At 69.2% G+C, this 112,312-nt stretch carries 101 protein-coding genes and 1 pseudogene (2 of these 102 cut by a window edge); 64 read left to right on the top strand and 38 right to left on the bottom strand.

Annotation, left to right across the window (positions count from 1 at the left end; genetic code table 11):
• Positions 1-282, top strand: the 3' portion of a protein-coding gene (locus AC1HFW_RS13410) for a zinc ribbon domain-containing protein (protein WP_006396115.1). It extends 51 nt beyond the left edge of the window; the window shows 282 of its 333 coding nt (coding positions 52-333); its start codon lies off the left edge, out of view; its stop codon occupies positions 280-282.
• Positions 283-388: 106 nt separating this feature from the next.
• Here AC1HFW_RS13410 and AC1HFW_RS13405 read toward each other — a convergent pair whose 3' ends face one another.
• Both AC1HFW_RS13405 and AC1HFW_RS13400 read right to left on the bottom strand, forming a co-directional pair.
• Complete coding sequence (locus AC1HFW_RS13405; protein ID WP_006396114.1) at positions 389-1,135, bottom strand: ABC transporter substrate-binding protein; 747 nt, start codon at positions 1,133-1,135, stop codon at positions 389-391.
• 138 nt (positions 1,136-1,273) lie between these two features.
• Positions 1,274-1,699, bottom strand: coding sequence for a copper resistance protein NlpE (locus AC1HFW_RS13400; RefSeq protein WP_061074104.1), 426 nt, complete (start codon positions 1,697-1,699; stop codon positions 1,274-1,276).
• Between the two features lie 249 nt (positions 1,700-1,948).
• On the opposite strand from AC1HFW_RS13400, the gene AC1HFW_RS13395 reads away from it, so the two are divergent.
• The 7 genes from AC1HFW_RS13395 to AC1HFW_RS13365 all read left to right on the top strand — a co-directional run bounded on the left by AC1HFW_RS13395 (position 1,949) and on the right by AC1HFW_RS13365 (position 5,567).
• Positions 1,949-2,344, top strand: coding sequence for a GFA family protein (locus AC1HFW_RS13395; RefSeq protein WP_479283797.1), 396 nt, complete (start codon positions 1,949-1,951; stop codon positions 2,342-2,344).
• 90 nt (positions 2,345-2,434) lie between these two features.
• Positions 2,435-2,908: an OsmC family protein gene (locus AC1HFW_RS13390; protein ID WP_006396111.1), complete on the top strand. Its 474-nt coding sequence runs from the start codon at positions 2,435-2,437 to the stop codon at positions 2,906-2,908.
• Positions 2,909-2,934: 26 nt separating this feature from the next.
• A complete protein-coding gene (locus AC1HFW_RS13385) occupies positions 2,935-3,582 on the top strand; it encodes a glutathione S-transferase family protein (RefSeq protein ID WP_479283795.1) in 648 nt (215 codons plus the stop codon).
• Between the two features lie 76 nt (positions 3,583-3,658).
• A complete protein-coding gene (locus AC1HFW_RS13380) occupies positions 3,659-4,234 on the top strand; it encodes a GNAT family N-acetyltransferase (RefSeq protein ID WP_479283793.1) in 576 nt (191 codons plus the stop codon).
• Positions 4,235-4,295: 61 nt separating this feature from the next.
• On the top strand, positions 4,296-4,847 hold the full coding sequence (locus tag AC1HFW_RS13375; protein ID WP_479283792.1) for a cysteine hydrolase family protein: 552 nt from the start codon (positions 4,296-4,298) through the stop codon (positions 4,845-4,847).
• Between the two features lie 5 nt (positions 4,848-4,852).
• Positions 4,853-5,089 (top strand): DUF3820 family protein, encoded by a 237-nt coding sequence (locus AC1HFW_RS13370; protein WP_198483197.1) that lies wholly within the window; start codon positions 4,853-4,855, stop codon positions 5,087-5,089.
• Positions 5,090-5,237: 148 nt separating this feature from the next.
• Entirely contained in the window at positions 5,238-5,567 is a 330-nt protein-coding gene (locus tag AC1HFW_RS13365) for a hypothetical protein (protein WP_479283790.1), read from the top strand.
• Between the two features lie 46 nt (positions 5,568-5,613).
• Here AC1HFW_RS13365 and AC1HFW_RS13360 read toward each other — a convergent pair whose 3' ends face one another.
• A complete protein-coding gene (locus tag AC1HFW_RS13360; protein WP_116520324.1) occupies positions 5,614-6,840 on the bottom strand; it encodes an MFS transporter in 1,227 nt (408 codons plus the stop codon).
• 131 nt (positions 6,841-6,971) lie between these two features.
• Here AC1HFW_RS13360 and AC1HFW_RS13355 point away from each other — a divergent pair, with 131 nt between their 5' ends.
• The 7 genes from AC1HFW_RS13355 (at position 6,972) to AC1HFW_RS13325 (ending at position 16,509) form a co-directional block, all read left to right on the top strand.
• Positions 6,972-7,973 carry a GlxA family transcriptional regulator gene (locus AC1HFW_RS13355; protein WP_241074725.1) on the top strand — a complete coding sequence of 334 codons (1,002 nt, stop codon included), beginning with the start codon at positions 6,972-6,974 and terminating at the stop codon, positions 7,971-7,973.
• A gap of 28 nt (positions 7,974-8,001) precedes the next feature.
• Positions 8,002-8,880: a helix-turn-helix transcriptional regulator gene (locus tag AC1HFW_RS13350; RefSeq protein ID WP_479283788.1), complete on the top strand. Its 879-nt coding sequence runs from the start codon at positions 8,002-8,004 to the stop codon at positions 8,878-8,880.
• 182 nt (positions 8,881-9,062) lie between these two features.
• Positions 9,063-11,201 carry a TonB-dependent siderophore receptor gene (locus tag AC1HFW_RS13345; RefSeq protein WP_479283786.1) on the top strand — a complete coding sequence of 713 codons (2,139 nt, stop codon included), beginning with the start codon at positions 9,063-9,065 and terminating at the stop codon, positions 11,199-11,201.
• 226 nt (positions 11,202-11,427) lie between these two features.
• Positions 11,428-13,512, top strand: coding sequence for a TonB-dependent siderophore receptor (locus AC1HFW_RS13340; protein WP_479283784.1), 2,085 nt, complete (start codon positions 11,428-11,430; stop codon positions 13,510-13,512).
• A gap of 71 nt (positions 13,513-13,583) precedes the next feature.
• Positions 13,584-13,982: a cupin domain-containing protein gene (locus AC1HFW_RS13335; RefSeq protein ID WP_061074111.1), complete on the top strand. Its 399-nt coding sequence runs from the start codon at positions 13,584-13,586 to the stop codon at positions 13,980-13,982.
• Between the two features lie 44 nt (positions 13,983-14,026).
• Positions 14,027-15,190 carry a RhtX/FptX family siderophore transporter gene (locus AC1HFW_RS13330; protein ID WP_116520387.1) on the top strand — a complete coding sequence of 388 codons (1,164 nt, stop codon included), beginning with the start codon at positions 14,027-14,029 and terminating at the stop codon, positions 15,188-15,190.
• A gap of 65 nt (positions 15,191-15,255) precedes the next feature.
• On the top strand, positions 15,256-16,509 hold the full coding sequence (locus tag AC1HFW_RS13325; protein ID WP_006396091.1) for an Hsp70 family protein: 1,254 nt from the start codon (positions 15,256-15,258) through the stop codon (positions 16,507-16,509).
• A gap of 87 nt (positions 16,510-16,596) precedes the next feature.
• Here AC1HFW_RS13325 and AC1HFW_RS13320 read toward each other — a convergent pair whose 3' ends face one another.
• On the bottom strand, positions 16,597-17,517 hold the full coding sequence (locus AC1HFW_RS13320) for a LysR family transcriptional regulator (protein ID WP_006396090.1): 921 nt from the start codon (positions 17,515-17,517) through the stop codon (positions 16,597-16,599).
• 147 nt (positions 17,518-17,664) lie between these two features.
• Here AC1HFW_RS13320 and AC1HFW_RS13315 point away from each other — a divergent pair, with 147 nt between their 5' ends.
• The 4 genes from AC1HFW_RS13315 to AC1HFW_RS13300 all read left to right on the top strand — a co-directional run bounded on the left by AC1HFW_RS13315 (position 17,665) and on the right by AC1HFW_RS13300 (position 20,382).
• Positions 17,665-18,684, top strand: coding sequence for a zinc-dependent alcohol dehydrogenase family protein (locus AC1HFW_RS13315; protein WP_479283781.1), 1,020 nt, complete (start codon positions 17,665-17,667; stop codon positions 18,682-18,684).
• Positions 18,685-18,871: 187 nt separating this feature from the next.
• Positions 18,872-19,459 (top strand): NUDIX domain-containing protein, encoded by a 588-nt coding sequence (locus AC1HFW_RS13310; protein WP_035361760.1) that lies wholly within the window; start codon positions 18,872-18,874, stop codon positions 19,457-19,459.
• Positions 19,460-19,538: 79 nt separating this feature from the next.
• Positions 19,539-19,874, top strand: coding sequence for a 2Fe-2S iron-sulfur cluster-binding protein (locus AC1HFW_RS13305; RefSeq protein WP_479283779.1), 336 nt, complete (start codon positions 19,539-19,541; stop codon positions 19,872-19,874).
• Positions 19,875-20,040: 166 nt separating this feature from the next.
• On the top strand, positions 20,041-20,382 hold the full coding sequence (locus AC1HFW_RS13300) for a carboxymuconolactone decarboxylase family protein (protein ID WP_061074114.1): 342 nt from the start codon (positions 20,041-20,043) through the stop codon (positions 20,380-20,382).
• 37 nt (positions 20,383-20,419) lie between these two features.
• Here AC1HFW_RS13300 and AC1HFW_RS13295 read toward each other — a convergent pair whose 3' ends face one another.
• From AC1HFW_RS13295 to AC1HFW_RS13280, 4 genes are all read right to left on the bottom strand, one after another.
• Positions 20,420-21,721, bottom strand: a complete 1,302-nt coding sequence (locus tag AC1HFW_RS13295; RefSeq protein WP_479283777.1) for an MFS transporter — start codon at positions 21,719-21,721, stop codon at positions 20,420-20,422.
• Between the two features lie 230 nt (positions 21,722-21,951).
• Positions 21,952-23,154, bottom strand: a complete 1,203-nt coding sequence (locus tag AC1HFW_RS13290) for a hypothetical protein (protein ID WP_479283775.1) — start codon at positions 23,152-23,154, stop codon at positions 21,952-21,954.
• Positions 23,155-23,168: 14 nt separating this feature from the next.
• Entirely contained in the window at positions 23,169-23,897 is a 729-nt protein-coding gene (fnr, locus tag AC1HFW_RS13285) for a fumarate/nitrate reduction transcriptional regulator Fnr (RefSeq protein WP_006396083.1), read from the bottom strand.
• A 123-nt stretch (positions 23,898-24,020) separates the two neighbouring features.
• A complete protein-coding gene (locus AC1HFW_RS13280; RefSeq protein ID WP_116520316.1) occupies positions 24,021-24,452 on the bottom strand; it encodes a gamma-glutamylcyclotransferase family protein in 432 nt (143 codons plus the stop codon).
• A 152-nt stretch (positions 24,453-24,604) separates the two neighbouring features.
• On the opposite strand from AC1HFW_RS13280, the gene clpB reads away from it, so the two are divergent.
• Positions 24,605-27,211: an ATP-dependent chaperone ClpB gene (gene clpB / locus AC1HFW_RS13275; RefSeq protein WP_061074116.1), complete on the top strand. Its 2,607-nt coding sequence runs from the start codon at positions 24,605-24,607 to the stop codon at positions 27,209-27,211.
• Between the two features lie 115 nt (positions 27,212-27,326).
• Here the strand turns inward: clpB and AC1HFW_RS13270 are convergent, their stop codons facing one another.
• Both AC1HFW_RS13270 and AC1HFW_RS13265 read right to left on the bottom strand, forming a co-directional pair.
• Positions 27,327-28,964 carry an S-layer protein gene (locus tag AC1HFW_RS13270; protein ID WP_479283772.1) on the bottom strand — a complete coding sequence of 546 codons (1,638 nt, stop codon included), beginning with the start codon at positions 28,962-28,964 and terminating at the stop codon, positions 27,327-27,329.
• Between the two features lie 151 nt (positions 28,965-29,115).
• Entirely contained in the window at positions 29,116-29,784 is a 669-nt protein-coding gene (locus AC1HFW_RS13265) for a TetR/AcrR family transcriptional regulator (protein WP_241074754.1), read from the bottom strand.
• Positions 29,785-29,944: 160 nt separating this feature from the next.
• On the opposite strand from AC1HFW_RS13265, the gene AC1HFW_RS13260 reads away from it, so the two are divergent.
• The 3 genes from AC1HFW_RS13260 to AC1HFW_RS13250 are packed head-to-tail and all read left to right on the top strand — an operon-like array spanning position 29,945 to position 32,456.
• Positions 29,945-31,156, top strand: coding sequence for a Tm-1-like ATP-binding domain-containing protein (locus tag AC1HFW_RS13260; RefSeq protein WP_479283771.1), 1,212 nt, complete (start codon positions 29,945-29,947; stop codon positions 31,154-31,156).
• Between the two features lie 11 nt (positions 31,157-31,167).
• Entirely contained in the window at positions 31,168-31,998 is an 831-nt protein-coding gene (locus tag AC1HFW_RS13255; protein ID WP_116520312.1) for a phosphoenolpyruvate hydrolase family protein, read from the top strand.
• Between the two features lie 14 nt (positions 31,999-32,012).
• Positions 32,013-32,456: an SRPBCC family protein gene (locus tag AC1HFW_RS13250; protein ID WP_479283769.1), complete on the top strand. Its 444-nt coding sequence runs from the start codon at positions 32,013-32,015 to the stop codon at positions 32,454-32,456.
• A 52-nt stretch (positions 32,457-32,508) separates the two neighbouring features.
• Here AC1HFW_RS13250 and AC1HFW_RS13245 read toward each other — a convergent pair whose 3' ends face one another.
• A complete protein-coding gene (locus AC1HFW_RS13245; protein ID WP_061074122.1) occupies positions 32,509-33,477 on the bottom strand; it encodes a LysR family transcriptional regulator in 969 nt (322 codons plus the stop codon).
• Positions 33,478-33,626: 149 nt separating this feature from the next.
• Between AC1HFW_RS13245 and AC1HFW_RS13240 the strand changes: the two genes are divergently transcribed.
• The 4 genes from AC1HFW_RS13240 (at position 33,627) to crcB (ending at position 37,162) form a co-directional block, all read left to right on the top strand.
• Positions 33,627-35,093 (top strand): N-acyl-D-glutamate deacylase, encoded by a 1,467-nt coding sequence (locus AC1HFW_RS13240; RefSeq protein ID WP_479283766.1) that lies wholly within the window; start codon positions 33,627-33,629, stop codon positions 35,091-35,093.
• A gap of 34 nt (positions 35,094-35,127) precedes the next feature.
• Complete coding sequence (locus AC1HFW_RS13235) at positions 35,128-36,087, top strand: tripartite tricarboxylate transporter substrate binding protein BugE (RefSeq protein WP_061074124.1); 960 nt, start codon at positions 35,128-35,130, stop codon at positions 36,085-36,087.
• A 124-nt stretch (positions 36,088-36,211) separates the two neighbouring features.
• Entirely contained in the window at positions 36,212-36,766 is a 555-nt protein-coding gene (locus tag AC1HFW_RS13230) for an HdeD family acid-resistance protein (protein WP_241069712.1), read from the top strand.
• Between the two features lie 3 nt (positions 36,767-36,769).
• Positions 36,770-37,162, top strand: a complete 393-nt coding sequence (gene crcB / locus AC1HFW_RS13225; RefSeq protein WP_479283763.1) for a fluoride efflux transporter CrcB — start codon at positions 36,770-36,772, stop codon at positions 37,160-37,162.
• Here crcB and hpnE read toward each other — a convergent pair.
• The 3 genes from hpnE to hpnC are packed head-to-tail and all read right to left on the bottom strand — an operon-like array spanning position 37,146 to position 40,187.
• Entirely contained in the window at positions 37,146-38,477 is a 1,332-nt protein-coding gene (gene hpnE / locus AC1HFW_RS13220) for a hydroxysqualene dehydroxylase HpnE (protein WP_006396069.1), read from the bottom strand. The genes crcB and hpnE overlap by 17 nt on opposite strands.
• The gene (hpnD, locus tag AC1HFW_RS13215) at positions 38,474-39,337 is read right to left on the bottom strand and encodes a presqualene diphosphate synthase HpnD (protein ID WP_006396068.1); all 864 of its coding nucleotides are present in this window, start codon (positions 39,335-39,337) and stop codon (positions 38,474-38,476) included. Before hpnD ends, hpnE begins: the two co-directional genes overlap by 4 nt.
• Positions 39,338-39,356: 19 nt before the next feature.
• Positions 39,357-40,187 carry a squalene synthase HpnC gene (gene hpnC, locus AC1HFW_RS13210; RefSeq protein ID WP_479283760.1) on the bottom strand — a complete coding sequence of 277 codons (831 nt, stop codon included), beginning with the start codon at positions 40,185-40,187 and terminating at the stop codon, positions 39,357-39,359.
• Positions 40,188-40,322: 135 nt separating this feature from the next.
• Here hpnC and alr point away from each other — a divergent pair, with 135 nt between their 5' ends.
• A complete protein-coding gene (alr, locus tag AC1HFW_RS13205) occupies positions 40,323-41,450 on the top strand; it encodes an alanine racemase (RefSeq protein ID WP_241069709.1) in 1,128 nt (375 codons plus the stop codon).
• A 224-nt stretch (positions 41,451-41,674) separates the two neighbouring features.
• Positions 41,675-42,394 carry an SDR family oxidoreductase gene (locus AC1HFW_RS13200; protein WP_006396065.1) on the top strand — a complete coding sequence of 240 codons (720 nt, stop codon included), beginning with the start codon at positions 41,675-41,677 and terminating at the stop codon, positions 42,392-42,394.
• A gap of 109 nt (positions 42,395-42,503) precedes the next feature.
• Here AC1HFW_RS13200 and hpaI read toward each other — a convergent pair whose 3' ends face one another.
• The 4 genes from hpaI to AC1HFW_RS13180 are packed head-to-tail and all read right to left on the bottom strand — an operon-like array spanning position 42,504 to position 45,948.
• Positions 42,504-43,304 carry a 4-hydroxy-2-oxoheptanedioate aldolase gene (gene hpaI / locus AC1HFW_RS13195; RefSeq protein WP_061074130.1) on the bottom strand — a complete coding sequence of 267 codons (801 nt, stop codon included), beginning with the start codon at positions 43,302-43,304 and terminating at the stop codon, positions 42,504-42,506.
• Positions 43,305-43,318: 14 nt separating this feature from the next.
• Positions 43,319-44,122 carry a 2-oxo-hept-4-ene-1,7-dioate hydratase gene (gene hpaH / locus AC1HFW_RS13190; RefSeq protein ID WP_479283756.1) on the bottom strand — a complete coding sequence of 268 codons (804 nt, stop codon included), beginning with the start codon at positions 44,120-44,122 and terminating at the stop codon, positions 43,319-43,321.
• A gap of 27 nt (positions 44,123-44,149) precedes the next feature.
• Positions 44,150-44,899, bottom strand: coding sequence for a fumarylacetoacetate hydrolase family protein (locus tag AC1HFW_RS13185; protein WP_479283754.1), 750 nt, complete (start codon positions 44,897-44,899; stop codon positions 44,150-44,152).
• Positions 44,900-44,919: 20 nt separating this feature from the next.
• Complete coding sequence (locus AC1HFW_RS13180) at positions 44,920-45,948, bottom strand: fumarylacetoacetate hydrolase family protein (RefSeq protein ID WP_006396060.1); 1,029 nt, start codon at positions 45,946-45,948, stop codon at positions 44,920-44,922.
• Positions 45,949-46,163: 215 nt separating this feature from the next.
• On the opposite strand from AC1HFW_RS13180, the gene hpaE reads away from it, so the two are divergent.
• Entirely contained in the window at positions 46,164-47,630 is a 1,467-nt protein-coding gene (gene hpaE / locus AC1HFW_RS13175) for a 5-carboxymethyl-2-hydroxymuconate semialdehyde dehydrogenase (RefSeq protein ID WP_479283752.1), read from the top strand.
• 35 nt (positions 47,631-47,665) lie between these two features.
• A complete protein-coding gene (hpaD, locus tag AC1HFW_RS13170; protein ID WP_116520714.1) occupies positions 47,666-48,517 on the top strand; it encodes a 3,4-dihydroxyphenylacetate 2,3-dioxygenase in 852 nt (283 codons plus the stop codon).
• Between the two features lies 1 nt (position 48,518).
• Here hpaD and hpaR read toward each other — a convergent pair whose 3' ends face one another.
• Positions 48,519-48,962, bottom strand: a complete 444-nt coding sequence (gene hpaR, locus AC1HFW_RS13165) for a homoprotocatechuate degradation operon regulator HpaR (RefSeq protein WP_035361752.1) — start codon at positions 48,960-48,962, stop codon at positions 48,519-48,521.
• A 114-nt stretch (positions 48,963-49,076) separates the two neighbouring features.
• On the bottom strand, positions 49,077-49,724 hold the full coding sequence (locus AC1HFW_RS13160) for a hypothetical protein (RefSeq protein ID WP_479283750.1): 648 nt from the start codon (positions 49,722-49,724) through the stop codon (positions 49,077-49,079).
• A gap of 432 nt (positions 49,725-50,156) precedes the next feature.
• On the opposite strand from AC1HFW_RS13160, the gene radA reads away from it, so the two are divergent.
• The 3 genes from radA (at position 50,157) to AC1HFW_RS13145 (ending at position 52,749) form a co-directional block, all read left to right on the top strand.
• The gene (gene radA / locus AC1HFW_RS13155) at positions 50,157-51,521 is read left to right on the top strand and encodes a DNA repair protein RadA (RefSeq protein ID WP_006396055.1); all 1,365 of its coding nucleotides are present in this window, start codon (positions 50,157-50,159) and stop codon (positions 51,519-51,521) included.
• A 12-nt stretch (positions 51,522-51,533) separates the two neighbouring features.
• Positions 51,534-52,307, top strand: a complete 774-nt coding sequence (locus AC1HFW_RS13150) for a sulfite exporter TauE/SafE family protein (RefSeq protein ID WP_035360593.1) — start codon at positions 51,534-51,536, stop codon at positions 52,305-52,307.
• Between the two features lie 202 nt (positions 52,308-52,509).
• The gene (locus AC1HFW_RS13145; RefSeq protein ID WP_006396053.1) at positions 52,510-52,749 is read left to right on the top strand and encodes a hypothetical protein; all 240 of its coding nucleotides are present in this window, start codon (positions 52,510-52,512) and stop codon (positions 52,747-52,749) included.
• 232 nt (positions 52,750-52,981) lie between these two features.
• On the opposite strand, the gene AC1HFW_RS13140 is transcribed toward AC1HFW_RS13145, so the two are convergent.
• The 3 genes from AC1HFW_RS13140 to AC1HFW_RS13130 form a co-directional block, all read right to left on the bottom strand.
• Positions 52,982-53,938 (bottom strand): 2-hydroxyacid dehydrogenase, encoded by a 957-nt coding sequence (locus AC1HFW_RS13140; protein ID WP_479283748.1) that lies wholly within the window; start codon positions 53,936-53,938, stop codon positions 52,982-52,984.
• 110 nt (positions 53,939-54,048) lie between these two features.
• A complete protein-coding gene (locus AC1HFW_RS13135) occupies positions 54,049-55,020 on the bottom strand; it encodes a Bug family tripartite tricarboxylate transporter substrate binding protein (RefSeq protein ID WP_479283746.1) in 972 nt (323 codons plus the stop codon).
• A 73-nt stretch (positions 55,021-55,093) separates the two neighbouring features.
• Complete coding sequence (locus tag AC1HFW_RS13130) at positions 55,094-56,095, bottom strand: Bug family tripartite tricarboxylate transporter substrate binding protein (protein WP_479283745.1); 1,002 nt, start codon at positions 56,093-56,095, stop codon at positions 55,094-55,096.
• A 232-nt stretch (positions 56,096-56,327) separates the two neighbouring features.
• On the opposite strand from AC1HFW_RS13130, the gene AC1HFW_RS13125 reads away from it, so the two are divergent.
• From AC1HFW_RS13125 to garL, 5 genes are all read left to right on the top strand, one after another.
• On the top strand, positions 56,328-57,257 hold the full coding sequence (locus tag AC1HFW_RS13125) for a dihydrodipicolinate synthase family protein (protein WP_479283743.1): 930 nt from the start codon (positions 56,328-56,330) through the stop codon (positions 57,255-57,257).
• A gap of 151 nt (positions 57,258-57,408) precedes the next feature.
• On the top strand, positions 57,409-58,122 hold the full coding sequence (locus AC1HFW_RS13120) for a FadR/GntR family transcriptional regulator (RefSeq protein WP_006396048.1): 714 nt from the start codon (positions 57,409-57,411) through the stop codon (positions 58,120-58,122).
• A 51-nt stretch (positions 58,123-58,173) separates the two neighbouring features.
• Complete coding sequence (locus tag AC1HFW_RS13115) at positions 58,174-59,280, top strand: Ldh family oxidoreductase (protein ID WP_479283741.1); 1,107 nt, start codon at positions 58,174-58,176, stop codon at positions 59,278-59,280.
• A gap of 114 nt (positions 59,281-59,394) precedes the next feature.
• On the top strand, positions 59,395-60,390 hold the full coding sequence (locus AC1HFW_RS13110) for a Bug family tripartite tricarboxylate transporter substrate binding protein (protein WP_061074141.1): 996 nt from the start codon (positions 59,395-59,397) through the stop codon (positions 60,388-60,390).
• A 68-nt stretch (positions 60,391-60,458) separates the two neighbouring features.
• The gene (gene garL / locus AC1HFW_RS13105; protein WP_479283738.1) at positions 60,459-61,226 is read left to right on the top strand and encodes a 2-dehydro-3-deoxyglucarate aldolase; all 768 of its coding nucleotides are present in this window, start codon (positions 60,459-60,461) and stop codon (positions 61,224-61,226) included.
• A 48-nt stretch (positions 61,227-61,274) separates the two neighbouring features.
• On the opposite strand, the gene lysA is transcribed toward garL, so the two are convergent.
• The gene (gene lysA / locus AC1HFW_RS13100) at positions 61,275-62,504 is read right to left on the bottom strand and encodes a diaminopimelate decarboxylase (RefSeq protein ID WP_479283737.1); all 1,230 of its coding nucleotides are present in this window, start codon (positions 62,502-62,504) and stop codon (positions 61,275-61,277) included.
• A 121-nt stretch (positions 62,505-62,625) separates the two neighbouring features.
• On the opposite strand from lysA, the gene AC1HFW_RS13095 reads away from it, so the two are divergent.
• The gene (locus AC1HFW_RS13095; RefSeq protein ID WP_479283736.1) at positions 62,626-63,540 is read left to right on the top strand and encodes a LysR family transcriptional regulator; all 915 of its coding nucleotides are present in this window, start codon (positions 62,626-62,628) and stop codon (positions 63,538-63,540) included.
• A gap of 150 nt (positions 63,541-63,690) precedes the next feature.
• Here the strand turns inward: AC1HFW_RS13095 and rpsT are convergent, their stop codons facing one another.
• The 7 genes from rpsT to AC1HFW_RS13060 all read right to left on the bottom strand — a co-directional run bounded on the left by rpsT (position 63,691) and on the right by AC1HFW_RS13060 (position 69,628).
• Positions 63,691-63,954 carry a 30S ribosomal protein S20 gene (gene rpsT, locus AC1HFW_RS13090; RefSeq protein ID WP_006396042.1) on the bottom strand — a complete coding sequence of 88 codons (264 nt, stop codon included), beginning with the start codon at positions 63,952-63,954 and terminating at the stop codon, positions 63,691-63,693.
• 288 nt (positions 63,955-64,242) lie between these two features.
• Positions 64,243-65,223, bottom strand: a complete 981-nt coding sequence (locus tag AC1HFW_RS13085; protein WP_006396041.1) for a FecR family protein — start codon at positions 65,221-65,223, stop codon at positions 64,243-64,245.
• Between the two features lie 196 nt (positions 65,224-65,419).
• Positions 65,420-66,979 carry a murein biosynthesis integral membrane protein MurJ gene (murJ, locus tag AC1HFW_RS13080; protein ID WP_479283734.1) on the bottom strand — a complete coding sequence of 520 codons (1,560 nt, stop codon included), beginning with the start codon at positions 66,977-66,979 and terminating at the stop codon, positions 65,420-65,422.
• Between the two features lie 48 nt (positions 66,980-67,027).
• Positions 67,028-67,786 (bottom strand): 3-hydroxyacyl-CoA dehydrogenase, encoded by a 759-nt coding sequence (locus tag AC1HFW_RS13075; RefSeq protein WP_006396039.1) that lies wholly within the window; start codon positions 67,784-67,786, stop codon positions 67,028-67,030.
• A gap of 133 nt (positions 67,787-67,919) precedes the next feature.
• Complete coding sequence (gene adk, locus AC1HFW_RS13070; protein ID WP_006396038.1) at positions 67,920-68,576, bottom strand: adenylate kinase; 657 nt, start codon at positions 68,574-68,576, stop codon at positions 67,920-67,922.
• A gap of 92 nt (positions 68,577-68,668) precedes the next feature.
• Positions 68,669-69,433 carry a 3-deoxy-manno-octulosonate cytidylyltransferase gene (kdsB, locus tag AC1HFW_RS13065; protein WP_006396037.1) on the bottom strand — a complete coding sequence of 255 codons (765 nt, stop codon included), beginning with the start codon at positions 69,431-69,433 and terminating at the stop codon, positions 68,669-68,671.
• A 12-nt stretch (positions 69,434-69,445) separates the two neighbouring features.
• Positions 69,446-69,628 (bottom strand): Trm112 family protein, encoded by a 183-nt coding sequence (locus AC1HFW_RS13060; protein WP_006396036.1) that lies wholly within the window; start codon positions 69,626-69,628, stop codon positions 69,446-69,448.
• A 195-nt stretch (positions 69,629-69,823) separates the two neighbouring features.
• On the opposite strand from AC1HFW_RS13060, the gene AC1HFW_RS13055 reads away from it, so the two are divergent.
• The gene (locus AC1HFW_RS13055) at positions 69,824-72,061 is read left to right on the top strand and encodes an IgaA/UmoB family intracellular growth attenuator (protein WP_479283731.1); all 2,238 of its coding nucleotides are present in this window, start codon (positions 69,824-69,826) and stop codon (positions 72,059-72,061) included.
• Here the strand turns inward: AC1HFW_RS13055 and lpxK are convergent.
• Genes lpxK through AC1HFW_RS13040 form a run of 3 tightly spaced genes read right to left on the bottom strand, consistent with a single transcriptional unit; the run spans position 72,058 to position 74,137 of the window.
• Entirely contained in the window at positions 72,058-73,107 is a 1,050-nt protein-coding gene (lpxK, locus tag AC1HFW_RS13050; RefSeq protein ID WP_479283729.1) for a tetraacyldisaccharide 4'-kinase, read from the bottom strand. The two genes, AC1HFW_RS13055 and lpxK, sit on opposite strands and share 4 nt — an antisense overlap.
• Complete coding sequence (locus tag AC1HFW_RS13045) at positions 73,104-73,517, bottom strand: ExbD/TolR family protein (protein WP_054430107.1); 414 nt, start codon at positions 73,515-73,517, stop codon at positions 73,104-73,106. The genes lpxK and AC1HFW_RS13045 overlap by 4 nt, the downstream gene beginning before the upstream one ends.
• Complete coding sequence (locus AC1HFW_RS13040) at positions 73,514-74,137, bottom strand: MotA/TolQ/ExbB proton channel family protein (RefSeq protein ID WP_479283726.1); 624 nt, start codon at positions 74,135-74,137, stop codon at positions 73,514-73,516. Before AC1HFW_RS13040 ends, AC1HFW_RS13045 begins: the two co-directional genes overlap by 4 nt.
• 352 nt (positions 74,138-74,489) lie before the next feature.
• Between AC1HFW_RS13040 and xseA the strand changes: the two genes are divergently transcribed.
• The 6 genes from xseA to pcaF all read left to right on the top strand — a co-directional run bounded on the left by xseA (position 74,490) and on the right by pcaF (position 84,849).
• Positions 74,490-75,854, top strand: a complete 1,365-nt coding sequence (gene xseA, locus AC1HFW_RS13035) for an exodeoxyribonuclease VII large subunit (RefSeq protein ID WP_479283723.1) — start codon at positions 74,490-74,492, stop codon at positions 75,852-75,854.
• 65 nt (positions 75,855-75,919) lie between these two features.
• Positions 75,920-79,261, top strand: a complete 3,342-nt coding sequence (locus tag AC1HFW_RS13030) for an ankyrin repeat domain-containing protein (RefSeq protein WP_479283722.1) — start codon at positions 75,920-75,922, stop codon at positions 79,259-79,261.
• 130 nt (positions 79,262-79,391) lie between these two features.
• Entirely contained in the window at positions 79,392-79,970 is a 579-nt protein-coding gene (gene sodB / locus AC1HFW_RS13025; protein WP_006383994.1) for a superoxide dismutase [Fe], read from the top strand.
• Between the two features lie 289 nt (positions 79,971-80,259).
• The gene (locus tag AC1HFW_RS13020; protein ID WP_479283721.1) at positions 80,260-81,984 is read left to right on the top strand and encodes a methyl-accepting chemotaxis protein; all 1,725 of its coding nucleotides are present in this window, start codon (positions 80,260-80,262) and stop codon (positions 81,982-81,984) included.
• A 107-nt stretch (positions 81,985-82,091) separates the two neighbouring features.
• On the top strand, positions 82,092-83,498 hold the full coding sequence (locus AC1HFW_RS13015) for a chloride channel protein (RefSeq protein WP_479283719.1): 1,407 nt from the start codon (positions 82,092-82,094) through the stop codon (positions 83,496-83,498).
• Positions 83,499-83,643: 145 nt separating this feature from the next.
• A complete protein-coding gene (gene pcaF / locus AC1HFW_RS13010) occupies positions 83,644-84,849 on the top strand; it encodes a 3-oxoadipyl-CoA thiolase (protein WP_006396026.1) in 1,206 nt (401 codons plus the stop codon).
• A 116-nt stretch (positions 84,850-84,965) separates the two neighbouring features.
• Here the strand turns inward: pcaF and AC1HFW_RS13005 are convergent, their stop codons facing one another.
• Both AC1HFW_RS13005 and AC1HFW_RS13000 read right to left on the bottom strand, forming a co-directional pair.
• A complete protein-coding gene (locus tag AC1HFW_RS13005) occupies positions 84,966-85,484 on the bottom strand; it encodes a DUF192 domain-containing protein (RefSeq protein ID WP_083827914.1) in 519 nt (172 codons plus the stop codon).
• A 101-nt stretch (positions 85,485-85,585) separates the two neighbouring features.
• Complete coding sequence (locus AC1HFW_RS13000) at positions 85,586-85,831, bottom strand: cold-shock protein (protein WP_006220277.1); 246 nt, start codon at positions 85,829-85,831, stop codon at positions 85,586-85,588.
• Positions 85,832-86,057: 226 nt separating this feature from the next.
• On the opposite strand from AC1HFW_RS13000, the pseudogene clpS reads away from it, so the two are divergent.
• The 13 genes and pseudogenes from clpS to AC1HFW_RS12935 form a co-directional block, all read left to right on the top strand.
• Positions 86,058-86,498 (top strand): annotated as a pseudogene (clpS, locus tag AC1HFW_RS12995) (ATP-dependent Clp protease adapter ClpS); the annotation flags it as partial.
• A 33-nt stretch (positions 86,499-86,531) separates the two neighbouring features.
• Positions 86,532-90,071, top strand: coding sequence for an alpha-2-macroglobulin family protein (locus tag AC1HFW_RS12990; RefSeq protein ID WP_479286500.1), 3,540 nt, complete (start codon positions 86,532-86,534; stop codon positions 90,069-90,071).
• On the top strand, positions 90,068-92,290 hold the full coding sequence (gene pbpC / locus AC1HFW_RS12985) for a penicillin-binding protein 1C (protein ID WP_479283717.1): 2,223 nt from the start codon (positions 90,068-90,070) through the stop codon (positions 92,288-92,290). The genes AC1HFW_RS12990 and pbpC overlap by 4 nt, the downstream gene beginning before the upstream one ends.
• A 55-nt stretch (positions 92,291-92,345) precedes the next feature.
• Positions 92,346-94,655: an ATP-dependent Clp protease ATP-binding subunit ClpA gene (gene clpA, locus AC1HFW_RS12980; RefSeq protein WP_061074563.1), complete on the top strand. Its 2,310-nt coding sequence runs from the start codon at positions 92,346-92,348 to the stop codon at positions 94,653-94,655.
• A 4-nt stretch (positions 94,656-94,659) separates the two neighbouring features.
• Positions 94,660-95,979: a paraquat-inducible protein A gene (locus AC1HFW_RS12975; protein WP_479283715.1), complete on the top strand. Its 1,320-nt coding sequence runs from the start codon at positions 94,660-94,662 to the stop codon at positions 95,977-95,979.
• Between the two features lie 66 nt (positions 95,980-96,045).
• Positions 96,046-97,710, top strand: a complete 1,665-nt coding sequence (locus tag AC1HFW_RS12970) for a PqiB family protein (RefSeq protein ID WP_241074102.1) — start codon at positions 96,046-96,048, stop codon at positions 97,708-97,710.
• Positions 97,711-97,714: 4 nt separating this feature from the next.
• Complete coding sequence (locus AC1HFW_RS12965) at positions 97,715-98,404, top strand: PqiC family protein (RefSeq protein WP_081105210.1); 690 nt, start codon at positions 97,715-97,717, stop codon at positions 98,402-98,404.
• Positions 98,405-98,572: 168 nt separating this feature from the next.
• On the top strand, positions 98,573-102,394 hold the full coding sequence (putA, locus tag AC1HFW_RS12960; protein ID WP_061074156.1) for a trifunctional transcriptional regulator/proline dehydrogenase/L-glutamate gamma-semialdehyde dehydrogenase: 3,822 nt from the start codon (positions 98,573-98,575) through the stop codon (positions 102,392-102,394).
• Between the two features lie 187 nt (positions 102,395-102,581).
• Positions 102,582-103,727 carry a branched-chain amino acid ABC transporter substrate-binding protein gene (locus tag AC1HFW_RS12955; RefSeq protein WP_006396017.1) on the top strand — a complete coding sequence of 382 codons (1,146 nt, stop codon included), beginning with the start codon at positions 102,582-102,584 and terminating at the stop codon, positions 103,725-103,727.
• Positions 103,728-103,884: 157 nt separating this feature from the next.
• On the top strand, positions 103,885-104,814 hold the full coding sequence (locus AC1HFW_RS12950) for a branched-chain amino acid ABC transporter permease (RefSeq protein WP_006396016.1): 930 nt from the start codon (positions 103,885-103,887) through the stop codon (positions 104,812-104,814).
• Complete coding sequence (locus AC1HFW_RS12945; RefSeq protein WP_054430087.1) at positions 104,811-105,899, top strand: ABC transporter permease subunit; 1,089 nt, start codon at positions 104,811-104,813, stop codon at positions 105,897-105,899. Before AC1HFW_RS12950 ends, AC1HFW_RS12945 begins: the two co-directional genes overlap by 4 nt.
• Positions 105,896-106,696: an ABC transporter ATP-binding protein gene (locus tag AC1HFW_RS12940; protein ID WP_006396014.1), complete on the top strand. Its 801-nt coding sequence runs from the start codon at positions 105,896-105,898 to the stop codon at positions 106,694-106,696. The genes AC1HFW_RS12945 and AC1HFW_RS12940 overlap by 4 nt, the downstream gene beginning before the upstream one ends.
• The gene (locus AC1HFW_RS12935; RefSeq protein ID WP_006396013.1) at positions 106,693-107,430 is read left to right on the top strand and encodes an ABC transporter ATP-binding protein; all 738 of its coding nucleotides are present in this window, start codon (positions 106,693-106,695) and stop codon (positions 107,428-107,430) included. The genes AC1HFW_RS12940 and AC1HFW_RS12935 overlap by 4 nt, the downstream gene beginning before the upstream one ends.
• A 62-nt stretch (positions 107,431-107,492) precedes the next feature.
• Here AC1HFW_RS12935 and AC1HFW_RS12930 read toward each other — a convergent pair whose 3' ends face one another.
• Positions 107,493-108,290: an alpha/beta fold hydrolase gene (locus tag AC1HFW_RS12930; RefSeq protein WP_479283712.1), complete on the bottom strand. Its 798-nt coding sequence runs from the start codon at positions 108,288-108,290 to the stop codon at positions 107,493-107,495.
• Between the two features lie 135 nt (positions 108,291-108,425).
• Positions 108,426-109,709: an MFS transporter gene (locus AC1HFW_RS12925; RefSeq protein WP_061074157.1), complete on the bottom strand. Its 1,284-nt coding sequence runs from the start codon at positions 109,707-109,709 to the stop codon at positions 108,426-108,428.
• 132 nt (positions 109,710-109,841) lie between these two features.
• On the opposite strand from AC1HFW_RS12925, the gene AC1HFW_RS12920 reads away from it, so the two are divergent.
• The 4 genes from AC1HFW_RS12920 to AC1HFW_RS12905 form a co-directional block, all read left to right on the top strand.
• Complete coding sequence (locus AC1HFW_RS12920) at positions 109,842-110,465, top strand: TetR/AcrR family transcriptional regulator (protein ID WP_006396010.1); 624 nt, start codon at positions 109,842-109,844, stop codon at positions 110,463-110,465.
• A 178-nt stretch (positions 110,466-110,643) separates the two neighbouring features.
• On the top strand, positions 110,644-110,865 hold the full coding sequence (locus AC1HFW_RS12915) for a hypothetical protein (protein ID WP_006396009.1): 222 nt from the start codon (positions 110,644-110,646) through the stop codon (positions 110,863-110,865).
• Positions 110,866-110,979: 114 nt separating this feature from the next.
• Complete coding sequence (locus AC1HFW_RS12910) at positions 110,980-111,897, top strand: LysR family transcriptional regulator (protein WP_479283711.1); 918 nt, start codon at positions 110,980-110,982, stop codon at positions 111,895-111,897.
• Positions 111,898-111,978: 81 nt separating this feature from the next.
• A protein-coding gene (locus tag AC1HFW_RS12905; protein WP_479283709.1) for an FUSC family protein crosses the window boundary here: on the top strand, positions 111,979-112,312 show its beginning. The gene runs 1,862 nt beyond the window's last position; the window shows 334 of its 2,196 coding nt (coding positions 1-334); the start codon lies at positions 111,979-111,981; its stop codon lies off the right edge, out of view.

Below are 112,312 nucleotides of genomic sequence, written 5' to 3'. Positions count from 1 at the left end.
CGGCCGCTGGCGCAATGGCGCGATCCGGCCGACTGCCCGCGATGCGGCGCGGCGTCCGACCGCATCGTCGGCGGCGCGCCCGCGATCTCGGCGTTGTCGTCGGCCGTCAACCGCGCCCATGCCGCCAACGAACGCAGCGCGAACGAACCGCGCAGCTCGCGTGCGGGCCACGGCATGAATTGCGGTTGTTGTGCGGGCGGACGCAAGTCCGGCAAGACCCGCACCGCGGCCGACGGCGCCAAATCCTTCGCGGGCTCGCGGCCCTGGATGATCAGCCACTGACGGCGGCGGCGCTTTCCGTCGATGGCGTCCCGCATGCCGGGGCGCCATCGACGGTTCGCCTCGCGTGGCGGCGCGCGCAATCGAGCGAGGCTGCGGCCTCGCTTTCTTATTGCGGCGCGGCTTCCAGCGGCGCCACGGCGGCGCCCTGGATCTTGTGGCGCGCCAGCGCCTCGGCGACGAAACCGCTCTTCTTCATGGCTTCGACGAAGGCGGCCAGATAGGCGCTGGCCTTGGCGCCGCGGCTCTTGGGCACGCCCATGGCCTGGCGGATCAGCATGAAATGGCCGTCCAGCAGGCGCAGGCCGCCCAGGCGCTGCGCGTCGGCCTGCAGCTGCTGCTTGACGCCGGCGGCCACTTCCATGTTTTCCTTCACGAAGGTGTCGACCACCGCGGGCGAGGTGGGCGCGCGGAACAGCTCGGCGTGCTTGATCTCGCGCGTCAGGTACAGGTCGTAGGCGCTGCCCTTGCCGACCACCACGCGCTGGCCGGCGCGGTCCACCTCTTCCATGCGGGTGATGGGGGAATCGTCGCGCACCAAGTAGGCGCCCTCGATCACCACGTACGGCGCGGTGAAGGCGATCTGCTCGCCGCGCAGCGGGTCGATCGCGAAAAAACCCACGTCGGCCTGCTCGGCGGCGACCGCGTTGACGGACTCGCCGGCGGACTTGAACACCACCAGCTCCAGCTTCACGTCGAGCCGGCGCGCCAGTTCGGTGGCCAGGTCGACCGACACGCCGCCGGGGGCGCCGGTGTCGGGATGGCTGTTGGCCAGGATCGGGTTGCCCAGGTTGATGGAGGCGCGCAGCGTGCCCGTCGGGGCAAACGCGTCGAGCAGTTCGTGGTCGGTCTTCATGGATCTTCCTTCCTCGGGGGCGCCGCCGGGGTCGGGGGGCGCGGCATGTGCAGCCCAGAGAATAGCCGGAAGCGGCGCGCTTGCGGGGCGTCGGCGGCGTCGGCCCCCCGCGACCGGCGCGCGGCCGATTACGCCGCGTTACTGCGCGCGCCGCAGCACGTAGTGCGGCGCCAGCGGGCCGGTCGGACGGGTGCCGTCGCGGTACAGCATGATCACCTGGTTCTCGGCGATGAAATAGCGCTGGCTGTCGCCCGAGGCGTCCAGCCGGATGGTGCTGCCATCGGATTCCCAGCTGAAGGTGCCGGCCACGGTCTCGGGTTGCGGCTCGCGGTCCAGGTACTGGGTGGCGCGCTCGTAGCGGCCGTCCTTCATCAGCGTCAGGCGGGTGCGGATGCCGGGGCAATCGGCGCAGGGCAGCGTGCCTTCGTAGCTGCCGGGCCAGTCGAGCGCGTTGCGGGCCGTGTGGTTGTCCACGGGTACCGAGCGCGCGCTGATGGGTTTGGAGGGGGTGCAGCCGGCAAGCAGGGCGACTGTCAGGGTGCAGGTCAAGGTGGTTTTCATCATGGCGAGCTCCTGTGTAGCGGTGCGCCCACGATACGGACGCCACGCCATCCTTGCTGAAACGGGATGTAAAGGCAAGGCGCCACGCCGGGCCGCGATGGCGTGCGTGCGTCATTCCCGGGCCGCCTGCTTGCCGCGCTTGTCCGCCGCTGCCCGCGATCCTGGCCGTATCGGCGCGGCGCGTCGGGGCGGCCCGCGCTACGCTGGCCGGCAGGCCCGCGGCATGGCGCGGCGGGCGCGAAGGAGTCCATCATGAAGGGAAGCTGCCTGTGCGGCGCCGTGGCCTACGAGGCGGACCGCCTGGCCGGGCCGATCGTCCATTGCCATTGCACGACCTGCCGCAAGGCGCACGCGGCGGCGTTCGCGTCGACCGCGCGGGTCGCGCGCGAGGATTTCCGCTGGACCCGGGGCGCCGCCTCGCTGGGCGCGTACGAATCATCCCCCGGCAAGATCCGCCACTTCTGCACCGCCTGCGGCGCCCACTTGATGGCGCACTGGGTGGCCCAGCCGCAGGTCATCCTGCGAGTGGCCACGCTCGACGACGATCCCGGCGCGCGGCCGGTGGCGCATATCCATACCGCATACGACGTGCCCTGGCTCGATCACGGGCCGCACGTCGCCGCCTATCCTGACACCGTGCCGCCCTAGCGCCGCCCGCCGTCCGGTTCCCGCCGCGCGGCGCTTGCGCTACGCTAACGCTCTTTGCGCGCCGCCGCGGCGCGCCCCGAGGATCCCGCAATGAAAGGCGAACACCATTACGACGTCGCCGTGACCTGGACCGGCAACACCGGCAAGGGCACAGCCAGCTATACCGCCTATGCCCGCGACCACCTGGTGCAGGCGCCCGGCAAGCCCGACATCGCCGGCTCGGCGGACCCCGCGTTCCGCGGCGACGCGGCGCGCTGGAATCCCGAAGACCTGCTGGTGGCGTCGCTGTCGGCCTGCCACAAGCTCTGGTACCTGCACCTGTGCGCGGTCGAGGGCATCGTCGTCACCGCGTATCGCGACGACGCGCACGGCGTGATGCGCGAAGACCCCGAACGCGGCGGCGCCTTCGCCTCGGTCACGCTGCGGCCCGAGGTCACTATCGCCGCGGGCGGCGACGCCGGCCTGGCCGAGGCGCTGCATGCCCGCGCCCATCATTTCTGCTATATCGCCAATTCGGTGAATTTCCCGGTGAACTGCGAGCCGCGCATCGTCGTGGCTGGCTGATGCCGTCGTTGAAAAGAGACCGTGCAATGCTGACGATCTGGGGCCGGCGCAGTTCATTCAATGTGCAGAAGGTCTTGTGGCTGGCGGGCGAGCTGGGCCTGTCCTATGACCATGTGCTGGCCGGCGGCCAGCACGGCCTGCTCGATACGCCCGAGTTCCTGCGGATGAACCCGCACGGCCGGGTGCCGCTGCTGCGCGAAGGTGACACGGTGGTGTGGGAGTCGCACGCGATCCTGCGCTATCTCGCCGCGCGCCATGGCGCCGCGGCCTTCTGGCCGGCCGATCCGGCGCGTCGCGCGCGCGCCGACGGCTGGATGGACTGGGCCCAGACGGCGCTGCAGCCGGCCTTCCTGGTGGGCGTGTTCTGGGGCTACTACCGCACCCCCGAGCCGCAGCGCGACCTGGCCGCCATCGACCGCGCCCTGGCCAATACCCATGCCTGCCTGCGCCAGCTGGATGCCGTGCTGGCCACGCAACCCTATCTCGGCGGCGAGGCGCTGACGCTGGCCGACATTCCCGCGGCTACCGCGCTGTACCGCTATTACGAGCTGGACATCGCCCACGCGCCGTTGCCGAACGTGCGCGCCTGGTACGAGCGGCTGCAACAGCGTCCCGCCTATCGCGAACACGTCATGGTGCCGTTCGGCGAATTGAAGGGACGCCTGGATTTCTGAGCGGCGCGAGCCTGTTAAGCTGTGGACGGCCGGGGCAAGCATGCGCCGGCGCTTCCCTTTCGACGCCTTTCGCATCATGTCCCTCCCTCTTGCCGACTGGCCCCAGCAGGCCCCCGACCTGGGCATCGCCGGCCTGCGCCTGCGCCCCCTGCGCGACGCCGACGCCGCCGCCTGGTACGCCTATCTCAGCGACGACAACGTGACCCGCCACACCAGCTGGCAGCTGGACGGCCCGGACGCATTGGTGCGGCTGATCCGCGGCTACGCCGATCCGGTCGCCACGCACGCGATGCGCCTGGCGATCGTCGAGGCCGACGACCGCCTGATCGGCACCATCGGGCTGAACGAGATCGCGCCGGGCGCGCGCCGCGCCGAGATCGCCTACGACCTGGCGCCATCGCATTGGCGCCGCGGCATCGCCTCGCAAGCCTGCGAGGCCGTCACCGGCTGGGCCTTGCAGACGCTGGGCCTGGCGCGTGTGCAGGCCACGGTGCTCGATACCAACACCGCGTCGGCCGGCGTGCTGGAGCGCTGCCGCTTCCAGCGCGAAGGGTTGTTGCACCACTATCGCCAGGTGCGCGGCGAACCGCGCCACTTCTGGATCTATGCACGCATCTGGCCCCCGGCCCTGCTGGGCGCCGAATGCGGCTAGCCCGCCGCCACGCTCCGGCATCCCGCCGCGCTTCCCCCCATTCGCCACCGCCAAGGAAACCATGACCTCCGCCCTGATCGTGATCGACGTGCAACGCGCCTTGTTCGAGACCAAGCCCGAACCCGCCGATGCCGGCGCCGTGCTGGCGCGCATCAACGACCTGGCCGCGCGCGCCCGCGCCGCGTCCGTGCCGGTGATCTACGTGCAGCACGAAGCGCCCGGCGGCAAGCTGGCGCACGGCGAGCCGGGCTGGCAGCTGGATACGCGGTTGCAGCCGGCGGACAGCGACGCGCGGGTCTACAAGACCACGCCCGATTCCTTCCTGCGCACCGGCCTGGCGGACACGCTGGCGCAAGCCGGGGCCACCCACCTGGTGGTGTGCGGCTACGCCAGCGAGTTCTGCGTCGACACCACCGTGCGCCGCGCCGCGGCGCTGGGCTATCCGGTGACGCTGGCGGCCGACGCCCACACCACCCAGGACAAGCCGCACGCGGCCGGCGCGCAGATCCGCGCGCACCATAACGCCACGCTCTCGTCCATTTCCAGCTTCGGCGTGAAGATCGCCGCCGTGCCCGCCGCCGACATCGCCTTCGGCGCCGCGCCGGCAAGGTAGGGCGCATGGATCCCGAACTGCTGCAGCTGCTGGTGACGCGCGTCATGCCTTTCGGCAAATACCAGGGGCGGCTGATCGCCGACCTGCCGGGCCCGTACCTGGCCTGGTTCGCGCGCAAGGGCTTCCCGCCGGGCGAGCTGGGGCGCCTGCTGGCGCTGATGCACGAGCTGGACCACAACGGTCTCGCTTCCTTACTGGCGCCTTTACGCAAACCATCCGGCAAGCCGCCCGCGCCGCGCTGAACCGGCCGCGGGAAACCGCAAGAAACAAATCTCCTCGCCCGCGTAGCGTCTTGGCACTTCCCGGGGCCACGCCCGCGGCTACGATAGACCGGCGCGCCACCGTGCCGAGCATCGGGCCTGGGTGCGCGCTCAACGAAGAGAGGTCGACATGAAGAAACTCCCGATCACCGCCGTCCTGCTGGCCCTGGTCTGCCTGGGCGGCGCGGCGCAGGCGCAGAGCGCGGCGCCGGTCACGCAGGAATACCAATATCCCAGCCAGCGCTCCAAGGACGGCAGCCTGTCGCCGCCTTCCACCTTGCGCATGACCGTCACGCCCGATCCCAATTCGGCGCCGGTCGTGATCCGCGATTCGCCCGAGAGCCAGGCCGAGTACGTGCGCTGCCGCGAAGTCTCGGACCGCGCCGCGGTGTCCAACGCCCAGATGCAGGCGGGCGTCGCCCAGTGCCTGCGCGAACTGGAACAGCGCCGCCAGCAGTAACGGTGGACGGCGCCGTCGGCGATCGCGCGGGCGAGCGCCCTGGCGCCTACGCGTGGCCGGTGGCCGCGGCGGCGCGCGACGAACCGCGCGCCCAGTGCCAGGTCATCAGGCCCGCGGCCAGCACCACCGGCAGCATGGCCGCGTTCAGGGCCTCCCAGCCGAACGCGTCCAGCGCCGGTCCGGCCGCCAGCGTGGCCAGGGCGGTGGCGGCGTAGCGCAGCATCTCCGCCGCGCCCTGCGCGCGGGCGCGTTCCGAAGGCCGGTAGGACTGCGCCAGCAGCGTGGTGCCGCCGACGAACATGAAATTCCATCCCACCCCCAGGCAGAACAGCGCCGCATAGAACGCCGGCAGCGAGGGCGAGGCCATCGCGATCAGCGAACAGGCGACGTTCAGCAGCATGCCCGCGCCCAGTATCCGCGGCAGGCCGAAGCGCTGGATCAGCGTGCCGGCGAAGAACGCCGGCGCGTACATGCCCACCAGGTGCCACTGCATGATGTTGGCGCCGTCGCCGATGCTGTGGCTGCAGGCCACCGCCGCCAGCGGCGCGGCGGTCATGATGAACATCATCGACACCGATCCCACCACATTGTTGGCCAGCGCGGCGACGAACACCGGCTGGCGCGCCACCTCGCGCAGCGGCCGGGCCGGCAGGCCGGCCTGCGCGTCGGCGGCCGCCGCGGGCGCGTCGATGTCGCGGTAGAAGCCGAACAGCAGGGCGGCCGACAGCAGCGCCAGCAACGCCACCATCAGGTAGGCGCCGGCGAAGGTCACCGGCGCGAACAGGTCGCGGCTCCAGGCCGCCAGCGCCGGGCCGGCGATCGCGGCGATGACGCCGCCCGTCATCACTACCGAGATCGCGCGGCTCTTGGCGGCGGGCTCGACCGCGTCCGCCGCCGCCAGCCGGTAGTACTGGGCGAACGCCTGGAACACGCCGACCAGCGCCGTGCCGGCGCAGAACATCCAGAAGTCCGACTGGAACACCGCCCACACCGAAATGCCGCCCCCCGCCGCGCCGGCCAGCGCGCCCAGCGCGAAGCCGTTGCGGCGGCCTATCCGCTGCATCAGCAGCGAGGCGAACCAGGTGACCAGCGCGCCGGCCACCGTGATCAGCGCGAAGGGCAGGGTGGACAGCGCCTTGTCGGGCGCCAGCATGTGGCCGGTCAGGGCCGTCAGCGTCAGGTCGATCGAGATGGCGGCGATGAACAGCCCCTGGCACACGGCCAGGATGCGGGCGTTGCGGCGGCCGGTGGCCAGGGAGGGCGAGGCAGGCATGGGGACTCGGGGCAAGGATCGCGGTTTGACAGCGATCACTCTAGCGGCGCACACTTTGGCGTGAATGACATAAATCCCTCGATAAACGCCAACCCCAACGCCAACCCCAACGCCAACCCCGCTCCACCGCCATGACGCACGCCGTGACCTTCCTGCTGGTGCCCGATTTCCAGCTGCTCGACATGTCCGGCCCCGCGGCCGTGTTCCAGACCGCCGGCTCGCTGGCGCGTCGCGCGGGCGCGCCGGCCTATGCCGTGCGGGTCGTGTCGGAAACGGGCGGCGAGGTGCGCAGCTCCTGCGGCATCGGCGTGCTGACCGCGCCGTGGCGCGACGCGCCGGTGGACACCCTGGTGGTGCCCGGCGGCGAAGGCGCGCGCGAAAGCGCCCTCAGCCCCGCCATGCGCGCCTACCTGCATGCCCAGCGCCAGGCGGGCCGGCGATTGGCCAGCGTCTGCACCGGCGCCCGCGTGCTGGCCGCCGCGGGCCTGCTCGACGGCTTGCGCGCCACCACCCACTGGCGCCACGCCGCCGCGCTGGCGCGCAACCATCCCGCCGTCCGCGTCGAGGCCGATCGCATCCACGTGCGCGACGGCGATACCTGGACCTCGGCGGGCATCACCGCCGGCATCGACCTGGCGCTGGCCATGGTCGAAGCCGACCTGGGCGTGGAGATCGCCGCCGAGACCGCGCGCGAGATGGTGGTCTATCACCGCCGCTCGGGCGGGCAGTCGCAGTTCTCGGCGCTGCAGGACCTGGCGCCCGACAGCGAGCGCATGCGCGCGGTGCTGGAGCATATCCGCGGCAACCTGGGCGCGGCGCTGACGGTGGAACACCTGGCGGAAGTGGCCTGCGTCAGCCCGCGCCAGTTCCTGCGCAGCTTCAAGGCCGAAACCGGCGAGACGCCCGCCAAGGCGGTCGAGCGCATTCGCGCCCAGACCGCGCGGGCGCAGATCGAAAGCGGCGACGGCAGCATCGACAGCGTGGCGCGGCGCGTCGGCTTCACCGACAGCGAACGCATGCGGCGCGCCTTCCTGCGGGTCTACGGCCAGCCGCCGCAGGCCATGCGCCGCGCCGCGCGCAGCCAGGGTTGGCGCGACAACCCGGAAAACGGTAATAATATTCACTCTCAATAAAAGGGCTCGCCGCGTCGGGTCCGTCGCCGTGACCCACCCGCACCCCGAACTCGACTGGACCGTTTCCGCCGCCACGCCCGCGATGTCGCTGGCCGGCGGCACGCTGCATTTCGAGCGCGGCGAACGGGTGCTGGAGGACCTGGCGCCCGGCCTGAAGCTGGTGCTGGTGCTGGAAGGCGAGCTGCGCTATCGCGTGCCGGGCGCGCCCGCCGCGCAGGTCAGCGGGCCGCTGCTGCACCTGAGCCTGTGCCGCGACGCGCTGCGCATGGAACACGAGTTTGGCGCGCGCCGCTCGCTGCGCTTCGTGTCGCTGCGCACCTCGCTCGACCACCTGCGCGAATCGCTGTCGCTGGAACCGGCGGATGTCGCGCGCCTGCTGCGCGCCCCGCGCGGCGACGCCGCCTATGCCGACGCCAACCTGCGGCTGGCGGCGCCGCTGCAGGCGCTGGGCCGGCAGATGCTGGCCTGCCCGATGCAGGGCGCGCTCAAGCGCATGTACCTGTCCGCCAAGGCGCTGGAGCTGACCGCGCTGGCGCTCGGCGCGCTGCAGCCGGTTCCGGTCGCGCTGGTCCCGCCGGGACTGTCGCGGGCCGACACCGAGCGCCTGCATCACGCGCGCGACCTGGTGCTGGCCAGCCTGCAACAGCCCCCGACCCTGCCCGAACTGGCGCGCCACGCCGGCATCAACGTCAACAAGCTCACCACGGGCTTTCGCCAGCTGTTCGGCTGCAGCGTCTACGCCTTCGTGCGCGAGCAGCGCATGGCGCAAGCGCACGCGCTGCTCGCCGCCGGCGAGATGAGCGTGTCGGAAGCCGCCTATGCCTGCGGCTACACCGATTCGCACTTCAGCAAGGCCTTCCAGCGCCGTTACGGCGTGCTGCCGAGCGCGCTGGCCAGCGGCCGCTGAACGTCGCCGCCGCGAGCTGCCGGCGGCGGCTGCGTTTGCCCCGAACCTTTTCTGTCATTCGCGCGGTGCGATCCCGGGTTTCGCGTTCGCCATAGCAAGGCCTATGCAAACGCCAGGGCGTTGCGGTTTCTCCTCGAAATTGTATGAGAATAATTCTCAGTAACAAAGAAGGAGAAGTACGCATGCGCTCACGTTTCAGCCCCCGGGCGTGCAAAAGGGCCGCCCATTGCTGGCGGCTCTGGCCGGCGATGGCGTTGGCGGCGGCGGGGCCGGCCCTGGCCGATAGCGCCAGGGAGGCGCCGACGCTGCCCGCGGTCACCGTCAGCGGCGCCCGCGAGCCCGCCGCGCCGCAGCCGTCGCTGGGCAAGCTGCCGCTCAGCGTGCGTGAAACGCCGCAATCGGTCTCCGTGATCGGCCCGGACCAGATCCGCCAGCAGAACCTGCAAAGCCTGGACGACGTCATGCGCCACGCCACCGGCATCACGGTGCAGCCGCACCATCACCTGACCACCGCGTACTTCGCGCGCGGCTTCCAGATCGAATCCTTCGAACAGGACGGCGTGCCGGCGATGATGGGCAACCGCGCCGCCGCGCCCGAAGACACGGCCATCTACGAGCGGGTCGAAATCCTGCGCGGCGCCAACGGCCTGTTGCATGGCGCCGGCAATCCGTCGGCCACCGTCAACCTGGTGCGCAAGCGCCCGCAACGGCAATTCACCTTCGGCGGCGAACTCAGCGCGGGAAGCTGGGACAACTATCGCACCGAAGTCGACCTGGGCGGGCCACTGAACGACAGCGGCAGCGTGCGTGGCCGCGTCGTCGGCGTCATGGCCGACCGCGGCTTCTTCTATGAAAACGCGAACCAGAAGACCGGCCTGTTCTATGGCATTGGCGAGGTCGACCTGGGGCCGGACACCGTGTTGTCGGCCGGCCTGCATTACAGCCGCGTGCGCTCGCATCCGCCGCCCAGCATGGGCGGGCTGCCGCGCTACAAGGACGGCGCGCCGCTCGGCCTGCGGCGCTCGGTCAACCTGGAGTCCGCCGGCAGCCGTTCCGACTGGAACACGACGCGCGTGTTCGCCGACCTGGATCACCGCTTCGGCCAGGGCTGGCACGCGCGGATCAGCGTCGACCATCTCCGTTCCGATTCCGAGATGACGTACCTCACCGTCAATGGCGGAATCGATCGCCAGACCGGCCTGGGCGCCAAGCTGTCGGGCGGCGGTATCCGGTACGACAACAGCCAGACCAGCGTCGACGCTTACGTCGGCGGTCCGGTCGAACTGTTCGGTCGGCGCCACGAATTGCTGTTCGGCGCCAACTCGCTGCGAACCTCGTACGAGAACCTGAACGCCGACGTCACCAGTCCCCAGCTGAACATGCCGATGGACGTGTTCAACTGGCATCCGCGCGACGTGCCCGGCTACGACATTGGCTCCTACAAGTCCGCGGGCGTCAACCGCGAACGGGAGCAGGGCGTGTACGGCATGGGCCGCTTCTCGCTGGCCGATCCGCTGACGCTGGTGCTGGGCGGGCGCATGGATTGGAGCCGGCTGGAATCGCGCAAATCGAGCCAGCGCAACAACGGCAGGTTCACGCCCTATGGCGGCCTGATCGTCGACCTGGACCGGCAATGGTCGCTCTATGGCAGTTACGCGCAGGTGTTCATGCCGCAGACCGACCTGGACCGCAACGGCCAGGCGCTCGATCCGATCACGGGCACCAACCAAGAGGCCGGCGTCAAGGGCGAGCTGATGGACGGCGCGCTCAACGTGTCGCTGGCGCTGTTCCAGATCCAGCAGAAAAACCGGGCCCAGGCCGATCCCTCGGTGGCGTGCGTGGGCAGGCGCTGCCCCTCCGTCGCCGGCGGCGAGGTCCGCAGCCGTGGCTTCGAGGCCGAGGCCGCCGGCGCCATCATGCCCTACTGGACAGTGGCGGCGGGCTACACCTTCAACACCACCGCGTACCAGGTGGACACGCGCCGCGAAGGCCAGCCCTACGCCAGCTTCACGCCCAGGCACATCCTGCGCGTGTGGACCGACTACGCCTTGCCCGCGTGGCAGCGGCGCCTGAGCATCGGCGGCGGCGTGCAGGTGCAGTCGGACTTCCACAACGTGGCCGGGCCGATCACGCTGCGCCAGGGCGGCTATGCCCTGGTCGACATGCGCGTGGCCTACCGCGTCGACAAGCACGTCACGGTGGCGCTGAACGCCAACAACCTGTTCGACCGCGTCTACTACCAGCGCCTGAACGACGCCAACTGGACCAACTACTACGGCGAGCCTCGCAACCTCATGCTGACCGTGCGCGCCGAGTATTGATCGCGGCAGGCGTGGCGGCGTCCGCCGCCGCGCCATGATCGACCGGCGCCTGATCCGCGCTGGCGGCCAGAAACTTCCGCAATCGATAGCGAGACTTCCGCAATCGCCAGTGGCGGCGCCGGCCGCTCTCTAGAATGGCCTGAGAATAATTCTCAGTAACCAGGAAAGAGGAACGGCGGTGCGATCAAGGTTCAGGAACAGGGCGGCACGGCCGCGCAAGACGGCGGTGCGACATTGGCCGCTTTGGCTGGCGATCACGGCGGCGGGGCCGGCGCTGGCGGACGGCGCCGGCGATGCGGCCACGCTGCCCGCGGTGACGGTCAGCGGAGAACACGCCGGCGCTACGCCGGCCCCGACGCTGGGCAAGCTGCCGCTCACGGTGCGTGAGACGCCGCAGTCGATCACGGTGATCGGCCAGGAACAGATGCGGCAGCAGAACCTGCAGAGCCTGGACGAGGTGATGCAGCACGCCACCGGCATCACGGTGCAGCCCTATCAACTGCTGACCACCGCCTACTACGCCCGTGGCTTCAAGGTCGATTCGTACGAGCAGGACGGCGTGCCGGTGCTGATGGGCAACATGGCCGCGTCGCCGCAGGACATGGCGGTATACGAGCGGGTCGAGATCCTGCGCGGCGCCAACGGCCTGCTGCATGGCGCCGGCAACCCCGCCGCCACCGTCAACCTGGTGCGCAAGCGTCCGCAGCGCGAGTTCGCCTTCAGCGGCGCGCTCAGCGCCGGCAGCTGGGACCGCTACCGCGCCGAGGCCGACCTGGGCGGCCCGCTCAACGACAGCGGCAGCGTGCGCGGCCGCATTGTCACGGCCTTCGAGGACCGCGGCTACTTCTACGACGTGGCGGACCAGAAGTCGGCGCTGTTCTACGGCATCGGCGAGGTCGACCTGGGCCCGGACACGGTGTTGTCGGCCGGCCTGCAGTACCAGCGCATCCGCTCCACCACCAACATGGCGGGCGTGCCGCGCTACAAGGACGGCGGCGATATCGGCCTGAAGCGCTCGACCTACCTGGACGCCGCGTGGGACCGTTTCAACTGGAACACGACGCGCGTGTTCGCCGACCTGGAGCACCGTTTCGGCCAGGGCTGGAGCGCCAAGGTCAGCGCCAACTACCTCACCGCCGACAGCAACCTGAAGTACGCCGGCGCCTATGGCGCGATCGACCGCCAGACCGGCCTGGGCTCGGGGTTGATGGGCGGCGCCTACAAATTCGACAACACCCAGGCCAGCGTCGATGCCTACGTCAGCGGCCCGGTGGAACTGTTCGGCCGCCGCCACGAGCTGCTGTTCGGCGGCAATGCCCAGCGCACCACCACCGAGCAGTACACCGGCCAACTGACGCCGGCGCTGCGCGTGCCGGTGAACGTGTTCGACTGGGATCCGCACAGCGTGCCGGAGCCTGGCGTCGGCCCCTACACCTCGCCCGGCGAGACGCGCGCGCGCCAGCAGGGCGTGTATGGCATGGGCCGCTTCTCGCTGGCCGACCCGCTGACCCTGGTGCTGGGCGGGCGCATGAGCTGGTGGAACCAGGACGCGCCTGGTTCGCGCCAGCGCATCGATCCTGAATTCACGCCCTACGGCGGCCTGATCGTCGACCTGGACCGCCAGTGGTCGCTGTACGGCAGCTATGCCGAGGTGTTCCAGCCGCAGAGCCAGCTGACGCGCGAGGGCCAGGGGCTGGACCCGGTCACCAGCACCAACTACGAGGCCGGCATCAAGGGCGAACTGATGGACGGCGCGCTGAACGTGTCGCTGGCCGCGTTCCAGATCCGCCAGAAGAACCGCGCGCAGCAGGATCCGGACTGGCCCTGCGTCGGCCAGAACTGCTACTACGTGGCGGGCGGCGAGGTGCGCAGCCGCGGGTTCGAGGCCGAGGCCAGCGGCAACATCACGCCGTACTGGACGGTGGCGGCCGGCTACACCTTCAACACCAGCAAGTACCTGACCGACACGCAGGTCGGCGGCCAGCCCTTCGCCAGCTTCACGCCCAAGCACATCTTCCGGTTGTGGACGAACTACGCGCTGCCCACGATGCAGCGGCGCCTGAGCGTGGGCGGCGGACTGCAGGTGCAATCCGGCTACTCGACCGTCTCGGGCCCGGTCACGCTGCGCCAGGGCGGCTACGCGCTGGTGGACCTGCGCCTGGCCTACCGCGTCGACAAGCACCTGACCGCGGCGCTCAACGTCAACAACGTGTTCGACCGCGGCTACTACCAGAGCCTGTCGGGCACGGCCTGGAACAACCGCTACGGCGAGCCGCGCAACGTCATGCTGACCCTGCGGGCCGAGTACTGAGCGGGCGGCGACCGATGGACGGCGCGGACGCGCCGTCCATCCTTTTCTGAAGGAGAGACGAGATGGCGGCAATGAGCCCCGCGCCAGTGTTCGACTGGCTCGATCATTTCATGGCGCTGGCCGGCGATGGCGGCATGCGCGACATCGGCAAGCTGCGGCGCCTGGCGCCGCACGAGGGCTGGCTGGTCGGCATCAAGGCGGCGGCCAGCGATGCCGACGTGCACGGCGACGTCTGGGAACGGCATCCGGCCGGCGAGGAAATGCTCTGTGTGCTGGAAGGCCGCGTCGTGCTGACGCTGATGGACGAGGCCGGCGCCGAGACCGACGTGCTGCTGGACGCGCGGCGCGGCGCCGTGGTGCCGCGCGGCGTCTGGCACCGCCTGCACGTGGCCTGTCCGGCCCGCATCCTGTTCGTCACGCCCGGGCAGGGCAGTGAACACCGCCGCGTGGCCGCGGCAACGCAAGCTTGAAGGAAATCGACGTGAAGCAAACCGCGAACGCGCGCCTGTTCATCATGATCGGCGCGCTCTATTTTTCCCAAGGCATTCCGCTGGGGGTGGCGATGGAGGCGCTGCCGACGCTGCTGCGGCGCGACGGCGCGCCGTTGCACGCGCTGGCCTGGCTGCCGCTGGTGGGGCTGCCGTGGGTCTTGAAATTCCTGTGGGCGCCGCTCGTCGACAACCGCTACCGGCCGGCGCGGGGCCGGCGCCGCAGCTGGATCCTGCCGATGCAGGGCATCGTGCTGGCGTGCCTGGCGGCGGTGGCCGTGACCGGCGTGTCCGCGGCCAGCGCGCCGTGGGTGGTGGCGCTGATGGCGCTGGCCTCGCTGGCCAGCGCCACGCAGGACATCGCCACCGACGGCCTGACCGCCGAGCGCTTCGAGGGCCAGGCGCTGGCGCGCGCCAACGCCGTGCAGGTGGGCGGCACCATGATCGGCTTCTTTGCCGGCGGCCCGGGCTGCCTGGTGCTGGCGGGCTGGCTGGGGCAGGGCGGCGCGCTGGCGCTGCTGGCCGCGGTGGTGGCCTTCAGCCTGCTGATGGCGCTGGGCTGGCGCGAAACCGCGCTGCCCGCCGCCGCCCGCCGCGCCACGCTGGCCGGCTTCGCGCGCCGGCCGGGCGCCTGGGCGCTGGTGCTGGCGGCGTTCCTGTCGGCGATGACGGCGGTAGCGGGCTACGGCCTGTCCAAGCTGTTCCTGGTGGACGCGGGCTGGGCGGTGGAGGCGGTGGGCCGCCTCGGCATGGCCGGGGGCGCGGTGACCGTGCTGCTGGGTTGCGGCGGCGGCGCCTGGCTGGTCGGGCGCATCGGCGCGCGCGGCGCGCTGGCGCTTGGCCTGGCGGCCTCGGGCGCGGCGGCGCTGGCCTGGCTGGCGCAGGCCCAGGGCTGGGCGCCGCAGCCGACCGCCGCCGCCTACGCGGCGCAGGCGCTGGGCGCCTTTGGCGCCGGCGCGGCCTCGGTGGCGATGATGACGCTGGCGATGCGCTTTGCCGCGCGCGGGGCGCAGGCCGGCACCGACATGACCGCGGTGCAGAGCGCGCGCGACCTGGGCGAGATCCTGACCTCGTCGCTCATCACCGGCCTGGCGGCCCGGATGGGGTATGTCACCGGTTTTTCCGGCGGCTTGCTGGCCGCCGCCGTGACGCTGGTTTTCGTGGCCGTGGCGCTGCGCCGCCCGGGCTGACATGGCGTTTCGGGCGGTTGCGGCTACACTTGTGCGCCGTTTTGCTTTCAGCCCCCCGAATTTCCATGATTTCCACCGCATGCGGCGTCGACTTCGGCACGTCGAACTCCACCGTCGGCTGGAGCCGCCCCGACCAGCGCGCGCTCCTCGCCCTTGAAGACGGCAAGACCACCTTGCCCTCGGCCATTTTCTTCCACGACGAGGATGCCGAGGTCAGCTACGGCCGGGCGGCCATCTCCGACTACCTGGCGGGCTATGACGGGCGCCTGATGCGCTCGATGAAAAGCCTGCTGGGCAGCTCGCTGATCGACGGCTCCACCGAAGTGCAGGGCCGCTCGATCCCGTTCCGCGTGCTGCTGACGCGCTTCATCGCCGAACTCAAGCGCCGCGCCGAGACCGCCGCCGGCCGCGACTTCACGCGCGCCGTGCTGGGCCGGCCGGTGTTCTTCGTCGACGACAACCCCGCCGCCGACCAGACCGCGCAGGACACGCTGGGCGAGATCGCGCATAGCGTCGGCTTCACCGACATCGAATTCCAGTTCGAGCCGCTGGCCGCGGCCTTCGACTACGAGTCGCAGATCGACCGCGAGGAACTGGTGCTGGTCATCGACATCGGCGGCGGTACCTCCGACTTCTCGCTGATCCGCCTGGGGCCGGGCCGCGCCGCCAAGCCGGACCGCCGCGAGGACATCCTGGCCTATGGCGGCGTGCACATCGGCGGCGTGGACTTCGACAAGCAGCTCAGCCTGGCGCACGTCATGCCGCTGCTGGGCCTGGGCAGCCAGCTGCGCAGCGGCAAGGACGTGCCGTCCACGCAGTACGGCAACCTGGCCTGCTGGCACACCATCAACCAGGCCTACACCCGCAAGGCCGCCGAGCATTTCGCCTATATCCGCGCCGAGGCCGGCGACCGCGACAAGATCGACCTGCTGCTGAACCTGGTCAAGCAGCGCGCCGGCCACTGGGTGGCGGTGCAGGTGGAAGAGGCCAAGATCGCGCTGTCGGAAGGCCCCGCCGCGCGCATCGACCTGTCGCGCATCGCGCCCGAGCTGGGCGTGGAGGTGACGCGGCCGTCGTTCGACACCAGCGTGGCGCGGCTGATCGAGAAGATCGAGCAGACCGTGGGCACCCTGCTGCGCGACGCGGGCGTCGCGCCCGTGGACGTCGATACGGTGTTCTTCACCGGCGGTTCGAGCCGCGTGCCGCGCCTGCGCGACTGCGTCTCGGCGCTGGTGCCGCAGGCACGCAGTGTCGAGGGCGACCTGTTCGGCAGCATCGGCGCCGGCCTGGCGCTGGACGCCCGCCGCAAGTTCGACTGACACGTCCCCTGCGATACTGGCCCGCCACGGAGCGTGCCGGCATCGCGCCGCGCTACGTTGATTCGCGTTGCGCGGCCCGCGCAGCCGCTATTTCGCCAGCATCGCCGGCACCCGCGCCGCCAGCGCGTCGATCGCGGCGCGCGTCTTGGACGGCAGGTAGCGCGCCTGCGGCCAGACCGCATGCACGTCCTGCGCCGCCATCCGGTCGCCGTGCATCAGCACATCCAGTTCGCCGGTGCGCACGTAGTGCGTCAGCATCCAGCAAGGCAGCCACGCCAGCCCGGCGCCCGCGATGGCGGCGTCGGCGATGGCCTGCAGGTCGTCCAGCCGCAGCCGCGGCGGCAGGTGCAGCTGGATCACCTGGCCGTCCTGCCCCATCACCGACCAGCCTTTCTCGACGCCGCCGTGGGCATAGACCACGCCGGCGTGCTGGCGCATCTCGTCCAGCGTGACGGGGCGTCCGTGCGCGGCGATGTAGGCCGGCGAGGCGCCGATGCCCATGGTCTGCAGGCCCAGCCGGCGCGCCGCCAGGCTGGAACTGTCGGGCAGCGGGCCGATGCGGATGCCCAGGTCGTAGCCTTCCTCGATCAGGTCCACCACGCGGTCGTTGAAGGAAATATCGATCTGCAGCTGCGGGTGCTGCGCGGCCAGGTCGCGCAGCACCGGCGCCACGCAATGGCGGCCGAACACCAGCGGCGCGCTGACCCGCAAGCGGCCCTGCGGCGAACGCCGGCCGCTGTCCAGTTCCGCTTCGGCGTCGTACAGCTCGGTCAGGGCCCGCACGCAGCGGTCGTAGTAGGCCTGGCCGGCGTCCGTCAGGCTTTGCTGGCGCGTGGTGCGGTGGAACAGGCGCGCGCCCAGCCGCGCCTCGAGCCGGGCGATCGATTTGCCGACCGCCGAGCGCGTCAGGTTCAGGCGGTCGGCCGCCAGCGCGAAACTGCCGGCCTCGGCGGCCTGCACGAAGACCTCGATGCCGCCCAGGCGGTCGTGGGAGTAGGGAGTGGCCATGGGGCTTTCCTGCGGATATTGGTTCCAATCAGGCGACATTCAAGTGAATAAATGCCGCCACTGGGTAGTCTTATTCCCCTATATCGTACCCATACCGCGCCGCCCTGTGTTGGGCGGCGCTCCGCAAATCACCCAGAGGACATCATCATGCAGGCATACCAGATCACTCCCGGCCAAGGCATCGGCTCGCTCCAGCGCGTGGCGCAGACGGCGCGCGAACCCGGCCCCTTCGAGGTGCGCGTGCGCATCAAGGCCGTCTCGCTCAACTTCCGCGACCTGATGGTCGCCCGTGGCGATTACCTGAAGGTGGCGGGCAGCCCCGTGGTGCCGGCCTCCGACGCCGCCGGCGAGGTGCTGGCGGTGGGCGCCGGCGTCACGCGCTTCAAGGCGGGCGACCGGGTCATGGGCGCCTTCCTGCCGGACTGGATCGACGGCGAGCCCACGCCCGCCAACACCGCGCGGGCGCCCGGCGCCGCCAGCGACGGCGTGCTGGCCAGCGAGGTCGTCTTCTCGGAGCATTCGCTGGTGGCGATTCCCGACTCGCTGTCGGACGAACAGGCCGCGACCTTGCCGTGCGCCGCCGTCACCGCCTGGAACGCGCTGTTCGTCGCCGGCCGCGCCCGCGCCGGCCAGACCGCGCTGCTGCTGGGCACCGGCGGGGTCTCGATCTGGGGCCTGCAACTGGCCAAGGCCGCGGGCCTGCGCGCCATCATCACCTCGTCCAGCCACGACAAGGTGGCGCGGGCCCGCGAGCTCGGCGCCGACGACCTGATCAATTACCGCGACCACTCCGAATGGCAGGACGAAGTGCTGCGCGCGACCGGCGGCGAAGGCGCCCACGTGGTTCTGGAAGTGGGCGGCGAAGGCACGCTGCAACGCTCGATCGCGGCGGTGCGCCATGGCGGCGCGGTCGGCATCATTGGCGGCGTCAGCGGCTTCGCCTCGGTGCCGGTGTCGCCGCTGGCGCTGATCGCCGGCAACAAGCGCCTGGAAGGCATCTTCGTGGGCAGCCGCAAGATGCTGGAGGACGTGACGCGGCTGGTCGATCGGGCGCGCATCGCGCCGGTGATCGACCGCGTCTACGGCTTCGACGAGGCGCCGGCCGCCTTCGAGCACCTGGCCTCGGGCCGCCACTTCGGCAAGATCGTGATCCGCGTCGACGGCTGAACACCGCGCGGCCGCCAGCGCGGAATTGGCGCGGAATTGGCGCGGGTCAGCCGCCGCGCGCGCGGCCCGCCGCCAGCGCTTGCGCGCCGCGGCCGTGACGCAGCCATGACGGGCGCGATGGTAAGCTGCAAGCTCTTCGCGTCGGCCGCCTTTGCGCGCCGGCGCCTGCCCCTTCCCACGCCGCGCCATGACCGACAAGCCCGATTCCCATCTGTTCGAAGAACGCGTCTCCAGCGAGCCCGCCTACGACGGCCGCTTCCTCAAGGTCCGCAACGACACCGTCCGCCTGCCCAACGGCCACACCTCGACGCGCGAGTACGTGGTGCACCCCGGCGCGGTGGTGGTGATCCCGTTGCTGGACGACGGCCGCGTGCTGCTCGAGCGCCAGTACCGCTATCCGATCGGCCGCGTCATGACCGAATTTCCCGCCGGCAAACTCGATCCGGGCGAAGACCCGCTGGCCTGCGGCAAGCGCGAGCTGCTCGAGGAAACCGGCTATACCGCCACCCAGTGGGCCCGCGCCGGCGCGCTGCACCTGGCCATCGCCTATTCCACCGAGATCATCCACATCTACTTCGCGCGCGGTTTGCGCGCCGGTCCGCAACAGCTGGACCAGGATGAATTCCTCGACGTCTTCAGTGCCCATCCAGAGGAACTGTTCGCGGCCTGCGCCAAGGGCGAAGTCACCGACGCCAAGACCCTGACCTGCACGCTGTGGCTGCAGAACGTGCTGTCCGGCGCCTGGCAGCTGGACTGGCAGGACCATCCCGCCTGAGCGGGCGCCGGCCTCCCAGGGCCCGCCCTGAAGGCCGGCCCGCGCCGGCGTCCCCACAAGACGAATGATTCCGCCGACCATGCCCGCCTTTCCCGTCCTGGTGCAACCGTCCGGCCTGCGCTTCGAGGCGAATGCCGATTCGACCGTGCTGGCGGCCGCGCAGGCCGCCGGCATCAAGCTGCCCAGTTCCTGCCGCAACGGCACCTGTCGCGCCTGCATGTGCCTGATGCTGGAAGGCGAGATCGCCTACCGCATCGAATGGCCGGGCCTGTCGCGCGATGAAAAGGAAGAGGGCTGGATCCTGCCCTGCGTGGCCCAGGCCCGTTCGCCGCTGGAAATCCAGTCGCTGCAGGCCGCGCCCCTCGAACCCGCGCCGCCGGCGCCGCCCCGGCCGCTGACGGGCGCGCGCCGCTAGGCCAGGCCGCCGGTTTGCCGGCCGTCCCATGCGGCAAGCGCCGGATCTCCGTTGAGACGAATCAGCATATAACCGCGATTTTCCAGCTAAATAATTGCTGTCCCGCAGCGCATACTGCCTCCATGGCGTCAGGCATCCCGCCTCGCCGTTTTTTCAGGAGCAGGACATGCTGGATTGGGTGAACTACCAAAAGGAACTGATGGGCCGCATCGGCGAGCTGGGCGCGCTGACGCCCGACACGCTCAAGGGCTACCAGGCGCTGTCGGCCGCCGGCGCCAAGACCGCGCACCTGGATGCCAAGACGCGCGAACTGATCGCGTTGGCGGTGGCGGTGACGACCCGCTGCGACGGCTGCATCACCGTGCATTCGGCGCAGGCGCTCAAGCACGGCGCCAGCCGCGAGGAAATCGGCGAGGCGCTGGGCGTGGCGGTGGCCTTGAACGCGGGCGCGGCGATGGTGTACTCGGCCCGCGTGCTGGACGCGGTCAGCGCGCATCAGCCGGGCTGACGCCAGGGCGCGCCGGCCATGCGCCGCGCAGGCGCCGTCAATCGTGCCGGTGCATGGCCGACTGATGCTTGGTGTCGCGCATGGTCGCGTACACCAGCAGCGAAATGAAGATCACGCCCGCCAGGTAGTAGTAGAACCACTCTTCGTGGCCCTGCTGCTTGAACCACAGCGCGATGGCCGGCGCCGTGCCGCCGAAGATCGACACGGTGATGGCGTAGGGCACCGCCACGCCGGTGGCGCGGATGTTGGTGGGGAACAGCTCGGCCTTCACCACCGCGTTGATCGAGGTGTAGCCGGCGGTGAAGATCCAGGCCGCGCAGATCAGCAGGAAGGCGATGAACGGCGAGCGCGTGTGCGACAGCGTCATCAGCAGCGGCACGGTGAGCAGCGCGCCGGCGATGCCGAAGAACACCAGCAGCGGCTTGCGCCCGATCTTGTCGGATAGCGCGCCGTACAGCGGCTGCAGGATCAGCGCGAAGATCAGCGACGCGGCGATCACGTAGGTGGTGACGATGTCGGAGAACCCGGCGGTCTGCCGCACGAAGGTCTGCATGTAGGTGGTGAAGGTGTAGAACGCCGCCGTGCCGCCGGCCGTCAGGCCGACCACGATCGCGACCTCGCGCGGATAGCGCAGCAGGCCGCGCAACGAGCTGGTCTTGGGCTTGCTCTGGCTGGCCTGCTTGTAGGAATCGGTCTCGGGCATGTCGCGCCGCATGACGGCGGTGATGATGGCCAGCATGGCGCCGATCACGAACGGAATGCGCCAGCCCCATTCCACCAATTGCTCGTGCGTCAGGAACACGTTCTGCAGCAACAGCAGCACCAGGATGGCGCAGAGCTGGCCGCCGATCAGCGTGACGTACTGGAAGCTGGAATAGAAGCCGCGGTGGTCCGGGTCGGCGATCTCGGTGAGGTAGGTGGCGCTGGCGCCGTATTCGCCGCCCAGGCTCAGGCCCTCGATGACCCGCGCCAGCGCCAGGAGCGCCGGCGCCGCCAGCCCGATGGACGCGTAGGTGGGCGTGACCGCGATGATCAGCGAGCCGACGCACATCATGCCGACCGAGACCATCAGCGACAATCGTCGCCCGTGGCGGTCGGCCAGGTGGCCGAACAGCCAGCCGCCCAGCGGCCGCACGATGAAGCCGGCGGCGAACAGCGTGGCGGCGTTCAGCTGCTGCACGACCGGGTCGTGCGAGGGGAAGAAGGCGGGGGCGAAGTACAGGGCGAAGGCGGTATAGGCGTAGAAGTCATACCATTCGACCAGGTTGCCCATGGAGCCGACGAAGATCGCCTTGATGCGGCGTTTGGCGTCGGGCATGTCGAGATACGCTTGGCTCATATCTGTCTTCCACGGAGACGGTACCCGCCTATCTTGCGCCTGCCGGCGCGAAAATGCACCCCCGCGCGCGTCCGGGATATTTGTTCAGCTTGGTGTCAACAATGATCGCGAGTCGGGCACGCGGCTTGCGGCCCCTGGCGCGGAATGCGGCTCGCGGCGCATTGCGCCGTGCACGGGGCCGCGCGGCTTTCCTGGCGGGTCTGGCGGTTGCGTTGAGTGGGGCGCGCGCCCTACTTGCGCGGCGGCTCGATCACCGTGCAGGCGGCCGCGCCGGCCGGCGCCAGGGCGTTCTCGCCCAGCAGCGCGCGCGCGCCGCAGACCGAGCTGAACATGCCCTTGTTCTCGTGGCCGACGCCGGTCACTTCGAAGCCGGCGCGGTGCAGCGTCACCGGCCGGTTGCCGCGCGCGGCGACGATGCGCTCGTATTGCAGGTAGGCGGTGCCGCGTGCCAGCCGGGTGGCGCCCTGGGCCTCGGCGCCGCAGGTCTTGTCCAGCAGGCGATGCTCGGGATTGTTGTCGGCGCCGCCCAGCAGGTAGGTCACGTCGCGCGCCGCGTAGCGGATGAACAGGCGCGTGTCGTCGGTTTCCTGCGCGAACGGGGGCAGCTTGTCGGTGCCGTACTTGTACTGGTTGTAGGTGGGGCAGATGCCGCGCTCGTAGGGCGCGTAGCCCTTGCCGTCGGGACGCGGGCGTTCCTTGGTCAGATACAGGTAGGACGAGGGATTGGCCACCACGTAGCGCACGGCGATGCCGTCGCGGCGCAGCGGGCCGTCGATCTGGTTCAGCACGGCATAGCGCTGCACCAGCTGGGCGCCGCCGGAGTGGCCGGCCAGCACGATGCCGGCCAGGGTCGGCAGGCGCTTGCGGTCGTCCAGGCTGCGCAGCAGGTCGTCGATCACCTGGAACGAGCTGACCGGCGCCGGCCGGCCATTGGCCTGCACGCTGTCCTCGCCGTCTTCCCAGCTGGACTTGCGCCAGGCCGCCATGCCGGCGTAGCCCGAGTCGATCACGCCGACGAAGCGCGGCGCCAGGATCAGGGTGTCGTTGGCGCGCGCCGGGTTGGCCGCCAGCACCGTGGCGACGGTTTCGTAATAGGCGTCGGCGTTGCGCTTGACCCCATGGAACACGATCACGATTTGCTTGATATCGCTCAGGTCGCCGCGCGCCAGGTTCCGGTTAGCATAGACCGGTACCTTGTAGCGGTGGCCGGGCTTGCCCAGTTCGAGCGTCTGCCAGCGCGGAATCACCACGCGCTTGGGGGCGGGCGCGGGCTCGTCGTAATCGTAGGGATCGGGCAGCGGCGTCTGCGCGCGCGCCGCCAGGGGCAGCAGGGCCGCCAGGGCCAGCGCCGCCGCGCCCAAGGCGCCGCGCGAGCGCGGCAGGCGCGGCGCCGGATGGGGCTGCGCGGCGCCGGGTACGGCTGTGCGGCGCATGGCGCGGGCGGGCGTCAGCAGCCCTCGTGGCCCAGCAGTTGCTTGAGCGCGGGTTGGTCCAGGATGCGGACTTCGCGCTGGTTGATGCGGATCAGGCCATCGCGCGCGAAGCGCGAGAACAGCCGGCTGACCGTTTCCAGCGTCAGGCCGAGATAGTTGCCGATTTCCTCGCGGCTCATGCGCAGCACGAATTCGGTCGACGAGTAGCCGAGCGACGCATAGCGTTGCGACAGGTTGAGCAGGAACGCGGCCAGGCGCTGTTCGGAACGCATCGAGCCCAGCGACGCCAGCATCTGGTGCGAGCGCGTGATCTCGCGGCTCATCAGGCGGCGGAACTGCTGCTGCAGCGAGGGCAGGTGGGTGGCCACGCGGTCGACTTCGTTCAGGCGGATCACGCAGACTTCGGAGTCTTCCAGGGCGACGGCGGCCGAGACGTGCTTGCCGTCGAGCATGCCGTCCATGCCGACGATCTCGCCGGGCAGGTGGAAGCCGGTGATCTGGATCTGGCCGGTGGCGTCTTCGAGCTGCGTTTTCAGGCTGCCGAAGCGCACGCCGTAGACGGCGTCCAGGGGGTGATCCAGCGAATACAGCGTCTTGCCCTTTTCGAGGCGCACGCGCTCTTTCACCAGTTCGTCCAGCTTTTCTACTTCGGCGGCTGCCATCCCGACCGGGACACACACGTGGCCCAACATACACGTGGAACAGTGGGCGGCATCAGGGGCAACGGGAACCCGTTTTTGCATACGATGACCTTTATAGTGCCCGGACCCGGCGGGTAGCCTGGAGGGGCTTAAAGCGTGAAGACAGGTCTCCATTGTAGTCCGTTGTTACTACGGGTGTCTTACGGGGCGTTTTGCAGCGCATTCCTACGGCGGCATCCGGGCCGGACGGGCCTGGCGGTAGGCGACCCAGTCGTCGCCGTCGATGTCCGCCGCCGTCCCGCGCCAGGCCGGGTCGATGGGGTAATACTCGCAGGCCACCGGGGCGGCGCCGGGCGCCAGCGGCCGCGCCAGCACCGGCCGGCGCACGAAGCAGCCGGGCCGCCCGGGCGCGTACTCCTCGATCTCATCCATCAGGGCGACCAGGGCCGGGTCGACCTCGTAGATGTCGCCCCGCACCCGCCGGCCGTCGGCCACCGGGAGCAACCCGGGCCAGTCGCCGAAATCCACCAGCATGCCGGGCACGGTGGCCGCGCCCACGTGGCGGGCCGGCGGCAGGCCGCGGCGGGCGGCGGCCTGCGCCAGGTCGTTGATTTCGCCCGCGCGTAGCGTGCCGTAGACAAAAACGTATATGCTCATAGTTCAGATTGTTGCTGCACGCGGATGTGTCCACGGACATAAAGCCATGAGGCCGGCGAGGTATTGAAATACTCGCATCCGGCCGCATATTCAGGTCATCGAGCCCGCCGGCGCGTATCGGTCAGGCTCACCAACAAGCCACAACGACCATTATGCGATTCGACAAACTGACTACCAAGTTCCAGCAAGCCCTGGCCGACGCTCAGAGTCTGGCCGCCCGCAACGATCATCCCTACATCGAGCCCGTCCACGTGCTGTCGGCGCTGCTGTCCGACGCCGATAGCGGCGCCGGCAGCCTGCTGGCGCGCGCCGGCGTGGCCGTCAACCGGCTGCAGCCGGCCCTGGACGCCGCGCTCAAGGCGCTGCCCCAGGTGCAGGGCGACGACAACGTCCAGGTCGGCCGCGACCTGCAAGGCGTGCTGACCCGCACCGACAAGGAAGCCGCGCGCCGCGGCGACACCTACATCGCGAGCGAGCTGTTCCTGCTGGCCCTGGCCGACGACAAGGGCGAGGCCGGCCGCATCCTGCGCGAAGCGGGCCTGCAGAAAAAGGCCCTCGAGGCCGCCATCGACGCCGTGCGCGGCGGTGAAAACGTATCCGGCGCCGAAGGCGAATCCAACCGCGAGGCCTTGTCCAAGTACACCATGGACCTGACCGAGCGCGCCCGCCAGGGCAAGCTCGATCCGGTGATCGGCCGCGACGACGAAATCCGCCGCACCATCCAGATCCTGCAGCGCCGCACCAAGAACAACCCGGTCCTGATCGGCGAACCCGGCGTGGGCAAGACCGCCATCGTCGAAGGCCTGGCGCAGCGCATCGTCAACGACGAAGTGCCCGAGACCCTGCGCGGCAAGCGCGTGCTGTCGCTCGACCTGGCCGCGCTGCTGGCCGGCGCCAAGTTCCGTGGCGAATTCGAAGAGCGCCTGAAGGCGGTGCTCAAGGAACTGTCGCAGGACGACGGCAGCAACATCGTCTTCATCGACGAGCTGCACACCATGGTCGGCGCCGGCAAGGCCGAGGGCGCGATGGACGCGGGCAACATGCTCAAGCCGGCGCTGGCGCGCGGCGAGCTGCATTGCATCGGCGCCACCACGCTGGACGAATACCGCAAGTACATCGAGAAGGACGCCGCGCTCGAACGCCGCTTCCAGAAGGTGCTGGTCGACGAACCCGATGTCGAGTCCACCATCGCCATCCTGCGCGGCCTGCAGGAACGCTACGAGATCCACCACGGCGTCGAGATCACCGACCCGGCCATCGTGGCCGCGGCCGAACTCTCGCACCGCTACATCACCGACCGCTTCCTGCCCGACAAGGCCATCGACCTGATCGACGAGGCCGGCGCCCGCATCCGCATGGAAATCGATTCCAAGCCGGAAGTGATGGACAAGCTCGACCGCCGCATCATCCAGCTCAAGATCGAGCGCGAGGCCGTCAAGAAGGAAACCGACGACGCCTCCAAGCGCCGCCTGGGCGTGATCGAGGACGAGCTCGAGAAGCTGCAACGCGAGTACAACGACTTCGAGGAAATCTGGAAGGCCGAGAAGGCCGCGGTGCAGGGCACCCAGGCCATCAAGGAAGAAATCGACAGCGTGCGCGCCGAGATGGCCGAGTTGCAGCGCAAGGGCCAGTTCGACAAGCTGGCCGAGCTGCAGTACGGCAAGCTTCCCGACCTGGAAGCGCGCCTGAAGGCCGCCGAAGTGGGCGCGGCCGAGGCGGCCGAGGAAGCCGAGGGCGGCGAAGGCCGGCCGCGCCTGCTGCGCACCCGTGTCGGCGCCGAGGAAATCGCCGAGGTCGTGTCGCGCGCCACCGGCATCCCGGTGTCCAAGATGATGCAGGGCGAACGCGAAAAGCTGCTGCACATGGAGGAATACCTGCACAAGCGCGTGGTCGGCCAGGACGAGGCCGTGCGCCTGGTGTCCGATGCCATCCGCCGTTCGCGCGCGGGCCTGGCGGATCCGTCGCGGCCGTATGGCTCGTTCCTGTTCCTGGGCCCCACCGGCGTGGGCAAGACCGAGCTGACGCGTGCGCTGGCCGAGTTCCTGTTCGACTCCGAAGAGCACATGATCCGCATCGACATGAGCGAATTCATGGAGAAGCATTCGGTGGCGCGGCTGATCGGCGCGCCGCCCGGATACGTGGGCTACGAAGAGGGCGGCTACCTGACCGAGGCCGTGCGCCGCAAGCCGTACAGCGTGGTGCTGCTCGATGAAGTCGAGAAGGCCCACCCGGACGTCTTCAACGTGCTGCTGCAGGTGCTGGACGACGGCCGCCTGACCGACGGCCAGGGCCGCACCGTGGACTTCCGCAACACCGTCATCGTGATGACGTCCAACCTGGGTTCGCAGCACATCCAGACGCTGGCCGGCCAGCCGTACGACGTGGTCAAGGAAGTGGTCTGGGGCGAGCTCAAGCAGACGCTGCGGCCCGAGTTCCTGAACCGCATCGACGAAGTGGTGGTGTTCCACGGCCTGGAAGCGCAGCACATCGAGTCCATCGCCCGCATCCAGTTGCGCCGCCTGGCCGAGCGCCTGGAAAAGCAGGAGATGCGCCTGGAGGTGACCGAGCCCGCGCTGGCGGAACTGGCCCGCGACGGTTTCGATCCGGTGTTCGGGGCGCGTCCGCTCAAGCGCACCATCCAGCAGCAGATCGAGAACCCGGTCGCGCGCTTGATCCTGGAAGGCCAGTTCGGTCCGCGCGACGTGGTGCCGGTGGACTGGCGCGACGGCAAGTTCGTGTTCACGCGCACGTTGCAGTAAACGCAAGCGCGTCGCCCATTCCGCTTGGGCGTGTGCAGAAAAAAGCCCCGCAGGCAATCGCCCGCGGGGCTTTTTCATTGTCCATGCGGCCTGGGTCGCATGGACGGCAACGGCGTTACTGCTTGACCGTCACGAACACCGGGTTCGAGTAGAACCACAGGTCGTTGTAGTTGCGCGCGTTGATGGCGTTGAAGCGGGCGGCGTTGTCGGCCAGGTCGACCTTGGCGTCCGGCAGCGGCTCGCCGTTGGCGGTTTCGCCGGCCACGTCGGGCGCCAGGTTGGTGCCGCGCAGGCGCAGGTACTGGCTCTTGTCGGCGGTCACCTTGACCTTGATGACGTTGTAGCCGTCCTTGTCCACGGTCCAGTCGTTGCGCGTGTAGCGGCCCAGCACGCGGGTGCTGGAGTTGGTGGCGTTGTCATACGCCGGCGTGCCGGCCGTGGCGCGCGCGCCGACGTCGCCCACGATCAGATCGACGTGGTGCACGGTCGGCTTGACGTAGGTGGGGTTGCCGCTTTCGATCGGGTACTCGTAGTGGTTGCTGTCGGGGCTGCGGAAGCGGATGGTGACTTCCACCTGTTCGCCCTTGGCCGCCGTCAGCTCACCGCCCATCTGCGCCGTGCCCGAGGCGCCCTGCGCCTGGAATTCGAGCGCGTCGATCAGGTCGCCGAACACGCCGAACATGCGGCCGCTCTTCAGGCCCGTGACCACCGCGGCCATGTCCTTGCCGTCCTTCCAGACGTAGGTCTTGGCGTACTCGCCCGGCGCGTAGCCGCTGCTGTACTGGCCGGTGGCGTTGACGCGGAAGTGGAAGTCCGAATCGGCCACGGTCCAGATGTGGCGGCCTTCGCCCAGCAGCGCGTCCCAGGTGCCGCCCAGCTTGGCCACCAGGTAGTCGACGCCGCCATAAGTGCGGTTGGGCAGGTTGGCCGGCGTGTAGGCCTCGGCGTAGCCGCCGCGGTCGGGTTCCATCTGGTTGCCGACCATGCCTTCGATGGCGAAGAAGATCGACGGCGCCAGGTCGTGCATTTCGCGCAGCTGGCCGATGGTGTATTTGCCGGCGTAGCGCGACGGGTGGTTCAGCAGCATGTAGCTGTCGGGGTGCTTGTCGCGCAGCCACTTCAGGGCCGTCAGCGAATCGGCGTGCGTGGTGTAGGCGCGCGTCTGGCCGGCCAGGTCGGCGACCAGTTGCGCGTCGAACAGGTTGGCGGCCTTGTTGGTGTACAGGTATTCGAACTCCGCCACCGCGCGCAGCGACTTGTCGGACATCGGGTCATTGGTGCCGATGCCGATGTTGACGTGGTCGTGCGTGGGCATGTCCCATTCGAACGACGAGAAGATGATCTTGCCGGCGTAGCGGCCCGCGGCCTGCGCCTGCTTGATGAACGGCACTTCGTAGCGCGCCATGCCGGTCGAGAACGGAATCGAGCCGCCGGGGATGTTGGCGCCGGTGTTGTCGCGCGCCGACATGCGCAGGTGGTTCGAGAGCGCGGCCCAGTCGAGTTTGTAGCGGTCGAAGGCCTGGTCGAGCACGCTTTCCAGCGTGGTCTGGGCGTCGTCGGACTGGATCGTGTGCACGTGCAGGTCGCCGGCGCTCCAGGCGCCGGTCTTCACCGGCGGCGTGGGTTCGGTCACGACCGGCGGCGTGCTCGCGTCGTCATCGTCGTCGCTGCCGCCGCAGGCGCTCAGCAAGGTTACGCAAGCCAGCGACAACGGCATCAGGGCCCGCCGCAGGCGGGTTACTTCGAACTGCATTCCATACTCCAGCGTCATGCGGGCCGCACAGGCGCGGCGCCGCGAAGGCCCGCACTATGCGGGCCGCGAGTGACGTGGGAATGACAGCTTGCTGTTAGCTGGCGGCGGCCGGGCGGCGCGCGCCCGCGGTGTTTTTCAGGGCCGGATGGCGCTAGCTTTTGCCGCGCGCGCTGGCCGGCGCCGCATCCGCCGCATCGGCCAGCGCCTGGCGGATGATGGCCTGCGCGGTCCAGCGCGCGACGTCGGTGACGGCCGGCAATTCCAGGCCCCAGATGTCCTTGAGCACCAGGAACACTTCGGTGCCGTAGACCAGCGACAGCGCCTGCGCCACGCGTTCCTGCTGCGCCGGCGGCAGCGCGTCCGCCAGCGGCGCGATGGCGCGCTTGAGGATGTCGACGCGATGGCCGCGCACCAGCCGCGGTTCGTTGCCGGCGCGGCCGGCGCTGGCTTCGGCGTGCTGCTGCAGCGACACCTGGATGGCCGCGCGCAGCGGCGCCTCGTGGGCCTCCAGGCGCGGATAGGCGAAGCGCAGCAATTCGTCGACGCGGGTGGCGGCGTCGGGCGCGGTCGAGTCCCAGGCCAGGATCGGCCCCAGGCTCTCGTCGACCACGGCGGCGATCAGCGCGCTCTGGCTCGGGAAGTAGCGGTAGGCGGTGGCGCGCGACACCTGCGCGTGTTCGGCCAGCTCGGCCACCGACGGCGTGATGCCTTGCGCCATCAGGCGCTGCGCCGCGTCCAGCAGGATCTTGCGCATCCGCGCGCGCGGCCCGTGCGGCGGTTCGCCGCTGGCGGCGGCCTGGCGGCTGGCGGGCGCGATCAGGCGCGCCGGGGCGGCGGCCGGCTTGCGCGCGGCGGTCGTGGTTTGACGTGAGACAGGTGTCTCAGTATGATTCTTTCGTCTCATTTCTTGATTCTACAGGGCCACGCGCCCCGGACATATATCGAGGCGCGCACCGAGTGTAGCCGCCCGCGGAGGAGTCATGACGCATTCGAATCGGCGGGTTTTCGTGGCCGCCACCTACGACACCAAGGGCCACGAGGCCGAGTATGTGGTCGACCTGCTCAAGCGCGACGGCCTGGACGTGGTCTCGGTGGACGTGTCCACCACCGGCGCGGCCAGCGCGGCGCGGGTGCAGGCGCGTGAAGTCGCGCGCAGCCATCCGCAGGGCGAGCAGGCCGTGTTCACGGGCGACCGTGGCAGCGCCATTGCCGCGATGGCGCTGGCGTTCGAACGCTATGCCGCCGCCAATCCGGATATCGGCGCCTTGCTGGGCCTGGGCGGCTCGGGCGGCACCGCGTTGATCACTCCGGCCATGCGCGCGCTGCCGATCGGCGTGCCCAAGCTGATGGTCTCGACCATGGCGTCGGGCAATGTCGCGCCGTATGTGGGCCCCTCCGACATCGCGATGATGTATTCCGTGACCGACGTGGCCGGCCTGAACCGGATCTCGCGCCGCGTGCTGGCCAACGCCGCGGGCGCCATCGGCGGCGCCTTCCGCCAGGCCGCCAGCGCCACGGGCGGCGACAGCCAGCCGGCCGTGGGCATCACCATGTTCGGTGTCACCACCGCCTGCGTGCAGCAGGTGACGCCGTTGCTCGAATCGCGTTACGACTGCCTGGTGTTCCATGCCACCGGCACCGGCGGCCAGTCGATGGAAAAGCTGCTCGACAGCCACCTGCTGTCGGGCGTGCTGGACCTGACCACCACCGAAGTCTGCGACTTCCTGTTCGGCGGCGTGCTGGCCTGCACCGAGGACCGCTTCGGCGCCGTGGCCCGTACCGGCGCGCCGTACGTCGGCTCCTGCGGCGCGCTCGACATGGTCAATTTCGGCGCCATGGATTCGGTGCCCGAGCGCTACCAGGGCCGTACCTTCTACCCCCACAACCCGCAGGTGACGCTGATGCGCACCACCGCGGAAGAAAACCGCCGCCAGGGCGAGTGGATCGCCGACCGGCTGAATCGCTGCGACGGGCCCGTGCGCTTCCTGATCCCGGAAGGCGGCGTGTCGGCGCTGGACGCGCCGGGCCAGGCGTTCTGGGACCCGCAGGCCGACGCCGCGCTGTTCGACGCGCTGGAGTCGCGCCTGGTGCAGACCGCCAATCGGCGCCTGGTGCGCGTGCCGTGCCACATCAACGACCCGCTGTTCGCCCGCACCGCGGTCGAGCAGTTTCTCGACATCGCAACACACTGAGGATTTCCGCCATGCCGCGCTTCGACCGTAACCAACTGCTGGACAAGTTCCGCGCCATGGTGCGCGACCGCACCCCCATCGTGGGCGGCGGCGCCGGGACCGGACTGTCCGCCAAGTGCGAGGAAGCGGGCGGCATCGACCTGATCGTGATCTACAACTCGGGCCGCTACCGCATGGCCGGGCGCGGCTCGCTGGCCGGCCTGCTGGCCTACGGCAACGCCAACGAGATCGTGGTCGACATGGGCCGCGAAGTGCTGCCGGTGGTCAAGCACACGCCGGTGCTGGCCGGCGTCAACGGCACCGATCCGTTCTGCGACTTCGACGTGTTCCTGGACGATCTCAAGCGCCAGGGCTTCGCCGGCGTGCAGAACTTCCCCACCGTGGGCCTGATCGACGGCACCTTCCGCGCCAACCTGGAAGAGACCGGCATGGGCTACGCGCTGGAAGTGGACATGATCCGCCTGGCGCATGAAAAGGGCATGCTGACCACGCCCTACGTTTTCAACGAGGACGACGCCGTGGCCATGACAAAGGCGGGCGCCGACATCATCGTGGCGCACATGGGCCTGACCACCGGCGGCTCGATCGGCGCCGAGACCGCGCTGACGCTGGACGATTGTGTCGCCGCCATCGACCGCATCGCGGCGGCCGCCTTGGCCGTGCGGCCGGACGTGATCGTGCTGTGCCATGGCGGTCCCATCGCCACGCCCGAGGACGCCGCCCATATCCTGCGCCATTGCCAGCATTGCCATGGCTTCTACGGCGCCAGCTCGATGGAGCGCCTGCCCACCGAACGGGCACTGACCGCCGCCACCCGCGAGTTCAAGCAACTGACTTTCTGACAGGAGTCTTCCGCATGCCGCACACCGTCTACACCAGCGCCATCGTCCAGGCGCCGCTGGCCAAGGTCTGGCCGCTGTTTCGTGATTTCAACGGCCTGGCGGGATGGCATCCCGGCATCGCGCAAAGCCGACTGGAAGAGGGCGGCCGCCACGACGCGGTCGGCTCGGTGCGCTACCTGTCGCTCAAGCCTTCGGGCTTCGTGCGCGAGCAACTGCTGATGCTGGACGACCCCGGCACGGCGCTGCGCTACTCGATCATCGAGACCGACCTGCCGATGCGCGACTACGTCGCCGGCGTCACCTTGACGGCGATCACCGAGAGCGGCGCCACGCTGGTGGAATGGTGGGCCGATTTCCGCGTCGAGGACGGCGCCGACCTGCAGGCGGTGGCCACCTCCGTGGGGCAGGGCGTGTTCGCCGCCGGCCTGGCCGCGCTGGACGAGAAGCTGCGCGGCTGAGCCACGCTTATCGTCATGGCGCCGCGGGCCCGCGCGGCGCTTTCGTTTCCGCTCAACCGCGCTTGCGTGTCGCGCCCGCCGCCAGCCGGCAACCGGCCGGCAGCGCCGCGCCGCGCAGGTAATCGCGGATGGCGCGGATCAGCGCCTCGGCCGCCGGGCTCAGCGCGTATTCCTTGTGGCGGATGATGCACATCGTGCGCACCACCGTCGGCCGCGCCAGCAGCGCGTAGTCCAGTTCGGGCTCCATCACGCGCTGCGCCGCCAGCGCGGGCAGCAGCGCCACGCCCATGCCCGCCTTCACCAGCGCCGCTTGCGAGGTGGTGCTGGAAGCTTCATAGAAGGGCGCCGCCGCCTCGATCGGCAGGTCCGCCCGGGCGCGCAGCAGCGCCATGATGCCGGTCTCGTCCACCACCCCCACCAGCTTGCGGCCAGCCAGGTCGGCCCAGCGCATGGCGCCGTCGCGGCCCGGCCTCAGGCTGGTGTCGTCGCGCCGGTACAGCACCCCGAAGCGGTCTTCCAGCAGCGGATCGAAATGCAGGCCCGGCGCGTCGGCCCAGCGGCTGGTCAGGCCGAAGTCGACCTCGCGCGTGGTCACCTTGCGCTGGATGCGGCCGGAATTGTCGTCGCTGAGGTACAGGCGGATGGCGGGATACTGCGCCGAGAACACCGCCGCCGCCGGCGCGATGAGCTGCGTGATGGCCGACGGCGCGGCCGCCACGCCGACGCGGCCGCGTTCCAGCGCGCCAAAGCGCACCACGTCCTCGATCACGCCGTCGAAGTCGGCCAGCAGGCGCATCACGCGCGGCAGGAATTCCTCGCCGGCCGCGGTCAGCAGTACGCGCCGGCTGGTGCGCGCGAACAGCTGCGTGGCCAGCGCGTCCTCCAATTGCCGCACCAGGCTGGTCACGGACGACTGGGTCTGGAACAGGCGCTTGCCCGCGTGCGTGAAACTGGATTCCTGCGCCACCGCGACGAACGCGGTCAGGTGCTTGAGGGTGACGTGCTTGGGCAGGCGATGCATTTCAAATCGAGATAGATGGATCAATAAAAACAATTTTTACAGATTGATCGGGCGGACGATACTAGGGGCTTCATCAAGCACAAGGGGCGCCCGCGGGCGCTCCGCGAGCGGCCGGCGTCCAAGCCGGCCGCCATCAAGACGGAAGTTGCATGCAGGAAAATCTGGATCTGGTTATTGAAGGCGGCTGGGTGATCGACGGGCTGGGCGGACCGCGCCGGCGCGTCGACGTCGGCATCCGCGGCGAGCGTATCGCCGCCATCGGCGATCTGTCGGCGACGCCGGCCAGCCGGCGCATCGATGCCGGCGGCAAGATCGTCGCGCCCGGCTTCATCGACACCCATGGCCACGACGACCTGATGTTCGTGGAGAAGCCGGGCCTGGAATGGAAGACCAGCCAGGGCATCACCTCGGTGGTGGTCGGCAACTGCGGCATCAGCGGCGCCCCGGCGCCCTTGCCCGGCAATACCGCCGCGGCGCTGGCGCTGCTGGGCGATTCGCCGCTGTTCACGGACATGGCCGCGTATTTCGGCGCGCTGCAGGCGCAACGGCCGATGATCAACGTGGCCGCGCTGGTGGGCCACGCCAATCTGCGCCTGGCCGCGATGCGCGATCCGGCGGCCCAGCCCACCGATGAGGAACAGCAGGCCATGGAGCGCATGCTGGCCGAGGCCCTGGCCGCCGGCGCGGCGGGCTTCAGCACGGGCCTGGCCTATCAGCCCGGCGGCGTCGCCGAGGCGGCCGAACTGGACGGCCTGGCGCGGGTGGCGGCCGCGCGCGGCGCGTTGCACACCAGCCACATCCGCAATGAGGGCGACGAGGTCGAGGCCGCGGTCGACGAGGTGCTGTCGGTCGGCCGCCGCACCGGTTGCGCCACGGTGCTGTCGCACCACAAATGCATGATGCCGGCCAACTGGGGCAAGAGCGCGCTCACGCTGGCCAACATCGACCGCGCCCGCGCCGACGGCGTGGACGTGGCGCTGGACATCTATCCCTACCCGGGCAGTTCCACCATCCTGATCCCCGAGCGCGCCGACCAGATCGACGACATCCGCATCACCTGGTCGACCCCGCACCCGGAATGCGGCGGCCAGTCGCTGGCCGAGATCGCCGCGCGCTGGGACTGCGACCCGGTCACGGCCGCGCGCCGCCTGTGCCCGGCCGGCGCGATCTACTTCGCCATGGACGAGAACGAGGTGCGCCGCATCTTCCAGCACGAGTGCTGCATGGTGGGCTCCGACGGCCTGCCCAACGACGCGCATCCGCATCCGCGCCTGTGGGGCAGTTTCACGCGCGTGCTGGGCCGCTATGTGCGCGAGGCCGAGCTGCTGACGCTGGAGGCCGCGGTGGCGAAGATGACGGCGCTGCCGGCGCGCGTGTTCGGCCTGGCGGACCGCGGCCGGCTGGCCGTCGGCGCCTGGGCCGACGTGGTCGTGTTCGACGCCGACACGGTGCGCGACCGCGCCACCTGGGACGCGCCGACGCTGGCCTCGGCCGGCATCGAGCACGTGCTGGTCAACGGCTGCCCGGTGTTTCCGGCGGCGCCCGAGGCGCACCGCCCCGGCAGGATCTTGCGCCGCGATGCCAGCATCGCGGGCGCGCCGAGTCTTTCCCCATAACAAGCAGAACCGATCCCCACAGGAGACAAACCCGATGATCCGCAAGACTTGCGTCGCCCTGGCGCTGGCCGCCCTGTTGCCGGCGGCCCACGCCGAATTCCCCGACCGTCCCATCACCTTGATCGTGCCGTTCCCGGCTGGCGGTCCCACCGACATCGTCGGCCGGCTGGCCGCGGCCAAGGCCGGCGAGATCCTGGGCCAGCAGATCGTGGTGGAGAACCGCACCGGCGCGTCCGGCACCATCGGCATGGCGGCCACCGCGCGCGCCAAGCCGGACGGCTACACCGTCGGCCTGGCGACCGTCAGCACGCATGGCACCGCGCCGCACCTGTTCCCGAACCTGGCCTACGATCCGGTCAAGGACTTCACGCCGGTCAGCAACCTGGTGACCAGCCCCAACATCCTCAGCGTCAATCCGCAATACCCGGCCAGGACCCTGGCGGAATTCGTGGCGCACGTGCGCGCCAATCCCGGCAAGGACGGCTACGCCAACGCCGGCGCAGGCGGCATCAACGACCTGGGCATGATCTGGTTCCTGCAGATCACCGGCGGCAAGATGAACAGCATCTCCTACCGCGGGTCGGCGCCGGCGCTGACCGACACGGTGGGCGGCGTGGTGCCGGTGATCTTCGACAACTTCCCGTCGTCGCTGCCGTACATCAAGAGCAAGCACCTGCTGCCGCTGGCCATCACCGGCGCGGCGCGCAACCCGCGCCTGCCGGACGTGCCGACCTTTGCCGAGCAGGGCTACAAGGACTACGACGTCACCGCCTGGTACGGCGTGGTGGGGCCGGCGGGCATGCCCGCCGACGTGCGCGACAAGCTGGCGCAGGCCTTCGCCAAGGCGGTGCGCGACCCCGCCACCGCGGCCAAGATGGAAGAGACCGGCGCGTTCCCGCTGGGCAACACGCCGGCCGAATTCGGCGAACAGATCCGCGCCGAGCGCGATCGCTGGAAGACGGTGATCGACCGCGCGCAGATCAAGCTGCAATAGCGCGCGGCGCGAACCCGCGCGGGCCGGCCGGTTGCCGCCGGCCCGGCGCGCGGCGCGGGGAGGGTCCGCGAACGGGAAATTTCAAATAAGATAAACCACCCGTTACGCGTTACCGGAGGTCGTCATGCTTGACTCGCGAGTCGTGGATCAGATCGGTCGTCACTGGGGTTGGGTGGCATTGCGCGGCGTCGTCGCCATCCTGTTCGGCCTGATGGCCATGTTCATGCCGGCGATCACGCTGTCGGCGCTGGTGCTGGTGTGGGGCGCGTTCGCGCTGGCCGATGGCGTGCTGGCGCTGATCGCGGGTATCCGCATCCGCGACCGGGGCAGGCCGCTGTGGGCGCTGATCGTCGTCGGCCTGCTGGGGGTGGGGGCCGGCATCGCCACCTTCCTGTGGCCGGGCCTGACCGCGCTGGTGCTGCTCTACATCATCGCCTTCTGGGCGCTGGTGGCCGGCGTGTTCCAGGTCATCGCCGCGATCCGCTTGCGCAAGGACATCCGCAACGAATGGTTCCTGGGGCTGTCGGGGCTGGTGTCGATCCTGTTCGGCGCCATGCTGGTGATGCAGCCGGGCGCCGGCGCGCTGGCGCTGGTGTGGGTCATCGGCATCTACGCCGTGTTCTTTGGCATACTGCTGCTGGTCTTTTCCTTGCGCCTCAAGCAGCATCGCGCGCCCTGAGCCATGTCCGTCTACCAGACCCTGATTCCCCTGAATTTCCTGGCCGTGGGGCTGGGCGCCATGTTTGGCGCCTGGGCCCGCTGGCTGGTCAGCCTGTGGCTCAACACCGGGTCCTGGCCCTGGGGCACGCTGGCGGCCAACCTGATCGGCGGCTATCTGGTGGGATTGGTGCTGGCGCTGGTGGCCGGCCATCCCGAGTGGCCGGCCTGGGTGCGGCTGGGGGCCATCACCGGTTTCATGGGCGGGCTGACCACCTTTTCCACCTTCTCGGCCGAGACCGTCGCCATGCTGGAGCGCGGCGCCTATGCCGGCGCGCTGGGCTACGCCGGGGTCAGCCTGATCGGGTCGCTGCTGCTGACCGGGTTGGGACTGGCGACGGTCAGTCTGCTGCGCTGACGCGCGGGTTCAGCACCCGCGCCGCTTCCAGGCCGCTGCGCACGGCGCCTTCCAGCACGCCGGGATAGCCGGTGTCGGTCCAGTCGCCGGCCAGCGCCAGCGTGGGCCAGGGGGTGCTGTTCAACGGCCGGGTCAGGCCCGGCACCGCCGCGAAGGTGGCGCGCTTCTCGATGAACAATTCCGCCGCGGCCACTTCCGGCATCGGCGGCAGCCGCTGCGGATGGCCCGCGGCCTGCTCGGCCACCTGGTCGATCAGGGCCTCGATGGCCTGGTGGCGGTTGCGTTCGGCCAGGCCGGTGGCGGCGCTGGCGACCACCGCCAGTTCGCCGGCCTGGGCGTCGCCGGCCAGCTGCGCGCGGTCGAACAGCCATTGGCCGACGTGGCCGCGCGCGGGTTCCTCGCGCAGCATCATCATGGGTTCGGGCAGCCGCCAGGGGCCGGCCAGCCGCAGGTTGAGCGTGGCGATCGGCAGGTAGTCGAAGGCGCGCAAGGCGTCCAGCAGCCCGGTCGCGCCCGCGGCGCGTAGCGGCGCCTCCAGCAGGCGCGCGGCGAAGGTCGGCGGCACCGCCAGCACGGCGGCGTCGAAGCGTTCCTGGTTGATGTCGATGCCGTCTTCCGACGGCTGCAGCTGGCGCACCGTGCTGCCGTAGCGCATGGTGACCTGGCGCGCGGCGGCATCCGGCCACAGCGCCGACAGGTCGGTGCAGGGCAGCAGCAGGTCGCTGTCCTCGCGGTTGCCGGCCAGGCTGTCGCGCAGCACGCGGGCGAACAGCCCGGCGCTGGCGCTGGCCACGGGGGTGTTCAGGGCGGCCAGGCAGAGCGGCTCCCAGACTTGGCGGATCAGGGCGTCGGATTGGCCGTGGTAGTGCAGCAGCTGCTGCACGGTCCAGTCGCGCGGCGGCGTCCAGGACATGGCGCGCAGGCCGCGCATCAGGCGCAGCGTGGCGAAGCGGTCGGACCACGACAGGCCGCGCGCGCCCAGGATCGCCACCGCCATGTGCAGGGGCGCGGGCAGGCGCGGCGCCGACAGCCGGAAGCGGCCGTCCAGGCTCGCCAGCCGCAGCGAGCGGCGCATCAGCAGGGCATCGGGGTTGCGGCCCACCCGGCGCATCAGCGCCAGCGTGTGCTTGTAGGCGCCCGAGAGCAGGTGCTGGCCGTTGTCCAGCGGCGACTCGAAGCCGTCGTGGAATACGCGCCGGGCGCGGCCGCCGGGCGTGTGGCCGGCTTCGAAGACGGTGACCTTGGCGCCGGCCTCGCGCAGGGCGACGCTGGCCGCCAGGCCCGCCCAGCCGGCGCCGATGACCGCCGCCTTCACCGCGCCAACCGGCGGACCAGTCCGCGTCCGCCGCCTACCCAGGTCTTCCACGCCAGCCACAGCTTGCGCAGCGGGGTCAGCGAGATGCGCTGGTGCAGCACCTGCCAGTTGTCGCGCTCGATCTCGTCGAGCAGCGCGTGATAGATCGCCGCCATCATCAGGCCGGGACGCTGCGCGCGCCGATCGACTTCGGGCAGGCTGCGCATCGCCTCGCGGTACAGCTCGCGGGCGCGCTCGGCCTGGAACTTCATCAGGGCCGAGAAGCGCTCGGAATACTCGCCATTCAGGATGTCCGAGGCCTTGACCTCGAACTGCTGCATGTCGTTGACCGGAATGTAGATGCGGCCGCGGCGGGCGTCGTCGCCCACGTCGCGGATGATGTTGGTCATCTGGAACGCCAGGCCGAGCTTTTCGGCATAGACCAGGGTGGCCGGATCGGTGTAGCCGAAGACGCCGGCCGACAGCTCGCCGACCACGCCGGCGGCGTGCCAGCAATACTTGCGCAGGCCGGGCCAGTCCAGGTAGCGGGTCTGGTCGAGATCCATTTCCATGCCGTCGACCACCGCCAGCAGGCGTTCGCGCGTGATCGAACAGCTCTGCAGGTGCGGCAGCAGCGCGCGGGTCACGGGATGGTCGGGCTTGCCGTCGAACATCTGGTCGACCTGCGTGCGCCACCACGCCAGCTTGATGCGCGCCAGCGACGGATCGGTGCATTCGTCCACCACGTCGTCGACCTCGCGGCAATAGGCGTACAGCGCCGTGATGGCGCGACGCCGCTCGGGCGGCAGGAACAGGAAGGAATAGTAGAAGCTGGAACCGCTCTTGGCGGCTTTCTCCTGGCAGTACTCGTCAGGGGTCATAGTTGGCAGGGCCGTTTACTTACTTGATTGAGCGCCACAGCATGATGGCCCAGTCCTTGGCGCCCAATTCGGGTCGGTTCATGAATACATCGTAGCCGCACGCCTCGATCCGTTCCAGCACGCGCAGCCCGCCTTGCACCACCAGGCGCAGCTCCAGGCCGATGCGGCCCGGCAGGCGGCGCGCCAGCGGAGCGCCGAAGTGTAGCAGCGCGCGGGTCCGTTCGACCTGGAACGCCATCAGCGCGCGCCAGGCCGGCGTCAGGCGGGCGGCCGCCAGGTCTTCTTCCGAGACGCCGAAGCGGCGCAGGTCTTCCTGCGGCAGGTAGACGCGGTGCTTGTGCCAATCGACCCGCACATCCTGCCAGAAGTTCACCAGTTGCAGCCCGGTGCAGATGGCGTCCGACTGCTCGACATTCCGGGGATCGGCGGCCTCGAACAGGTGCAGCATCAACCGCCCGACCGGGTTGGCCGAGCGGGTGCAGTAGTCGGCCAGCGTGGCGTAGTCGTCGTAGCGCTTGACGCTGATGTCCTGCTCGAAGGCCGACAGCAGGTCGTAGAACGGCGTGATGGGCAGCTGGTGGCGGGCGATGGTGGCGGCCAGCGGCACGAAAATGCCGGCCAGCGCCGGCGCGCCGGGCGCGGGCGTGGCGCCAGGTTCGGCGCCGATGCGGTGCAGTTCGGCGCGGCAGGCCGCCAGTTGGGCCAGCCGTTCGTCGTCGCTGGCGCTGCCTTCGTCGGCGATGTCATCCGCCGCGCGGGCAAACCGGTACAGATCGGTCACGGCGCCGCGCAGCCTGCGCGGCAGCAGCAGCGAGGCGACGGGAAAATTCTCGTAGTGATCGATGGGCATGGTCTGGTCCTGCTTTCTGACTGCGGTCTGGCCGCGAGGGCCGGATCCCGGTCATTTTAGAGTACGTGCGGCGCCGCGGCCCCGCGCCGCCGACACGCCGATCAGTTAGACTTAAGCGCCACAGGATCTCATACCATGCCCCGCCCAATTTCAGCCACCGTTTCCGTTTCCGCCCTGGCCCACAACTTGGCCGCCGTGCGCAGCCACCTCGACCAGACCGCCGCCGCGGCCGCCGGCCTGCCGCCGTCGATCTGGGCGGTGATCAAGGCCAACGCCTACGGCCACGGCATCGAGCAGGCCGTCGCCGGTTTTTCCAAGGCGCAGGGGCTGGCCATGCTGGACCTGGACGAGGCCGTGCGCTGCCGCGAGGCCGGTTGGGGCGGCCCGATCCTGCTGCTCGAAGGCTTCTTCAATCCGTCCGATCTCGAGATCGTCGACCGCTACCACCTGAGCATCACCGTGCACCAGCGCGAACAGCTCGACATGCTGGCCCGCGCCCGCCTGTCGCGCCGCGTGGACATCATGCTCAAGCTCAACAGCGGCATGAACCGGCTGGGCTTTTCGCCCGCCGCCTATCCCGCCGCCCACGAACGCGCGTTGCTGCTGCAGCAGCAGGGCGTGATCGGCTCGATCGGCAAGATGACCCATTTCGCCTGCGCCGACGGCCCTCAGGGCATCACCGAGCAGATGGCCGTGTTTAATTCGGTGACGCATAAGATGACCGGGCCCGTCAGCGTCTGCAATTCGGCGGCCACCTTGCGCTTCGCCGAGGTCGCGGTGGGTTCCGAGACCCAGGCGCACTGGGTCCGTCCCGGCATCTGCCTGTACGGCGCCTCGCCCTTCGCCGACGCCGAGGCCAGCACGTTCGGCCTCAAGCCGGCCATGTCGCTGCGCTCCGAGATCATTGCGGTGCAGGAACTGAAGGCCGGCGACTCGGTCGGCTACGGCGCGCTGTTCCGCGCCGACCGCGCCATGCGCGTCGGCATCGTCGCCTGCGGCTACGCCGATGGCTATCCGCGCCACGCCGCCACCGGCACCCCGGTGGTCGTGGCCGGCATCCGCACCCGGCTGGTCGGGCGGGTGTCGATGGACATGCTGATCGTCGACCTGGACCCGATTCCGGCCGCCGGCGTCGGCGCCCCGGTTTCGCTGTGGGGCGAAGAGGGCCCGTCGGTGGACGAAGTCGCCCTGGCGGCCGGCACCATCGGCTACGAGCTGCTGTGCGCCCTGGCGCCGCGCGTGCCGGTCACCCGGGACGCCTGATCCTTTTTTGACCAGACCCGGGGCACTTTTCCGGTCCCGGCCTGTCGGATGCCTGGCGGCGTCCGTTTTTTCGCCGGATGCGTCCGCCCGCGGCGGCAGGTGTCCGGCATGCAAGAATTGCTACGCAATTTACAAGACAGGTAACGCCGGATGGTGTCTACTTGAAAAACCGGGCGCCCAAGCGCCCGTTTTCGCCCCAGTAACGAACGACGAGGTTTCGATCCATGAAGGACAAATGCGTGCTCATCACGGGCGCCACCAAAGGCATAGGCTGGGCCCTTACGCAGCGGCTGTCCGACATGGGTTGTCATGTGGTCGGTATCGCGCGCAATACCGGAGACGTGGATTTTCCCGGCTACCTCTATGCCTGTGACCTGGCCGACGCCGGCCGCACCGAGGAAGTGCTGCGCGAGATCCGCGAGAAATTCCCGGTCGACGCCGTGGTCAACAACGTCGGCATCGCCTCGCCGCAGCCGCTGGGCGAAATCGACCTGGCGACCCTGTACAACGTGCTGGACCTGAACGTGCGCGTCGCCGTGCAGGTGACGCAGGCCTTCATCGAATCGATGAAGGTGCGCCGCGCCGGCCGCATCGTCAACGTCTGCAGCCGCGCCATCCACGGCGGCCTGGAACGCACCGCCTATTCGGCCGCCAAGAGCGCGCTGGTGGGTTGCACCCGCACCTGGGCGCTGGAACTGGCCGAATACGGCGTGACCGCCAACGCGGTGGCGCCGGGCCCCATCGAAACCGAAATGTTCCGCGCCACCCGTCCCGCGGGCAGCGAGGGCGAGAAGCGCGCGCTGGCCTCGGTGCCGATGAAGCGCCTGGGCACGCCGGCCGAAGTGGCCGCCGCCATCGCCTTCCTGCTGTCGGACGACGCCGGCTTCATCACCGGCCAGGTGCTGGGCGTGGACGGTGGCGGCAGCCTGGGCGGCCGCTCCTGATCGCCAGGAATTGGCCAGGCGGCGTGGCCCATGGCGGGCACGCCGTCCGTGGCTCAAGATAAAAAACGGCGCCCGCGGGCGCCGTTTTCTTTTGGCTGCTTGCCGAGGCTCAGTACGGTCCGCCGGCCTTGCCGACCGGCTTGAGGTCCTTGAACTCGCCCGCCAGCTTTTCGGCCGCGCGCGCCAGCAGCACCGCGTCTACGCCCACCGCCACGAACGTCGCGCCCAGCGACAGGTAGTGCCTGGCCTGGGTCACGCCGCTGTGCAGGATGCCGGCGGCCTTGCCCGACTTGACGATGCGGCCGATGGCCGCGTCGATGGTCCGCGTGACCTCGGGATGCTCGGGCTGGCCCAGGTAGCCCATGCTGGCCGACAGGTCGGCCGGGCCGATGAAGGCGCCGTCGACGCCGTCCACCGCCAGGATGGCTTCCAGCGCTTCCACGCCGCGCGGCGTCTCGATCTGCACCAGCACGCACATCTCGTCGTTGGCGCGTTCCAGGTAGTTGGGGATGCGGTTCCAGCGCGACGAGCGCGCCAGCGCGCTGCCCACGCCGCGGATGCCCGTCGGCGGATAGCGCACCGCGGCCACCGCCGCCGCGGCCTCTTCGGCTGACTGCACCATCGGCACCAGCAGCGTCTGGGCGCCGGTGTCGAGGATCTGCTTGATCTGCACCGGGTCGTTCCAGGCCGGGCGCACCACCGGCGCCACCGGATAGGCGGCCACCGATTGCAGCTGCGCCAGCGTGGTCTGCAGCGTGTTGGGGGCGTGCTCGCCGTCGATCAGCAGCCAGTCGAAGCCGGCGCCGGCGATGATCTCGGAGGTGTAGGCGCTGGCCAAGCCGGCCCACAGGCCGATCTGGGGCGTGCCGGCGCGCAGCGCGCGCTTGAATTGATTGGTCAGGATATCCATGGGCCGCGTTGAGGTCAGATGAAGTGGCAGTTGACGGAGCCGAGCACGCCGTAGTCGACGTTGAAGGTGTCGCCGGGGCGCGCGGCCACCGGACGGGTGAAGGAACCCGACAGGATGATCTCGCCCGCTTCCAGCGCCACCTCATGCGCGGCCAGCTTGTTCGCCAGCCATACTACGCCATTGGCGGGATGGTTCAAGACGCCGGCGGCCACGCCGGTTTCCTCGATCACCGCGTTGCGCGACAGGATCGCGCCGATCCAGCGCAGGTCCAGCTCGCCGATCTTCACCGGCCGTCCGCCCATCACCACGCCGGCGTTGGCGGCGTTGTCGGCGATGGTGTCGAACACCTTGCGCGGGCGCTTGCTGTCGGGATCGATGCCGTGCGAGCGGGCATCGATGATCTCCAGCGCCGGGATCACGTATTCGACCGCGTCGTACACCTGGAACAGCGTCACGTTCGGGCCTTGCAGGCGCTTGCCCAGCACGAAGGCCAACTCCACTTCCAGCCGCGGCAGGATGAAGCGGTCGGCGGGAATGTCGCCGCCGTCCTCGAAGAACATGTCGTCCAGCAGCATGCCGAAATCGGGCTCGTCGATCTGCGACGACAGCTGCATGGCGCGCGAGGTCAGGCCGATCTTGTGGCCGCGCTTGACGCGGCCCTCGCCCAGCTTGATGTCCATCCAGGCGCGCTGGATGGCATAGGCGTCGGCGATGGTGATGTCGGGATGCTCCAGCGAGATCTGGCGGATCTGCTGGCGGCTGCGTTCGGCGTCGTGCAGGCGTGCGGCCAGGGCGCGCACGGTGGTGGTGTCGAGCATGCGAAGGTATCCAGGTAAGAAGGGGAATCAGGCGGGGTAGGGCACCAGCGTGTTGACGAGCCGGCCGATGCCGTCGATCTCGGTCACGACCTCGTCGCCCGGCTGGACGTTGACGATGCCGTCGGGGGTGCCGGTCAGGATCAGGTCGCCGGGCGACAGCGTCATGAAGCCGCTGAAGTACGCGATCAGGGCGGGGATGTCGAACACCATGTCGCGGGTGTTGCCGCGCTGGGTCTCGACGCCGTTGACGGTGGTGCGCAGGTCCAGGTTCATCGGGTCGGCGACGTCGTCGCGGTCCACCAGCCACGGCCCCAGCGGGGTGCAGGTGTCGCGGCTCTTGACGCGCAGGTTGGGGCGGTACCAGTTTTCCAGGTAGTCGCGCAGCGCGTAGTCGTTGGCCACGGTGTAGCCGGCCACGTAGTCGTAGGCCTGCTCGCGCGTCACGTTGCGGGCGGTCTTGCCGATCACCACGGCCAGCTCGCATTCGTAGTGCATGAAGCCCACGTCGGCCGGGCGCAGCGTTTGCGCGCGATGGCCGGCGAAGGTGTTGGCGGCCTTGAGAAAGCCCAGCGGTTCGGCGGGCGCCTTGAACGCCAGCTCCTTGGCGTGGTCGGCGTAGTTGATGGCCAGCGTGAAGGTGGTGCGCGGCTCGATCGGCGGCAGCCAGGTCACCGCGTCCTCGGCCAGCAGGCGGCCGTCCGCCAGGCGGATCTGGCCGTTGCCGGCGTCGGTGGCGGCGTGGATGGCGCCTTCGTAGGCGATGCGTGCGTGTTTCATGGCGGGTTCCGTGGGGCGCCTCAGGCGCCGGCGATGAGCGTGTTGCCGAGCGTGCCGACCTGGGCGATGCGGACCTCGTAGCGTTGCCCGGCGCGCGCCAGCGGCGCGTCGGCGCGGGCGCCGGCCAGCAGGATGTCGCCGGGCTCGAAGCTCATGAAGGCGGTGACGTCGGCGATCAGCCGGGCCACCGGCCGCACCAGGTCGGCGGTGCTGGCGCGCTGCGCCAGTTCGCCGTCGATCCAGACCTCGATGCCGAGCGCGTCGGGATCCGGCACCGCCGCGGCCGGCGCCAGCGCGCGGCCGATCGGGCAGAAGCCGTCGCGGCACTGCTGCTTGAGCGCGGGACGGAAGTAGCTGTCGTGCGGCGCCGACAGGTCGGCCACCACGCGATAGCCGGCCACATGGGCCAGCGCCTCGGCCTCGCTGACGCGGCTGGCGCGGCGGCCGAACACGATGCCCAGGGTGGCGCCAATGCGCACCTCGGGCACGTCGGCCGGCAGCGTGATGGCGTCGCCGTCGGCGGCATGGGTATTGGCCGGCTTGATGTACAGCACCGGCGCGCGCGGCGCGGCCTGGTAGGGCGGCGCGTTCACCGCCTCGCCCAGCGCGGCCAGCGCCTGGCGCGTATTGAGCGCGGCGCCCACCACCGTGCGCGGCAGCGCGGCGGCGCGGGCCGCCAGGTAGTCGCGATAGTTGCTGTGCTTGTAGTTGAGCACCGCGTCGGCTTCCTCGACCTGCAGCGACAGGCCCAGCGGCCGACGCGCCATTTCCGGCGCCAGCGCGTCGCGCAGCGCCTGGAACGCGCGCTCGCCCAGGGCCGCCTGCTGCGCGGCGCTGCGGCCGTGGCCGATGCGCAGCAGCACGTGGACAAAGGCATTGTCGGGATGGCCGTCGGCGATCAGGTAATCGTCGACCCGCACGGCGCGGGTGCGTGCGCCGGCCAGCGGATACAGGCTGCCGTCGCCAACGGCGGCGTCCTGCACCGCGCGCATCAGGGCGCGGGTGTCCAGGTCCAGGTTGGCGGAGTACTCAATCCAGATATGTGGCATGACATGCGTGGGACCAGCCCTCTCCGGCATATTGTTAGCATGTTAATTATCATAGTGAAAAAGCGGGGCCGCGGCAATCGCCGGCGCGCCCGCGCGACAGGGGTTTTCCGCCGTTGACAGCGCCATCGCCGGCGCATAAAGTTAACTAGTTAACTAAATTGTCGGACCGCCCGCCGCATCGGCGCCGGCCGTCCGCGAAAGGCGAGGAGACGCACGTGAGCATCAAGCACTGGATCAACGGCAAGCAGGTCGACAGCGCCGACCGCTTCACCACCTTCAACCCGGCTACTGGCGAGGCCATCGACGAGGTGGCCGCCGGCGGCCAGGCCGAGGTCGACGCCGCCGTGGCCGCCGCGGCCGACGCCTTTCCCAAGTGGGCCGGCACGCCCGCCAAGGAACGCGCGCGGCTGATGCGCCGCCTGGGCGAACTGATCGACCGCAATGTGCCGCAGCTGGCCGAGCTGGAAACGCGCGACACCGGCCTGCCGATCTCGCAGACGCGCAAGCAGCTCATCCCGCGCGCGTCCGAGAACTTCACCTTTTTCGCCGAAGTCTGCACCCGCATGAACGGCCACACCTATCCGGTGGACGACCAGATGCTGAACTACACGCTGTACCAGCCGGTCGGCGTGTGCGCGCTGGTGTCGCCGTGGAACGTGCCGTTCATGACCGCGACCTGGAAGACCGCGCCCTGCCTGGCGCTGGGCAACACCGCGGTGCTGAAGATGTCGGAACTGTCGCCGCTGACCGCCGACCAGCTCGGCCTGCTGGCCCTGGAAGCCGGCATTCCGCCCGGGGTGCTGAACGTGGTGCAGGGCCATGGCGCCACCGCCGGCGACGCGCTGGTGCGCCATCCCGGCGTGCGCGCGATCTCGTTCACCGGCGGCACCGTCACCGGCAAGAAGATCATGGCGAACGCGGGCGGCATCAAGAAGTTCTCGATGGAACTGGGCGGCAAGTCGCCGGTGCTGGTGTTCGACGACGCCGATGTCGAGCGCGCGCTGGACGCGGCGCTGTTCACCATCTTCTCGCTCAACGGCGAGCGCTGCACCGCGGGCTCGCGCATCTTCGTGCAGGAATCGATCTACGACGACTTCGTGCGCCGCTTCGCCGAGCGCGCCAACCGCCTGGCGGTGGGCGACCCGACCGACGAGGCGACCCACGTGGGCGGGATGATCACGCGCCAGCACTGGGAAAAGGTCACCGGCTACATCCGCCTGGCCGCAGAAGAGGGCGCGCGCATCCTGGCCGGCGGCGCCGATGCGCCGCAGGGCCTGCCGGCGCACCTGGCGGGCGGCCACTTCGTGCGGCCCACGGTGCTGGCCGACGTCGACAACCGCATGCGCTGCGCCCAGGAAGAGATCTTCGGCCCGGTCGCCTGCCTGATCCCGTTCAAGGACGAGGCCCACGGGCTGGCGCTGGCCAACGACGTCAAGTACGGCCTGGCTTCCTACATCTGGACCAGCGATATCGGCCGCGCGCATCGGCTGGCGCGCGGCATCGAGGCCGGCATGGTGTTCATCAACAGCCAGAACGTGCGCGACCTGCGCCAGCCGTTCGGCGGCACCAAGGAATCCGGCACCGGCCGCGAGGGCGGGGAATACAGCTACGAGGTGTTCGCCGAGATCAAGAACGTCTGCGTCTCGATGGGCAGCCACCACATCCCGAAGTGGGGCGTCTGAACCCCGCCCGGCACGACAACAAGGAGACACGCATCATGGGCAAGCTCGCGCTGGCGGCCAAGGTAACGCATGTGCCGTCCATGTACCTTTCCGAAATGCCCGGCCGCCACCATGGCTGCCGCGAAGCCGCGATCCAGGGGCACCGCGCCATCGGCCAGCGTTGCCGCGACCTGGACGTGGACACGCTGGTGGTGCTGGACGTGCACTGGCTGGTGAATGGCGGCTATCACGTCAACTGCCACGATCGCTTCGCCGGCCGCTACACCAGCAACGAGCTGCCGCACTTCATCAAGGACATGGACTATGCCTACCGCGGCGATCCGGCGCTGGGCCGGCGCATCGCCGAGTGCGCCAGCGCCGCCGGCGTGGCCACCCGGGCCCACGAGATCGCCAGCCTGGAGCTCGAGTACGGCACGCTGGTGCCGATGCGCTACATGAATGGCGACGACCGCTTCAAGGTGGTGTCGGTGGCGGCCTGGTGCGCCTGGCATTCCCTGGACGACAGCCGCCGCTTCGGCGCGGCGCTGCGCCAGGCCATCGAAGAGAGCGACAGCCGCGTCGCGGTACTGGCCAGCGGATCGCTGTCGCACCGTTTCAACGACAACGGCAGCCCCGAGGCCGCCATGCACCAGATCAGCCGCGAGTTCTACCGCCAGGTCGACCTGCGGGTGGTGGACCTGTGGCGCCAGGGCGACTGGAAAACGTTCTGCGCCATGCTGCCGGAATACGCCGACCTGTGCGTGGGCGAGGGCGGCATGCACGACACCGCCATGTTGCTGGGGCTGCTGGGCTGGGACGCCTACGACCGGCCGGCCGAGATCGTCACGGACTACTTCACCAGTTCGGGCACGGGCCAGATCAACGCAATCCTGCCCGTGCCGGACTGATTCATTCGGCCGGATCGCGCTTGATCAGGTCGACCATCGCGTCGACGTCGGCGTACAGGCGGTCGAGCAATTCCTTGCCGATCCGGTCCTCGATTTCCTGGTACTTGGCATCGACCTGCGGCCGCATGCGGTCGATCAGCTTGTTGCTCTTGGGCGTCAGCGAGATTTCCTGGCGCCGTTGATCCGCGTTCGAGCGAACCCGCTTGATCAGTCCCTGTTCTTCCATGCCGGCCAGCATGCGGGTCAGGCTGGGGCTGAGGATCTGGCAGCTGCGGGCGATCTGGTTCGGTTCCATCGCGCCGACTTCGCTCAGCGTGCGCAACACCCGCCATTGCTGTTCGGTGACGCCGGCCGCGTGCAGGATCGGGCGGAAGTGCGCCATCAGGGTTTCACGCGCGTAAAGCAGCAGGTGGGGGAGGTTGCGGTGGTGGAAGCTCGGACTCATGTTGGCCATGTTAGCAAGAAGCCGATCAGTTTCTGACCGGATCTCGGGGGTATCAACGTCCAGGCCCGCAACGAAGGCGGGCCTGGACGGGTAAAACGGAAAGCGGAAACGGGGTCAGGACGCGGGGTTCTGCTGCGCCAGTTCCTGCAGATCGTCGGGCAGGGTCAGGTCGGGGGCGCCTTGCTGCAAATCGCGCAGCGCCGTCACGGCCTCTTCCTGCTGATCGTCCTGCATCAGCGCGCGGATGTGCGCCACGCGGGCCTCGATGTCCTGCTCGCTGAAGGCCACGGGTTCGCTGCTGGCGGCCTCGGCCGGCTGTTCGGCGGTGGCCGTGGCGGTGGCCGGCGCGGCCTCCGCGGTCGCCTGCTGGGCAGGGACGGCGGCGGGCGTGTCGGCGGGCGTCTGCACCGCGGCGCGCTGCACCGGAGCCTGCGCCGGCTGCGGCGCGGGCGCTTCGGCGACCGCGGGCCGCGGCGCCGGGCTGCGTTCGATGCTGATGGCCGGCTCATGCGACACGGCCAGTTGCGGCGTCATGTCGGTCATCTCGGCGCTTTCACGCATGTCGGTCCAGGCGAACAGGCCGGCGACCAGCGCCGCGCAGGCGGCGGCGGCCCAGCCCGGGTGCCAGCTGCGGCCGGGATGCCAGGTGCGGCGCACCGCCGCATCCAGTTCGGGGCTGCCGCCGGCCCTGGGCTTGCGATACAGGGCGCGCAAATCCAGTTCGTCGTCTTCGTCGAAGGGGGGGCGATAGGTAATGCTCATGCGCGTACTCCTCGCGCATACGCCTGGTGGCAAGGCGTATCCGCGTCTGACCTTAGCCTGTGCCGCGCCGGTGGTCCGGCGGTCTCGTCCAGGGGCGGGTCGTGTTCCGGTTTAGGTGGCCGTGTCTGCGGCCCATGCGTCTTGCGATGCGCCGCGATTCCCGTCGTGCCGTCCTGGCGGGCGGCGGCGCCGGGTATGCCGCCAAATAACCGACGGTTCAACATTGCGCATCACCCGGTGATTATGCGCGATTTGCAGAAATCTGCCAGCGAATTTCTTCTGTTTGCATGGTGTAACTGTGACGCGTCCCTGTTTATGCAAGCGAATTGAAAGCTGGCTGCACCAGGGCGGGGCAAAACCGGCCCGTTGCGCGCGCCGCGCCGACGCGCCGGTGGCTCCCGGGCGCCGCCGTGTGCCGGTAAACTTGCGCCCATGGCCAAAACCCGAACCGTCTATGTGTGCGCCGAATGCGGCGGCACCACCCCGAAGTGGCAAGGCAAGTGTCCGCACTGCAACGCCTGGAACACCCTGGAAGAAACCGTGGAGTCGGCCGCGCCGGCCGCCGCGGCCTCGCACCGCTACGCGCCGCTGGCCTCCAGCAGCCCCGTGCGCAGCCTGTCCGAGATCGAGGCGCGTGAAACGCCGCGCACCCCCACCGGGCTGGAGGAGTTCGACCGCGTGCTGGGCGGCGGCCTGGTGGCCGGCGCCGTGGTGCTGATCGGCGGCGACCCCGGCATCGGCAAGTCGACCCTGCTGCTGCAGGCGCTGGCCTCGCTGTCGGAAAGCACCAACGTCCTGTACGTCACCGGCGAGGAATCGGCCGAGCAGGTGGCGCTGCGCGCGCGCCGGCTGGGGTTGCAGACCGGCAACGTCAACCTGCTGGCGGAAATCCGCCTGGAGGCGATCCAGGCCGCGGTGTCCGAGCAGAAGCCCAGCGTGGCGGTCATCGATTCGATCCAGACCCTCTACAGCGGCGAGCTGACCGCCGCGCCCGGCTCGGTGTCGCAGGTGCGCGAATGCGCCGCGCAGCTGACGCGCCTGGCCAAGCAGACCGGCATCGCCATCGTCATGATCGGCCACGTCACCAAGGACGGCGCGCTGGCCGGCCCGCGCGTGCTCGAGCACATCGTCGACACGGTGCTGTATTTCGAGGGCGACACGCATTCGTCGTTCCGCCTGGTGCGGGCCTTCAAGAACCGCTTCGGCGCGGTCAACGAGTTGGGCGTGTTCGCCATGACCGACCGCGGCCTGCGGGGCGTGGCCAACCCGTCGGCGCTGTTCCTGTCGCAGCACGAGCAGCAGGTGGCCGGCTCCTGCGTGATGGCCACGCAGGAGGGCACGCGCCCGCTGCTGGTCGAGATCCAGGCGCTGGTGGACAGTTCCCACGCGCCCAACCCGCGCCGCCTGACGGTCGGCCTGGAGGGCAACCGCCTGGCGATGCTGCTGGCGGTGCTGCACCGCCATGCCGGCGTCTCGACCTTCGACCAGGACGTGTTCGTCAACGCCGTGGGCGGGGTGCGCATCACCGAGCCCGCCGCCGACCTGCCGGTGCTGCTGGCCATCATGTCGTCCCTGCGCGACCGGCCCCTGCCGCGCGGCCTGATCGCCTTCGGCGAAGTCGGCCTGGCGGGCGAGATCCGGCCCGCGCCGCGCGGCCAGGAACGCCTGCGCGAAGCCGCCAAGCTGGGCTTCTCGATCGCGCTGATTCCCAAGGCCAACGCGCCGCGCCAGCCCATCGAGGGGCTGGAGATCTGGGCGGTCGACCGGCTCGACGCCGCGCTCGACAAGCTGCGCTGACGGGAGCCCCACGTGAGTGTGTTGCTGATCGCCCTGTGCCTGGGCGCGGGGTGTCTTATCGGTTTCATGGGCGGCGTGCTCGGCATCGGTGGCGGCATGATCGCGATTCCGGCGCTGGTGCTGCTGATGGGCATGTCGCAGCAGCTGGCGCAGGGCACCGCGCTGATCATGGTGCTGCCGACCATCATGATGGCGGTGCGCAAGTACAACCAGCAGACCCGCATCGACCGCCGCGTGGCGCTGGCCGGCGCGGGCGGCGCGGTGGTGTTCACCTGGGTCGGCGCGCGGCTGGCGCTGGGCATCGATTCGGGCGTGCTGCGCCTGAGCTTCGCCGTGTTCCTGTTCTTCATCGCGCTGTTCTACGCCTGGCAGACCTGGCGCGCCGGCCGTGCCCGGCGCGCGCCCACGGCCAGCGGCAACGCCCCGGTGTTCACGCCGCGCCGCGCCACCGCGCTGGGCGTGCTGTGCGGCACGCTGGGCGGCTTCTTCGGCGTGGGCGGCGCGGTGCTGGCGGTGCCCATCATCACCACGGTGTTCCGGCTGCCGCAGACCACCGCGCAGGCGTTGGCCCTGTGCATGGTGATCCCGGGCTCGGCGGTGGCGCTGGCAACGTACTCGTGGGCCGGCCAGGCCGACTGGCTGGTGGGCCTGCCGCTGGCGGCGGGCAGCCTGCTGTTCGTGCCGGTCGGCGTGCGGCTGGCCTATCGCTTGCCTGAACGCAAGCTGAGAGCCAGCTTCGCGGCGATGCTGTTCGCCACCGTGGCGTTGCTGATATTTGAAAGCTGAGCCCCGCGGCGCGGGAGTCGATTGTCACGATCCCATGACGAAGCGTTAACGTCGGAAAGGACGCGAAAATTCCGCGCATCGGGCTGAACCTTCGGCGGGGCGCGGGTTCCAACGGAGTACGGGTCATGCGGCGATGTTGCCGCCCCGTGTCGGAAAGGCCGGAGGGGCAGCCCTCGGGTCTTCACCATTAGGAGTTCATGTAATGACGACTCACTCCCGTATCGCTGCGTTCCTGTCCACTTCGGCCTTGTGCCTCGGTCTCGCTGCCGCGCCTTCGGCGTTCGCGGCAGGCGCCGATGCCACGACCAAGTCGGGCGATACCAAGACCCAGGCGCAGCACAAGCATCACAAGTCCGACAAGACGTCCGCCAAACAGGGCACCGAGAAATCGGGCGCCTCCAAGATGGACAAATCGGGTGCCGCCACGGCGCCCGCGAAGTAAGGCAGTCACGCAGCACCGGGCCGCGAGGTCCAGTAGTTCCTTTGCACGGTGGACGGGTCTTCGGGCCTGAAAGCCGAAAGCCTCTCGGTATGGGCGCCGAGAGGCTTTTTCGTTTGTGCTGCCTGCGTATGTGCTGCCTGCGTATGTGCTGCCTGGGTTTGCGTTGCCAGTATTCGTCGTGCCGCTTGCGCGGGAGCTGACGGCGCTGGCCGCGCCGCCGTTCCCGCCCGCGTCACTCCACCGGCGTGATCACGCGGCCGGTGTCGAAATACGCCGCCAGGTTCTCCAGCATCAGGTCTTCCATCGACTGGCGCGTTTCCAGCGTGGCGCTGCCGATGTGCGGCAGCAGCACGGCCTGGTCGCTCTTGATCAGCGCCTCGGGCACCTTGGGCTCGTGCTCGAACACGTCGAGCGCGGCGCAGCCGAGCTTGCCGGCTTCCAGTGCGGCCACCAGCGCCGCCTCGTCGATGACCGGACCGCGCGCGATGTTGACGATGATGCCGCGCGGGCCCAGCGCTTCCAGCACTTCGCGGTTGACCAGGTGGCGCGTGGCGGGGCCGCCCACGGTGGCCACGATCAGGAAGTCGGCCCAGGCCGCCAGGTCGGTCAGCGAGGCCTCGTAGCCGTAGTCGATGTCGTCGCGCTTCCTGCGGTTGTGATAACGCACCTGCATGTCGAAGCCGATGCCGCGGCGGGCGATGGCCTCGCCGATGCGGCCCAGGCCCACGATGCCGAGCTTCTTGCCGCTGACGCGCTGGCCCAGCGGAATGCTGCCGTGCACCTGGCCCCACTGGCCGGCGCGCACGAAGCGTTCGCCCTGGCCCATGCGGCGGGCGCCGGCGATCAGCAGGCCCCACGCCAGGTCCGCCACGCAATCGGTCAGCACGTCGGGCGTGTTGCTGACCTGCACGCCGCGCGCATGCGCCGCCTGTACGTCGATGGTCTCGTAGCCCACGCCCCAGCTGCAGATGGCCTTCAGGTCGGGCAGGGCGTTGATGAGTTCGGCGTTGGCGCAGAAGTTGGCCGAGGTGACGACGGCGGTGACGCCCTTGCCCAGTTCGGCCAGGGCGGCCTTGCGATCCGGCTGCTTCCAGAGCTCGATGACGTCGTAGCGCTCGGCGAGGCGCTGGTTGGCGGAGGGCGAGCCGGCCAGCGAGCCGACCTGGATGATGCGATGCTTGGTGGTCATGTTGTCGTACAGGTGGGTGGCGAAACCTTCATGCTACTTGATCCGGCCTTGAATCCGGCTGAGAGGGCGCGGGCCGCGGGGGCATCCCCGGGCCGCACCGCCTGGCGGCCTTATTCCAGCTGGATGTCGGCCTTCTGGATCACGTCCTTCCAGCGCTTGACCTCGGCCTGCTGGAACGCGCTGAACTGCTGCGGCGTGTTGGCCACCACCTCGAAGCCCAGCCCCTGCAGCGTCTTCTCGGTCTGCGGATCGCGCAGCGCGGTCTGCAGCGCCTGGGTCAGCTGCTGCACCACGGCCGGCGGCGTGCCCTTGGGCACGGCGAAGCCCTGCCACGAATACACCACCATGTCCTTGATGCCGGCCTCGGCCAGCGTCGGCACGTCGGGCAGGTCCGCCGCGCGCGCCTCGCCGGTGATGGCCAGCGCCTTGAGCTTGCCGGCCTTGATGTGGGTCTGCACCGCGCCCAGGTTCTGGAACGACACGTTGACCTGCCCGCCCATCAGGTCGGCGATGGCGGCGCCGCCGCCGCGGTACGGCACGTCCACGCCCGAGGTCTGGGTGCGCTGGCGGAACATCACCGCCGACAAGTGGTCGGACGAACCCGTGCCCGACGAGGCGTACGACACCTTGCCGGGATTCTTGTTGGCGTAGTCGACCAGCTCGGCCACCGTGTTGGCCGGGAACGATGGCGAGGCCACCAGCACGTTGGGGTTGCGCACCGCCTGGGTCAGGTACTCGAAGTCCTTGCTCGGGTTGTACGAGAGGGTCTTGTACAGCGCCTCGTTGATGGCGAAGGTGCCGATCGAGCCCACCATCATGGTGTAGCCGTCCGGCGTGGCGCGGGCCAGCGCCTGCGCGCCGATGGCGCTGTTGGCGCCCGGCTTGTTCTCGACCACGAAGGTCTGGCCCAGCGCCTTGGTCAGCCCCGGCGTGACGCTGCGCGCCGTGATGTCGGACGAGCCGCCCGGCACGAACGGCACGATCATCGTGACGGGCTTGGTGGGATAGCCGGCGGCGTGGACCGCCGGCCCGGCAAGCAGCGCGGCGGCGGACAGCGCGATCGCGCCCATCGATTTGTTCATGGTGTCTCCTGGTTCGCGTGATGATGAAGAACCCGGCGCCCACGCGTGGCGGCCGGATCCGGATCGGCGCGGGTCAGTCGACCTTGGCGCCCGATTGCTTCACGACCGCGGCCCATTTGACGGTTTCCCGCGCCATGAACTGGGTGAACTGCGCCGGCGTATTGCCCGACGGCGTGGCGCCCTGGGCCTGCAGCTGTTCGCGCACCGGCGCCTGCTGCAGCGCCGCGGCGACATCGCGCTGGATCTTGTCGACGATTGCCGGCGGCGTGCCGGCCGGAGCCAGCAAGCCGAACCAGCTGGAGGCTTCGTAGCCCGTCACGCCGGCCTCGGCCAGCGTCGGCACGTCCGGCAGCGCCGGCGAGCGCGTGGCGGTGGTGACCGCCAGCGGCCGCAGCTTGCCGCTCTTGATGAAGCCCATCGACGACGGCAGGTTGTCGAAGATCAGGTCGGAGGAGCCCGCCATCACGTCGGTCAACGCGGGGCTGCTGCCCTTGTAGGGCACGTGGGTCATGCGCGTGCCGGTCATGGCCTGGAACAGTTCGCCCGACAGGTGGGTCGACGTGCCGTTGCCGGTCGAGGCCATGTTGACGTTGCCGGGGTTGGCCTTCAGGTACTTGATCAGGTCCGCCACGTTGCGGATGCCGTGCTTGTCGGCGAAGCCGGGATTCAGCTCGAGCACGTTGGGCACGGGTATCACCAGCGTGACTGGGGTGAAGTCCTTGACCGGATCGTAGGGCAGCTTGGCGTAGACGGACTGGTTGATGGCGTGGGTGCTGACGGTGCCCATCAGCAGCGTGTAGCCGTCGGCGGTGGCGCGGGCCGCCTCGGCGGTGCCGACGTTGCCGCCCGCGCCCGCCTTGTTGTCCACCACCACCGCCTTGCCCCAGGCCTTGCCCAGCTCGGCCGCCACCACGCGCGCGGCGATGTCGGCGGTGCCGCCGGCGGGGAAGGGCACGATGATCCTGACGTCGCGCGCCGGGTAGTCGGCGGCGCGCGCGGCGCCGCTGGGCAGCAGGGCGGCCGCGGCCAGACAGGCGGCTAGGGCCAGGCGGCCTCGCAAGGGGGCTGCAAGCATGGAAGTCGTCTCCTCGTGTGCGCGTGGCCGCGCATCGTTTGTGGGGGTGTTCCTGCCGGGACGGGCCCGGGACTGAATGCTGCCGGCGTCTGTCGCGCCTTGCCGTCGTGCTAGCGATGACTTGTAAAACGAATATAGGTATTGAGGGTCTACTTGTCAACCAAGTATACTTTTTACGCATCACTCATCTAACAACTGGATTCCGCGCCGGAATCCGCCAGGAGACTCCGCCATGAAAACCTCCCCGGTCACCGTCCAGGACCTGCAGCGTTCCGTCATCGCGGTGCCGCCGCTGGCGCGTCATGCGGACCTGTCCCTGAACGAGGGCGCCAACCAGAAACTGCTGCGGCACCTGGAGGTGGGCGGCGTGCGCAACGTGATGTACGGCGGCAACGCCAACTTCTACAACGTCGGCGTGGGCGAGTACGCCCGCATCGTCGACATGCTGGCCGCGCTGGCCGGGCCGGACACCTGGATCCTGCCGTCGGTCGGCCCCGATTTCGGCAAGATGATGGACCAGGCCGCGCTGCTGCGTTCGCGCGCCTTCCCCACCGCGATGCTGTTGCCGATGTCGTTTCCGTACACCGACGCCGGCCTGGCCGATGGCGTGCGCCGCTTCACCGACGCACTAGGCAAGCCCGCGGTGGTCTACATCAAGTCCGCCGATTACCTGGCGCCGGCCACGGCCGCGCGCCTGGTCGAGGAGGGCCGCATCGTCGCCTTCAAGTACGCGGTGGTGCGCGAGGAACCCGCGCGCGACGCCTACCTGTCGTCGCTCCTGCGGCAGGTGGACGCCAACCGCGTGGTCAGCGGCATCGGCGAACGGCCGGCCATCGTCCACTACCGCGACTTCGGCCTGAAGAGCTTCACGTCCGGTTCGGTCTGCGTCGCCCCGCGCGGCTCGATGCGCCTGCTGCACCTGCTCAAGGAAGGCCGCTACGACGAGGCCGAAAGCGTGCGCGCGAACTACCTGGGCCTGGAGGATTGCCGCGACGCGATCAGCCCGATCCGAGTGCTGCACGACGCCGTGACCCTGTCCGGCGTGGCCGACATGGGCCCGATGCTGCCGCTGCTGACCGGCATCTCCAGCGCCGAGCGCGAACGGGTCGCGCCGGTGGCGCGCGCGCTGGCCGAATGGGACCGCGAGACCGCCGCGGCCTGATGGCCGAGCTTGCGGCATTGACGGTACGATGAGCGCTGTCAACCCGCCTGTGCGACGTTCCTTCCAGTGTGAACAGGCCTTAGGAGGTTTCGTGGCCCGACCCAAAGCATCGCCCCCGTCCGCGCCGTCCGCATCCGCCGAGCCGGATGCCATGGGCGCGCTGGTGCTGGAACGCGGCCACCGAGTGCGGCTGGCAGACCAGTTGTATGGCCAGATCTTCGAGCAGATCGTCGCCGGCAATCTCAATGTCGGCGACAAGCTGCCTTCCGAGAACGAGATCTCCGAGCGCTTCGGCGTGTCGCGGCCGGTGGTGCGCGAGGCGCTGCTGCGCCTGCGCGCCGACGGCCTCATCACCGCGCACCAGGGCCTGGGCACCTTCGTCAGCCACCAGCCGGCGCCGCGCCTGACGGCCTTCAGCGACGTCGGCAACGTTGGCGCCTATCTGCGCGCGCAGGAACTGCGCGTCGCGCTCGAAGGCGATGCCGCGCGGCTGGCCGCGCTGCGCCGCACCGACGAGCAGCTGCAGAAGATCGAGGCCGCGCACGCGGCGTTCGCCGACAGCCTGGCGCGCGGCCAGATGTCGGCCGAGGCCGACCTGGCGTTCCATGCCAGCATCACCGAGGCCACCGGCAACGACTTCTATCTCGGGGTGCTGGAAAGCATCCACGAGTCCATCAACGGCTTCATGCGGCTGACGCTCAACCTGACCCGCACCGGGTCGCGCCAGCGCGCCCAGCGCGTCCTGGACGAACACACCACCATCCTCGAGGCGATCCGCGCCCAGGACGGCGAGCGCGCCCGGGTCGCCATGCAATTCCATCTGGGCCAGGCGCGCCACCGGCTGGTCGACCGCGAACGCGATTGACCGGCCCGCGCGCCGTCCGGGCCTCACATTGGCAACAGCAGGAGAGATCGAGTGCAAGGCAATGGTTCGGCAGGGACAGCGGCATCGGCGGGGCGGGTGCGCGAGCAGATTCTGACGGTGTTGCAGGCCTGGGGCATGGCGCCCGACCTGGCCGCCATCACCGCCGGCCTGATGGCCGAGACGGATCTGCTGGGAATCGACTCGCACGGCATCTCGATGCTGCCGGCCTATGAGGAGAAATGGCGCGCGGGCTCGCTCAAGCTCGACGCGCGGCCGCGCGTGGTGCGCGACGGCGGCGCCAGCGCGCTGCTGGACGGCATGGGCGGACTGGGCTATCCGGTGTCGGCGCAGGCCATGAACCTGGCCGTCGACAAGGCGCTGGAACATGGCGTGGGCGCGGTGTCGGTCTGCAATTCGCATCACTTCGGCGCGGCCGGCGTCTATGCCCGCATCGCCGTCGAGCGCGGCGTGGTCGGGCTGGTGACCAGCAGCGCCAACGGCGTCATCATGGTGCCCACGCGCGGCGCCATGCCCATGCTGGGCACCAACCCCATCGCCTTCGGCGCGCCGGCCGCCCACAACGAGCCGTTCGTGCTCGACATGGCCACCACCACGGTGGCGGCCAACAAGGTCAAGGTCTACGACTTTCTCGGCAAGCCGCTGCCGCCGGGCTGGGCGGTGGACGGGCAGGGCGCGCCGGTCACCGCGGCCGACGCCGCCATGCAGTTCATCTTCAAGCATCCCCAGGGCGGGCTGACGCCGCTGGGCGGCACGCCGGCCATGAGCAGCCACAAGGGCTACGGCCTGGCGATGATGGCGCAGATCCTGGGCGGCACGCTCAGCGGCAGCGCGCTGGCGGCGCGCCGCAACGTCACGCGGCGTCCTGGCGAGCCGGACGACGTCGGCCATTTCTTCCTGGCGCTCAATCCCGACGCCTTCCGCGCCAGCGGTTCGTTCGAGTCGGACATGGACGACCTGATCGACACGCTGCACGACACGCCGCCCGCGCGGCCCGACGAGCCGGTGCTGGTGGCCGGCGAACCCGAGGCCGCCGAGCGCGCGCGCCGCCGCGAGCAGGGCATTCCGATCTCCGCGGCGCTGGCGACGCGCCTGCGCGAGATCTGCGAGCGCGCCGCGGTGCCTTATCTGCTGGACTGAGTCACCGGTCCGGTCGCATGACGTTTTTCCCGCCGCGCGGGCCTGCCCGCGCGGTGATCCACCGACCCGGCCACCGGGCGACAAGCATTAGAAAAACACGACAAGGAGACAACCATGCAAGACAAGACATCGCCGGCGCGCCGCCGGCTGGGGCTGGCCGCCATCGCGTTGGGCGCGGCCGCCGCGCTGGCCCCGGGCCTGCTGCTGGCGCAGGACTGGCCGACGCGGCCGGTCAAGCTGATCGTGCCGTTCCCCGCGGGCGGCAGCACCGACGCGGTCGGCCGCCTGCTGGCCGCGGAGCTGTCCAAGGAGCTGGGCCAGAGCGTGGTGGTCGAGAACAAGGGCGGCGCCAACGGCAATATCGGTTCCGACGTGGTCGCCAAGGCCGAGCCCGACGGCTACACGCTGCTGCTGTCGGGCGTGGGCTCGAACGCCATCAGCTATTCGCTCTACCAGAGCATGCCGTACCGCGACAGCGACTTCGTCCATATCTCGCTGCTGGCCACCGGCCCTAACGTGCTGGTGGCCAACATGGAATTCCCGGCCACCAATTTCGCCGACTTCATCAAGCTGGTGCGCGCCAATCCCGGCAAGTACACCCACGCCAGCTCGGGCAACGGGTCGTCCGGCCATCTGGCCATGGAGATGCTCAAGCAGGCCGCCAAGCTCGACCTGGTGCACGTGCCCTACAAGGGCGGCGCCGCGGCCATCACCGACATGATCGGCGGGCGTGTGTCGGTGATGTTCCTGAACCAGGACTCGCTGCTGCCGCAGGTCAAGTCCGGCAAGCTGCGCGCGCTGGCGGTGGCCAGCGCCCAGCGCAACCCGGCCTATCCGGATACGCCCACGGTGGCCGAATCCGGCTACCCGGGCTTTGCCGCCGAATCGTGGTTCGGCCTGTCGGCGCCGGCCAAGACGCCGCCCGCGGTCATCCAGCGCCTGAACCAGGCCACCGTGAAAGCCCTGGCTTCACCGGATATCCGGCAGAAGCTGGAAAGCGTAGGCTTCGTGGTGGTGGGCGACGACCCCAAGGCGTTCTCGGCCTTCGTCCAATCCGAAATCACCAAATGGGGCGCGGCGGCCAAGGCCTCCGGCGCCCGCATGGACTAGCGTCCGGTATCAGCACACCCCGCGCGCCGGGCGGCGCCGGGGCTTCATTCGATGGGAAACACGCAGCGATGACTTCACCCTTGCCCAACCGCTTTCGCCAACGCATCCTGGCGCGCGAGCGCCTGATCGGTTTCTGGATGTGCATGTCCAGCCACGTCACTGCGGAAGTCGCGGGCCTGGCCGACTTCGACTGGCTGCTGCTGGACGGCGAGCATTCGCCCAACACCGTGCCGATGTTCCTGCAGCAGCTGCAGGCCCTGCAGGGCAGCGCCAGCGCCGCCATCGGCCGGCCGTCCTGGAACGATCCGGTCGAGATCAAGCGCATGCTCGACATTGGCTTCTACAACCTGCTGATTCCCTTCATCGAATCCGAGGACGATGCGCGCCGCGCGGTGGCCGCGACCCGCTATCCGCCGCAGGGCATCCGCGGCGTGGCCGGCATGCAGCGCAGCAACCGCTACGGCACCGTGCCCGACTACCTCAAGACCATCAACGACAACATCTGCGTGTTGTTGCAGATCGAGAGCCGCCCCGGCATCGAGGCGGTCGACGCGATCGCGTCGGTCGAGGGCGTGGACGGCGTCTTCATCGGCCCGTCGGACCTGGCCGCGGCCCTGGGCCACCTGGGCAATCCGGGCCATCCGGAAGTGCAGGAAGCCATTCGCCACCTGTACCAGCGCGTCAGCGCGCAGGGCAAGGCGGTGGGCATCCTGGCGCCGGTGCAGGCCGACGCGCGCCGCTACCTGGACATGGGCATGCACTTCGTCGCGGTCGGCACCGACCTGGGCGTGTTCAAGCAGGCCACCTTCGCCTTGCGCGAGGCCTTTCCCACCTGAGCCGGTTTGATCGCGCGGCCGTCGCATTCGCCACGGCCGCGATCCGCCTTATTGCTCCAGCGCCAGCAGGTCGGCGACGGTCTGGCGGCGGCGGATCAGGCGCGCCTCGTTGCGGTCCAGCAGCACCTCGGCCGCCAGCGGCCGGGTGTTGTAGTTCGAGGACATCGACGCGCCGTAGGCGCCGGCGTTGTGGAACACCAGGAAGTCGCCGATGCGCGGCTGCGGCAACGACTGGTCCGAGACCACGCCGCCGGCGTCCTGCGTGAACACGTCGCCCGATTCGCACAGCGGGCCGGCCACCGCGACGCGGGTCTCGGCCGTCGGCGGCGTGCCGCCGTCGGGCGCGTGCACCGAGATGCGGTGATAGCTGCCGTACATGGCCGGGCGCATCAGGTCGTTGAAGCCGGCGTCCACCAGCGCGAAGTCGCGCTCCGGGCGGCGGTTGATCGCGTGCACTTCGGCCACCAGCGCGCCGGCCTCGGCCACCAGGAAGCGGCCGGGTTCGATCTCCAGACGTACCTCATGGCCCAGGCGCTGCTCGATGCGCTTGCGGGCCGCGTCCCATTGCTCGAAGTAGTGGTCGCAATCGATCCGCGGCTCGCCCTCGCGATACGGAATCGACAGGCCGCCGCCGGCCGAGATGGCCTCGATGTCGTGGTCCAGCGAGGCGACCACGTCGACCATCGCGTCGCACACGCTCGACAGGTGGCCGTAGTCCACGCCCGAGCCGATGTGCATGTGGATGCCCACCAGCTTCAGGCCGTAGCGGCGCACGATGCCGATGGCGGCCGCGACGTCGTCGATCCAGATGCCGTGCTTGCTCTGCGGGCCGCCGGTGTTGGTCTTGTTGCTGTGGCCGTGGCCGAAGCCCGGGTTGATGCGCAGCCACACGCGGTGGCCCGGCGCGTGCTGGCCGACGCGTTCGAGCATGTCGAGCGAGCCGGCGTTGACGGTGATGCCGTGCTTGATCACGGTGGCCAGGGTGGCGTGGTCGATCAGGTCGGCCGTGAACACCACGCCGGCCGGCTCGCCCGCGGGCTCGAAGCCAGCGGCCAGGCTGCGTTCGATCTCGCCTAGCGACACCGCGTCCACCCTCACGCCCTCGGCGCGCATCAGGCGCAGGATGTGCAGGTTGGAGCAGGCTTTCTGCGCATAGCGGATGACGTCGAAGCGGCGCAGCTGGGCGATGCGCTCGCGGATGACGGCCGCATCGTAGACCCACAGCGGGGTGTCGTGCTCGGCGGCGAGTTGGGTGAGTTGGCGCGGATCGAAAGCCATTGCGGGGTGAACCTTGTAGCGGTGACGGTGAAGGGAATCAGGGCAGCATCATGCCTGCGCCAGGTCATCCAGTAAAATGCTTAGATTTTCCACATCGATTCATTCCTGATATGGGTTTGGCATGCTGACGCATCGACACATCGAAGTCTTCCGCGCCCTCATGATCGCGGGCAGCGTGACCAAGGCCGCCGACCTGCTGTTCACCTCGCAGCCCACCGTCAGCCGCGAGCTGGCGCGCATGGAGCAGGCCATCGGTTTCGCCCTGTTCGAGCGCGTGCGCGGCCGCCTGCGGCCCACCATGCCGGCGCTGGCGCTGTACGACGAGGTGCGCCAGTCATACGCCGGGCTGGAGCGGGTGGCGTCCACCGCGGCGCGCCTGCGCGCGTTCCAGGACGGGCAACTGGCGGTGATTGCGCTGCCGGCGTTTTCGCATTCGCTGCTGCCGGGCGCGTTCCGGCGCTTCAGCCAGGACTACCCGGGCGTGAGCCTGGCGCTGGAGGCGCAGGAATCGCCGTTCCTGGAGGAATGGCTCACGGCCCAGCGCTACGACCTGGGCCTGACCGAGCACGAGCTGGAGCCGGCCGGCACCCGGCTGGAGTTATTGCTGGAGGTGGACGAGGTCTGCGTGCTGCCCGACGGCCATCGCCTGCTGGCGCGGCCTGCGCTGGAACTGGCCGACTTCGCCGGCGAACCGTTCGTCAGCCTGTCGTCCAGCGACCCCTACCGGATCCAGATCGACGAGGCGTTCGCGGCCGAGAACGTGCTGCGGCGCGCGATCATCGAAACGCCGACGGCGGTCTCGGTATGCGCATTCGTGCGCCAGGGGCTGGGCCTGGCCATCGTCAACCCGCTGACGGCGCTGGATTTCATTGGCCGCGGCCTGCATATCCGGCCGTTGCGGCGGTCGTTCCCGTTCCGGGTCAACCTGGTGTTCCCGGAGCATCGGCCCAAGAACCCCCTGGTGGATGCCTTCACCGCGACCCTGCGCGACGAGGCGCGGCAGATCCGCGGCCGTCTCGCGGCCCGGCAGGACTGACGGGCGCTGCCGCCCTCGGGCCATGAGGCAAGGGGCGGCGGGCAATAGGCAATAGGTAATATGCAACAGGCAACAAAAAAGGATGCCCGTGGGCATCCTTCTTCATTTGCCGTATTCATGACGCCCTGCAAGGCAGGGCGGCATAATGGCTTAGGCCAGCGCCTTGATGGCGGCAGCCAGGCGGCTCTTGTGGCGAGCGGCCTTGTTCTTGTGGATGATGTTCTTGTCAGCCACGCGATCGATCACGCTCGACGCCTTCTGGAACACTTCGCCAGCCGCAGCCTTGTCGCCGGCGGCGATGGATTGGCGAACGCGCTTGATGGCGGTGCGCAGCATCGAGCGCAGGCTGGAATTGTGCTTGTTGCGCTCAACGGATTGGCGAGCGCGCTTGCGGGCTTGGGCGGTATTGGCCATGTTGCTATGTAAGTTGAATTCGGCAAAGTCGAACATTTTAGCAAGTCCCCGGGGGATTGCAAGCTTTAAATGCCGTGTCTGCCGATGGAGCGCCCGTCAACCGGGCGGGGGGCGCTGCGAGGAAAGCCTCGGACTGCAGGGCCCGGGTAGCTTGACCCGGGCTTCAGACCGCGCGGGCATCGAAGGAATCAACGCCTCGTGGCCCTGCTGCGCCTACTGGATAAAAACACCGTGCTGAGTATACAACGGAAGCGGCTTTTCGTTACAGCCCCGTGTCAGCGGCCGTGGTCAGGCCGCGACGTTGATCGACACGAACCAGGGCGTGTAGCGCCGTACGTGGATGGGCATCATGTCCTCGAGGGAGGCCAGCGCCGCGTCCGTGTCGTCGAGCGGGAAATGGCCGGACACGGGCAGGCCGCCGGCGGCCATGGAGACCCGCAGGGAACCGCTGCGGTAGGGGCGCAGGGCGGCGATGATCTCGGCCAGCGGGCGGCCGCGGGCGTCGACCCAGCCGGCCTCCCAGGCGGCTTCGGCCATGAGTTCGGCGCGCGGGGTGTCGATGCGCGAGGCATCGAAGCGCGCCCCGGTGCCGGCCCGCACGATGCCGTGGGCGCCGGCCATGGTTTCCACCACCACTTCGTGCTCGTGCACCACGACCACCGTGCGCTGGGCCTGCTGGCGCACCATGTAGCGGGTGCCCAGGGCGCGCACGGTGCCCTCGGCGGTCTGCACCAGGAAGGGCCGGCGGGCGTCGGGCGCCACCGATACGGTGACGGCGCCGTCCAGCAGCCGCACCTGGCGGTAGGCGGGGGTGAAGTCCAGGTTGACGCGGCTGCGCGCGTCCAGCAGCAACTGGCTGCCGTCGGAAAGCAGGTAGCGGCGGCGTTCGCCGGTGGCCGTGGCGGCATCGGCCGCGACGTTGCTCAAGGGGTAGAAGGCGTTGCCCACGTACGCGGCGCAGGCGCCCGCGCTGGCGAGCGCGAGCGAACCCGCCAGGAAGCGCCGGCGCGGCGGCACGACGACGGGCGGCGTGACGGCAGGCGCGGGCGCCACCAGCGGCGGGGGCGGCGAGGCGGTCGTGGCGTAACCGGCAGGATAGGCGTCGCCCAGCCGGCCGAAGCCTGATCCCGCCAGAGTGCCCGTCAACTGTTGCCAGGCATTCTCATGCAGAGGGTCGGCCGCGCGCCACGCCAGGAAATCGTTGTAGTCCTGCGCTGTCGCTTTACCGGAGCGTAGCAGCAGTAACCAATTGATGACTTGGTCCGCCATGGGTTGTCCTTGGGCGTACTTCACTTCAAGCTGCCGCCTGGGGGCCAGGCGGGAATCCTTTCGATGGCAATTTGTAAATAATAAAGGTTTTTTACCAAAGATTACCGTCCGCTTGTCAATTCTTGACGAATCAAATGCAAAAAAAAGCCGGCGGGTAGCCGGCTTTTTGCGGAGATTGGGGTGCGAACCCTGGAAATTAGCGGGCGGGCCGGCGTCCGAAGTCTCGGGGACGGAACCCAAACAGTAACAACATGCCGAAGTAGACCGCCGCGCTGGCCGCCAGGACGCCGGTCAGCCACAGCGCGCGATGGCCGGCATGGGCCTGCAGGCCGATCCAGTCAATACGACCATCGGCGTAGAGCAGCAGCGCGGCCAGGGCCGCCAGGGCCGGAACCAGGCGCAGGGTGAAGCGGCCCCAGCCCTCGCCGGGCCGGTAGACGCCGCGGCGGCGCAGGCCGATCAGCAACGCCAGCGCGTTCAGGCAGGCGCCCAGGCCGATCGCCAGCGCCAGGCCGGCGTGGGCCATCAGCGGCACCAGCGCGAGGTTCATCAGCTGGGTCAGGACCAGCACGCCGATGGCGATCTTCACCGGGGTGCGGATGTCCTGCTTGGCGTAGAAGCCGGGCGCCAGGATCTTCACCGCCAGCAGGCCGATCAGGCCGGCCGAATAGGACATCACCGCCAGCCGGGTCTGCAGCACGTCCTGGGACGAGAACGCGCCGTAGTGGAACAGCGTGGCCACCAGGCCGTCCGACAGCAGCGCCATGCCCACCGCCGCGGGCAGGCCCAGCAGCAGCACCAGCCGCAGGCCCCAGTCGAGCAGGGCGCTGTAGCCGTCGTGGTCGTCGCGGGCATGGGCCGCCGACAGGCTGGGCAGCAGCACGGTGCCCAGCGCCACGCCCAGCAGGGCCGTCGGGAATTCCATCAGGCGGTCGGCGAACGACAGCCAGGTGACGCTGCCGGGCGTGAGCCAGGTGGCGATGTTGGTGTTGATCAAGAGCGAGATCTGCGCCACCGACACGCCCAGCGTGGCCGGCGCCATCTGCTTGAGGATGCGCTGCACGGTGGGGTCGGCCCAGGCCTCGCGAAAGCGCAACGAGAAGCGCGGCGTCATGCCCAGCCGCGCCAGCGCGACCCATTGCACCGCCAGTTGCGCCACGCCGCCGGCCATCACGCCGATGGCCAGCGCGTAGACCGGCACGTCCATGCGCGGCGCCAGCCACAGGCAGGCGGCGATCATGGCCAGGTTCAGCAGCACCGGCGTGAACGCCGGCACGGCGAAGCGGCGCCAGGTGTTGAGCACGCCGGAGGCGAAGGCGATCAGCGACATGCAGAAGATGTAGGGGAACATCATCCGCGTCATCCAGACGGCGGCGCCGAATTCGGTATCGCGGGCCGCGCCGCGCAGGCCGCTGGCCATGGCCGACACCACCCACGGCGCGGCGATGATGCCGATCAGCGTGACCGCCATCAGGGCCATGGTCAGCAGCAGCGCCACCCGGTCCAGCAGCGTGCGGACCTCGGCCTCGGAGCGGTTGTTGCGGGCATGGCCCAGGATCGGCACGAAGGCCTGGGCGAAGGCGCCTTCGGCGAACAGCCGGCGCAGCAGATTGGGAATGCGGAAGGCGACCCAGAAGGCGTCGGTGATGGGGCCGGCGCCGAAGGCGCGCGCCACCAGGACGTCGCGGGCCAGGCCGGAAATACGGGACAGCAGGGTCAGGCTGCTGACGGTGGCCGCCGAACGGAACAGGCTCATTGAGGTGACTGCAAAGAAAAAGCCCCCCGGAAAGGGGGGCAGAATGGATTACTTCGGCGGCATCCGGATGGCGCCATCCAGGCGGATCGTTTCGCCGTTCAGCATGTCATTGGTGATGATGCTCTGCACCAGCTTGGCGTAGTCCTCCGGACGGCCCAGGCGGGCGGGGAAGGGGATGCTGGCGGCCAGCGAATCCTGCACTTCCTGCGGCATGCCGAAGATCATCGGGGTGCCGAAGATGCCGGGGGCGATGGTCATGCAGCGGATGCCGGTCTTGGCCAGGTCGCGGGCGATCGGCAGGGTCATGCCGGCCACGCCGGCCTTGGAGGCGGCGTAGGCCGCCTGGCCGATCTGGCCGTCGAACGCGGCGACCGAGGCCGTGTTGATCATCACGCCGCGCTCGCCGGTGGGCTCGGGCGTGTTGCCGCTCATGGCCTCGGCGGCCAGGCGCATCATGTTGAAGCTGCCGATCAGGTTGATCGACACGACCTTCTGGAACAGGTCCAGCGGGTGCGCGCCGTTCTTGCCGACGATCTTGGCGGCCGGCGCCACGCCGGCGCAGTTGACCAGGCCGAACAGGGTGCCGAGTTCCTTGGCGGCGGCGACGGCGCGCTGGCCGTCGGCCTCTTGCGTCACGTCGCAGTGCACGTAGCGCTGGCCCAGTTCCTTGGCCAGTTCCTCGCCAGGGCCGTCCTGCAGGTCGGCGATGACGACCTTGGCGCCGTTGGCCACCAGCATGCGCACGGTGCCGGCGCCCAGGCCGGATGCGCCACCGGTAACGATGAATACCTTGTTCGCGATTTCCATGTCTCTACCACCAGATCAATTCAAGGGATGAAAGCGGCGCGGCGGGCGCCGGATGCGACAAGGCCTTCGGGCCGGGGCCGGAACGCATCGCGTCCGGCCGGCGCCGAAGGCCTGGAGCCATCGAAGCGCCCGGTCAGCTCTTGACGGCTTCGAACAGGCGCGACTTGATTTCCTCGACCGCGCCGACGCCGGAGATCTTGCGATACTTCGGCGCGTCGGCGGGGCTTTGCTGCGCCCACGTCGAGTAATAGTCGACCAGCGGACGGGTCTGCTGGCGGTACACGTTCAGGCGGTTGCGGACGGTGTCCTCGCGATCGTCGTCGCGCTGGATCAGGTCTTCGCCGGTGATGTCGTCCTTGCCTTCGACCTTGGGCGGGTTGAAGCGCACGTGGTAGCTGCGGCCGCTGGGCTGGTGCACGCGGCGGCCGCTCATGCGTTCGATGATGTCTTCTTCGGGGACTTCGATTTCCACCACGTAGTCCAGCTTGACGCCGGCGCTCTTGAGCGCGTCGGCCTGCGGGATGGTGCGCGGGAAGCCGTCGAACAGGTAGCCGTTGGCGCAGTCGGGCTGCTTCAGGCGGTCCTGGACCAGGCCGATGATGATCTCATCCGAGACCAGGCCGCCGGCATCCATGACCTTCTTGGCTTCGATGCCCAGGGGCGTGCCGGCCTTGACCGCGGCGCGCAGCATGTCGCCCGTGGAAATCTGGGGAATGCCGAAATGCTGGGTGAGAAACGCGGCCTGAGTGCCTTTGCCGGCGCCGGGAGGTCCGAGCAAGATGAGACGCATGAGTGCTCCTGAATGGGGTTTATTTTTTGTGATCCGAGCGATTATGCCGCAATGCAACAGCCTCTGCGGGGCCGCGCCATGCGAAATAACCCTTATATACGATTGCTATAAATCAAACGAACGCGTTCCAGGTCGGCCGGGGTATCTACGCCGGCGGCCGGAGGGTGCGACGCCCGATGGACGACGATGACGTGGCCGTGCTCCATCGCGCGCAGCTGTTCCAGCGACTCGAACCGTTCCAGCGCGCCTTGCGGCAGGGTCGGGTAGCGGCGCAGGAACGACACGCGGTAGGCATACAGGCCGATGTGGTGCCAGGCGGGCAGGCCGTCGGCCAGCACGCGCTCGCCGCCGGCCAGCGCGTCGCGCGCCCACGGGATCGGCGCGCGCGAGAAATACAGCGCGCGGCCGTCGACGGCGCAGACCAGCTTGACCACATTGGGGTTGAACAGCGCCTGGGCGTCCGCCAGCGGACAGGCGCAGGTGGCGATGTCCGCCTCCGGGCTGTCGGCCAGGCGGGCGGCCACGGCGTCGATGAGTTCGGGTTCGATCAGCGGTTCGTCGCCCTGCACGTTGACGACGATGGCGTCGTCGGGCAGGCCCAGCTGTTCCACGGCCTCGGCCAGGCGGTCGGTGCCGGTGGGATGATCGCCGCGGGTCATCAGGGCGCGCAGGCCGTGGGCCCGGGCGGCGTCCTGGACGCGCGCGTCATCCGTGGCGATGTAGACCTGCGAGGCGCCCGATTGCGCCGCGCGCTCGGCCGTGCGCACCACCATCGGCTTGCCGGCGATGTCGGCGAGCGGCTTGTCGGGCAGGCGGGTCGAGGCGGTCCGCGCCGGGATCAGGGCGATGAAGCTCACGATGCGGGCGGATCAGGAGGAAACGGGGGCGTCGTCCAGCGAGCGCGCTTCCGATTCAAGCATGACGGGAATGCCGTCGCGCAGCGGGAACGCCAGGCGGTCGGCGCGGCAGACCAGTTCGGCCTGGGTCCGGTCGTGTTCGAGGCGGCCCTTGCACAGGGGGCAGACGAGGATGTCGAGAAGGCGGGATTCCATGACCGGGATTCTAAAACAGTTTGGGCGTGCGCAGCCTGTGATCGGCCGCCCGGCCCGCGGGTCGGGGCGGGGAACGGCGCGGCCGACGACGGGGTTCTGTTAATTATTGTCATGTTTTGACGCTCGCGCTAGAAATTCCGGGACGGATGGTGGCTATCATCCGCCGCGACGTGAGGAAAGAGGAAAAACAGAACAATGGATTCCAACACCATTCGCATCGGGTTGATGCTCATCATCCTGGTCTGGTCGGTCATCAGCGCCATCACCTACATGGCGCGCCGCAGCGACAACAAGGGCGCGCTGCGCGAACTCAAGCAGGAAGGCCAGCCGCTGCGGCGGCTGAGCGCGGAGGAACAGGCGTTGCTGCAGCCGTTCCTGGTGCGGCCCGCCAAGCCCACCCAAAGCGTCGCGCTCCTGAATGACGGCGTGTTCCCGTTGCGCGGCGGCTTCGTGCGCCACGGCCTGGAATCGGGCCACGGCGCGGCCACCATGCACGACACGCTGGGCGGCGTCGACGTGGTGCTGCCCTACGATGCGCGCGACTATCTGCGCGAGGACAACCAGGCCGAAGTGGTGATGACGGAGAAATTCGCCATCGTGGTGGCGCTGAACGGCGCATTCGACCTGGCCGGCGGCCGCGAGCGCGAGACGCGCCGGCAGAAGCAGAACCAGCAATGGTCCAGCGGCAAGCTCGGCGCGATGCAGAACGTGGTCGATGCCGACGCGGTCGCCGCCGATGGCGCCGGCCAGGCGCCAGACGCCCAGACCGAGCACGAGTTCGCGCAGGCCATGCGGGTCGAGATCCTCAGCCAGCGCGAGGAAACGCCCGCCGAGATCGCTTGGCGCCAGCCGGCCGGCATCGCCTTCTGGCCCGCCATGTCGTGGCTGGCGGCGTTCATCTGCCTGGGCGTGGCCGCGGCGGGCGGCGGCCTGGCGTGGCTGGCATCGGCCGCCGCGCCCGCGCTGCTGGCCGTCTGGCTGACCTGGCGCCGCCGGCCGCTGGGCGCGGCGCAGAAGGTGAACCGGGTGCGCGGCGAACTGAACGCGATCGTGCTGACCAATCCGGCCAATGCGCAGGCGGTGTCGACCCAGCTGTTCCTGGGCGACAAGGTGCCGGTGACGCTGCCCGACCACTGGCGCGCCAACCTGGAACTGCCGGACGACGGCCGCGTCGACGTGGACCTGCGGGTGGAAGACTACGCCGTGCTGCGCCTGGACAACCGCTTTTCCGTCGACGAGGAACAGCGCCTGTTCCCGCGGGTGGCCTGGGGCCGCCACGTGACGCTGGCGCTGGCCGGCCTGATCGCCGGCGCGGCAATCGGCCTGATCGGCGGCGACGATCTGCGCGGCGACATCGCGCTGGCGTCGGCCTGGGCGCGCGGCGCGCAGCCGCGGGTCTACGACTCGGCCACGGCCCTGGCCCAGGATCCGCCCGCGCCCGGCGAGGTGGTGGCCTTGAAGGGCGCGGGCCGCTGCCAGTTCCAGCCGCACGCGTACCGCCAGGACGACGTGCGCTTCGACTGCGAGCGGATGCGCTGGCAGGGCGATGCGATCCAGGCCGACGACCTGCGGCTGGCGCCGGCCGCGCTGCAACTGTATTCGGGCGGTTTCCTGAAGACCCGGCCCAATCCGATGATGGACATGCTGGTCCGCAACCAGGTCTACGGCAGCCTGGCCGGCAATCCGCTGGCCGCCTACAACGCCCGCAACGTGTCGGCGGTGACGGTGAACCGCGTGACCGATCTGGTGCTGACCATCGAGCTGGCCTGCGAGACCGCCACCGGCCCGGCCATCGCCGAATGCGACCGCCTCAAGGCCGAGACCGTCGACAGCCTGATGCTGGCGCGCGACGAGCCGGACACCTGGCTGGCGCTGTTGCGGCTGGCGCAGGGCGGCGCCTTCAAGCAAAAGGGCAATGCCGACGAGGGCGTCATCATCACGCGCGCCGCCAACCTGCTGCGCGGCCTGGCCAGGAGCAGCATGGAGCCGCAGGTGCAGGAGGCCATGGCGCGCGCGGGCAATGCGCTGATGGCGCGCCAGCGCGGCGGCGTGGTGCTGCAGGTCTGGCCCGGCCGCTACGCCGATCTGCCGCAATTGCCGCCGCGCGACGAGAGCCAGGACCTGCTGCAGGCGTGGATTCAACAGACCGCGATGCTGGCGGCCGATGGCGCCCGGCCGTTCCAGGTCGGCGGCGTGGTCACGGCGGTCGAGCGCGAAGCGTCGGGCGAGGTCGTCGTCGACATCGATGCGCGGCGCTCGCTGGACGATCCGTGGCCGTCGCTGGCGCGCGTGATCTGGCTGGCGTTGGCGTTGTTGCTGCTGCTGGTGCATGTGCCGCTGGCGGCGCTGCGGCTGCGCGCGGCGGCGGCCCGCAAGCGCGGCCTGGCGGAATACGCCACCCGTCCGGTCGCGGCGCGCGCGGCGTTCTTCTAAGGCTGGCGCGGGGCGCGCTGGCGCAGCGTCTGCGCCAGCCAATCGAACAGTTGCGGGTCGGAGAAGCCGGCCCGCACCGGTACTTCCCACAGGCGCGCGTCGTGCAACGCGGCGCACTTGATGGCGTCCTTGGACGTGACCAGGATGGTCCGCGCGGCCAGCGCCTGGAATGGCGATCTGGCGTAGTCGTGGTGGTCGGGCAGGGGCAGGGTGGCCGCCAGCGCGATGCCCTGGGTCCGCAGCGTGGTGAAGAAACGTTCCGGGTTGCCGATGCCGGCGGCCGCGGCCACGTCCGGCTGGCCGGCGAAGGCCGCCAGCGGCCGGCGCGCGCCGCCCTCGATCTGGCGGGCTTCATCGGGCTCCAGCCACATGGCGACCTGGCGCGGCCCGGCGCCGGCTGGCGGCGTCGCGCGGCCGTCCGGCACGCCGATATTGGTGATCACCGCGTCCACCTCATGCAGCCGGCTGGCCGGCTCGCGCAAGGGGCCGGCGGGCAGCAGCCGGCCGTTGCCGACGCCGCGCGGATCCTGCACCACGATTTCCACATCCCGCGCCAGCGCCAGGTGTTGCAGGCCGTCGTCGGAAACGATCACGTCCACCTGTGGATGCGCGCGCAGCAGTGCCTGGGCGGCCAGCGCGCGGCGCGGGTGCACCGACACGGGGGCGCCGGTGGCGCGCGCGATCAGCGCCGGCTCGTCGCCGAATTGCGCCGCGTCCAGCTCGCCCTGGCCGACGCGCGGCTGCGGTCCCAGCTTCACGCCGTAGCCGCGGCTGACCACGCCGGGCGTGTAGCCGCGGGCGCGCAGCGCGTCGACGGTGGCGATGACCATCGGCGTCTTGCCGGTGCCGCCCACGAAGATATTGCCGATCACCACCACCGGCACCGGCGCCCGGTAGGCTGTCGCGCGGCCGTCGCGGTAGCGCGCGCGCTTGCGCGCCACCACGCGGGCGGTCAGCGCGGACAGCGGGCGCAGCAGGGTGGAGAGCCAGCCGCCGTGCTGCCATTGGCGCGCAAGCAGCGAGGCCTTGGGGCGGGACGCGCTCACCGGGTGGTCTGGGCGGCGAAGTTGACGCGGCCGATGCCGGCCAGGCGGGCCGCTTCCATCACGTTGATCACGGACTGGTGGGTGGCCTGGGCATCGGCGTTGATGACCACCAGCGGTTCGGTCTTGCCGGCGGCGGCCTGGCGCAGCACGTCGGCGATCTCGGGCGGCGTGGATACGTCGATCAGGGTGCCGTTGAGCGCATAGCGCCCATCCTGGCTGATCGCCACTTCCAGCGCCGGCGGGGTTTCCTGCTCGGCGGAGGCCTGCGGCAGCGTGACCTTCAGTTGCGTGAAGCGGGCGAACGAGGTGGTCGCCGCCAGGAAGATGAGGATGACCAGCAGGACGTCGATGAGCGGGATCAGGTTGATGTCCAGCTCGTCGCGGTCGCCCCGGGAGCCCCGGAAATTCATGGGCGATCCTCGCGCGCGGCGGGGGCGTGCGAGACCGCGCGCGCCAGCCGCGCGGCGGACAGTTCCATGGCGTTCAGGTAGCCGTCGACCCGGCTGCGCAGATAGCGGTGCGCGATCATGGCGGGGATGGCGATGAGGATGCCGAAGCCGGTGTTGTACAGCGCGATCGAGATGCCGCGCGCCAGCTGCGCGGGGTCGCCGCCGCCGGGGGTGTACGAACCGAAGATCTCGATCATGCCGACCACGGTGCCGAACAGCCCCATCAGCGGCGCGACCACGGCGATGGTGCCGATGGCCGGGATGTAGCGGCTCAGGTCATGGGCCACGGCGCGGCCGGTGTCCTCGACCACGCTGCGCAGTTCCTCGCGCGGCAGGTGGCGGTGGCGCATGACTTCGGCCAGCACCCGGCCCAGCGGCGAATTGCGTTCCAGGCGGCTCAGGGATTCGGGCGAATCCTGGCGGTTGCGCAGCATCTCGGCCACTTGTTCGTTCAGGCCGCGCGGCATGACCTGGCTGCGGCGCAGCGACAGGAAGCGCTCGAAGATCAGCGCAAGACCCAGCACGGACGTCGCCAGCAGGGGCCAGATCGGCCAGCCGGCCTCGCGCAAGATGGAAAGCAAAGCGGTCAACTCCAGGTGCACCGGGGGGCGGGAAGGGCCACGCGCCGGCATCTGCTCAAGCCGAAACTGTAACGGCGCGGCGGGGATGTGGCAAGGGCGGCCGGCCGACAAAACTATCCACAGAATTTGTGGATAATTCTGTGCAAAACTTCGCCGGAACGCTTGCGGGCACAGGGCTTGCGCTTGTTTGCTCCAAATTCGAGCAACCGCGTATGGTCAGAAATTCCATAAAAATCATGTTCTTAGGTCGAATTTGCTAGCTTTCGGGCCTGCCGCGGCAAAAATGCCCGGACGCGGTATCATGGCGGCCCGCTACGTATGCCCTGTGGACAGGTACGCATCGGAAAGCCTTATGACAATTGAACTTGCAGTCACAAACAACGTATTTGCGCGGGATATCCTGACAGTTGCCCAGCTGAACCAAGCAGTGGGGCAGTTGTTGGAGCGCAGCATCCCGGCACTGTGGGTTCGCGGCGAGATTTCCAACTTCACGCAGGCGGCTTCCGGGCATTGGTACTTCACGCTCAAGGACAGCCGCGCCGCCGTGCGCGCCGTCATGTTCCGGGGCCGCGCCAGCGCGGTCGGCTTCGTGCCGCGCGCGGGCGACCAGGTCGAAATCAGGGTCAGGGTGTCGCTGTACGAACCGCGCGGCGACTACCAACTGCAGGTCGACGCCATGCGCCGCGCCGGCCTGGGCAATCTGTACGAAGCCTTCCTGCGCCTGAAAGAGCAATTGAACGCGGAAGGCCTGTTCGATCCGGCGCGCAAGCGCGAACCGGTGCCGTTGCCGCGCGCCATCGGCGTGATCACTTCGCTGCATGCCGCCGCGCTGCGCGACGTGCTGTCGGCGCTGGCGCGACGCGCGCCGCAGGTGCCGGTCATCATCTATCCGGCGCCGGTGCAGGGCGCCGACGCGGCCGGCCGGCTGGCCGCGCAGGTCCGCCTGGCCAACGCCCGCGGTGAAGTCGATACGCTGCTGCTGGTGCGCGGCGGCGGCAGCATCGAGGACCTCTGGAGCTTCAACGACGAAGCCCTGGCCCGCGAGATCGACGCCAGCGCCATTACCACCATCAGCGGCGTCGGCCACGAAACCGACTTCACCATCGCCGACTTCGTCGCCGACGTGCGCGCGCCGACGCCGACCGCGGCCGCCGAGTTGGCCTGCGTGCCGCGCTCGGAACTGCTGGGCCGCGTCATGTACGCGGCCGAGACGCTGGTGCGCGGCCAGCAGCGCCGCCTGGAACGCGCGGCGCAGCGGCTCGACCGCGCCGCCGCGCAACTGGTGTCGCCGGCCCAGCGGCTGGAGCATCAGCGCGAGCGCCTGAACAGCCTGAGCTACCGGCTGGCCTCGGCCTGGGCCGGTCCGCAGGCCCGCCGCGGCGCCCGCGTCAACCTGCTGGCGCAGCGCCTGGCGCACCGCGTCCCGGACACCCGCCGCGGCGCCGAACGCCTGGCCGCCGTGACGCGCCAGCTGGGCCAGGCGCACGCGCGCCTGCTGGCGCGGCGCCGCGACCAGCTGGCCGCGGCCGGCGCGCAACTGCGCGCGCTCGATCCCGGCAATACGCTGGCGCGCGGGTATGCTATCGCCCGGGACGCCGACGGCCGCATCGTGCGCGATGCCGCCGGCCTGGCGGCGGGGCAGGGCCTGGACCTGAGCTTCGCCCAGGGCGGCGCCCGCGTCGAAGTCACGCAGGTGCGCGAGACGCGCGATCTCTGAAGCGCCGCGAACAGGCGGCGGTGGGACAAACACGGCCCCCGGGGCCTGCCGGCAGGGATGGAACGATGCTGTTGAATGAACCACGCAAGCCTGTGCGCCGCGTGCGCCAGGCCGCTTTGCTGGCGGCGCTGATGGCCGCCGTGACGCTGGCGGCGACGCCGCCGCCGGCGCGGGCCGAGGGCGGCGCCACCAAGGCGCGCAACAAGTCCGAGGCCGATGCGCGTGGCCGCACGCCGGCCCCCGCGTCCGCGCCCGCGGAGCCCGCGGCCCCGGCCGAATTCCAGATCGACCCGCCGCCGCCTCCGGCCGCGCCGCCGTCCGTGGCGCCACCGCCCCCGGCCGCGCCTTCTGCCCAGTCCAAGCCGCCGTCCGATTGCGACTGCGCATCGCCCTACCGCGAATACCGGGCGGCCGAGACCGCCGAGACTCGCGCCTTGTTCAGCGCCGTCGCCGCCGGCGACGAGGCGGCTTTCACCGCCGCGCTGGCCAAGGTGACGCGGCCGGGCGACTACGCGCTCGAAGGCGTGCCGCTGCTGCACGCGCTGTTGAGACCGGCAGGCGAGCGCGGCAAGCATGTGTACTGGGACATGCCCGAGGACGAGGCGGCGCGCCTGCGCCAGGCCTATCAGGCCGCGTTGCCGGCGCGCACCCGCATGCTTGCGGCATTGCTGGCGACTAAGCCGGCGCTCGACGACATCACCTACGAGTCGCGCCGTCCGCCGCTGCAACTGGCCTTGTTGTACGGCACGCCCGAGATCCTCGACATGCTGCTGGCGGCCGGCGCGCGGCCCGACCAGCGTGGCGACGAGAACAAGACCCCGCTCGAATTCCTGCTCAATCGCGATTTCGAATTCGCGGTGCGCATGACCTACCTGCCGCGGCTGGTCGACCGCGCGCAGACCACGCGCATGGTGCTGGCGCTGCTCAAGGCCGGCGCGGCGCGCCCCTTTGCCTACATCGACGAGCACGCCGACGACGCCACGCGCCAGGCCTTCAAGGATGCGCAGGGCGAGCCGCGCCGGGCCGCGGACTACCTGGCGTGGGGACCGCTGGTGGAGCTGACCGAAGGCGCCGAGGTGGTGCGGGCGCTGGCCGCCACCGGCACCCGGCCCGCCTATGGCGACGGCGTCAGTCCGCTGGCGCTGGCGGCCTACAGCGGCAATGCCGGCGCGGTCACGGCGCTGGCCGAACTGGGGCCGCGCACGACGCCGGAGACGGGCTATGGCGCCAGCGGCGACCGTGACCTGTGGCTGGACGCGGCGCAGGCGGCGGTGGCGGCGGGACGCGGCGACATCGCCGTGCCGCTGTTGCGCGCCGGCATGCCGTTCAACCAGCGCGGGCCGCAGACCGGCGACGCGGCGGTCTTCCTGAGGATGGAGGCCGACGAGCGCCCCATCATGAACCTGGCGGCCCGCAAGGGCGACGTCGCCGTGCTGCAGAGACTGCTGGCGCTAGGCGCGGCGGTCGACGGCGACGGCGCGGAACAGAACGGCGACACGCCCCTGGCGGACGCGGTCGGCGCCCGCCAGGCGGATGCCGTGCGAGTGCTGCTGGCGGCGGGCGCCAACCCCGCGCTGGTGCGCGAAGGCTACGACCGCAAGTCCGCGCTGCAACGCGCGATCGAGGCCGACGACGCGTCGCTGCTGCACGACCTGCTGGCCGCCACGCCGCCCGCCACCTTGCAGGCCTTGCTGGCCGACCCCGCGCGTTCGCCCCTGGCGCAGGCCTTGCGCCAGCCGGGCAAACAGGGCGCGGCCATGTTGCGGAACCTGGTCGACGCCGGCCTGGACCTGAAGACGCTCGACGCCGGCGCCATCCGCCAGGCGCTGGAGAACCGCGACACCGAGATGGCCGCGTACCTGATCGCCGCCGGCGTGCCCGTCAATCCGCCGGCGACGGCCGCGGCCTCGGACGATCCCTACGACAACAAGGGCGTGCCGCCGCTGCTGGTGGCGGTGACTTCGGGCCAGGCGGCCATGGTCGATGCGCTGCTGGCCAAGGGCGCCGACCCGCTCGGCCTCGCGCCGGATGGCCGCAGCGCCCTGTATTGGGCCATCGGCGGCGATGACGGCGCCATGCTCGATCGCCTGCTAGGCGCGGGCGCGCGGCTCGACGACCCGCGCCTGCCACGCGCGCCCGCCAGCCATGCCTTGCTGAACGCGGCGCTGGCCTCCGGCGACATGGCGCTGGTCAAGCGGGTGGAGCAGGGCGGCAAGCAACCGCTGGCCAACGCCTGCCTGCCGTCCGGCGGTGAATACGCGCTGCTCGACCGGCCAGGATATTTCGCGCAATTGCAGGCGGCGGGCTATACCGGCGCGCGGACCGAATGCGCGCGCAAGGACTGGACCTTGCCGCAGCGCCTGCTGTCGGCCTTGCTGCGTGATCGGCAGTTGGCGATCGCGCGCCGCGACACGGTGATCGACGTGCTCACGCGCTTGAAGGCCATGGGGAGCGACCTGGACGCGCGCCAGGACGAGAGCGGCGATACGCCGCTGGTGGCCGCCATCCAGCTGGGCCGCGCCGATCTGGCCGATGCCTTGCTGGCGGCGGGCGCCAGCCCCGACGCGGCCGATGCGCAAGGCCGCAGCCCGGCGTGGGCGGCACTGGCCAGCGGGCAGCCGGACATGCTGGCGCTGCTGGCGCGGCACCATGCGCGTTTCGACGCGGCGGCGGCGCCGTCGGGCCAGTCGTTCAGCCAGACGTTGGCATGCCAGGCCGCGCCCGCGTTCGCTGCCGCGCTGCAGGCCGCTGGCGCGTCGCTCAAGCAAACCTGCCCGGCCGCGTCCGGCGCCGCCAAGACGCTTGGCAAAGCGGCGGTGCGCGTCGCTGGCCATTACTACCTGCGCGGCATGCGCGAAGTCGGCAGCGAGCTGCTGCTGTCGCCCGATGGCCGTTTCGATTACCTGATGAGCTATGGCGCGGTGGACATCCAGGCCAGCGGCACCTGGCGCCTCGACGGCAAGCAGGTGCGCCTGGACACGCCGCCGATCCAGCCGTTCTCGGCGATCGTGAAGGTCGGCGCCGACACGCGGCCCGCCGAAGGCAACGACCTCACGGTCCGCGTGTACTACCAGGGCCGGCCGGTCAAGGTCGATGTGGCGATGTCGTCGGCCAGCGCCGATTACGCCGGCACGCCGAAGCAGTCCGAAGGCGCCGATGGCGTCAGCGCGCCGATCGCGCCGGGTGAACTCAGGGCGCTGGCCGTGTTCGTGCCGCTGCCTTCCGGCGCGCGCTGGCACAGCGTGGACGTGAGCAAGTCCGATATTGCATCGCGCGCGCTGCGCATCGATCTGGAGCTGCCGGAATCCGCCAGTCGCACACCGTTGCATATGACATTGGCGTTGCGCGACGACGGCGCGCTGGTGGCCGCGCAAGGCGGGCGCGAACTGCGCTATGAGAAAGAGTAGCGTTTACGCGCGCAGGGCATAAACACATGCCCGTTAACCCCGCGCCGCCGCGGGGTTAACGCGGTATCCTCGCAGAGTTGCCGATACAATTGAACGGCTTGATCGTGCACTCAACAGAAGGAACCGACACATGGCACATACTCTTCCCCCCCTGCCTTACGAACTGGACGCGCTGGCTCCGCACATCTCGAAAGAGACGCTGGAGTTCCACTACGGCAAGCATCACCAGACCTACGTCACGAACCTGAACAACCTGATCCCGGGCACCGAGTTCGAGAACCTGTCGCTGGAAGACATCGTCAAGAAGTCCTCGGGCGGCATCTTCAACAACGCCGCGCAGATCTGGAACCACACCTTCTACTGGAACAGCCTGGCTCCCAAGGCCGGTGGCGCGCCGACCGGCAAGCTGGCCGACGCCATCAACGCCAAGTGGGGCAGCTTCGACGCCTTCAAGGAAGCCTTCAACAAGTCGGCCGCCGGCAACTTCGGTTCGGGCTGGACCTGGCTGGTCAAGAAGGCCGACGGTTCCGTCGACATCGTCAACACCAGCAACGCCGCCACCCCGCTGACCACGGCCGACAAGCCGCTGCTGACCTGTGATGTCTGGGAACACGCGTACTACATCGACTACCGCAATGCCCGTCCCAAGTACCTGGAAAACTTCTGGGCCCTGGTGAACTGGGACTTCGCGGCCAAGAATTTCGCCTGATTCCGCTGCGCGCCCGGCGCGCACCGCAAGGTCGAGGCCCCTCGCATCGCGAGGGGCCTTTTTGTTTTCCGGTGCGCGGAAAAGTGCTTGGCAATCGTGTATTACATGGTCAAATTTTGTATATTGTCGAATCCATTTTGTAGAAAATGAGAATGAATCTCCCTTTCTTCCTGGGTATCCCCGGGAAGAGCCCCCGCTATTGTTGACGCTGGTCTGAGGCTGAGCCATGGAGCCGATGACCGCGGCATGTTCGCCATAAGACCGTGGCATCTTGACGGGATGGGAAAGCATGTTGCGGTTCTTTTCGGGTTTGCATATCGGCGCGCGCATCGGCGTGCGCCTGTCGGGCGCCTTCCTGCTGGTGGCGTTGCTGGGCGGGGTGATCGGCGCGTTCGGTGTATGGGGATTGGCCCGCATCGACAGCATGAACGACCAGATCGTCGAGATCGAATTCCGCGGGCTCTCGGACATCAAGGAAGCCAGCATCAGCCTGATCGCGGCGGGCAGGGCGCGCAAGAGTTTCCTGGCGGCATCGACCCAGGAAGAGCGCCAGGCGCTGCGCCAGCAGTTCGACCAGTCGCTCGCCAAGCTTGAGCGCATGCGCGCCAGCGCCAGCCGCAGCTTCATCCGCGAGAGCGGCAAGCGCCTGATGCTGGCGTTCACCGAGGCCGAGGAAATCTGGAAGCGCGAGTCCATCGAGTTTTTCCAGGATGCGCAGAAGTATCCGCTGGCCCAGATCGATCCCGAGATCGTGGCCCTGACGCGGCGCGCGGCCGAGGCATCGGACAAGGCCGAGAAGCTCATGTCCGAACTCGCCGTGGGCAAGGAGGCCGCGGTCGAGAGTGCCGTGGTCGAGGTGTCCGAGCTGTACCGCAACATGCGCCTGATCATGATCGCGCTGTCGGTGGCCGGCGTGGTGCTCGGCCTGCTGCTGGGCTGGCTGGTGACGCGCGGCATCGTGCGGCCGCTGGGGGCTGCGGTGGCGGCGGCGCGGCGCGTGGCCAATGGCGATCTCAGCGCCGACATCCACGTGACAACGCGCGACGAAACCGGTGATCTGATGGCCGCGCTCAAGGCCATGAACCAGAGCCTGTCGCGCATCGTCAGCGACGTGCGCGATGGTTGCGAGAACATCGCCACCGCCTCGGCGCAGATCGCCCAGGGCAACGCCGACCTGTCGCAGCGCACCGAGGAGCAGGCTGCGTCCCTGGAGCAGACCGCCGCCTCGATGGAGCAGCTCACCAGCACCGTGCAGCAAAACGCCAGCAATGCCGGCGAGGCCGAAAAGCTCGTCACCCAGGCCTCGGCGGTGGCGGCGCGTGGCGGGGAAGTGGTCGAAGGCGTGGTGCAGACCATGAGCCAGATCTCCGAGAGCTCGCGCAAGATCGCCGATATCACCAGCGTGATCGACGGTATCGCGTTCCAGACCAACATCCTGGCCTTGAATGCCGCCGTCGAGGCCGCGCGTGCCGGTGAACAGGGGCGGGGCTTCGCGGTGGTCGCCGGCGAAGTCCGCACCCTGGCGCAGCGTTCCGCCGTTGCCGCCAAGGAAATCAAGGCGTTGATCGATGAATCCGTTCATCGTGTCGAAGGCGGCACGCGCCAGGCCGACGAGGCGGGGCGCACCATGCACGAAGTCGTCGACAGCGTGCGTCAGGCCGCCGTCCTGGTGCATGAAATCGCCAGCGCGTCGGCCGAGCAGTCCACCGGTATCGGCCAGGTCAACCAGGCCGTGGCGCAGATGGACACCGTGACCCAGCAAAACGCCGCGCTGGTCGAACAGGCGGCGGCCGCGGCCGGCAGCATGCAGGACCAGGCCGGCCGCCTGGCGCAGCAGGTGCGCCGGTTCAAGGTCAATGCCGGCGCGGTGGCGGTGGCTGCCGAACCGCAGGCCCGCCTGATCCAGGCTGGCCGCGCGACGCCCCATCCGCCGGCCGCCTTGCAGCGCCAGGAACCCGCGGTGACGCCCCCGGCCCTCAAGCACAGCGGCGACGACGACTGGTCGTCGTTCTGAAAGGCGCGGCGCCGATGTGAGCGGGCACATTGTGGGCTGGCAGTCAGGCGGCAATGGTAAGGTTGGCCACGTCTGGTTTCACCGTACCTTGCCGCCTGGCCCCGCCCATGTCCCTGCCCACTCCGTTGCGCCGCATCGCCACCCGCTTGCGCCATCTCCTGCGCCGCAAGCTGCGGCAGACCAACCGCCTGTCGCGCAAGAGCCTGCCGATGGCGCTGTTGCTGGGCGGCGCGGCGCTGGTCGCGCTGGTGTCGCTGGGCTTCGCCTACCTGGCTGACCTCGCACTGGAATGGAACCGCGAATGGGTCAGCCACGCCGGCTGGCTCGCGCTGGTGGTGCTGCCGTGCGCCTTGGCCGCGCTGCGCTGGGCCACGTTGCGCTTCGCGCCCAACGCCGCGGGCAGCGGCATTCCCCAGGTCATCGGCGCGCTCTCGTTGCCGCCCGGCCCCGGCCAGCGCAGCCTGGTGTCCCTGGCGCAGGTGCTCTGGAAGATCCCGCTGGCGTTCTTCGGCATGCTGGCCGGCGCCTCGATCGGCCGCGAAGGGCCGTCGGTGCAGGTCGGCGCCGCCGTCATGCTGGCCTGGGGCGATTTCTGGAAGCGCCGCGGCCTGCAACTGCGCGGCTTCCACGCCAACGAGCTGATCGCCGCCGGCGCGGCCGGCGGCCTGGCGGCTGCCTTCAATGCGCCGCTGGCCGGCGTGATCTTCGCCATCGAGGAACTGGGGCGCGGCACCGTGCTGCGCTGGCAGCGGCTGGTGCTGATCGGCGTGCTGGCGGCGGGCTTCCTGGTGGTGGCGGTGCAGGGCAACAACCCCTATTTCGGCACCTTCGGCGGCGCTGCGCTGGCGCACGGCATGCTGTGGTGGGTGCTGATCTGCGCCGCGCTCAACGGCGCGCTGGGCGGCATCTTCGCGCGCCTGCTGGGCAAGGGGCCGGCGGCGATGGCGCCGGCGTCGTGGCGCGCCTGGATCCGCGCGCATCCCATCTGGACCGCCTTCGCCATGGGCGTGGCGCTGGCGTTGATCGGCCTGGCGACCGCCGGCAGTGTCTACGGCACCGGCTATGGCGCGGCGGCCGACCTGCTCTCGGGCGAAACCCAGCACGCCTTGCCCGCTGGTTTCGGCCTGGCCAAGCTGGCCGCCACCGTGGCTTCGTACTGGGCCGGCATTCCCGGCGGCATCTTCACGCCCGCGCTTACCACCGGCGCCGGCATCGGCCACCACATCTGGGAATTGGCGGGCGAGGGCGTGGACCAGCGCGTGCTGGTGCTGGTGTCGATGGCCGCGTTCCTGGCCGCGGCCACGCAGGCGCCGCTCACGGCCAGCGTGGTGGTGATGGAAATGACGGGCAGCCAGCCGATGCTGTTCTGGCTGCTGGTCGGCTCGCTGCTGGCCTCGGGCGTGTCGCGCCAGTTCTGCCCGCAGCCGTTCTACCATCTGGCCGCCGGACGCTTTCGCCGCCAGGCCATCGTCGAGGCCGGACGCGCTGCGCGCGCGGGCACGCCGGCGCCGTGAGGGCAGGGCCGGCGCATGTACGGTGAGTGAACAGCAGCTGGACACCGTCCGTTGTGCGGACATCTGCGGGATGCACCAACTTGGCGCGAAACCGCTGCGTTAAGATCGTCCGCATTCGATTCCTCCACTTCAATCCGAGCATCTCATGACCGTGCATGCCTATATTTGTGACGCGATTCGCACCCCCTTCGGCCGCTACGGCGGTGCACTGGCTTCGGTGCGTCCCGACGACCTCGCGGCCGTAGCCATCAAGGCGCTGGTGGCGCGTAATCCTGGCGTGCGCTGGGAAGAAATCGACGATGCCATCCTGGGCTGCGCCAACCAGGCCGGCGAAGACAACCGCAACGTCGCCCGCATGGCCACGCTGCTGGCCGGCCTGCCGGTCGAGGTGCCCGGCGCCACGGTCAACCGCCTGTGCGGTTCGGGCCTGGACGCCATCGGCAGCGCCGCGCGCGCCATCCGCGCCGGCGAAGCCGGCCTGATGCTGGCCGGCGGCGTCGAAAGCATGAGCCGCGCGCCGTTCGTCATGGGCAAGGCCGACAGCGCCTTCTCGCGCAACGCCGCGATCTACGACACCACCATCGGCTGGCGCTTCATCAACAAGCTGATGAAGGCCCAGTACGGCGTCGACTCGATGCCGGAAACCGCCGAGAACGTCGCCGACGATTTCAAGATCAACCGCGAAGACCAGGATCTGTTCGCGCTGGCCAGCCAGCAGAAGACCGCCCGCGCCCAGAAGGAAGGTTTCTTCGATGCCGAGATCGTGCCGGTCTCGATCGCCCAGAAGAAGGGCGATCCGCTCGTCGTGTCCAAGGACGAGCACCCGCGTGAGACCAGCCTCGAGGCGCTGGCCAAGCTCAAGGGCGTGGTCCGCGAAGGCGGCACCGTGACCGCCGGCAACGCCTCGGGCGTGAACGACGGCGCCGCCGCGCTGCTGCTGGCCGACGAGAAGGGCGCCGCGCGCCACGGCCTGACGCCGCGCGCCCGCGTGGTCGGCATGGCCACCGCCGGCGTCGCGCCGCGCATCATGGGCATCGGCCCGGCGCCCGCCACCCGCAAGGTGCTGGCCCAGACCGGCCTGACGCTGGACCAGATGGACGTGATCGAACTGAACGAAGCGTTCGCCGCCCAGGGCCTGGCCGTGCTGCGCCAGCTGGGCATCGCCGACAACGACCCGCGCGTCAATCCCAACGGCGGCGCCATCGCCCTGGGTCACCCGCTGGGCGCCAGCGGCGCGCGCCTGGCCACCACCGCCATCAACCAGCTGCACCGCACCGGCGGCCGCTACGCGCTGTGCACGATGTGCATCGGCGTGGGCCAGGGCATCGCCCTGATCATCGAGCGCGTCTGATTTTGGCAACGGCCCCGCGGGGCCGGGCCTGCCGCCGCGGCGGCGCCGCGACGGCATGGCCAAACGACAAGGGAGCCCGTGGGCTCCCTTGTTGCGTGAGAAGGATCGCGGCCGGCTCAGGGCAGGCCGTCGATTTTCCTGCCGGCCTTCATGCCGTGGCTTTCGTACCAGCCTTGCGCCATTTCCAGCGCGTAGCGCACCGGTTTCTTGGAGCAGTGGGTGTCGTCGGTCTGGGGCGCCATGTCCTCGATGTTGACGATCGTGCCGTCGTCGGCGATAAAAGCGATCGACAGCGGCAAAAGGGTGTTGCGCATCCAGAAGCACTGCACGTCGGGCTGTTCGAAGACGAACAGCATGCCGTCGTTGCCGGCCAGTTCCTTGCGGAACATGAGGCCGTCGCGGCGGCTGGCTTCCGTGTTGGCGACTTCTGCGCGGATAATATGGATGCCGGCGGCCAGTTGCGCGATGGGCAGCGTCGGTTGCGGTCCGGTCGGCGTCTGGGCGCCGGCCGCCACGGGCAGTGCCAGGGTGGCGGCGCCGAGCAGCGCGGCTATCGCCCCGCGCGCTGCCGATTTAATGAACGCTGTTTTGAGCAACGCACGACCAACATGAAACAAAGCAGCATTCTTCAGCATAACCAGACGCGGTAATCGCAGTAATAAGAAAATAACAAGGCGGGGCCCGAAAGCCCCGCCTGATAATGGCGCAACCTTACCGTTGCGCTTTAAAGAGTAACTCAGGCAGCGGTGATATTGAGCGCCTGTTTGCCTTTGGGCCCCTGGATAATCTCGAAAGCCACTTTCTGGCCTTCTTTCAGGGTTTTAAAACCATTCATCTGGATGGACGAGAAGTGGGCGAACAAATCTTCACCGCCGTCGTCGGGCGTAATGAAGCCGAAACCCTTTGCATCGTTGAACCATTTGACGGTACCCGTCGATTTGGGATTGTCCCCTTGGACGGCGGTTGCGGTCGTATCAGACATGCGGACTGCCTCATTGAATCGTATGTTGACAGAAGGGCATCGCGGCCTAGACCCCTGTCCCCCCTCCGGCCTCCTGGCAGGTTTTCGATGAATTGAAAACCCCAGAATGCGTGGATAATGCGCCGCTTTTCTTTGCGGAGTCAAGTATGGAAACTACGCATTTCTACGTGTAATTTTGCGTAAGTTACATGCAAGCCGTCCCCTGATTAAATAGAATAGCCGCCCTATGAGTTCTACCTTGGATACCCAACACGATTTGGCCGTCGAGAAGGCACCGGCTCGCGCCGCGCCGCCTCCGATGTACCAGGTCCTGTTGCTGAATGACGACTACACCCCGATGGAGTTTGTCGTGAAGGTGCTGCAGAAGTTCTTCAACAAGAATCACGAAGAAGCCACGCGCATCATGCTGCAGGTGCACCACGAAGGCCGTGGCGTCTGCGGCGTCTATCCGCGCGACCTCGACGGCCGCGTGATGCCGCCCGCGCCGCTGACCGCCACCCTCAAGCGCCCCGACGGCCGCGTGGTCTCGACCAACCTGTGGCAGCCCGCCAAGGACCTGCAGGGTTACGTCGAGCGCGCCATCGACCTGCCGCCCGACGCCCAGACCGGCGCCTGGATGCTGGAACTGCGCGTCGACCCCGCGTCGCGCGTCGCGGATGCCTCGTGGAAGTTCCAGGTCGAGGAATTCCTGCCCGAACGCATGAAGATGGCGCTGACGTCCGACCAGGATGTGTTGTCGCCGAACGACACGCTGACCATCGATGTGCAGGGCGACTACCTCTACGGCGCGCCCGCCGCCGGCAACCGCCTGCTGTCCAGCTTCCAGGTCAAGCGCGACCGCTATGCGCTGCCGCAGCAGTGGCCCGGCTTCATCTTCGGCGACGTGGACGACGATTCGCGCCGCCATTTCGAGGAACTGCCGGAAGCCGCGCTGGATTCGACCGGCGCCGCGCAGCTCGAGGTCGAACCGCGCACCGAAGGCACCCATTCGCCGATGAAGGTGCGGGTCTCGGCCAGCCTGCTGGAATCGGGCGGCCGTCCGGTGGTGCGCTCGATCGAGCGCAGCGTCTGGCCCGCCGACAAGCTGATCGCCGTGCGTCCGCAGTTCGACAACGATGTCGCGCGCGAAGGCGCCCCGGCCTCGTTCGAAGTGCTGCGCGTGGACGCGCAGGGCAAGATCGCGCCGCTGGCGCAGGCCCAGATGCGCCTGTACCGCGAGGAACGCCAGTACTACTGGCGCTTCGATGACCAGCGCGGCTGGAACAGCGGCTATACCGAAACCGAGGAACTGCTCGATTCGCGCGCGATCGCGCTGAATGACCGCAGCCAGTTCACGGTGCCGGTCAAGTGGGGCCGCTACCGCCTGGAAATCGCCGATCCCGAGACCGGCGAGACCCTGCGCTACCGCTTCTACGCGGGCTGGGATGCCCAGGACGCCGACGCTATGGGCAACCGCCCGGACCGCGTCCAGATGAAGCTGGAAGGCGTGCCCGCCAAGCCGGGCGACAGCGTCAAGCTGACCCTGACGCCGCCGCACGACGGCCAGGCCCTGATCACCGTCGAAGGCGACCGCATGCTGTGGTCGACCTGGGTGGCCGTGAAGGCGACCGGCACGCAAGTCGAGATTCCGATCGACAAGAGCTGGAAACGCCATGACCTGTACGTGGCCGCGGCGGTGTTCCGCCCCGGCAGCGAAGGCGACCGCGTGACTCCGGCGCGCGCGCTGGGCCTGACGTTCCTGCCGATCGCCAGCGCCGACCGCAAGCTCGACGTCAAGCTGACGGCCGCCGCCAAGACCGAACCCGAGACCAAGACCACGGTCCGCGTGAAGGTCGATGGCGCCCAGGGCAAGCTGGCCATGGTGACGCTGTCGGCGGTCGACGTCGGCATTCTCAACATCAACCAGTACCGCACGCCCGATCCGCTCGACTTCTTCTTCGGCAAGCACCGCTACGCGCCCGAACTGCTGGACATGTACGGCAAGCTGATCGAGAAGATGGACGGCACCAAGGGCAAGCTGAAGTGGGGCGGCGACGCCGCCATGCGCGGCGACAGCAAGAGCCTGCCCAAGAAGGTCAAGCTGGTCGACCTGTTCTCGGGTCCGGTCAAGCTCAACGACAAGGGCGAGGCCGACATCCCGCTGGACCTGCCCGACTTCAACGGCACGCTGCGCCTGATGGCCGTCGCGTTCACCGCCGACAACTTCGGCAGCACCGACACCGAAATGGTGGTGGCGGCGCCGATCGTGGCCGAGCTGAACACGCCGCGCTTCATCACCCCGGGCGACCAGGCCGCCATCGCGCTGGACGTGACCAACCTGAGCGGCTCCGACCAGAAGGTGACGGTCAAGCTGGAAGCGCTGGATCCGGTCGGCATCGTCGACGGCACCCGCACCGTGACGCTCAAGGACAAGCAACGCACCACGCTGCGCTTCACCGCCAGCACCACCGGTTCCTACGGCCTGGGCCTGATGCGCCTGACCGTGGACGGGCAGGGCGGCGCCAAGCCGATCCACATCGTGCGTGAATCGGTGCTGCAGGTGCAGCCGGCCTACGCGGCCGAGCGCCAGATGCGCCGCCTGCGCCTGAACCCGGGCGAGTCCAACGCGCCGCAGGCGTCGTGGGTGGCGTCGTACTACCCCGACTCGACCACGATCAGCATGACGGTCTCGAACCGTCCGCCGATCAACGTCAACCGCGTGGTCGAAGGCCTGCTCAACTACCCCTATGGTTGCACCGAGCAGACCATCAGCGCGACCCTGCCGTGGGTGCTGATCGACGAGGAAGCCGCCAAGCAATTCGGCCTGAAGCCGCGTACCCAGGCCGAGCGTGAAGCCAAGGTCGCCGGCGCCATCGGCCGCCTGTCGGGCATGCGCAACGCCGTCGGCTCCTACAACCTGTGGAGCAGCTCGTCGGCGCGCGACGTGTGGCTGACGGCCTATGCCGTGGGCTTCCTGCAGGATGCGCGCGACAAGGGCTTCACCATCCCCGAAGCCTCGCTGGACCGTTCGCGCCAGTGGCTGCTGGAGCAGGTGCAGCAGAGCAGCGGCTCGTTCGGCACCTGGTCGGCCAACCTGAAGCGTGACTTCGAGTCGGGCCGCCTGGACAGCAGCGGGCTGAACGTGCTGCGCGAAGACCACCGCCGGTTCGCCGGCCTGGCCACGGCCGCCCTGGCGCTGGCGCGCGACAAGAAGGCGCCGCTGTCCACGGTGCGCCAGCTGTTCGACAACTATCAGGACCGCGCGCGTTCGCCGCTGCCCCTGATCCAGTTGGCCGCCGCGTTCAAGCTGATGGGCGATGAAGGGCGCATGAAGAGCGCGCTCGACCTGGCCATGACGCGCGAGTACGGCATCACCCGCCGCGCCAACAGCTACTACGACGATTGGCTGGGCGACTACGGCAGCGCGGTGCGCGACTATGCGCTGGCCTATGCCCTGGCCAACCAGTACGAGCTGCGCCATGACCGCGTCGAGAACCTGATGACGCAACTGGCCGCGCGCATGGGCAACCGTTCGTACCTGTCGACCCAGGAACAGATGGCCCTGCTGATGGCGGCGCGCGCCGCGGGCGGCGACAAGTCGACCCCGTGGCAGGCCGCGCTGACCGTCAATGGCGTGCGCAAGGAACTGGAAGGCGGCAGGTCCGACCGCACCGTGTCGCTGACCGCGGCCGACCTGGCCGGCACCCAGCTGACCAACACCGGCAGCCAGTCGCTGTTCATCGAGTACGACATCCAGGGCAGCCCGACCACGGTGCCCGCGCCGCGCAACGACGTGATCCAGCTCAAGCGCGGCTGGTACCGTCCGGACGGCAAGCCGTGGGATGGCGGTTCGCTGCAGACCGGCGACATGCTGGTGGTGTGGGTCCAGGCCAGCGCCAACCAGAACATCCCGGATGGTCTGCTGGTGGACCGCGTGCCGGCCGGTTTCGAGGTCGAGAACCTGAACCTGTCGCAAAGCCCCGAAATGCAGGAATGGAGCATTGGCGGGCGCCGCGTGGCCGACGCGATGGCCGACCCCAATATCAAGCATCGCGAATTCCGCGATGACCGGTATGTGGCGGCGGTCTCGCTGGGCCGCGGCAAGGTGGACGTGTTCTACCTGGTGCGGGTCGTGACGCCGGGCCGTTATTCGGTGCCGTCGACCGTGGCCGAAGACATGTACCGGCCCGAGATCCGTGGCGTAGGCGAGCAATGGAGCACGGTCGAAATCCGCGATCGCAGCGCCAAGCAGCGTCCTTGAACACCGCCGCCACCCCGCCGGCGGGCGCCTCGCGCGCCCGCCGCTGGCGGCGGCGCGGACTCTTCGCGGCCAGCGTGCTTCTCGCGCTGGCCGCGTTGTTATTCGCGCTCGACTGCCTCTATCCCTTGCCCCCCATCGACTCCGGCGGCGCGGCCGTGGTGGTCGCCGCCGACGGCACGCCGCTGCGCAACTATCCCAGCCGCGACGGCATCTGGCGCTACCCGGTCAAGCCCGACCAGGTGTCGCCGCACTACCTCGACACGCTGCTGACCTACGAGGACCGCTGGTTCTATTGGCACCCCGGCGTCAATCCGGTGTCGCTGGCGCGCGCCGGCTGGCAATGGGCCACCAACCGCCGCATCGTCTCGGGCGGTTCGACCCTGACGATGCAGGTGGCGCGCCTGATCGACCCGCAGCTGGCCGGCAAGCCGTCGCGCTCGATGAGCGCCAAGCTGCGCCAGGCCTGGCGCGCGGTGCAGCTGGAAATGCATTACAGAAAGGACGAGATCCTGTCGCTGTACCTGACCCACGCGCCCATGGGCGGCATCGTCGAGGGCGTGGAAATGGGGTCGCGCCTGTGGCTGGGCAAGCCGGCGCGCGATCTCAGCCCGGCCGAGGCGGCGATGCTGACCGCCTTGCCGCAGGCGCCGTCGCGCTTGCGGCCGGACCGCCATCCCCAGGCCGCGCAGACCGCGCGCGACAAGGTGCTGGACCGCATGGTCGAACTGGGTCGGTGGACCCCGGCCGAGGTCGCCGACGCCAAGATCGAGCAGGTCGTCGCGCCGCCGCTGCGGGCCCGCTGGCTGGCGCCGCTGGCCGCGCAACGCCTGTTGCAGGAGGCCGGCCGGCCGCGGGCGGGCTCGCGCCGCCCCGGCAACCGCCCGCCGCTGCTGACCTCGACGCTGGATGCCGACATGCAGGCGGCGGTCGAGCGCATGTTGCTGGATCGGGTCGACAACCTGCCGCCCAAGGTTTCGATGGCGGTGTTGGTGATGGACAACGACACGCTCGAGGTCAAGGCCTACGCTGGCTCCGCCGACTTCTCCGATGATTCCCGATACGCCCACGTGGATATGGTGCGCGGGGTGCGTTCGCCCGGCTCGACCCTCAAGCCGTTCCTGTACGCGCAGGCCCTGGACGACGGCCTGATCCACTCGGAAAGCCTGCTGATCGACGCGCCACTGTCGTTTGGCGGCTACGCCCCGGGGAATTTCCAGGCGGCGTTTTCGGGGCCGGTCAGTGTGGCGCAGGCGCTGCAACGCTCGCTCAACGTGCCGGCGGTGGACCTGCTGGACCGGGTCGGACCGACCCGTTTCGCCTCGGTTATGCTGACGGGCGGGGTCTGGTTACGTTTGCCTGCCGGCGCCGAGCCCAATCTGAGCTTGATTTTGGGCGGGGGCGGCACCACATTGGAAGAACTGGTCGGCGCTTATCGGGCCCTGGCCCGTGGCGGCATCTCCGGGCGTCCGCGCCTGCGGCCGGAGCAGCCGCGGGTCGAGTCCCGTATGATGAGTGCTGGCGCGGCCTGGATCGTGCGCGACATCCTGGAAGGCGGCGGCCACCCGGACCGGCCCTTTTACCAGTCGGGCAGTCCGGCGAAGCAACTGGCCTGGAAAACCGGGACAAGTTTCGGATTCCGGGACGCCTGGGCCGTCGGAGTGACCGACAGCTGGACGATCGGGGTATGGGTGGGCCGTCCGGACGGCACGCCCAATCCCGGGTTTTTCGGGGCGAATGTGGCGGCGCCGCTACTGCAGGACATCGTGGCGGCGTTGCCGGAAGGCGCCCAGCACCTGCGCGTGCGGCCGGCCTCGGTGCAGGCGGTCGTGACGTGCTGGCCGCTGGGTTACCGGCTGGGCAGCGTGCCGTCGGGGCAATGCCCCGAGCAGCGCGCGGCCTGGGCCTTGAATGACACGGTACCGCCGTCGTTCGCCGGCTACGCCGATGCCACGCAGGGGCCGTTGCGTCTGGGTGGCGTGGCCACCGGCTCGGTGCTGCGGCCCGTGCCGGGCGGCACGCAGGTGTCGGTGGATGTGGATGTGCAGGGCGCTGAGGGTGAAGTATGGTGGATGCTCGATGGTCGCGTGGTGGGTCATGCCGCGTCGGGTCGTCCGTTTAATCTGGTGCTGACGCAGGACGGGCGGTATACGCTGACCGCCATGGACGCGCAAGGCCGTCACGACAGCGTGGTTTTTGAAATCGCTGGCGTTACGCCCTGATCGGCATAGAATATGAATCGTGTATTTGACCGCTTCGATGCGTTACGGAGGAAGCGTGATTTCCCAAGAGCTTGAAGTCAGCCTGCATATGGCTTTCGTCGAGGCCCGTTCGGCCCGACACGAATTTATTACCGTCGAGCACCTGCTGCTGGCGTTGCTCGACAACGCTTCCGCGGTTGAAGTGTTGCGCGCCTGCGCCGCCAATCTGGATGACCTGCGCCGTAACCTGCGTCAGTTCGTTTCGGAAAACACGCCGGTGATCCCCAGCGGCGCGGAAGTCGACACCCAGCCGACGCTGGGTTTCCAGCGCGTGATCCAGCGCGCGATCATGCATGTGTCCGCGGGCGGCACCGGCAAGAAGCCGGTCACCGGCGCGAACGTGCTCGTGGCCATTTTCGGCGAAAAGGATTCGCACGCCGTGTACTACCTGCAACAGCAGGGCGTGACGCGGCTGGACGTGGTGAATTTCCTGTCGCATGGCATTACCAAACAGCCACAGGTGGAGTCCGCCGCCGTGCAGAAAGAGCAGCAAACCAATGGTGAAGAGCAGGGCGAATCGCGCCAGTCGCCGCTGGACCAGTATGCGACCGACCTGAACGCCGCGGCGTTGGCCGGCCGCATCGATCCGCTGATCGGGCGCGAGCACGAAGTCGAGCGCGTGATCCAGGTGTTGTGCCGCCGCCGCAAGAACAACCCGCTGCTGGTCGGCGAGGCCGGCGTGGGCAAGACCGCCATCGCCGAAGGCCTGGCCTGGCGCATCACGCGCGGCGAGGTCCCCGAGATCCTGCAGGCCGCGCAAGTGTTCGCGCTGGACATGGGCGCGCTGCTGGCGGGCACCAAGTACCGCGGCGATTTCGAGCAGCGCCTGAAGGGCGTGCTCAAGCAGATCCGCGGCAATCCCGACGCGATCCTGTTCATCGATGAAATCCACACGCTGATCGGCGCCGGTTCGGCCTCGGGCGGCACGCTGGACGCTTCCAACCTGCTCAAGCCGGCCCTGTCCTCGGGCCAGCTCAAGTGCATCGGCGCGACCACGTACACCGAATACCGCGGGGTCTTCGAGAAAGACCACGCGCTGTCGCGCCGCTTCCAGAAGATTGACGTGCCCGAACCCAGCGTCGAGCAGACCGTGCAGATCCTGCGCGGCCTGAAGAGCCGCTTCGAGGAACACCACAACGTCCGTTACTCGGCTGCCGCGCTGTCGGCCGCCGCGGAGCTGTCGGCCCGTTTCATCAACGACCGTCACCTGCCTGACAAGGCCATCGACGTGATCGACGAGGCCGGCGCCGCGCAGCGCCTGCTGCCGCGTTCGCGCCAGAAGAAGGTGATCGGCAAGGTCGACATCGAGAACATCGTTTCCAAGATCGCGCGCATTCCGCCGCAGTCCGTCTCCAACGACGACCGCAGCAAGCTCGCCACCCTGGACCGCGACCTCAAGACCGTGGTGTTCGGCCAGGACAACGCCATCGAGGCGCTGTCGGCCGCCATCAAGATGGCGCGCTCGGGCCTGGGCAAGCCGGAAAAGCCGATCGGCGCTTTCCTGTTCTCCGGCCCCACCGGCGTCGGCAAGACCGAAGTCGCGCGCCAGCTGGCCTTCACGCTGGGCGTGGAGCTGCTGCGCTTCGACATGTCCGAGTACATGGAACGCCACGCGGTGTCGCGCCTGATCGGCGCGCCGCCGGGATACGTCGGTTTCGACCAGGGCGGCCTGCTGACCGAGGCCATCACCAAGCAGCCGCACTGCGTGCTGCTGCTCGATGAAATCGAAAAGGCCCACCCGGACGTCTTCAACATCCTGCTGCAGGTCATGGACCACGGCACGCTGACGGACAACAACGGCCGCAAGGCGGACTTCCGCAACGTCATCGTCATCATGACGACCAATGCGGGCGCCGAGACCTTGAACCGTCCGTCCATCGGCTTCGCCAATTCGCGCGTGGTGGGCGACGAAATGGCGGAAATCCGCCGCATGTTCACGCCCGAGTTCCGCAACCGCCTCGACGCGATCATCCCGTTCGCGCCGCTGGACCGCGAGATCATCCTGCGCGTGGTCGACAAGTTCCTGATGCAGCTCGAAGACCAGCTGCACGAGCGCCGCGTCGAAGCCGTGTTCACCACGGCCCTGCGCGAGCACCTGGCCAAGGAAGGGTTCGACCCGCTGATGGGCGCGCGGCCGATGCAGCGCCTGATCCAGGACACCATCCGGCGCGCGCTGGCCGACGAACTGCTGTTCGGCAAGCTGGTCGATGGCGGCACCGTCACGGTGGACCTGGACGAGGCCGGCAAGGTCACGCTCGACTTCGACGACCACGGCAAGCCGCCGTCGGCCGCCCCGGACAAGCAGGAAGTCGAACTCGTCGAATAGGCCTATGAGTAGCGCGGAGAGCCAGCCGCTGATCGAGTGCGAACACTGCGCAAGCATCTATCGCCGACATCAGCTCGAACCTGGCGAGACCGCCAATTGCGCCCGCTGCGGCACCATCCTATGGCGCTACAGCGGGCTTAGTTTGTCCAATTGGCTGGCGCTCGCCATCGCCGCGCTGATCATCTTCGGCGTGGCCAACGCCTACCCGGTCGCTTCGATGTCGGTGCAGGGCATGGTGCAGCAGGCCTCGCTGCTCGATGCCATCGGCATCACCTGGCGCCAGGAACACTACGCGGTGGCGGTCATGACCGGACTGGCGGGCTTCGTGCTGCCGCTGGTCCAGCTGGCCGTCCTGCTGTGGGTGCTGGGCCCCTTGTCGCGCGGCGTCGAGCCGGCCGCTTTCCGGGGCGCGATGCGGCTGCTGGGCCTGTTGCGGCCATGGTGCATGGTGCCGGTGTTCCTGCTGGGCGTGCTGGTGGCGGTGGTCAAGCTGGCCGGCATGGCGGCGGTGTCGCCCGGCATCGGCCTGATCGCCTTCGGCATCCTCACGATTTTCCTGACCATGCTCGGCCGTCTCACGCCGCACGTGCTGTGGCGCTACGCCGAAAGCGAGGGCGTGGTGCCCGTGCACGTGCCCGAGGCCGGTCCCGACGTGGTGCTGACCGGCTGCCATGTCTGTGGCCAGGTGCAGGCGGTGCCGCGCGCCGGCGACGCCGAGGCCGAGCACCACTGCGTGCGCTGTCACGCGGTGGTGCACTACCGCAAGCCCGACCACCTGGCCCGCACCTGGGCGCTGTTGCTGGCGGCCGTGGTGTTCTATATTCCCGCCAATGTGCTGCCGGTGATGAAGGTCAGCTCGGTGCTGGGCGACAGCGCCCACACCATCCTGGGCGGCGTGGTGGAACTGTGGGACATGGGTTCCTGGGACATCGCGCTGATCGTCTTCATCGCCAGCGTGGCGGTGCCGCTGACCAAATTGCTGGCGCTGATCCTGTTATTGTTGACCGAGCAATGGCGCAGCACCACCAACCTGCGCCCGCGCACCCGGTTGTACCAGATGGTCGAATTCATCGGCCAGTGGTCGATGCTGGATGTGTTCGTCGTGATCCTGCTGGCGGCCCTGGCCGATTTCCAGGGCCTGATGGAAATCAGTGCCGGCGCGGGCGCCGCGGCGTTCGGCGTGGTCGTCATCCTGACCATGCTGTCCGCCATGAGCTTCGACCTGCGCCGCAGCTGGGACCTGGAAGAAACGAGTGAATTGGACGCTTCGGAGCCGGCCGCGGGCCGGCGGCCGGCGTCCGCCGCTGGCGCGCAAGCGGGCTGACGCCAGCACGATCGCGGCGCGTGGGCTGGAAGGCCGCGCGCCGTTCAAAGAAGAAAAGGAAAACCGATGTCCGACCAAGCACCTGGATCTGGTGAAGAGAAGTACGCGTCACCCACGATCTCGCGCAAGCGCAAGAGCCGGATTTCATGGATCTGGCTGGTGCCGATCGTCGCGGCGCTGATGGGCCTGTCGCTGGTGGTGCGGACCTGGATGCAGGCCGGCCCCGATCTGTCGATCGAATTCAATACCGCCGAAGGCCTGGAAGTCGGCAAGACCCAGCTGCGCTACAAGGACGTGAACGTCGGCACCGTGCGTTCCATCGGCTTCAACGCCGACCGCAGCAAGGTGGTGGTGCAGGCCGAGCTGTCCAAGGACGTGGCCGACCTGGCGCGCGAGGGCACCAATTTCTGGGTGGTGCGCCCGCGCCTGGACGTCAGCGGCGTGTCGGGCCTGGGCACCTTGCTGTCCGGCGCCTACATCGGCGTGGATGCGGTCGAGGGCAAGGATGCGTCCAAGAAGGCGACCAAGCTGCACTTCGTCGGCCTGGAAACGCCGCCGGCCGTCACCCATGACCGCGCCGGCAAGCGCTTCAAGCTCAAGGCCTCGGACCTGGGTTCGCTGGACATCGGTTCGCCGGTGTATTTCCGCCGCATCAACGTGGGCCGCGTGATCGGCTATGCGCTCGACAAGACCGGCAACGCGGTCAACGTCGAGGTGTTCGTGGACGCGCCCAACGACAAGTTCGTCACCAACGGCACGCGTTTCTGGAACGCCAGCGGCGTCGACTTCAGCGTCAATGCCGAAGGCCTGAAGGTGCGCACCCAGTCGCTGGTGTCGATGGCCGTGGGCGGCGTGGCGTTCGAGCCGGTCTACAGCGTGCGCGATGCCAGCACGCCGGCGCCGGCCGATGCGCACTTCGAGCTGTATGCCACCGAGGCGGCCGCCAAGGCCAATCCGGATGGCGAGGCCTTCCCGATCCGCATGCGCTTCGACCAGTCGATCCGCGGCCTGGCGGTGGGGGCGGCGATCGACTTCTCGGGCATCACGCTGGGCAACGTCACGCAGATCAACATGGACTTCGATCCCGTCAGCAAGCGCTTCTTCGCGCTGGTCGACGCGACGCTGTACCCGGAACGCCTGGGCCGCGTCTACGAGGACGTGCGCGAGCACGCCATCAAGGACGGCGACGAGGCCGGCGGCCGCCTGCTCGGCATCATGATCAAGCACGGCCTGCGCGCCCAGCTGCGCACCGCCAACCTGCTGACCGGCCAGTTGTACGTGGTGCTGGACGAGTTCCCCAACGTCAAGCCGGTGGAATTCAAGATGTCCAACCCGGCCATGATCCCGACCGTGCCGGGCAACCTCGACCAACTGCAGCAGCAGGTCAGCAACATCGTCGCCAAGATCGACAAGATCCCGTTCGACAAGATCGGCGAGGACCTGCGCACCACGCTGGCCAGCACCTCCAAGCTGATGACGCGCCTGGACAAGCAGGTGGCGCCGGAAGCGCAGGCCGTGCTCAAGCAGGCGCGCGATTCCATCGCCAACCTCAATGGCTTGCTGGCCTCGGACGCCTCGCTGCCGGTCAATGCCGAAAAGGCCATGCAGGAACTGAGCCGCGCCGCCCGTTCGCTGCGCGCGCTGGCCGACTTCCTGCAATCCAACCCCGAATCGCTGTTGCGCGGCCGCGGCAGCGACCCGATCCCCGGCGCCGGCCCCGTCAGGAACTGAACCCATGACCCACCTCCGTTTCCGTCCCGTCCGCGCCGCCGCGCCGTCCCTGTGCCGCGGCCTGGCGGTGCTGGCCCTGCCGCTGCTGCTGGCCGCCTGCGCCTCGTCGCCGCCGGTCCACTACTACACGCTGCAGGGGCCGACACCCCAGGCGCCCGCCGTGCCGCGGGCGGCGGCGCCGTTCCTGCTGGAAGTGCAGGGCGTCAACGTGGCGTCGCAGGCCGACCAGCCGCAGCTGATGGTCCGTACCGGCGATGGCAGCGTGGCGGCGTTGTATTCCGAGCGCTGGACCTCGCCGCTGGGCGACGAGATCCGCGGCGCCTTGTCCGATGCCCTCAAGCACGACCTGGGCGCGCTCGACGTGCAGGTGGTCAAGCCCGGCCCGACCGCGCCGGTGTGGCGGGTGCAGACCGACGTGCAGCGCTTCGACCTTGTGTCGGGCCGCATGGCGCAACTGGACGCCACCTGGCGGGTGCGGCCGGTCAACCTCAAGGGCAACGGCCTGCTGTGCCGCAGCGTCGTGACCGAAAACGTGTCCGAGGCGGGCGTGCCCGCGCTGGTCGCGGCGCAGCAGCGCGCGGTGGCGGCGCTGGCGGGCGCGATGGCGTCCGCCATCCGCGGGCAGACGCCGGACAGCGCCGGCGCGGTGCAGATGCTGGGCTGCTCGCCGCTGCCCGAATCCGGCAAACCGTAAAAAGGGACGGGCAGGGCCTCAAAACCTGCCGTGATCTCAACTGGTTAACCCCTAGGGTTAACCTTAATACAAAGCCGGTTGCAACCTGACTAGCATACGGTCCTACCGATGCCGGGCCCCCTTGCGGGCCCGGTGTGACCTCTGCCATGCGACAGGAAGCAATCTCTTATGGCCAGCACCACCCTCGGCGTCAAGGTCGATGACGCGCTGCGCGACCGCCTGAAGGCCGCCGCGCAAAAACTCAATTGCACGCCGCACTGGCTGCACAAGCAGGCGATCCTCGCCTACCTGGACAAGATCGAGCGCGGCCACCTGCCGGCCGAGATGTCCCATCTGGGCGGCGAAGAAGGCGGCGATGACGAGGGCGGCGAGCACCAGGCCGCCGCCACGCCGCCGTTCTACGAGTTCGGCCAGGACGTGCAACCGCAATCGGTGCTGCGCGCCGCCATCACCGCCGCCTACCGCCGCCCCGAACCGGAGTGCGTGCCGCTGCTGCTGGGCCAGGCCCGCATGCCGAACCTGGAAAAGGTGCACGCCGTCGCCACCGATCTGGTCAAGAAGCTGCGCGGCAAGCGCACCGGCGGCGGGGTCGAGGGCCTGATCCAGGAATTCTCGCTGTCGAGCCAGGAAGGCGTGGCGCTGATGTGCCTGGCCGAGGCGCTGCTGCGCATTCCCGACCGCGCCACGCGCGATGCGCTGATCCGCGACAAGGTGTCCCGCGGCGACTGGAAGTCGCACATGGGCGGTTCGCAGTCGCTGTTCGTCAACGCCGCCACCTGGGGCCTGATGATCACCGGCAAGCTGGTGGCCGTGAGCAGCGAACAATCGCTGTCCAAGGCGTTGACACGCCTGATCGGGAAGGGCGGCGAGCCGCTGGTGCGCAAGGGCGTGAACATCGCCATGCGCATGATGGGCGAGCAGTTCGTGTCGGGCCAGACCATTTCCGAAGCGCTGGCCAACAACCGCAAGATGGAAGGCCGCGGCTTCCGCTATTCGTACGACATGCTGGGCGAGGCCGCCACCACGGCCGAGGACGCCGACCGCTATTACGCGTCGTACGAGCAGGCCATCCACGCCATCGGCAAGGCCGCCGCCGGCCGCGGCATCTATGAAGGCCCGGGCATCTCGATCAAGCTGTCGGCGCTGCACCCGCGTTATTCGCGCGCCCAGCGCGAGCGCGTCATGGCCGAGCTGCTGCCGCGCGTGAAGGCGCTGACGATCCTGGCGCGCAGCTACGACATCGGCCTGAACATCGACGCCGAAGAGGCCGACCGCCTCGAGATCTCGCTGGACCTGCTGGAGGCGCTGTGCTTCACGCCCGAGCTGGAAGGCTGGAGCGGCATCGGCTTCGTCATCCAGGCCTACCAGAAGCGCGCGCCGTTCGTGATCGACTACGTCATCGACCTGGCCCGCCGCAGCCGCCATCGCGTGATGGTGCGCCTGGTCAAGGGCGCCTACTGGGACAGCGAGATCAAGCGCGCCCAGGTCGACGGCCTGGAGGGCTATCCGGTCTACACCCGCAAGGTCTACACCGACGTGGCCTACCTGGCCTGCGCCCGCAAGCTGCTGGGCGCGCCGGAAGCCGTGTACCCGCAGTTCGCCACCCACAACGCCTACACGCTGGCGGCGATCTACCAGCTGGCCGGCCAGAACTACTACCCGGGCCAGTATGAGTTCCAGTGCCTGCACGGCATGGGCGAGCCGCTGTACGACGAAGTGGTCGGGCCGCTGGCGCAGGGCAAGCTGAACCGCCCCTGCCGCATCTACGCCCCGGTCGGCACGCACGAAACGCTGCTGGCCTACCTGGTGCGCCGCCTGCTGGAGAACGGCGCCAACACCTCGTTCGTCAACCTCATCGGCGACGAGAGCATTCCGGTCGAGACGCTGGTGGCCGATCCGGTCGAGGCCGCCTCGCGCATCGTGCCGCTGGGCGCGCCGCACGAGAAAATTCCGTTGCCGCGCGAGCTGTATGGCAATCCGCAGCAGGGCGCGCGCGCCAACTCCGCCGGCCTGGACCTGAGCAACGAACACCGCCTGGGCTCGCTGTCGGCCGCGCTGCTGACCAGCGCCGCCACGCCCTGGCGCGCCGCGCCCATGCTGGGCGAGGGCGACGGCGCCTGGGACATGGCCCGCGCCATCGAGGTGCGCAACCCGGCCAACCTGCGCGACGTGGTCGGCCATGTGATCGAGGCCAACGGCGAGGAAGCCGAGATCGCCTTGCGCGCCGCCGCCAATGCCGCGCCCATCTGGCAATCGACCCCGGTCGCCGAGCGCGCGCAATGCCTGCGCCGCGCCGCGCAATTGCTGGAAGAGCAGATGCAGACCCTGCTGGGCCTGATCGTGCGCGAGGCCGGCAAGTCGCTGCCCAACGCCATCGCGGAAGTGCGCGAGGCGGTGGACTTCCTGCGCTATTACGCCGACCAGGCCGACCGCGAATTCGGCAACGACACGCATCGCCCGCTGGGCACCGTGCTGTGCATCAGCCCGTGGAATTTCCCGCTGGCCATTTTCACCGGCCAGGTCGCGGCCGCGCTGGCCGCCGGCAACACCGTGCTGGCCAAGCCCGCCGAGCAGACGCCGCTGATCGCGGCGCAGGCGGTGGCGATCCTGCGCGCCGCCGGCGTGCCGGCTGGCGCGGTGCAACTGCTGCCGGGCCGCGGCGAGACCGTGGGCGCCCAGCTGGTGGCCAGCCCCGGCGTGCGCGGCGTGATGTTCACCGGCTCGACCGACGTGGCGCGCATCATCGCGCGCACCCTGGCCGATCGCCTGGACGACGACGGCCACACCATTCCGCTGATCGCCGAGACCGGCGGCCAGAACGCCATGGTGGTGGATTCGTCGGCGCTGTCCGAGCAGGTGGTGTTCGACGTGCTCAGCTCGGCCTTCGATTCGGCCGGCCAGCGCTGTTCGGCGCTGCGCGTGTTGTGCGTGCAGGAAGACAACGCCGATCACGTCCTGACCATGCTGCGCGGCGCGATGCGCGAGCTGAGCGTGGGCAACCCGGACCGCCTGTCGGTCGACGTCGGCCCGGTCATCGATACCGAGGCGCGCAATGGCATCCAGCGCCACATCGACACGATGCGTACCGCCGGCCACCGCGTCGACCAGGTCGAGCTGAACGGCGAATGCCGCCACGGCACCTTCGTGGCGCCCACCATCATCGAGATCGACCACGTCAGCGAGCTGACCCGCGAGGTGTTCGGCCCGGTGCTGCACGTGGTGCGCTATGCCCGCGACGAGCTGGACGCGCTGCTGGACGCCATCAACGGCACCGGCTACGGCCTGACGTTCGGCGTGCATACCCGCATCGACGAAACCATCGCCCACGTGACCGGCCAGGTCCATGCCGGCAACGTCTACGTCAACCGCAACATCGTCGGCGCGGTGGTCGGCGTGCAGCCCTTCGGCGGCGAGTGCCTGTCGGGCACCGGCCCCAAGGCCGGTGGCCCGCTGTATATGTACCGCCTGCTGGGCACGCGCCCCGAGGGCCTGCCGCCGGCGCTGGACGCGGCGGCGCCGCTGCCGCAGCGCATCGCGCTGCCGGGCCCCACGGGCGAGACCAACACCTATCTGGTCGAGCCGCGCGGCGCGGTCTATTGCGTGGCCGCCACCGAGGCCGGCGCGCGCGCGCAGTGGGCCGCGGCGCGCCTGACGGGCAACCACGCCTGGTTCGCCGACACGCCGGCGGCGCAGGCGCTGCTGGCCACGCTGGATGCCGAGCAGCAGGGCCAGGCGGGTATCCTGGCGGATGACGAGGTCGACCAGGCCGATTATCAGGCGGTGCTGTTCGAGGGCGACGGCGACGCGCTGCGCGCCCTGAACCAGCGCATCGCGCAGCGACCGGGCGCGATCCTGGCGGTGCATGGGCTGACCTCGGACGCGTTGGCGGCCGGCGTCTCGTACGTGCCGGAACGCCTCCTGACCGAGCGTTCCATCAGCGTCAACACGGCCGCGGCCGGCGGCAACGCCAGCCTGATGACCATCGGCTGAGCGTGACCGCGGGGTAACCCTTGGGAAACCAAGGGTTATCTCCAATATCTAGCGAGGTTGCACTGGAAGCAAAATCCGGTCGCACCTGAAGTTCGATTGTGGCAACCCGGCAATCGCACTCAAATAGATCACCTGGCCCAAAAGCCCAGGTATAACAAAGCCACATCCGACATACCGGAGGATTCCAATGAAGTTTCGCACCACTTTGAAGCTTGTCGCCGCCAGCATCGCCGCGGTCGGCATGGCCGCCGCCGCGCAGGCCGCCGACATCAAGTTCGGCTTTGCCGCGCCCCTGACCGGTCCCCAGTCGCACTACGGCGAGGACATGCAGAACGGCCTGAACCTGGCCCTGGAAGAAGCCAACAAGAAGGGCATCAAGATCGACGGCCAGCCCGCCAAGTTCGTGCTGGTGTCGCGTGATGACCAGGCCGACCCGCGCGTCGGCGTGCAGGTGGCGCAGCAGCTGGTCGACGAGAACGTCGTCGGCATCCTGGGCCACTTCAACTCGGGCACCACGATCCCCGCGTCGCGCGTCTACCACGAAGCCGGCCTGCCGCAGATCGCCATGGCGACCTCGCCCGAGTACACCAAGCAGGGCTACGAAACCACCTTCCGCATGATGACCAGCGACACCCAGCAGGGCGCCGCGGTCGGCAAGTTCATGGTGCAGAGCCTGAAGGCCAAGAAGGTCGCCATCATCGACGACCGCACCGCCTACGGCCAGGGCCTGGCCGACGAGGTCGAGAAGGCCGTCAAGGCCGCCGGTGGCCAGGTGGTGCGCCGCGAGTACACGACGGACAAGGCCAACGACTTCACGGCCATCCTGACCAACATCAAGGGCTCGGCGCCCGACGCCATCTTCTACGGCGGCCTGGACGCGCAGTCCGGCCCGATGAAGCGCCAGCTGGCCACGCTCGGCCTGAAGGCGCCGCTGGTCTCGGGTGAAATGACCCGCAGCGACACCTTCATCAAGCTGGCCGGCGACGCCGCCGACGGCACCTTCGCCTCGCTGGCCGGCGTGCCGCTGGACAAGATGGCCGCGGGCAAGGACTTCGAGCAGCGCTACCAGGCGCGCTTCAAGAAGGCTCCTGGCGTCTACGCGCCGTACGCCTATGACGGCGCCTGGAACATGATCGCCGCGATCGAAGCCGCCGGTTCGGCCAAGCCCGAGAAGTACCTGCCGGAACTGGCCAAGCTGAACCGCAAGGGCGCGACCAGCGAGCACATCGCCTACGACAAGAACGGCGACCTGAAGGAAATCTCCGTCACCATCTACGAAGTCAAGAATGGCAAGTGGGAGATGGTTGAAACGATGGTCAGCCAGGCCAACTAAGGCTGCCTGACCCGGCCAGGCCGCGGCGTCGCCGCGCCTGGCCATCTTGACCCCGCGCGCGCCGTCCGGCGCGGCGGCGATTTGCGCGAAGGCGGCCCCCCGGGCCGCGCCGTATCCGATACTCGCGTGATTTTTCCAGGCTTATTCTGCGGCCCCTATGGATATCTTCATTCAACAACTGATTAACGGCGTCACGCTAGGCAGCGTGTACGCCCTGGTCGCCCTTGGCTACACCATGGTGTACGGCATCATCGGGCTGATCAACTTCGCGCATGGCGACGTCGTCATGATCGGCGCGATGGCGGCGACCACCATCGCCATCTCGCTGGTCGGCGGCGACCCGTCCGCCTCCGCCTTCCTGGTGCTGGGCCTGGGCCTGCTGGTGTCCGTGCCGCTGTGCATGGCCGTGGGCTGGACCGCCGAGCGCGTGGCCTACCGGCCGCTGCGCCGCGCGCCGCGCCTGGCCGCCCTGATCACCGCCATCGGCGTCTCGATCATCCTGCAGAACGTGGCGATGATGGGCTGGGGCCGCAACTACCTGAACTTCCCGCAGGTGCTGACGCCGCAGGTGTTCGAGATCTTCGGCGCCCGCATGAGCACGCTGCAGATCGCCATCGTCGCGATCGCCGCGCTGATCATGGGCGGGCTGCTGGCCGTGGTGCACAAGACGCGCCTGGGCACCGCCATGCGCGCCACCGCGCAGAACCGCGAAGTGGCCGGCCTGATGGGCGTGAACATCAACACCGTGATCTCGGCGGCGTTCCTGATCGGCTCGGCGCTGGCCGCCGTGGCCGGCATGATGGTCGCCACCTACTACGGCGTGTCGCAATACACCATGGGCTTCATGCTGGGCCTGAAGGCCTTCACGGCCGCGGTGCTGGGCGGCATCGGCAACCTGGTCGGCGCCATGGCTGGCGGCCTGCTGCTGGGCATCATCGAATCGCTGGGCGCCGGCTACATCGGCGACCTGACCGGCGGCTTCCTGGGCAGCCACTACCAGGACGTGTTCGCGTTCTTCGTGCTGGTGCTGGTGCTGATTTTCCGTCCGTCCGGCCTGCTGGGCGAACGCGTGGGGGACCGCGCATGAGCACCACCCTGAAAAACAGCGGGCTGTCGACCCGCAACCTGATCGGCATCGCGCTGATCGGCATCGTGCTGGCGGTGTTGCCGTTCGTGATCGGCATGGCCGGCCAGAGCTGGGTCCGCATCCTCAACTTCGCGCTGCTGTACGTGATGCTGTCGCTGGGCCTGAACATCGTGGTGGGCTTCGCCGGCCTGCTGGACCTGGGCTACATCGCGTTCTACGCGGTGGGCGCCTACACCTGGGCGCTGCTGGCCTCGCCGCACTTCGGCCTGCACCTGCCGTTCTGGGCGATCCTGCCGATCGCGCTGGCGGTGGCGTGCCTGTTCGGGGTGCTGCTGGGGGCGCCGACGCTGAAATTGCGCGGCGACTACCTGGCCATCGTGACGCTGGGCTTTGGCGAGATCATCCGCATCTTCCTGAACAACCTGAACGCGCCGGTCAACATCACCAACGGCCCGCAGGGCATCAACCGCATCGACACCTTCAAGGTGGGCGAGTTTGCCTTCGGCCGCACCGAGAGCCTGCTCGGCATCCGCGTGACCGGGCCGGAGAAGTACTACTACCTGCTGCTGGCGCTGACGCTGATCATCATTCTGGTGTGCGTGCGGCTGCAGAACTCGCGCATCGGCCGCGCCTGGGAAGCCATCCGCGAAGACGAGATCGCCGCCAAGGCGATGGGCATCAACACCCGCAACATCAAGCTGCTGGCCTTCGCCATGGGCGCCTCGTTCGGCGGCGTGGCGGGCGCGCTGTTCGCGTCGATGCAGGGCTTCGTCAGCCCCGAGAGCTTCTCGCTGATGGAATCGATCTCGATCCTGTGCATGGTGGTGCTGGGTGGCATGGGCCACATCCCGGGCGTGATCCTGGGCGCGCTGATCCTGGCCGCGCTGCCGGAATTCCTGCGCGCGGTGGTCGAGCCGGTGCAGCACATGCTGTTCGGCGCGGTGGTGCTGGATCCCGAGGGCATCCGCATGCTGCTGTTCGGCCTGGCGATGGTGTGCGTGATGCTGTTCCGTCCCGCCGGCTTGTGGCCGTCCGCCGTGCGCAAGCGCGAGCTGGCCACCAAGACCCAGGGAGGCGCGGCATGAGCAAACTGCTGCAAGCCCAGGGACTGGGCAAACGCTTCGGCGGCCTGCAGGCCTTGTCGGACGTCAGCTTCGACATCGAGCAGGGCGAGATCTACGGCCTGATCGGCCCCAACGGCGCGGGCAAGACCACGCTGTTCAACGTGCTCACGGGCCTGTACATCCCGGAAGACGGCAGCTGCACCTTCAACGGTGTCTCGATGTCGGGCAAGAAGCCGCACGAGGTGGCGCACGCCGGCCTGGCGCGGACCTTCCAGAACATCCGCCTGTTCGCCAACCTGAGCGCGATCGAGAACGTCATGATCGGCCGCCACCTGCGCACCCGCGCCGGCGTGCTGGGCGCGGTGTTCCGCACTCGCGGCACGCGCGCCGAGGAAGCCGCCATCGAGGCCCGCGCCCAGGAACTGCTGGACTACGTCGGCATCGGCCACCGCGCCAACGACGTGGCGCGCTCGCTGCCGTACGGTGACCAGCGCCGCCTGGAAATCGCGCGCGCGCTGGCGACCGATCCCAAGCTGCTGGCGCTGGACGAACCGGCCGCCGGCATGAACGCCTCGGAAACCGTGGTGCTGCGCAAGCTGATCGAGAAGATCCGCGACGACGGCGTCACGGTGCTGCTGATCGAGCACGACATGAAGCTGGTCATGGGCCTGTGCGATCGCGTGCTGGTGCTGGAATACGGCAAGGTGCTGGCCATGGGCAAACCCGCCCAGGTGCAGCGCGACCCCAAGGTCATTGAAGCGTATCTGGGCGCGGGCGCCGCCCAGGATCCGCTGATTCATCAGGAGCGCCCGGCATGACGACGGCAAGCAAACCCCTACTGGAACTGCGCGGCCTGCAGGTCGCGTACGGCGGCATCCGCGCGGTGCGCGGCATCGACCTGCGCGTGGACGAAGGCGAACTGGTGTGCCTGATCGGCGCCAACGGCGCCGGCAAGAGCACGACCCTGCGCGCCATCTGCGGCCTGGTGCCGCTGGCCGGCGGCGAAGTGGTCTACGACGGCCAGTCCATCGGCGGCCGCAAGTCGCACGAGCTGGTGCGCCAGGGCCTGGTGATGGTGCCCGAGGGACGCGGCATCTTCGGCCAGCTCACCATCGAGGAAAACCTGGCGATGGGCGCCTACATCCGGCGCGATGCCGCGCAGGTGCGGCAGGACACCGACCGCGTGTTCACGCTGTTCCCGCGCCTGGCCGAACGCCGCAAGCAGGCGGCCGGCACGCTGTCGGGCGGCGAGCAGCAGATGGTGGCCATGGGCCGCGCGATGATCGCGCGCCCCAGGCTGCTGCTGCTGGACGAGCCCTCGATGGGCCTGGCGCCGCTGATGGTCGAGAAGGTCTTCGAGGTGGTGCGCACCATCGCCAGCGAAGGCGTGACGATCCTGCTGATCGAGCAGAACGCCCGCCTGGCGCTGGAGAACAGCCATCGCGGGTACGTGATGGAGTCCGGCGAGATCACCTTGTCGGGTCCCGCCGCCGACATGCTGCACGATCCCAAGGTGCGCGCCGCGTACCTGGGGGAAGTGGAAGAGGCCTAGGCCCGCCCGTTTGCCGCAAAAGAAAAGCCCGGCCATGCCGGGCTTTTTTTCGTGCCGCTCGATCAGGCGGCCTGGCGCTTCAGGAAGCCTTCGATGAGGGCGGCGAAGGCGGGCGGGCGCTCCTGCATCGGGTAATGGCCGCAATGCGCGATGACGTGCAGCGTCGCGTTGGGATGCCAGGCCAGGAAGGTGCCTTGCATCGCTTGCGCGTCGATTCCCGGATCCTGGTCGCCGACCACGACCAGGAACGGCGTATCGAGTCCGCGCACGGCGTCGACGAAATCCGCCGTGACCAGCATGTCGAGATACTTGCGCCGGCAGGCAGGCGCCACGGTAGCGCGGTTGTGCCGCGCCTTGGCCCGCGCCCAGGCATCGGACAGGCCGCCGCAGACGAACTGGAACAGCCGCCGCAAGGCCTCGTCGTCATCGGCCGTGCTGGCGAAGAACGCCAGGGCTTCCGGGGCCAGGCGGTTGCCGGCGGCCGAGATGGGGCACACGGCGATGGCGCTGATGACGCGCGACGGCGCGTCCGCCGCCAGCCGCTGCGTGATCATGCCGGTCATCGAGTGGCCGACGACGTGGAACCGTTGCCAGCCGAGCCGGTCGGCAAGCGCCAGACAGTCGGCGGCGATTTCCTCGACCGTGCAGGCGCCGGTCAGTTCGATGGACAGGCCGTAGCCGCGCAGATCGGCGAACACGTAGGTGAACGCTTCGCCGTCGAGCCAGGGCATGACGGCGTCGTAATTGCCGTGGTCGCCAAGCCAGTCGTGCAGGACCAGCACGGGAATCGGGCCTTCGCCATGGCGCGCGTAGCCGAGGCCGGCGTTCGAGCCGGGATGGATTTCAAGGGACGTCTTCATTCCAGGTTTCCTTGTGTGAGGGGAACGAAAACGAAACGCCCTCCCGGCGAACCGGGAGGGCGTTTTCAAAGTGCCGCCATCCTATCAAATGGGCGGCGCGGGCGTCAACGGGAATGCGACGGCGGCAGGGGCGGCTCAGGCCGGTTGCGCCACCACCCGCTCGCGGCCGATCATCAGCGCGATGACGGCGGCGATCAGGCCGGTGGCGCCGGCCGCGACGAAGGCCATCAGGTAGCTGCCTTGCGACTGGCGCACCACGCCCGCCATCCAGGCCGCGCTGGCCGCGCCCAGCTGGTGGCCGGCCACGATCCAGCCGAACACGATGGGCGCCTCGCGATCGCCGAAGGCCTCGGTGGCCAGGCGCAGCGTGGGCGGCACGGTGGCGATCCAGTCCAGGCCGAAGAACACCGCGAAGATCGCCAGGCCGTAAAACGAGAAATCGGAATAGGGCAGGTAGATCAGCGCCAGGCCGCGCAACGCGTAATAGACGAACAGCAGCTTGCGCGGGTCGTAGCGGTCGGTCAGCCAGCCCGAGGCGGTGGTGCCGAACAGGTCGAAGATGCCCATGATCGCCAGCAGCCCGGCCGCCTGCACTTCGGGCATGCCGTGGTCGCCGCACAGGGCGATCAGGTGCGTGCCGACCAGGCCGTTGGTGGTGAAGCCGCAGATGAAGAAGGTGGCGAACAGGAACCAGAAGGTGCGGGTCTTGGCGGCGCGCGCCAGGGCGCCGAAGGTCGCGGCGATCATGCCGGTGCGCGGCGCCGCGGGCGCGGGCGGCGCATGCGGATCGCTGCCGAACGGCACCAGGCCGACGCTGGCGGGGCGGTCGGGCACCAGCCACCAGGCCAGCGGCACCAGTGCGGCGGCGGCGGCGGCCACGGTCCACACCACGCGGGTCCAGTCGCCCGACGACGCCAGCGCCGCCAGCAGCGGCAGGAAGATCAGCGTGCCGGTGGCGGTGCTGGCGGTCAGCAGGCCCATCATCAGGCCGCGGTGCTTGGTGAACCAGCGATTGACCACGGTGGCGCCCATGACGACGGCGACCGCGCCCGAGCCGATGCCCGAGAACACGCCCCAGGTCATCAGCAGGTGCCAGGGCTGGGTCATGTAGGCGCTGGCCGCGCTGGAGGCGGCCATCAGCGACAGCGCCGCGATCAGCACGCGCCGCAGGCCGAAGCGTTCCATCGCGGCCGCGGCGAACGGCCCGACCAGGCCATACAGGAAGATGCCGACGGCGGCGGAGAACGAGGTGGTGCTGCGGCTCCAGCCGAAGCTTTCCTCCAGCGGCACCAGCAGCACGCTGGGCGAGGAACGCAGGCCGGCCGATACCAGCAAGGCCAGGAAGACGACAGCGACCACGACGAACGCGTACTTCTGGCCGGCGCGGCGGAAGGGGATGGGAGGTTGGGCTATACTCATGTTACTGACCGGTACGTAAATTGGTTTGTGAATAGTACGTACCGGTTAGTAACATCGTCAAGTGTTATTTTTGACGACCCTGTTTTCAGGGCGGCCGGCGTTGCCGGCCGGTCTTAGTGAGGAGTTCCAGTCATGGCCAGCAAATCCCCGGCGGGCGGCAAGAAGGCCGCCGCCGATACCCCCGCGAAGCCGCTCCTGGCGGCGGATCGCATCCGCAAGACGGCGCGCGAGATGTTCTACCGCGACGGCATCCGGGCGGTGGGCGTGGACGCCATCGTCAACCAGGCCGGCGTCACCAAGCCCAGCCTCTACCGCAGCTTTTCGTCCAAGGACGAACTGGCCGCGGTCTACCTGCGCGACTACGACGCCGAGTTCTGGGGGCGCTTCAACGCCGCCTGCGACGCGCATCCGGGCGATCCCCAGGCGGGGCTGCGGGCCTATCTGTCGGGCCTGAGCGTGCGCGCGGTGCAGAACGGCTATCGCGGCTGCGGGCTGACCAACGCGGCGGTGGAATATCCCGAGGCCGGCCATCCGGCGCGGGTGGTCGCGGTCGAGCACAAGGTCGAGCTGCGCCGGCGCCTGGCCGCCATGGCCGCCGAGATGGGGGCGCCCGATCCCGCCAGACTGGGCGATGGGTTGCTGCTGCTGATCGAGGGCGCCTTCGTGTCCAGCCAGTTGTTCGGCGAGGGCGGTCCGGCTGCCCGGGTGGCCGACATGGCCGACCTGCTGATCGACGCGCACCTGGGGCGTCGGTAGGTTTTTGCGCTGCACAATACTGGTGCCAGATATGGTGCCGGATGCACCGTTGTGGTGGTGTTTGTACCCATTCCGCAACGACGAAAATAATGCTAGGCATTTTTATTGCAACGCAGCATGCGCGGATCTAAGATGAATTCGTGCTGTTCCCCCATCGCGCTTTCTCAAGGAGAGAATCATGAGCGATACCGCGTTGAAAAATGCCCGCATGTCGGATGCGCTGGAGCGGTCCCTGATCCGCGAGGCCATCAAGGCGGAAACCCTGTCCGGCCCGTTCTCGCGCACCGGCTGGCGCCGGCTCAAGCTGCGCCTGCGCCGCTTTGGCGGCGCCGTCGGCGAAGTGCTGCACGACATGGACGCCGGCCGCCGCCAGCATCCGGTGATCTCCGCCCGCCGTTGAACCCAGGCCTGCGCCGGAAAAAACGCCAGCAATCGCTGGCGTTTTTCATTGATGCCGGTAACGTCATGGGATCCTCCCCTATGATTGCGTCTTGGTCATTCATCGGGAGCCGTCATGGCGCGTCCGGATCTCAACCTGCTGCTGGCGTTGGATGCGTTGCTGGATGAGGGCAGTGTCATTGGCGCGGCGCGCCGCATGAACCTCAGTCCGCCCGCGATGAGCCGCACCCTGGGCCGCATCCGCGAAGCCCTGGGCGATCCGGTGTTCGTGCAGGTGGGCCGAAAGCTCATGCCAACCCCCAAGGCGCTCGCGCTGCGCGAGCAGGTGCGCGCGGCGCTCGAACAGGCCACGCAGGTGTTCGAGGCCGGCGCCGCGATCGACCTGAAATCCCTCGACCGGCGTTTCAACGTCCGCGCCACCGACGAGTTCGTCAGCGTTCACCTGGGGCAGCTGCTGGATGCCATGGCGACCGAGATGCCGCGCGCCACGCTGCGTTTTTCGCCGGAAGAGGACGACGTCGATGACGAGGCGCTGCGCAGCGGCCGCATCGATCTGTTCATCAGCGGGTCGCGCAAGCTCGGTCCGGAAATCCGCGTGCAGTCGCTGTTCACCACGACTTTTGTCGGCGTCGCCCGCGAGCATCACCCGATTTTCGACGATGAGATCACGCCCGAGCGCCTGACCCGCTGGGAGCACATCAACGTGTCGCGGCGCGGCAAGTCCGTGGCGCCGATCGACACCGCCCTGGAGGCGCACGGCCTGCGCCGCCATGTCGCCCTGGTCGTGTCGAGCCCCTACACCGCACTGTTCGCGCTGCAGGATTCGGACCTGCTGCTGCCATTGCCGCGCCACCTTGCCAGCGGCGCGCTTGCCGCGGGCCTGCGCATCCGCCTGTTCGACCTGCCGATGCCGCTGGAAACCGCCTTGTTGACGCAGGCCTGGCACCCGCGCCTGGAGGGCGACCCCGCCCATCAGTGGCTGCGGCAGACGATCCACGCGCTGTGCAGCGGCGAGGCGCGGCAGGGGCGCTGACGTCTCGCTGCGTGACGCGCGGCCGGCGTCGATAAGTGCGTCGAACGCAATCGTGCCCGTGCGATAAATTCACTTTTCCGCATGCATGGCGGTCTCTACAGTGGTGCGTCCGAATCACCATTGCAGAGTCTCATCGTGCGTTCAACGAACGTGTCCGCCACGGCGCCCGCCCGGCCGTACCCCCGCCTCCTGTCGCTCCGGGCAGGGGCGGCGCGCGGGCTGCGATACCTCGACCTGACGACCCCGCGCGCCACCTATGTGATGCGCTCGATTCTGGCGGCCTGGCTGGCGCTCGTGCTGGCCTTTCTGCTGGATCTGCATGCGCCGTACGCGGCGGCCTCCAGCGTGCTTCTGGTCATCAATCCGGTGCAGGGGGCGGTGATCGGCAAAGGCATATGGCGGGTGATCGGCACGC

Source organism: Achromobacter sp. ISS7 (genome assembly GCF_056523125.1).
Note: the sequence above shows the minus strand (reverse complement) of the source record. Positions and strands in the feature narration are given on the sequence as shown.

Bases quoted from the DNA above. Each gene is read 5' to 3' on its own strand.
- AC1HFW_RS13405 (WP_006396114.1), bottom strand. From the start codon at position 1,135: ATGAAGACCGACCACGAACTGCTCGACGCGTTTGCCCCGACGGGCACG.
- AC1HFW_RS13400 (WP_061074104.1), bottom strand. From the start codon at position 1,699: ATGATGAAAACCACCTTGACCTGCACCCTGACAGTCGCCCTGCTTGCC.
- AC1HFW_RS13395 (WP_479283797.1), top strand. From the start codon at position 1,949: ATGAAGGGAAGCTGCCTGTGCGGCGCCGTGGCCTACGAGGCGGACCGC.
- AC1HFW_RS13390 (WP_006396111.1), top strand. From the start codon at position 2,435: ATGAAAGGCGAACACCATTACGACGTCGCCGTGACCTGGACCGGCAAC.
- AC1HFW_RS13385 (WP_479283795.1), top strand. From the start codon at position 2,935: ATGCTGACGATCTGGGGCCGGCGCAGTTCATTCAATGTGCAGAAGGTC.
- AC1HFW_RS13380 (WP_479283793.1), top strand. From the start codon at position 3,659: ATGTCCCTCCCTCTTGCCGACTGGCCCCAGCAGGCCCCCGACCTGGGC.
- AC1HFW_RS13375 (WP_479283792.1), top strand. From the start codon at position 4,296: ATGACCTCCGCCCTGATCGTGATCGACGTGCAACGCGCCTTGTTCGAG.
- AC1HFW_RS13370 (WP_198483197.1), top strand. From the start codon at position 4,853: ATGGATCCCGAACTGCTGCAGCTGCTGGTGACGCGCGTCATGCCTTTC.
- AC1HFW_RS13365 (WP_479283790.1), top strand. From the start codon at position 5,238: ATGAAGAAACTCCCGATCACCGCCGTCCTGCTGGCCCTGGTCTGCCTG.
- AC1HFW_RS13360 (WP_116520324.1), bottom strand. From the start codon at position 6,840: ATGCCTGCCTCGCCCTCCCTGGCCACCGGCCGCCGCAACGCCCGCATC.
- AC1HFW_RS13355 (WP_241074725.1), top strand. From the start codon at position 6,972: ATGACGCACGCCGTGACCTTCCTGCTGGTGCCCGATTTCCAGCTGCTC.
- AC1HFW_RS13345 (WP_479283786.1), top strand. From the start codon at position 9,063: ATGCGCTCACGTTTCAGCCCCCGGGCGTGCAAAAGGGCCGCCCATTGC.
- AC1HFW_RS13335 (WP_061074111.1), top strand. From the start codon at position 13,584: ATGAGCCCCGCGCCAGTGTTCGACTGGCTCGATCATTTCATGGCGCTG.
- AC1HFW_RS13330 (WP_116520387.1), top strand. From the start codon at position 14,027: ATGATCGGCGCGCTCTATTTTTCCCAAGGCATTCCGCTGGGGGTGGCG.
- AC1HFW_RS13325 (WP_006396091.1), top strand. From the start codon at position 15,256: ATGATTTCCACCGCATGCGGCGTCGACTTCGGCACGTCGAACTCCACC.
- AC1HFW_RS13320 (WP_006396090.1), bottom strand. From the start codon at position 17,517: ATGGCCACTCCCTACTCCCACGACCGCCTGGGCGGCATCGAGGTCTTC.
- AC1HFW_RS13315 (WP_479283781.1), top strand. From the start codon at position 17,665: ATGCAGGCATACCAGATCACTCCCGGCCAAGGCATCGGCTCGCTCCAG.
- AC1HFW_RS13310 (WP_035361760.1), top strand. From the start codon at position 18,872: ATGACCGACAAGCCCGATTCCCATCTGTTCGAAGAACGCGTCTCCAGC.
- AC1HFW_RS13305 (WP_479283779.1), top strand. From the start codon at position 19,539: ATGCCCGCCTTTCCCGTCCTGGTGCAACCGTCCGGCCTGCGCTTCGAG.
- AC1HFW_RS13300 (WP_061074114.1), top strand. From the start codon at position 20,041: ATGCTGGATTGGGTGAACTACCAAAAGGAACTGATGGGCCGCATCGGC.
- AC1HFW_RS13295 (WP_479283777.1), bottom strand. From the start codon at position 21,721: ATGAGCCAAGCGTATCTCGACATGCCCGACGCCAAACGCCGCATCAAG.
- AC1HFW_RS13290 (WP_479283775.1), bottom strand. From the start codon at position 23,154: ATGCGCCGCACAGCCGTACCCGGCGCCGCGCAGCCCCATCCGGCGCCG.
- fnr (WP_006396083.1), bottom strand. From the start codon at position 23,897: ATGCAAAAACGGGTTCCCGTTGCCCCTGATGCCGCCCACTGTTCCACG.
- AC1HFW_RS13280 (WP_116520316.1), bottom strand. From the start codon at position 24,452: ATGAGCATATACGTTTTTGTCTACGGCACGCTACGCGCGGGCGAAATC.
- clpB (WP_061074116.1), top strand. From the start codon at position 24,605: ATGCGATTCGACAAACTGACTACCAAGTTCCAGCAAGCCCTGGCCGAC.
- AC1HFW_RS13270 (WP_479283772.1), bottom strand. From the start codon at position 28,964: ATGCAGTTCGAAGTAACCCGCCTGCGGCGGGCCCTGATGCCGTTGTCG.
- AC1HFW_RS13260 (WP_479283771.1), top strand. From the start codon at position 29,945: ATGACGCATTCGAATCGGCGGGTTTTCGTGGCCGCCACCTACGACACC.
- AC1HFW_RS13255 (WP_116520312.1), top strand. From the start codon at position 31,168: ATGCCGCGCTTCGACCGTAACCAACTGCTGGACAAGTTCCGCGCCATG.
- AC1HFW_RS13250 (WP_479283769.1), top strand. From the start codon at position 32,013: ATGCCGCACACCGTCTACACCAGCGCCATCGTCCAGGCGCCGCTGGCC.
- AC1HFW_RS13245 (WP_061074122.1), bottom strand. From the start codon at position 33,477: ATGCATCGCCTGCCCAAGCACGTCACCCTCAAGCACCTGACCGCGTTC.
- AC1HFW_RS13240 (WP_479283766.1), top strand. From the start codon at position 33,627: ATGCAGGAAAATCTGGATCTGGTTATTGAAGGCGGCTGGGTGATCGAC.
- AC1HFW_RS13235 (WP_061074124.1), top strand. From the start codon at position 35,128: ATGATCCGCAAGACTTGCGTCGCCCTGGCGCTGGCCGCCCTGTTGCCG.
- AC1HFW_RS13230 (WP_241069712.1), top strand. From the start codon at position 36,212: ATGCTTGACTCGCGAGTCGTGGATCAGATCGGTCGTCACTGGGGTTGG.
- crcB (WP_479283763.1), top strand. From the start codon at position 36,770: ATGTCCGTCTACCAGACCCTGATTCCCCTGAATTTCCTGGCCGTGGGG.
- hpnD (WP_006396068.1), bottom strand. From the start codon at position 39,337: ATGACCCCTGACGAGTACTGCCAGGAGAAAGCCGCCAAGAGCGGTTCC.
- hpnC (WP_479283760.1), bottom strand. From the start codon at position 40,187: ATGCCCATCGATCACTACGAGAATTTTCCCGTCGCCTCGCTGCTGCTG.
- alr (WP_241069709.1), top strand. From the start codon at position 40,323: ATGCCCCGCCCAATTTCAGCCACCGTTTCCGTTTCCGCCCTGGCCCAC.
- AC1HFW_RS13200 (WP_006396065.1), top strand. From the start codon at position 41,675: ATGAAGGACAAATGCGTGCTCATCACGGGCGCCACCAAAGGCATAGGC.
- hpaI (WP_061074130.1), bottom strand. From the start codon at position 43,304: ATGGATATCCTGACCAATCAATTCAAGCGCGCGCTGCGCGCCGGCACG.
- hpaH (WP_479283756.1), bottom strand. From the start codon at position 44,122: ATGCTCGACACCACCACCGTGCGCGCCCTGGCCGCACGCCTGCACGAC.
- AC1HFW_RS13185 (WP_479283754.1), bottom strand. From the start codon at position 44,899: ATGAAACACGCACGCATCGCCTACGAAGGCGCCATCCACGCCGCCACC.
- AC1HFW_RS13180 (WP_006396060.1), bottom strand. From the start codon at position 45,948: ATGCCACATATCTGGATTGAGTACTCCGCCAACCTGGACCTGGACACC.
- hpaD (WP_116520714.1), top strand. From the start codon at position 47,666: ATGGGCAAGCTCGCGCTGGCGGCCAAGGTAACGCATGTGCCGTCCATG.
- hpaR (WP_035361752.1), bottom strand. From the start codon at position 48,962: ATGAGTCCGAGCTTCCACCACCGCAACCTCCCCCACCTGCTGCTTTAC.
- AC1HFW_RS13160 (WP_479283750.1), bottom strand. From the start codon at position 49,724: ATGAGCATTACCTATCGCCCCCCCTTCGACGAAGACGACGAACTGGAT.
- radA (WP_006396055.1), top strand. From the start codon at position 50,157: ATGGCCAAAACCCGAACCGTCTATGTGTGCGCCGAATGCGGCGGCACC.
- AC1HFW_RS13145 (WP_006396053.1), top strand. From the start codon at position 52,510: ATGACGACTCACTCCCGTATCGCTGCGTTCCTGTCCACTTCGGCCTTG.
- AC1HFW_RS13140 (WP_479283748.1), bottom strand. From the start codon at position 53,938: ATGACCACCAAGCATCGCATCATCCAGGTCGGCTCGCTGGCCGGCTCG.
- AC1HFW_RS13135 (WP_479283746.1), bottom strand. From the start codon at position 55,020: ATGAACAAATCGATGGGCGCGATCGCGCTGTCCGCCGCCGCGCTGCTT.
- AC1HFW_RS13130 (WP_479283745.1), bottom strand. From the start codon at position 56,095: ATGCTTGCAGCCCCCTTGCGAGGCCGCCTGGCCCTAGCCGCCTGTCTG.
- AC1HFW_RS13125 (WP_479283743.1), top strand. From the start codon at position 56,328: ATGAAAACCTCCCCGGTCACCGTCCAGGACCTGCAGCGTTCCGTCATC.
- AC1HFW_RS13120 (WP_006396048.1), top strand. From the start codon at position 57,409: ATGGGCGCGCTGGTGCTGGAACGCGGCCACCGAGTGCGGCTGGCAGAC.
- AC1HFW_RS13110 (WP_061074141.1), top strand. From the start codon at position 59,395: ATGCAAGACAAGACATCGCCGGCGCGCCGCCGGCTGGGGCTGGCCGCC.
- garL (WP_479283738.1), top strand. From the start codon at position 60,459: ATGACTTCACCCTTGCCCAACCGCTTTCGCCAACGCATCCTGGCGCGC.
- lysA (WP_479283737.1), bottom strand. From the start codon at position 62,504: ATGGCTTTCGATCCGCGCCAACTCACCCAACTCGCCGCCGAGCACGAC.
- AC1HFW_RS13095 (WP_479283736.1), top strand. From the start codon at position 62,626: ATGCTGACGCATCGACACATCGAAGTCTTCCGCGCCCTCATGATCGCG.
- rpsT (WP_006396042.1), bottom strand. From the start codon at position 63,954: ATGGCCAATACCGCCCAAGCCCGCAAGCGCGCTCGCCAATCCGTTGAG.
- AC1HFW_RS13085 (WP_006396041.1), bottom strand. From the start codon at position 65,223: ATGGCGGACCAAGTCATCAATTGGTTACTGCTGCTACGCTCCGGTAAA.
- murJ (WP_479283734.1), bottom strand. From the start codon at position 66,979: ATGAGCCTGTTCCGTTCGGCGGCCACCGTCAGCAGCCTGACCCTGCTG.
- AC1HFW_RS13075 (WP_006396039.1), bottom strand. From the start codon at position 67,786: ATGGAAATCGCGAACAAGGTATTCATCGTTACCGGTGGCGCATCCGGC.
- adk (WP_006396038.1), bottom strand. From the start codon at position 68,576: ATGCGTCTCATCTTGCTCGGACCTCCCGGCGCCGGCAAAGGCACTCAG.
- AC1HFW_RS13060 (WP_006396036.1), bottom strand. From the start codon at position 69,628: ATGGAATCCCGCCTTCTCGACATCCTCGTCTGCCCCCTGTGCAAGGGC.
- AC1HFW_RS13055 (WP_479283731.1), top strand. From the start codon at position 69,824: ATGGATTCCAACACCATTCGCATCGGGTTGATGCTCATCATCCTGGTC.
- AC1HFW_RS13045 (WP_054430107.1), bottom strand. From the start codon at position 73,517: ATGAATTTCCGGGGCTCCCGGGGCGACCGCGACGAGCTGGACATCAAC.
- xseA (WP_479283723.1), top strand. From the start codon at position 74,490: ATGACAATTGAACTTGCAGTCACAAACAACGTATTTGCGCGGGATATC.
- AC1HFW_RS13030 (WP_479283722.1), top strand. From the start codon at position 75,920: ATGCTGTTGAATGAACCACGCAAGCCTGTGCGCCGCGTGCGCCAGGCC.
- sodB (WP_006383994.1), top strand. From the start codon at position 79,392: ATGGCACATACTCTTCCCCCCCTGCCTTACGAACTGGACGCGCTGGCT.
- AC1HFW_RS13020 (WP_479283721.1), top strand. From the start codon at position 80,260: ATGTTGCGGTTCTTTTCGGGTTTGCATATCGGCGCGCGCATCGGCGTG.
- AC1HFW_RS13015 (WP_479283719.1), top strand. From the start codon at position 82,092: ATGTCCCTGCCCACTCCGTTGCGCCGCATCGCCACCCGCTTGCGCCAT.
- pcaF (WP_006396026.1), top strand. From the start codon at position 83,644: ATGACCGTGCATGCCTATATTTGTGACGCGATTCGCACCCCCTTCGGC.
- AC1HFW_RS13005 (WP_083827914.1), bottom strand. From the start codon at position 85,484: ATGCTGAAGAATGCTGCTTTGTTTCATGTTGGTCGTGCGTTGCTCAAA.
- AC1HFW_RS13000 (WP_006220277.1), bottom strand. From the start codon at position 85,831: ATGTCTGATACGACCGCAACCGCCGTCCAAGGGGACAATCCCAAATCG.
- AC1HFW_RS12990 (WP_479286500.1), top strand. From the start codon at position 86,532: ATGAAGATGGCGCTGACGTCCGACCAGGATGTGTTGTCGCCGAACGAC.
- AC1HFW_RS12975 (WP_479283715.1), top strand. From the start codon at position 94,660: ATGAGTAGCGCGGAGAGCCAGCCGCTGATCGAGTGCGAACACTGCGCA.
- AC1HFW_RS12970 (WP_241074102.1), top strand. From the start codon at position 96,046: ATGTCCGACCAAGCACCTGGATCTGGTGAAGAGAAGTACGCGTCACCC.
- AC1HFW_RS12965 (WP_081105210.1), top strand. From the start codon at position 97,715: ATGACCCACCTCCGTTTCCGTCCCGTCCGCGCCGCCGCGCCGTCCCTG.
- putA (WP_061074156.1), top strand. From the start codon at position 98,573: ATGGCCAGCACCACCCTCGGCGTCAAGGTCGATGACGCGCTGCGCGAC.
- AC1HFW_RS12955 (WP_006396017.1), top strand. From the start codon at position 102,582: ATGAAGTTTCGCACCACTTTGAAGCTTGTCGCCGCCAGCATCGCCGCG.
- AC1HFW_RS12950 (WP_006396016.1), top strand. From the start codon at position 103,885: ATGGATATCTTCATTCAACAACTGATTAACGGCGTCACGCTAGGCAGC.
- AC1HFW_RS12945 (WP_054430087.1), top strand. From the start codon at position 104,811: ATGAGCACCACCCTGAAAAACAGCGGGCTGTCGACCCGCAACCTGATC.
- AC1HFW_RS12940 (WP_006396014.1), top strand. From the start codon at position 105,896: ATGAGCAAACTGCTGCAAGCCCAGGGACTGGGCAAACGCTTCGGCGGC.
- AC1HFW_RS12935 (WP_006396013.1), top strand. From the start codon at position 106,693: ATGACGACGGCAAGCAAACCCCTACTGGAACTGCGCGGCCTGCAGGTC.
- AC1HFW_RS12930 (WP_479283712.1), bottom strand. From the start codon at position 108,290: ATGAAGACGTCCCTTGAAATCCATCCCGGCTCGAACGCCGGCCTCGGC.
- AC1HFW_RS12925 (WP_061074157.1), bottom strand. From the start codon at position 109,709: ATGAGTATAGCCCAACCTCCCATCCCCTTCCGCCGCGCCGGCCAGAAG.
- AC1HFW_RS12920 (WP_006396010.1), top strand. From the start codon at position 109,842: ATGGCCAGCAAATCCCCGGCGGGCGGCAAGAAGGCCGCCGCCGATACC.
- AC1HFW_RS12915 (WP_006396009.1), top strand. From the start codon at position 110,644: ATGAGCGATACCGCGTTGAAAAATGCCCGCATGTCGGATGCGCTGGAG.
- AC1HFW_RS12910 (WP_479283711.1), top strand. From the start codon at position 110,980: ATGGCGCGTCCGGATCTCAACCTGCTGCTGGCGTTGGATGCGTTGCTG.